We start from the raw sequence: 114,363 nt of genomic DNA on the forward strand, positions 1-114,363 counted from the left end.
CCAGCCTGCTGTGCGGCCAGGGTGCGTTGATGGCTTTGCGCTGCGTAGGCGTCTAGCGTTGCCCGATCAAGCCCGAAGCGGTCAGCTAGAATTTCGGCCGTCTGCCCCATTGAAAGCCCGACGACGGGATCGGTTAGCCCTTTCAACAAGCCAATAACGGGTGCAAGATGCTTGAGACGCAATGTTTTAAACATGGCCAGCTTCTGGCCTGCGCCGCGTGCCTTGCCCCAGCCCGCCAGCCACTTGACCATATCATCACTAAACAGCAGGGGAGCGCGTGACAGGGCATCGACACCGCCAGCCAGCACCAGATCTGAACGGCCTGTCTGTATGGACATGACCGCAGAGTATAGTGCCTGCATGCCGGAGGCGCAGTTACGCATGACGGTCCAGCCGGGCACTTTGTCGCCGCAGCCCAGCCGTAGTGCGATGACCCGACCGACGTTGGTTTCGTCTGGCGAGGGGGCAGCGCAGCCGATGATGACTTCGCTGAACTCTGACTGTTTGAAAGGCTGGCGCAGCAGCAATTCACGGCCTGCCTGCACGGCAAGGTCAGAGGCTGAGAACGGCCCGGGCGCATTGCGCGCCTTCAGGAAGGGGCTGCGTGCGCCGTCAATAATGTAGACAGGTTCAAAAGCCATGATCGAGGTAGTCCTTATGCTGCCTGGCGCTGTGACGCCGTTTCGGTAGATTGATCGGGACGCGCCATGTCGAAGGGGAAGTCATCCACGGCAATGACACGATCGCGCAGGGCATTGCGTTGGCTTACCAGATCGTATTCGGCATCGGTAAGGCCCCCTGCGGCGTGTACGGCAGTTGCCAGGTCCCGTACATTGGCGTCAGGGTTGTTGTCGAGCTGGCCACTTTTTTCGAAGGCCCGGATCTTGGCATCAATGGCTGTTGTGCCGGCCATGGTGCGGAAGGCCGCCTCGATGGCGCCAACCGCGTCGTGGGTGTCTGACGAGACATAGCAGTCGCGCGTAAGGCGGTCGCGCGTGGCGCCGGGTGTCATCAGCAGGCGGGCCACCGCCTGCCCCAGGCTGTCGGCCGGTTCGCGGCAGGGGCGACCAAACGGGAACATCAAGGCACGCAGTACACCTGCAACAAAGCGGTTGGGGAAGTTGGCCAGCACCCCGTCTAAGGCCTGCTGCAGGCGATACAGGGCGTCTTGCATGGCCCAGTGAGCCAGAGGGGCGTCAGCGGCCTGGCGCCCTTCATCTTCAAACCGCTTGAGCACGGCCGAAGCCAGGTACATTTGCGACAGAACATCGCCCAGGCGGGCGGACAGCCGCTCGCGCATCTTGAGAGAACCACCCAGCGTCAGCATGGCCGCGTCGGCCGTTACGGAGAAGGCACTGGAAAACCGGGTGAGCTGGCGGTAATACAGTGCCATCTCGGGGGCGATGTCGGCATTGACGGCAATAAACCTGCCGCCGGTAAGCCCTCGGCCTAGCGTGCGCAATGTGTTGACCGTGGTGTAGCGAACATGTCCCCAGAATGCCTTGTCAAAATCAAGCTGCCCCTGAGCCGTGTCAGGGTTTTGCGCTGCGTGCATTTCATCAAGCACAAAGGGGTGGCAGCGGATGGCACCCTGGCCAAAAATAATGAGACTGCGCGTTAGTATGTTGGCGCCTTCCACCGTAATGCCAACAGGTATCTGCTGGTAGGCGCGCCCCAGAAAGTTGGAAGGCCCGAGGCAAATGCCCTTGCCGCCAATGATGTCCATGCCGTCATTGACCACCGTGCGGCCGCGTTCGGTCAGGTGATACTTGACGATGGCCGAGACGACGGAGGGCTTTTCACCAAGGTCGACGGCGGTGGCCGTCATGGTGCGGGCCGCGTCCATGAGGTAAGTGTGGCCGCCGATGCGGGCCAGTGCCTCTTCAACGCCTTCAAATTTGCCTATGGGCAGACGAAACTGATTACGCACCAGGCTGTAGGCACCCACAGCGCGAGCCGTGATCTTGGCCATGCCGGTAAACGACGAGGGCAACGAAATCGATCTACCTGCTGCCAGGCATTCCATAAGCATGCGCCAGCCCTGGCCAGCCATAGCGGGCCCCCCGATGATGAAATCAAGTGGCATGAATACGTCTTGGCCGCGTGTGGGGCCGTTCATGAACATGGCATTTAACGGAAAGTGGCGGCGGCCGGTTTCGACCCCAGGATGAGTAGCAGGTACCAACGCGCAGGTAATACCCAGGTCTGTTTTGTTGCCAAGCAGGCCATCGGGGTCGTAAAGGCGAAACGCCAGCCCGAGTAGTGTGCAGACCGGTGCCAGCGTAATGTAGCGTTTGTCCCAGCTGACACGCATGCCCAACACCTGCTCACCCTGCCATTCGCCCATGCAGACGATGCCGCTGTCAGGGATGGCCGCAGCGTCAGAACCCGCCCATGGGCTGGTGAGTGCAAAGGCGGGGATTTCTTCGCCGGTGGCCAGGCGGGGCAAGTAGTGTTTTTTTTGTTCTTCAGTTCCGTAATGCAGCAGTAGTTCGGCGGGGCCGAGAGAGTTAGGCACCATGACGGTGACAGACAGTGCCGAGTTGCGCGTGGAAAGCTTGGTGACAATTTGGGAGTGCGCCAATGCCGAGAAACCGCGACCACCGTATTCTTTGGGAATGATCAGGCTAAGAAAGCGATGCGTCTTGATGTATTGCCATACTTCTGGCGGCATGTCATACAGCTGGTGTGTAATCTGCCAGTCATCAATCATGCCGCAGACGGTTTCAACTTCGTTATCGAGAAAAGCCTGCTCTTCGTCAGTAAGCTGCGGCCGCGGTATGGCGTGCAACCGTTTCCAGTCGGGGTTGCCGCGAAACAGATCGCTTTCCCACCACACCGTGCCTGCCTCCAGCGCATCGCGTTCGGTGTCCGACATTTGCGGCAAAATTTTGCGGTAAAGCGCGTAAATTGGGCGGGACAGCAATTTTTGGCGCAAGGGCGAATATGCCAGCACGGCTGCTGCGACAGCAAGCAGAATAATCAGAACGAAGAAAACTGCATTCATGAAAGACTCCTGCCGTTTGTAGCGGCATGATTAGCGTTGCTACAGGTTGGAACGGCGCCGCTGCCGGGCAGTGGTGCACGCAGCCCCCCAAGTAGAAAGCTCATGAGCCGTTGGAGCAAAACCTGCGCGCTCTCGGGCTGTTTTTGTTCTGGGTGGGGCCAGTCCATGGCACTACGCAATGCCTCGGCGCCCGATATGGCATAAGACGTGGCGCCCAGCATAAAGTGAAAGCGCCAGATGATTTCGTCTTCAGGCACATCGGGTAGCGCCTTTAGCAAAGCCTGCCTGAACCGACCGAACACTTCGGAGTGCTCGTCAATGATGGCCGCCCGGATGAACCCACCGGGATCCGACATGCTGCGTTCGAGCAAGGGCACAAAAGCGCGTCGGTCGGGCTCGTGGCTACAGGCATGCAGAACCAGTGGGCTGAAAAAAGCTTCTAGCACCTGCGAGGGCTTGAGAGCATCGCCCTTGGCATTGCTTTCGAGCTCGTTAAGCAGGGCCAGGCGTTCATCATTGAGCTCTCTGAGGCGGCGCTGAAATACCGCCTGCACCAGCCCATCTTTTGACCCAAAATGGTAATTGACTGCCGACAGGTTGACGCTGGCGGCACTGGTAATTTGCCGCATTGAGGTGTTGTCGTGGCCGTTCAGGGCAAAAAGTTGCTCTGCTGCATCGAGAATGGTGGTGCGGGTGGAGGTACGGTGTGGTGTCATGGCTACTCGATTAGTTCAAACGTTTGTTTGAATGCTACGGGTAGCGATCAAAAATTCATAGGGGGGTTAATCCCTAGAACGTTGCGGTATACACGTCCCAGAACGTCGCGGTACATGTGTGTTGACGCTTATCCACAGTGCGAAGCAGGCTGCTTCTCCTTTGGATCATTTCAAATCCGATACTGAACTAGTCTGTGATCTTCGCATTCAGTCGCGACGCATTAGTGGGGTTACAGGCGGGCAATTACCGGCGTCGAACGTGTCGATAAACTTGTTGTCTCGATTTCTGGTGCGCAGTCGCACAATGCGAAGCCGATGAACGCGCGAAAAAAAGCCGCCCGCCCCGTTTTCAGGGCGGGCGGCTTGTACAGCAAGCCGTTAAACCTTCAGGTTCAGACGTGGGTTACGAACTTGGTTACCAGGTAGCCCTCGAAGGTTTCGGTGCCGCCTTCGCTGCCGATCCCGCTGTCTTTGATGCCGCCAAAAGGCGTTTCGGGCAGGGCGCTGCCGAAGTGGTTAATGTTGACCATGCCGGCTTCAATATTGTTGGATGCCTTGGTGGCTGTTTGCAGCGAGTTGGTAAACACATAAGATGACAGGCCGAAGGGCAATGAATTGGCCTTGCGGATTACATCGTCGGTGTCGGAAAACCGCGTAATAGGTGCAATGGGGCCAAAAGGCTCCTCGGTCATCAACATACTGTGATCGGGTACATCGGTAATCACCGTAGGGGCAAAAAAGTGGCCGCTGCGATCAAGTGGTTCGCCGCCCAACACGACTTTGCCGCCTAGTTCAAGCGCGTTATCGACAAATTTGCTCATGGTGGGTACACGGCGCTCGTGGGCAAGCGGGCCCATCTGCGTTTCAGGGTCGAGGCCATCGCCGACCCTGATGCCTTTGAGCGAATTGACAAAGCCTTCAAGAAACTGATCGTAGACTTTTTCGTGTATATAAAAACGGGTAGGCGACACGCAGACCTGGCCAGCGTTGCGCACCTTGAAGCGCGCAAGCTGTTGGGCCGCGCGGTCAACATCAGCGTCGTCAAAAACCAGTACGGGCGAGTGACCACCCAGTTCCATGGTAATGCGCTTCATGTGAGCCCCCGCCAGTGAGGCCAGATGCTTGCCCACAGGGACTGAGCCGGTGAACGATACCTTACGGACAATGGGTGAGCGGATGAGATACTCGGAGATTTCGCTGGGTACGCCCCATACAATGTTGAGTACGCCGGGAGGCAGGCCAGCATCGTGAAACATGCGTGCGATGGCCATGACGGCACTGGGTGCGTCTTCGGGGCCTTTAAGAATAATGGTGCAACCCGCGCCGATGGCCGCGCAGATTTTGCGTATGGCCTGGTTGTAGGGGAAGTTCCAGGGCGTAAACGCTGCACACACACCGACCGGCTCGCGCAACACCATCTGGCGTACTTCGGGGCTGCGGGGCAGCACCACGCGCCCGTATATACGGCGGCACTCTTCGGCGTGCCAGTCGCAGTGGTCTGCGCAGCTGACGATTTCGCCAATGGCTTCTGCCAGGGGCTTGCCCTGGTCAAGCGTGAGATTGCGCCCGATTTGGTCGGCGCGATCGCGTGAAAGTTGGCCGACCGTACGCAGGATCTCGGATCGTTGCATGGGCGAGCTGTGACGCCAGGTTGCGAAAGCGCGCTCGGCAGCCGCCAGCGCGCGGTCAAGGTCTGCTGTGTTGGCGTGCGGCAACTGGCCCAGTACCTCGAGCGTGGAGGGGTTGACTACAGGCTGGGTGTCGCGGCCCCCGCCTTCAACGAATTCGCCATCTATATAGAGTGCCAGTGTCTCGTACATGCTCCGTCCTTCTTCCTAGTGCTTGGTTTACAATTAAGTGCCGATTAACCCGCGACCAGTTCAGTTGCCTGATTCGTTGGGCGATCGTGCAAACGCCTATAATGCCCCGCTACAGGGCAGTTGTTTATCAATGATGCCAGTTAACCACAGCTTGTCAGTGGTAGGGCACCAAGACTTGCATAAGAAAAAAAAATAGAATAACATATCGAGCTTGCTGGCAGAAACGCAATAAAAGGCGCTACGATAGTGTCTTTATTTAGTGGCCGGTAAAAAGCAGAGCACGCGGAACAAAACGCGAGCTTTTTAGCACGATTTCAACCCAGGGTTTGGGGGCGCCAGAGTTGTTCTGGTGTGTTTGAACCTGACGGGACCAAAACTGGTTGCGCGGTTGCCGAGAGGCGACGTTAGCGGCTAAGTTGGAACAGGAAAAATCATGATCCAAATGCAGACCACGCTAAACGTGGCCGATAACACGGGTGCACGCTCAATCATGTGCATCAAGGTGTTAGGCGGCTCGAAGCGCCGTTACGCCGCTATCGGCGACATCATCAAGGTGTCCGTCAAAGAAGCGGCCCCACGCGGGCGCGTTAAAAAAGGCGAAATTTACAACGCAGTCGTTGTACGTACCGCCAAGGGTGTTCGCCGTAAAGACGGTTCACTCATCAAGTTCGGCGGCAACGCCGCTGTTTTGCTCAACGCTAAGCTGGAACCCATCGGCACGCGTATCTTCGGCCCTGTCACGCGCGAATTGCGTACAGAGAAGTTCATGAAGATCGTGTCTCTGGCTCCCGAAGTGCTGTAAGGGGCAATCACATGCAAAGAATCCGTAAAGGCGACGAAGTCATTGTATTGACCGGTCGCGACAAAAAACGCCGTGGCACAGTACTTCAGCTCGTCGGCACCGATCAGGTGCTGGTTGAAGGCATCAATGTCGTCAAAAAGCATGTCAAAGCCAATCCAATGGCTGGCACGCAGGGCGGCATCGTCGACAAGACCATGCCCATCCATATCTCTAACGTTGCTCTCTTCAATGCCGAAACTGGCAAAGGTGATCGGGTAGGCGTCAAGATTGAAGATGGTAGCAAGGTCCGTGTATTTCGTTCCAGCGGCGCTGTCGTTGGCGCCAAGGCTTAAGGGGCGTAGAACATGGCTCGTTTACAAGAGTTTTACAATAGCAAGGTTGCTGCCGACCTGCAGGCCAAATTTGGCTACAAAAGCGTCATGCAAGTGCCGCGCATCAAGAAGATCACCCTGAACATGGGTGTTTCTGAAGCCGTAGCCGACAAAAAGGTCATTGAGCACGCTGTCGCTGACCTAACCAAGATCTCGGGTCAAAAGCCTGTAGTAACCAAGACGCGCAAGGCTATCGCGGGTTTCAAAATCCGTGAAGACTACCCAATTGGTTGCATGGTTACACTGCGTGGCAAGCGTATGTACGAATTCCTCGATCGTCTGATCGCTGTGGCCCTGCCGCGCGTTCGTGACTTCCGCGGGGTGTCGGGTCGTGCGTTTGACGGTCGTGGCAACTACAACATCGGGGTGAAAGAGCAGCTCATTTTCCCCGAAATCGAATATGACAAGATCGACGCAGTGCGTGGTATGAACATCAGCATTACCACTTCTGCCAAGACTGACGAAGAAGCCAAGGCGTTGCTTACTGCCTTTAGCTTCCCGTTTCGTAATTAAGGGGCGTTGACGTGGCTAAACTTTCACTCATCAATCGCGACATCAAACGCGCCAAGCTGGCAGAAAAATACGCTCCCAAGCGTGCGGCCCTCAAGGCAATCATCGACGATCAAGCAAAGACCGACGAAGAACGCTACCAGGCCCGGCTCCAACTTCAGCAACTGCCGCGCAATTCCAATCCAACACGCCAGCGTAATCGTTGTGTCGTAACGGGCCGCGCACGTGGCGTCTATAGCAAGTTCGGTCTTGCTCGTCACAAGCTGCGCGAAATGGCGCTGCGTGGCGAAGTGCCCGGCATGACCAAAGCCAGCTGGTAGGAGAAATATACATGAGCATGAGCGATCCCATCGCCGACATGTTGACCCGTGTGCGTAACGCGCAAATGGTTAACAAAACGTCGGTAAGCATGCCCTCCTCGAAGCTTAAGGTAGCTATTGCTGCCGTGCTGAAAGACGAAGGCTATATCGACAGTTTCCAGATCACGGGCGACCAGGCTAAGCCGGTTCTCGAGATCACCCTCAAATATTACGCTGGCCGTCCGGTCATCGAGCGTATCGACCGTGTTTCACGTCCAGGGCTGCGTATCTACAAAAGCAGCAAAACCATTCCGCACGTCATGAATGGTCTGGGTGTTGCAATCGTGTCGACGCCGCGCGGTGTCATGACTGATCGCAAGGCGCGCGCCACGGGCGTGGGCGGCGAAGTACTTTGCTACGTGGCATAAGGAGAATCATATGTCACGTATTGCCAAGTACCCCGTTCCCGTACCCCAAGGCGTAGAAGCCACCATCAGTGCTGGTCAAATTGTTGTAAAGGGCCCTTTGGGCACGCTGCAGCAGACCGTCAATGATGATGTGGTCATCCGTCAGGAAGACAACCAACTTTCCGTTGCTGTTGCCAACGACTCCCGCCAGGCGAAAGCCATGTCGGGCACCATGCGCGCGCTTGTCGCCAACATGGTTACAGGCGTCAGCAAGGGCTTCGAACGCAAGCTGAACCTGGTCGGCGTGGGTTTCCGCGCTCAGATCCAGGGCAATGCCGTTAAGCTTCAGCTTGGTTTCTCGCACGATATCGTGCACCAACTGCCTGAAGGCATCAAGGCTGAATGTCCTACCCAGACGGAAATCGTCATCAAGGGTTCCGACAAACAGATCGTTGGTCAGGTGGCCGCAGAAATCCGCGCGTACCGCGAACCCGAGCCTTACAAAGGCAAGGGCGTGCGTTACGCCGATGAGCGCGTCATCATCAAAGAAACCAAGAAGAAATAAGCGCGCAGGCAAGGACGAATCATGGACAAGAAAATCTCTCGTTTGCGTCGTGCAGTTGCGACCCGCCGGAAAATCTCCGAGCTGCGTGTACACCGCTTGTCGGTATACCGCTCCAACACGCACATTTATGCAAACATCATTTCGCCGGAAGGTGATCGTGTGCTCATCAGCGCTTCGACGCTCGAGCCCGAGGTGCGCAAAGAGCTGGCCAGCAACAAAGCTAACGGTGGCGATACAGCCGCTGCTGGCCTCGTTGGCAAGCGCGTCGCCGAAAAAGCAAAAGCCGCCGGTATCGAGCTGGTAGCGTTTGATCGTTCGGGCTTCCGTTATCATGGCCGCGTCAAGGCGTTGGCCGAAGCCGCGCGTGAAGCCGGCCTGAAGTTCTAAAGGAATTGTCAAATGGCTAAAGCACAAGGCAAACACGCCGCCGACGAGCGCGACGACGGCTTCCGCGAAAAAATGATCGCGGTCAACCGTGTCAGCAAGGTAGTTAAGGGTGGTCGCACCATGAGCTTCGCTGCGCTGAGCGTGGTTGGCGACGGCGACGGCCGCATCGGCATGGGCAAAGGTAAAGCCCGTGAAGTGCCCGTTGCTGTACAGAAAGCAATGGAACAGGCTCGTCGCGGTCTTTACAAAGTGCCGCTTAAAAATGGCACTATTCATCACACAGTTGTCGGCCAGCACGGCGCCTCCAAGGTGCTCATCTCGCCGGCCGCAGAAGGTACTGGCGTAATTGCCGGCGGCCCCATGCGCGCCATTTTTGAAGTAATGGGCGTACGTAACGTCGTTGCAAAAAGCCTCGGCTCAAGCAACCCGTACAACATGGTCCGCGCAACCCTCAACGGCCTGCGTGCCTGCTCGACTCCTTCCGAAGTTGCTGCCAAGCGCGGCAAGTCGGTAGAAGAAATACTGGGGTAAGTCATGGCACAGAAAGAAATAAAAGTTACTCTCGTGCGCTCTGTTATCGGCACCAAACAGTCTCACCGCGCTACTGTTCGCGGCCTGGGCCTGGGTCGTGTAAATAGCAGCCGCGTATTAGTCGATACGCCCGAGGTGCGTGGGATGATCCGTAAAGTGGATTATCTGGTCACCGTCTCGGAAGCCTGAAGGAATCGAGATGTCAGAAACTCAACTTAATACGCTAAGCCCTGCCGAAGGCAGCAAGCGCGCGCGTCGTCGCGTGGGCCGTGGCATAGGCTCCGGCTTCGGTAAAACTGCTGGCCGTGGTCACAAAGGCCAAAAGTCCCGTACCGGTGGCTTCCACAAGGTCGGTTTTGAAGGCGGCCAGATGCCCCTTCAGCGTCGTCTGCCCAAGCGTGGTTTTACCTCGCTAACCAAGCGCCTGACGGCTCAGGTTCGCCTGTCCGACCTGCAGGCACTGCCAGTCGACGAAATCGACGTGCAAGTGCTCAAGCAAGCCGGTATCGTGGGTCAATCCGTGCGTTTTGCCAAAGTAATCAAGTCGGGTGAACTTTCCCGCAAGGTTACGCTGAAAGGCATTGCTGCTACGGCCGGCGCACGCGTCGCAATTGAAGCAGCCGGCGGCTCGCTGGCTTAAGGGGTAACGGTGGCTAAAGCACAGGCTCAGAGTAAAACAGGTTCGCGATACGGCGATCTCAAGCGTCGCGTCGTTTTCCTGCTGCTCGCCCTGGTTGTCTACCGGCTGGGCACGCACATACCTGTACCGGGTATTAACCCCGACGCGCTGGCCGACATGTTCCAGCAGAACCAGAGCGGTATTCTGGGTCTGTTCAACATGTTCTCTGGCGGTGCGCTCGAACGGTTCTCGGTGTTTGCCCTGGGCATCATGCCTTACATCTCGGCCTCCATCATTATGCAGTTGATGGCGGTTGTGGTGCCTACGCTTGAAGCCATCAAAAAAGAAGGCGAATCCGGGCGGCGCAAGATCACCCAGTACACCCGCTACGGCACGGTGTTTCTGGCCTTGTTCCAGGCCATAGGTATTTCGGTTGCGCTCGAGTCGCAACCGGGCTTGGTCATCGATCCGGGTATGCTTTTCCGGTTTACTACCATCGTCACCCTGGTTACCGGCACCATGTTCATCATGTGGTTGGGCGAACAGATAACCGAACGCGGTATCGGCAATGGTATTTCCATTCTGATCTTCGCAGGTATTGTGGCAGGCCTGCCCAGCGCGCTTACTGGCATGCTGGATCTGGTCCGCACTGATGCCATGTCTGTATTATCGGCGCTGTTCATCTTCGCACTGGTGATTCTCGTTACCTACTTTGTCGTGTTCGTCGAGCGTGGTCAGCGACGTGTCACGGTTAATTACGCCAAACGCCAGGTTGGCAACAAGATCTACGGTGGGCAAAGTTCGCATCTGCCCCTGAAGCTGAATATGTCCGGTGTCATTCCGCCCATTTTCGCTTCGTCGATCATTCTGTTGCCCGCCACCATCACCAGCTGGTTCTCCAGCAACCCCAACATGCGTTGGCTTGGTGATATGGCTGCGGCGTTGTCGCCTGGGCAACCGCTTTACATTACGCTTTACGCTGCACTAATTATCTTCTTTTGCTTTTTCTATACAGCACTGGTGTTTAACAGTCGTGAAACAGCAGACAACCTGAAGAAAAGCGGTGCATTTGTTCCGGGTATCCGACCTGGTGAGCAGACAAGTCGTTATATCGACAAGATATTGATGCGTCTGACATTGGCCGGTGCTATCTACATTACTGTGGTCTGCCTCTTGCCAGAACTGATGCAGGCACGCTGGAATGTACCGTTTTATTTTGGTGGAACCTCTTTGTTAATTATCGTGGTGGTGACCATGGACTTCATGGCACAGGCCCAGGCCTACATGATGTCTCACCAGTACGACTCGCTGCTCAAGAAGGCTAACTTCAAGGGTGCGGGAATGCCAATGCGGTAAATAGAGAATGACAAAAGACGACGTCATACAAATGCAGGGAGAGGTTCTCGAGAACCTTCCCAACGCAACATTTCGCGTCAAGCTAGAAAACGGCCATATTGTTCTTGGCCACATATCGGGCAAGATGCGCATGCATTACATCCGGATCCTGCCGGGCGACAAGGTCACAGTGGAACTAACACCCTATGACCTGTCTCGCGCCAGGATTGTCTTCCGCTCTAAATAAGCGGCCGGTTAAAGGAAACTAGGAGTCAACCATGAAGGTAATGGCATCGGTAAAGCGGATCTGCCGCAACTGCAAGATCATTAAACGTCACGGCGTGGTGCGAGTCATCTGCACTGACCCACGTCACAAGCAGCGTCAAGGCTAATGGCCTCAACGCAACGGATTTAACAAGGAAAAGTCATGGCCCGTATTGCTGGCATTAACATTCCGCCGCATCAACACGCCGAAATCGGACTGACCGCGATTTTTGGTATTGGTCGCACTCGCGCTCGCAAAATTTGCGAAGCGGCGGGCGTCGAGCTCTCCAAAAAAGTCAAAGATCTGACCGACACCGAGCTTGAGCGCATTCGTGAACACGTAGGCGTGTTCACAGTCGAAGGCGATTTGCGTCGTGAAGTACAACTGTCGATCAAGCGTCTGATCGATCTGGGAACCTACCGTGGTCTGCGTCATAAGCGTGGTCTGCCTGTGCGTGGTCAACGCACCCGTACCAACGCCCGCACCCGCAAGGGGCCGCGTCGCGCTGCTGCTTCCCTGAAGAAATAATCGAGGAATTAGAAGATGGCGAAAGCTTCCAACAGCGGCGCATCGCGCGCTCGCAAAAAAGTCAAGAAGAGCGTATCGGACGGCATTGCGCACGTTCACGCGTCCTTCAATAATACGATCATCACCATTACCGACCGTCAGGGCAATGCCCTGTCTTGGGCGACATCTGGTGGCGCCGGCTTTAAGGGCTCGCGCAAATCCACGCCGTTTGCAGCACAGGTCGCCGCTGAGTCAGCTGGCCGCCAGGCTCAAGAGTACGGCATCAAAACACTCGAAGTACGCATTAAGGGACCCGGCCCAGGCCGTGAATCGTCCGTGCGCGCTCTGAATGCTCTGGGTATCAAAATTTCCAGTATTTCAGACATCACACCGATTCCGCATAACGGCTGCCGGCCGCCCAAGCGTCGTCGCATCTAAGGGGAAGCATCTTGGCACGTTATATTGGACCTAAATGCAAGCTCTCGCGTCGCGAGGGTACTGATCTGTTTTTGAAGAGTGCACGCCGCTCGCTTGACTCAAAGTGCAAACTTGAGTCCAAGCCTGGCCAGCATGGCCGCACTTCTGGCGCCCGCACTTCAGACTACGGTCTGCAGCTGCGCGAAAAGCAGAAACTCAAGCGCATGTACGGCGTTCTCGAAAAGCAGTTTCGTAGATACTTTTTCGAAGCTGACCGTCGTCGTGGCAACACAGGCGAAACCTTGATTCAATTGCTCGAATCACGCCTCGACAACGTTGTTTACCGCATGGGCTTCGGCTCCACGCGCGCTGAAGCACGTCAGCTGGTAAACCACCGCGCTGTAGAAGTTAACGGCCACACCGCCGACATCGCTTCTATGCTGGTCAAGGCAGGCGACGTTGTTTCTATTCGTGAAAAAGCCAAGGCACAGCCTCGCATTCGCGAAGCGCTTGATCTTGCAACTGGCCAGGGCTTGCCACAGTGGGTAGAAGTCGACACCGACAAGCTCACCGGTACGTTCAAGCAAGTTCCAGACCGCGCTGATGTCGCTCGCGACGTCAACGAGTCAATGATTGTCGAGCTTTACTCGCGTTAATCATGCTTTCTGCGTGGCGCTTCGGGCTTGTTCCTGAAGCGCCACGCAGGCGTATGGCAGCGTGGTTTCCCGTTATTGCGACGTGTGTCGGCATATTGTCGCGCCCGTCCCGACGGGTCTGCCTGTTTCAGGCGCCATGGTTTCTGCCTATTCAATTTATCAGGCTACTGGTCTTTTGGGCCATCAGTCTTTTTCCATCAGCCTTATCGGTGTAACGAGCCGAGGGTATTGACAAGGAATTTTCATGTCGTCACAAGGTTTTCTAAAGCCCCGCTCCATTGAAGTCGAGCCTGTTGGTAAAAATCACGCCAAAATCGTGATGGAGCCCTTCGAACGTGGCTACGGTCATACGCTGGGTAACGCTCTGCGTCGCATTCTTCTGTCTTCGATGACAGGTTATGCGCCTACTGAAGTTCAGATGACGGGTGTTGTGCACGAGTACTCCACGGTTGCTGGTGTGCGCGAAGACGTTGTCGACGTTTTGCTCAACCTTAAGGGCGTAGTCTTCAAGCTGCACAATCGCGAAGAAGTTACCCTGATCCTGCGCAAGCAGGGTGCTGGTGTTGTTACTGCTGCCGATATTGAACTGCCGCACGACGTCGAGATCATTAACCCTGATCACCACATCGCCACGCTGACCGAAGCCGGTAAGCTTGAAATGCAGATCAAGGTCGAGCAAGGTCGTGGCTATGTGCCCGGTAACGTGCGTGCGCTGTCCGACGACCGCACTCATACCATTGGTCGCATTGTGCTTGATGCCTCATACAGCCCGGTTCGCCGCGTAAGCTATTCGGTTGAAAGCGCGCGTGTTGAACAGCGTACTGACCTCGACAAGCTGGTGCTTGATATCGAAACCAACGGGGTTATCTCTCCAGAAGAAGCTGTACGCCAATCGGCGCGCATACTTATGGATCAGATTTCGGTGTTTGCCGCCCTTGAAGGTGCTGGCGATGCCTACGACACCGCACCGGCCCGTGGCGCTCCGCAGATTGATCCTGTGCTGCTGCGTCCCGTTGACGATCTTGAGCTCACCGTGCGTTCGGCCAACTGCCTTAAGGCCGAAAATATCTACTACATCGGCGATCTCATTCAACGTACCGAGAACGAATTGCTCAAAACCCCTAACCTGGGTCGCAAGTCGCTCAACGAGATCAAAGAAGTGTTGGCTGCACGTGGCCTCACGCTGGGTATGAAGCTCGAAAACTGGCCTCCGCTGGGCCTTGAGCGTCCGTAAGTATTAAGTTGTACCGTCAGGCAACCGGGCAGTGCGCCGGGCTGCCTGGCATGTTAAACCAGGTTTTCCACATATCGTGGTAAACTTCTGCCCCCACCCGGCCCGCAGCGCAGCTGATAGAAGAGCCGGTTAACAGACGGTATCCCCGTCATCAAGATTCAAGGAAAACATCATGCGTCATCGTAGTGGTCTGCGTAAACTAAATCGCACCAGTAGTCACCGTCTTGCCATGTTCCGCAACATGGCTGTGTCGTTAATTACTCACGAAGCGATCAAAACGACATTGCCTAAGGCAAAAGAAATGCGTCGTGTAATTGAGCCTCTGATCACGCTTAGCAAAGAAGCCACAGTGGCCAACCGTCGTCTGGCATTCGCTCGCCTGCGCGATCGTGACGCTGTCACCAAGCTGTTCAATGTAATCGGCCCTCGCTACAAAGAGCGTAATGGTGGTTACACCCGCGTTCTTAAAATGGGTTTCCGTCAGGGCGACAACGCCCCCATGGCTTACATGGAACTGGTCGACCGCCCTGAAGTTGAAGAAGAAAGCGCTGAGTAAGCTTGCGGCGTCTTTTTAAAAGACACATATTTGTAAACTGCGCCCCACAAACTGGTTTTTCCGGTTTGTGGGGCGCAGTCCATTTACGCGTGTTCTATTTGTGCGGCGTAATCGTATGGCACTGTTAATCTGGTCGTCCTGGCGCGGCGGGGCGTCTTGCGCACCAGACAGTACAATCAGTCTGATTTCATTCTGGACTATCCCATGAGCTCTGATCGTCTCGGGGGCATCGCGCCTGAAGGCCTGCCCCACACTGCTTGCGCTGTTGCGGCGTCCGACATTGTGATTGTGCTGAGTAACGCGCCCGATGCCTTGCTGGCGAAGCGTATTGCTCACGTATTGGTTGAAGAACACCTTGCCGCATGTGTGAACCTTGGCGAGGCGGGCCTGTCCATGTACATGTGGCAGGGCACCCTGGAGGGGGCAGAAGAAATTCCCATGGTTATGAAAACCACGATCGAAAGGGCTCCCGCACTCATGGAAAGGCTGCGTCAATTGCATCCCTACGAGGTTCCCGAGATGCTGATACTCCCGGTAGCGGGAGGCTCTCGCGAATATGTCGAGTGGGTGCGCGAGCAGGTCAAGCCGCAAGGCTGATTCATTAAGTTTTCAAGGACGTAAACATGTTGTATTTTGCGCGGTCAGACAACGCGGCCTTTGGTCGGCGTGTAAGTCTGCGGGCGTGCCTGGCGGCTTTCTTTATAGTTATTGTGTCGCTGATGGCGTTTCATTCTGCTATGGCAGAAGAAGATTTTCTCGACCCTGAACAGGCGTTTGTTTTTTCAGCGGCCACGCAAAAGCCCCATGAGCTCTCTGTACATTTCAAGATTGCGCCCAAGTACTACATGTATCGTTCGCGTTTTGAGTTTGCCGTTGATGACGGCACTGACGCATCGGTACTGGGTCAGCCAGTTTTTCCTCAGGGGCAGGTTAAATATGACCCTACCTTTGATGAAAACATGGAGGTCTACCACGATCAGATCACCATACGTGTGCCGTTGCAGGCTGGTGCTGCGCAAGCGTTCAAAGTTTCAATCACGGGGCAGGGCTGCGCAGATGCGGGCCTTTGTTACCCACCCGATACGCGCCAGATTACGCTTTCACCGATAGACGGCGGCTACGCAGCCGCGGGCAAGGGCGTGGTTGCCCGGGTGCCCGACCCAGCTCCGCAGGCAGGCGTATCGGGCGGTGCAAGCAAGGGCACTGGTGCTGGCACCAACGGCGGCGTGGCATCTGGCGCGCCGGGCGGGCAATTAAGCAGCGCGCTGAATCTGGGCGATGCCGGCTTTGCCACGTATCTGTCTCACGCCGGCTTGCTCGAGATTGTCGGATTGTCGCTGCTGCTAGGGCTGTTGCTGTCATTTACCCCATGTGTTTTGCCCATGGTGCCCATTCTGCTGGCCATTCTCATGGGCAGATCGGGTCCGTCGTCCGAAACGACGCAACCGGGTAGAGCAGGGTCTGCAAGCACCAGGGTGCCGCTCACCCGCAAGCGAGGGCTTGCACTGGCGGCTGTCTTTGTGCTGGGCATGTCGTTGGTTTATACCGCGCTAGGCATTGCAGCGGGGCTGGTGGGTGCCAGTCTCGCGGGCTGGCTTCAAACTCCATGGGTGCTGGGTGTCTTCGCCTTTTTGCTGGCTTTGCTGGCGCTGGCGATGTTTGACGTATATACCCTGCAGGCACCCACGGGCATGCAGTCCGCGTTGAACCAGCGCCTTTCCAGGATACCTGGTGGGCATTACGGCGGCGTGTTCATCATGGGCATGCTGTCGGCACTCATCGTCGGCCCGTGCGTGGCAGCACCACTGGCCGGTGTGCTGCTGTTTATTTCGCAAACAGGCGATGTGGTGCTGGGTGGCACGGCGCTGTTTGCGCTGGCCTGGGGGCAGGGCCTGCTGCTGCTGGCGGTGGGCGCGTCCTCGGGCATGTTAATGCCTAAGGCAGGCCCCTGGATGCAAGGCATCAAGCATATCTTTGGCATTTTGCTGCTGGCAACGGCCTGGTGGATGGTTAACTCGGTTGTACCAGATTGGCTGTCCATACTTGGGTGGGCACTGCTGGCCCTTTGGGCGGCCGTCATGCTTGGCGCGTTCGGGGCCATTAATCAGGCGGCTGACGCCGGTGTCGGAGCAGGGCTGCGTAAAGCCTTGGGTCTGGCGTTAGCAGCTTGGGCGCTTATTTTGCTGGTCGGTTTGGCGGCAGGTAGCCGCGACATGCTGCGGCCGCTGGCTGTGTTGACCGCAAGCAGCGGGTCGGGATTTGCAGGGTCTGGGCAACTGGCAGATAGTCCAACACGATTTGTGCGGGTAGGCTCCAGCGAAGAACTCGACCAACTGCTGGCCACCGCAGATCGTCCGGTTATGCTCGATTTTTATGCTGACTGGTGCGTATCGTGCATAGAAATGGAGCGCTTTACGTTTAGCGACCCGGCTGTCGCACAACAAATGTCGCGCATGCTGCTGGTACAGGCTGACGTCACTGACAATACCCCGCAAGACCGCGCCTTGCTGAAGCGTTTCAAGCTGTTTGGGCCACCCGGTATTATCTTTTTTGATCAGCAGGGCGGCGAACTGGATAGTGCGCGCGTCGTCGGTTTTATGAACGCCGAGAAATTTGGCATTGTGCTGGGACGCGTGCTGGGTCAATAAATAATGCGTACTTACCGGCAACCGGGGCGCAGGGCATCATGCTACTGCGATTTGTTGTGGCGCGCGGGGCCGCGCCATTGTTACGGGATGCCAGCATCCAGACGCCAGCACAGGCAACGAGCAACAGGCAACGAGCAACAGGCAACGAGCAACAGGCAGCGACGAGCAAGCAATAGGCAACGACGAGCAAGCAACGACCAGCAAGCACCAGGCAGCCAAGAAACAGAAGCTAGCAACAAGGGGCAAGGCGGGCACTGTGTTCAAGTGCCGCGCCTTGTTTTGGCCTTTAGGCCTGAGCCTTGAGCAGTCTGGCCGCTTCAATGGCAAAGTAGGTCAGAATGCCATCGGCGCCGGCGCGCTTGAAGGCCACCAGTGATTCCATCATGACCTTGTCGTGATCAAGCCAGCCATTATCTGATGCGGCCTTGATCATGGCGTACTCACCGCTTACCTGGTAAGCATACGTGGGCATGCCAAACGCATCTTTGACCTCACGCAGTACATCGAGGTAGGGCAGGCCGGGTTTTACCATGACCATGTCGGCGCCTTCGCGGATATCGGCTGCAACCTCACGCAGGGCTTCGAGGCGGTTGGCAGGGTCCATCTGGTAGGTGAACTTGTTTGATTTGCCCAAGTTGGCTGCCGAGCCTACAGCATCGCGGAAAGGCCCGTAAAAGGCGCTGGCATATTTGGCCGAATAGGCCATGATGCGTGTATAGATGTAGCGTTCGGCTTCAAGCGCCTGACGTATGGTACCTATGCGGCCGTCCATCATGTCGCTGGGCGCCACGATGTCGACACCAGCCTGAGCCTGCACCAGGGCCTGCCGGGTAAGGATCTCGACAGTAGGCTCGTTGAGTACATAGCCGTCATCGTCAATGACGCCATCCTGGCCATGGCTGGTATAGGGGTCAAGCGCTACGTCTGTCAGTATGCCGAGCTCTGGAAAGCGTTGCTTTAACGCCGCCACGACACGTGGCATCAGCCCGTCAGGGTTGGCGGCCTCGACGCCGTCAGGGGTTTTTAGATCAGCCTCAATAACCGGGAACAGCGCCAGCACCGGGATACCCAGGGCGACGCATTCTTCGGCCACCTCAAGTACTGTGTCGGGCGAGTAGCGCACGATGCCCGGCATGGAGGGTACAGCTTCGTGTACGCCATTGCCTTCGCGCACAAACACTGGGTAGATCAGGTCGTTGGCGGTAAGCACGTTTTCGCGTACCAACCGACGTGAGAATTCATCACAGCGATTGCGGCGCATGCGGGTAACAGGGAACTCAGGGGGTAATACAAACTTCGTCATTGCAAAAAACTCCGTGAAACCACGCTTTTATGGAGCGTGGAGAGCATCAAGGTACGACCTTGGGAGAAATCCAGTTTTCGATCTGGGCGGTGGCTGTGTCCAGGCCTATGCGTTCTGTGGCCGAAAACGGCACGGTATTAAGAGCACCGATCTCGGCAAGCTCTTTTTGGACCGCAGCAACGGCCTTTAGTCTTTGCCCATAAGGCAGCTTGTCGGCCTTGGTAAGTAATGCCAGCACAGGAATGCCGGTGGGTGCGATCCAGTCGGCCATGCGCTTGTCGAGGTCAGTAACGCCACGACGTATGTCAATGAGCATGACCACGCCGGCCAACGAGGTGCGGGTACGCAGGTAGCCGCCAAGGGTATCTGCCCAGTCTTCTTTTTCTTGGCGGGCTACCGAGGCATAACCGTAGCCTGGCAGGTCGACCAGAAAGCCCAGGTGTGCCCCAGGCTCGATTGGGTCGGGGATGCCGAATAAATTGATGAGGCGCGTACGCCCCGGTGTTTTACTGGAGAATGCCAACCTGCGCTGATTGGTCAGCACATTGATGGCGGAAGACTTGCCAGAGTTGGACCGCCCGACGAAGCAAACCTCTGCTGTTGTAGGAGGCGGAAGCTGTTCAAGAAGGGCCGCCGAAACGGTAAAGGAAGCGCGATGCAGTATGGACACTGGAGGTACCTGAGTTATTCATTCAACCGCTATTGTATAATCGCAGGTTTGAAACAGTTGCGTCATTTTTGCTAAGCCCCATTTTAAGTGGAAATGGCGTTGTCATAGTGGTGTCTATGACACCCTGATCGAACATCGATCGTCGAGGTCCTCATGAAGCGCATGCTTTCCAGTTTCGTAGTAGCCGGCGTATTGGCGCTTGGCTCTTCCGTAGCCTCTCTTGCCTATGCGGCAGATATCGCGGTGGCTAAGCCAGACGCCGCCAAAGGCGAGCAACTGTATGCCAACGGGGATATGGCCCGCGGCGTGCTGGCCTGTGCCAGTTGCCACGGCGCAGCGGGCAACAGCACAATTCCGCTAAACCCCAATCTGTCGCATCAGCCGCACGAGTATCTCGTCAAGCAGCTGATTGATTTCGCCCCACAAGGCGAAGGCAAGGCGCCTAAACGCGGAGGCTCTAATGGTGCGCCTTCGGTTATGACGGCGTTTGCTTCGGCACTTACTGAAGAAGACCGGCAAAACGTGGCTTACTATCTGGCGCAGCAAGCGCTAGACCCAAAAACGGCAGCTACGGCCACCAATGAAGGCACCATGGAGCGTGGTCAGCATATCTGGCGTGGTGGCGTGCCTGATCGCAATGTGCCAGCCTGTGCTGGCTGTCATTCGCCCAACGGCGCTGGCATTCCGGCTAACTACCCACGCTTGTCGGGCCAGCACCCCGAATACATTGCGGAACAACTTAAGTTGTTCCGCAGCGGTGATCGCGGTAATAATGTGATCATGCAAGAAATTGCCGACCGCATGTCTGATTCTGATATCGCTGCCGTGGCAGACTACGCTGCCGGTCTGCGGTAAACAAACGCCTCGGCATAAGCCTCGCCCCGCAGGGCGAGGTTAATCGAGGCTGTCGTCAGTGGGGGCTAAAGGCTTCCTGAAGTAGTAGCACACAAGCTTAGGCCACCCAGGCCGGAGTTCTTCACACGCGCTTTCGTTGCGCGCCTGATGCCTGCGGCAATACGTTTAGAATAGGGAGAAGCTGATAGTGGCGTCCCCCTTTTTATGAAGCAAGGCCCTGTGAACAAATCTTTTTCCGCGCGCGGTCTACCTGCAGATCTACTTGATTTGCTGGGGTCCATGCGGTTTGCCGTCAGCCTGCTGATGTTTATCTGTGTCGCCAGCATTATCGGCACGGTACTTGAACAAAACCAGGCCACCAATTTGTATATTGATCGGTTTGGCCCATTCTGGTTTGAAGTCTTCAACAAGTTTTCCATCTGGCAAATTTACAACAGCTGGTGGTTTTTGCTGATCATGGCGTTTCTGGTCGTCTCGACCACCATCTGTCTGCTACGCAATTCACCCAAGTTTTTACGTGATGCACAGTCGTTTCGCGAATACGTGCGCGCAAGCAGTCTCAAATCATTTCACCACCGGGTTGAAACCGTCAGCAACGTGCCGCCAGCCGAAAGCCGGGCGCGCGTAGAGGGCTGGCTCAAGGGCCATGGCTATCGCTTTCGGGTAAGGGAAGACGAAACCGGTGTAATGCTGGCCGCAAAAAAAGGCGGTGCCAACCGTCTGGGCTATATCTTCGCCCATGCTGCCATTGTTATTATCTGCTTGGGTGGTTTGCTCGACAGCGAGCTGCCAGTGCGTTTGCAGATGTGGCTGGGTGGGAAGACACCCATTACCGAAAATATGCTGATCTCCCAGGTGCCTGAGTCAGGCCGCTTGTCTGCAGCGAACCCCAGTTTTCGAGCCAACATGCTGGTGCCTGAGGGCGCAACGACCGCAACCGGCATTGTGGCGGTAGACAATGGCGTGCTGGTGCAGCCCTTGCCGTTTTCGCTCAAGCTCGACAAATTTGTTGTCGATTACTACTCGACGGGCATGCCCAGTAGCTTTAAAAGCATGGTGCAGGTTACCGACCCTGACACGGGCAAATCCTTTGAGCAAACCATCGAGGTTAACGAGCCTCTAAGGTACAAAGGCGTTACGGTTTATCAGTCTAGCTTCGACGATGGCGGCAGTAAATTGATGCTTACCGGCTACCCGCTGGTTGGCGCCCGCAACCAGCCTTTTGAAGTCAATGGTGTCGTGGGCGAAGACGCGGCGATTACGGTAGACAACGACGCCAGCAAGATGCCGCTAAATGTACAGTTTACGGGCCTGCGCGTGATCAACGTTGAAGATCTCAGCGGCGGGGGCGCGCCTCAGCCCAAAGCCATGCTTGAGCATGTGGCAGCGGTAACAGGAAGCGCGGCGGGTGCCAAAAACGAAAATCTGCGTAACGTAGGCCCGAGCGTGCAGTATCGCATTACAGGCAGCGATGGCCAGTCGCATGAATTTACCAATTACATGCTGCCCGTCATGCTGGATGGCAGCAGTGTGTTTCTGGCGGGTGTTCGCGAAAATGAAGGGCAGCCTTGGCGCTACGTGCGGATTCCGGCCGATGCCGATAGTTCAATAAAAGAATTCATGGACTTGCGGGCCGCACTGGCTGTGCCAGCCATGGTGCACCAGGCTGCCGTGCGTTTTGCGCAAAAAAATGCCAATACCGGTATTCAGCAGCCATTGCTTGAAAAAGCCGCACAGGGAGCATTGGAAACCTTTTATAGGTCGGGTTTTGACGGTATTATTAAAGACGTACCCGAGGGTCAGCGTGAGCAGGTTCTCGGGTTTGCCGTGCCCATGATACAGCTCACCCTCACAGAACTGCGTGACATCATGCGTGAACAAACCGGTCGACCAGCGGTCCAACACGACGCTGCTGCAGGTCGCGAGGCCGAAGCTTGGGTGCAAATGGCCTTGCTGGGCCTGGCCAATTTGCCTGATTACCCGGCGCCGGTGCTTCTGTCGCTTAAAACCTTTGATCAGGTCGAGGCCAGTGTATTTCAGGTAGCACGTACACCAGGTAAAAATACCGTATACCTTGGTAGTCTGTTTTTGATTATTGGCGTGTTTTCCATGTTTTATATCCGCGACAGACGCATCTGGGTGTGGATTAAACCGAAAGGCAAAGGCACAGAGATGCTGGCAGCCATGACATCACAGCGTCGCACTCTTGATTTCAACCACGAGTTCGACCGCTTTAAAGAGGCGTTCAAGCGCCTCAGCACTTAACGAGGCAATCTTTATGTCTGAGTCCACAACCTATAGCGGTGCGCCAATGTGGCAGCCCACCATGACCGCCAGTGGCGATGGTCGTGGGCACCGCGGCAAACCCGACTGGACGGATATCGCCTTCTTCTTGCTTCTGGCCGGGGGGGCAGCCTACGCGCTGTTCAATCTCGGCCACAGCATGGATTACTACGAAAAGCTCATTCTCTGTGGCGCGGTAGGGCTTTTATCATGGATGGCCTGGCTGTGGCGCCCCCTGCGCACGCTCATGCTGGCCAGCGGCCTGAGTGCCTTGTTTGCCATCTGGCTGTACAGCGGTGGCCAGGGTTTGGAGCAGGGTGATCTTTCCCGTGCTGAAACCGTCTTTTTCCTCAAGTACCTGTTTTCATCGCAGTCGGCTGTTCTCTGGATGTGTTCGCTGTTTGTGCTGGCCATGGTCTGCTATTGGATAGGCTTTGTCAGCGATACCGCTGCGTGGCTGGGCACGGTGCTTACCTGGTCGGCGGTTTACGCTGGCACCACAGGCATGCTGGTGCGTTGGCGTGAAGGGCATTTGCTGGGGCCTGATATTGGCCATATACCCGTCAGCAACCTGTATGAAGTATTTGTTCTGTTTTCGCTGATTACGGCGCTGTTTTACCTGTACTACGAACGTCGGTATGCCACACGTGCACTGGGCGGCTTTGTGCTCATGGTAATAAGCTCGGCTGTCGTCTTTTTGCTGTGGTATTCGTTTACCCGTGATGCATTCCAGATCCAGCCCCTGGTGCCGGCGCTTAAAAGTTGGTGGATGAAGCTGCACGTGCCGGCCAACTTTATCGGATATGGCACATTTTCGCTGGCTGCCATGGTCGGGTTTGCCTACCTGGTTAAAGAACACGGCGAAACACGCTCACGTGCCAAGCTGATACCCGTGTTTTTACTGGGTGCGATACTTTGTGCCGAACCCATGATCTTCGGGTCGCGAGAGTTTTCGCCCACCTGGATGATTTATTTTGGTATTGGGGCCCTTGTTGTTGGCACCATTCTGGCATTCAGGGGCACGATTGCAGCACGCCTGCCTTCGCTCCAGGTGCTCGACGACATTATGTACCGGGCCATTGCCATTGGTTTCGCCTTTTTTACGGTGGCCACCATTTTGGGTGCACTGTGGGCCGCCGATGCCTGGGGTACATACTGGCAGTGGGATCCAAAAGAAACCTGGGCGCTTATTGTGTGGCTTAACTATGCGGCCTGGTTGCATATGCGCCTCATGAAGGGGCTGCGAGGCAGCATGGCGGCATACTGGGCGCTCGGCGGCCTGCTGATCACCAGCTTCGCCTTCCTGGGTGTGAACATGTTCTTATCGGGGCTGCACTCGTACGGCGAGCTGTAGCACATACGACGCACAGTCAGTTTCCTGGGTGTGCGTTGGTTTGATGGTGTGGACGTGCTGTGATACACCCGTCGGGCAAATGCAGAGATTAGATGAGCACCCAAGGCTTGGCAACTGCAAAGCCTAAACCAGTAAAAAGCAAAAGGCCGGCTCTTCATGAACCGGCCTTTTGCTTTTCGGGCAGCAGGTTGCGTTACTTAGCTCGTAACAGCAGATCTACGCGTCACTGTGGCCCGTGTTCAATAGGTAACCGTCACCACAATCGTATCTTGATAGTTTCCGCCGCCAGGCATGGTTTGGGGGCGTACCCGGCCATATACGGTCAGCGTCTGAGGCATGCCAATCCCCGCAGTTTCCACCCCAGAACTTGAATCGTTGCCCCACCGAGTGGAGCGGCTGGAGTTCTGGTACAGCTCATATGGGATATAGCCAGTTGTGCCCCGCATTCTCCTTGTTGTGCCGCTGGCGTTCAGGCCGTTGTTCAAACCTATTTTGTACGCGGTGTTTTGACTGCACGTTACGGTAATCGCCGACGTGCTGTCAACATTGTGGTTAAGAATGCCGTCTACGCTGCCGAAACTCATGTCGGAGGCGGATTCGATGCGGCAGGTGTTAGAAAGCGAGGCCCCTACATACATGGTGGTTGACAGCGTTTTCATCTGCGGGCTTTCGCATGTGGGAATTGCACCGGTATACGCCATGTAGGATAGCGTTACCGGTATGGTGTGACCATAATTCTGCCCACCCATGTAACTATTCTGGCTTGTAGGTTTGATCTCACCGTAGATCGGTATGTTTTGAGTGGTGGTGTACGCTGGTACGGTAAGGCCAATCTTTAATGGTGGGGCGTTTCCACCAGCAGCCAGACTGCCCACGACTTGGGTGCGCGCGGCGTCGGCGTATAGGGTATAGCCTACGTAATAGCCACTGACGGATCCATGCAGGATAGGCATGTAGCGTGGGTTATAGCCTGTACGGGTGGGGTCCTGCCCTATACTGAAACAGAATAGCGCGGGTGTTGGTGTGCTTCCGTTATTGCAGCTGAAACCAAGGTTCGCCGACGACGTTGCGACCGAATTACCATTCATGTCGACCGTGCCAAATTGCAAGCCTTGCGCCCAGGTCGTGTTGCAGGTGAGCTGAGCATGTGCATTGCCGCAAGACGCCATAGCTATCAATATGCCTGGCAGTATGGCAGTCAGCAGTCTGTGATTTATTTTTATCATGAGCTTACTCGCACGTAAGAGGGCCTATAGCAGGGATGGCTACTGCCGTTTTTGGGTAGGAGAATCGCACGGTGCAGGGGCCTTGGGGCAGCGAGACAAGCAAGGTATTGTCGTCCTCAAGATCTTCGAGATAGGCTAAACCGTCGTAGCCAGTTACGGAGCCTGTGGCATTGCCGTTCAGGTTTAATGGGGCCCCTACCGCGATGACGGTGCCTGCACCATCATGCAGCGTGAGGGTTGCCGCCCGAACCGGTCTTAATTCAAACTTGACCATTGCGCCCGAATCTCTCTGAGGCGCCACGTTAATGTTGACCTTGTCGATCTTCATAGTGGTTGGCAGATTGAGCGCATCAATGGATACCTGGTTTTTCTGATACGCGTTCAGGGGCGAGATCATCAACCTGCCCTGCGCATCGGTGAGCCCAATTTGCCTGTTCTGGAGCATTACCGGGACGTCTGGAACCCCTGAGGTAGACACCACAGCAAAACCGTCATAAACTTTGCGCCCTGCGAATAGGCCCCCGTCCATGGCCACGACCGAACCTGAGGCGCCCGCGTAGGCAGAATTGGTATGCTCGTAGGCATTTACGCCAACACGATAATCGCCCTTAAGGCTTCGGTACGATACTTCGGCATTGCCATACGTGCTCTGTGGGTTTTTTTGCCCCTGAACCGTCCAGTTCCACCCGGTTTCCTCGCGGGTCCATTGCGAAGCGCTTAGACCATAACTGTTTTGACCGGTGCTGCGCTGCACCGAGCTGCCGACTGTCAGATTGTTGTCGAAGTACATGCTCAGGCCCAAGAACACCATGTTGGTACGAGGGGAGTTCAGGCTGCGGTTGTAACTGAGGCTGACCGTGGCGTGATTGCCAAAGCTTTTGCTCCAATAGGCGCCTACGTAGCGGTTTGATGTGGCTGTGCTCGAATAGTAAGTGTACGCGTTATTGTTGCTACCACTGTAGTAATAAGCGGTGGGTATATTGTTTCCGTAGCGAGTGTGTACGTAGCTAAGATTCAGTGATCCCAAGTTGTCCAAGCTGACGCCAGCGACAGCGCTTTCCGTGACGCGTGGCGTGCTGCTATTCGCGTACACCGAGGCTACGTCACGATAGTCCTCGGTCGAGCGAACCGTATTCATGCCAATATTGAAACGACGGTTTTGCCACTGGTAGCCCAGGCTGTACTTCGAGCCTTGCCGATCGTCGCTGCGGCTTGCCGAATATGATGCTGACACTTGTCCCAGCACTCCAACCGTTGCGACCGCGCCTGCCCCCAGTGTAACTACCCGGCCGCTGTATTCTCCGTGGCCCTCAAGCGTGAGGTTGTTGCTGATGCCGTAACGGCCCGTAGCACTGTAAACAGGGTCTTTCTCATAGGAAAACGACGCGTAGCCGTAGTCTTTGCGCACGTAGCCAGCCTCGACCGACCAATCGCTCAGCCCTTTTGCGAGCAGCGTGTTGCTGCTGTAAAACGGTATGTCTACTACCGTGCGACGACCCAAGGCATCCGTCAGTTCCACCTGCGCATTACCCATTCCGGACACGACCGGCATGTTTTCCAGCTGAAAAGGGCCTGCAGGGAGTTGGCCGTTGTAGCGCTTGATACCGTCTATATAGAGGTCGATAGCGGAAGGCAGCACGGCCGTGCCCATAAAGGCGGGCAGTGGCGAGGTGATTCGATAAGGCTTTAGCGAAAAATCGCGGCCTAGCCGAATACCACCTACCCGGATAGATCTGGTCCAGGGCAAATAGCTGGTGGTTGTATCGCCCACGGACAGACTTATTTCGCTTTCCGGCCAGTAGCTGTTCCAGGCCGTATCCAGCCTGACATTGCGCGTGCGGCGACTGTAGTCGTAGTATGAAGAACCTGAGCTGGATCCAGAGTTTGATTGGGTTTGCAAGGTTGTCAGCATGGTGTTGTTGAGCACACCCAAAGGGCTGAAATACCGCATTTCGCTCGATCCACTCAATGTGGAGTTGCTGTCGGGATTGTGTACGGCATAGAGGTCGTAGTTTAGTAGTGCGCCTGTGCCCGGCGTTGCTTGAAGAGTCGCCATTTCCGGCCCTTGCAGCTTCGTTGTGTCCAACTCAAGCGTGTCTGTCGGGGCAGTCAGCGCAAGACTTTGAGTGGTGGCATCGTAATTGAACGTGACGGCCGGGAGTGTATTTAGGTTAACTTCGCTCGAACCTTGGTTTGTAAGCTTAAATCCAATTTTTCGCAGCACGTCAGAGCTTGCCCAGATGCTCTCGCCTCTCTGATCAAAAGGCAATAGCTGAGCAACACGATTGCCGTTAATAAATACCTGCAGGTACAACTGCTGGCTGACAGTGCCCATATGTGCAGTCGGCTGTATAGGTGGCAGAGCGGTTGCCGCCGTTGCAGCGAACGATGGTGCGACGATTAGCGTGACACACAGGTAGAAATTGCTGTGCGATGCTCTATGGGCTCTTCTTTGCCGCAGGAATGACAAACTGCTGAGGCTGTTGATTGATTTTCGCATCTATTGTGCCGCCTGCCAGCATTACCTTTCCATGTTCTTCAAGCTGCCAAATACGCGTGCTTCCTGCTAGAGCATAGCCATATAGCCCCGGGGTCAACACAATGGGCTTGCCATTGGCAGGTGTAAACTTAACGTCAATGATCTGGGCTCGTGTATGCCCGGTGTTGTTGGCCTGCAAGAAGATTTTTGCGTCTTTTTGCATAACGTTCCATACAAGCATGGGTGATGCAGTATCGCTTTGCTTTTGCGTGTGCACGAATACGGGTATGGAGTACCTCACGGCAAACTGCACGCCGGCTGCTTGCGCATCTGTAGGAATCTCGTCAACAACCACGCGGTAGGCTAACTCGCTATCGCCGGCAGTTGGTGAGTTTTGCGTGCGTATCATACGAATCATTTGGCGCTCGCCGGCTGGCACAGATATCATGGCCGGTGTCGCTAGCAGCTCTGTGGTGTGTGCAAGATCGTCCTCGCCTGACACTTGCGTCCAGCGATAAACGCGAATTTGAGCCTGCAACGGTGTATCGCCCGGATTGGTCAGCCACAAAGCCTCGGCATTTTGCGAGGCTTGCAGCTCAAGCATGATGGGAGCCGCTTGCAGATGAGCTGCCGAGGCGGCGCCAGGTATGGCGAATGCGAGCACTAAAGCTACGGCCGAGGCCTGGATGTGAGATGAAATATTCATGCCGTGGGTTGCCGTGCGCGCAAGGTGCGCCCGGTTTTAGTACGTGAGCGTGACGGTGACGACATCTTTAAAGCTGCCGGCGACTCGTCCAGGATTGGTGACCTTACCATACACCTGCATTGTTTGTGGCTGTCCGTTGGCAAATATGGGGGCGGCAATGGCGCCGCTCCAGGAAGCGGTTCTACCTTCATTGGAAAACAAGCTGTAGTCAACGAAAGCATTTGCGTCGGTACCATTAACGCCTTTCATTTTCCAGCTGTTTGCGCTGGCAAGCGCGACGCCCGGAGCTGTGCCCACTGTGCACTGGATCTCAAACGAAGTTTGTCCGAGTGTTACGGGAGCGGAGCCAGTAAGCGGGGTTGCAGCGACTGTTCCGAACGAAAGATCGCCGATGCTGTTCGGTGTTTTGAACTCGCAACCCGCCGCGACATTGATCGTTACATTGAAATTGGCAGTCGAAGATGCAGCGTTGGCGACACCAACAGCAGCGAAAGAAGATACCAGAGCCAGCGCGATAAGTGAGCGTTTCATGTTTTTCTGCTTAAAAATTCAGTGATTGGGATCACTGCAACATGTGGTTTCAGTGATATGACCAAATCTTACGGGAGCAGGAAAACAACGCATTTAAAAGAGGGAACAAACATTTTAATTTGGGGAAACCCCTAGATAAAAACAACACCTTCATACGATTTTTAAGTCGTTTGTGTGGTTTTGTTACTGAGTTCGGCGATTTGAGCTGCTGCTGACAGCCCTTTGTGCGCCTCTTTTGCCTGAATGCGGTAAAGAGAAGGCGTCATGCCGGAATGGCGGTTGAAAGCTGAGGAAAAATTGGCGGCGCTTGAAAACCCCAACTCTTCAGATATGGTCACTACACTCAAGGCTGTCTGCTCAAGCATGCGTTGTGCTGCACGCATTTTTTCGAGTCGTATATGTTCAGCGACAGTCACCCCCTGTAATCGCCGAAATGCTTGGGTCAGCTTTTTTTCGTGTGTTCCGATCAGGCGGGCTATTTTTTCTGGTGAGACGGCCGTCCGCAAGTTGTTACTAATGTAATTCAGCGCCGCATTGACCAGTATTTTATCTTCATCCCCGTCTCCCACGGCATCGGCAGGATCGACGTCATCCTCGACCGAACTCTGGTTTTTCTTGGCCTGCCTTGCCAGCGATAGATGAATATTGATACGCGCTAATACTTCTTCTGCATCGTAAGGCTTGACGACATAATCGCAGGCGCCACCAAGCAGGGCCGTGAGGCGCTGGTCTATGTGGTTGCCAGCGCTGAGGAAAATGATGGGTATCGATGCTGTTGACTCGGTAGCCTTTAACAGCCTGCATGTTGCCAGGCCGTCCATTTTAGGCATGTCTACGTCAAGGAGGATTAGGTCGGGCTGTATGGCGATTGCCCGGTGATACCCTTGTTCTCCGTCGAGTGCAACGCTTAGTTCGTATCCCGTGCCACGCAATCGCTCGATCAAGAGGCGGACTTCTGGCGGGGTGTCATCCACGATCAAAATTCGCGGTGCTGGTCGTTTGGTATTGGTATTCGGCATCAGTTCCCTTGGCAATTCTTGCTTACGTGGGGCTGCTTAATGTTTACGCAGCGCGGCAGGAATGTCTGGAATTGTTCCGACATTTAGATAATGCACGCCCTTAACAGCATGACTTGCATCATCATATCTTCGATCAGTCTCTGATTTAGATAGATGTTAATACTACAATATCATTTGATACTCAATACTACATTCGTCTTAGGCTTGACACATATTTACAATATTAAATAAAGGTTGCTAAATCCTTGACCAGTTATTATCTTGAATGGGACTTATTCTATTTTGGTGGCCTGGCGGCACTCGCTTTTGGAGCGATTGCGATTGCGATTTTGTCCCGGCAAATCTCTTTGGTAGTGATGGGTCTGCTATGCATCGATATTCTCGTATATATGGTTTCTGTGCGGGGTTATGGAGTGCTGTACTGGCCTGATCTAGGCTTCTGGGCTTACAACCACACCAGAGTATTCGGCCATTTAGGTATAGCGCTTTATATATTGACCTTTTATTTTCTGAGCCGGCAAGGTGAAATCCGTTTGCCTGCGGCAAATTACCTGGCCTTTCTGGCGGGTGTGCATTGTGTATTGGCTGTTGTTCATGGCTTCGATGCGTTAATTTCCGTAACCTGGGTCACGCCATTATTTAATGTCTGTACGGGCATTAGCGTTTTGACTGCGTCCATAATCATGGTTCGCCGTCGGGTTCGCGGCGCGCAACTCTTGCTGCTTACCAACAGTGTCTTGTTACTGAGGCTTTTTGCCAACTCTGCAGACTATTTTGGGTTGAAGGCGCCCTTTTTAGGTGTGGGCCAGTTGCGTGAGTGGATGTACAGCCCGCAGGTCTCGTTGATCGCGCTTGCGATTAATCTGACGTTGATCGCGGCGTGGATCAACGAGATCGCTGTGCAGCGTAACAAGGCGAGAAATGCGCTGTTTCTATGGCAAGAACAGGAACAGGAGTGTCTGAAGGCCGAGGTCGAACGGCAAACTCAGGCATTAAATCAGGCGCTGCAGTATGCGGATGAAGCCAATCGAAAAAAATCAGAAGGGCTGGGGTACATTAGCCACGACTTGCGTGCACCACTGTCGGCTATTCTTGGCGATGCCGAAATGTTGTCGCCTACGCTTAATACGGAACAAAAGCGTTATGCGCGTTCCATTGTTCAAAGTGTGCATTATCAGTTGGCGCTCATCGACAATTTGCTCGAGTACTCACGCAACGAGTTCGAGTCGTTTACATTGCGCCCGTTGGCGATATCGCTGAATGATCTTATGGACGCGACCAGCCAGTTCGCCCTAGCGCTCAGTACGCGGCAACATAATCAGTTTCGTTATGTGGCCGTGTCCACATTGCCCGACGCCGTTATGCTCGACGGTCGCCGGCTGCAGCAGGTTTTGCTGAATCTGCTTGTCAATGCAGCCAAATTCACACAGCGCGGCCAGATCAAGCTTGAGGCCAGTGCCGAGCCTCATGCGCAAGGATGGTTGCTGCGGTTTGCCGTGTCAGATTCTGGCGTAGGGATGAGCCTTGATACACAGTCTCGCGTGTTTAATGCGTATACGCAGTTGCATCCTCAGCATGGCGGGGTGGGGCTGGGGCTATTTATCGCCCGTCAAATTGTTGAAGCGATGGGCGGCACACTAAACCTTGAAAGTGCGCCAGGTGAGGGAAGCCGGTTCAGCTTCGACGTTGTCGCCGCTGCAGCCAGTGTGCAAGAGTTGTCGCCACAGCCGACGTTTGACATGCCTACCGCAAGTATGGAATGGCCCGAACTTGAGCTTGGGCGATCAATTGGCTTTCCGGTGTTACCGGCACACGCTCGGGTGGAGCTTGCCATTCACGCTCGAGATGGGCAATTGAGCAGGATTGAGGGATGGTTAAGCAAGATGATGGCGGATTACCCCGGATACCACGAGTTTTATGATGAGGTAAACGCGGCGCTGCATACGCTGGACTTCGAATATATAGAGGTGCTTGCCTTGGCGACCGAGCCCGACGCGCCCCCGATTGATGGGGTGATACCAGCCGCGGGCGATTTGTCGCCCGAAGCTCTGTATTTGGACGGCGCCTCAGTGCCGCGAACTGATGAAGTGGTCACGGCCTGAGCATTAGCGAAATATTAGGGCAGTATGCTTTCGTCCTGAAAGAGGCTCTCAAGGGTTTCGCGGGGACGCACCACATGCGCCTGATCACCGTCGACCATGATCTCGGCCGCACGCGGTCGGGTGTTGTAATGGCTGGACATGGTGAAGGCGTATGCGCCTGCTGACATAATGGCAAGACGGTCGCCCGACTCAAGTGCCAACTTGCGATCACGCGCCAGCCAGTCGCCACTTTCGCAGATGGGGCCTACGACGTCGTAGAGAGGTGTGGCGGCGTTTGTGCTGCGAGGCTTGACTGCCTCAACACTGTGCCATGCATCGTACAGCGTAGGCCTGATGAGGTCGTTCATGGCCGCATCGACAATGGCGAAGTTCTTGGAATCGTTGTGCTTTAGGTATTGCACAGTGGTTAGAAGCACGCCGGCATTGCCGACCAGTGAGCGGCCTGGTTCAAGCACGATTTGCAGATGGTCGAGTTTGTTTTCGGCCAGTGTTTCAAAAACTCGATCAAGCAGGTCGGTAGGTGAAAGCGGGGTTTCGTCCGTGTAGCGGATACCGATGCCGCCACCCAGGTCAAGGTGCTTGAGCTTAACGCCTTGTTCAGCCAGCGCCTTGATCAGCACAATAAGCTTGTCGAGGGCGTCGAGATAGGGCGCTACTTCGGTAATCTGCGAGCCTATATGGCAGTCTAGCCCCACGATTTGCAAGCCAGGCAGTTTGGTGGCCAGTTGGTAGGCCTCGGGTGCCTTCTCGATATCTATGCCAAATTTGTTTTCTTTCAGGCCTGTCGAAATATAAGGGTGGGTGTGTGCATCTACATCAGGGTTCACACGCAACGACACCGGCGCTACCTTGCCCACTTCGACAGCCACGTCTGAAAGACGCTGCAGCTCGGCCTCTGACTCAACATTGAAGCACTTGACGCCGGCATCAAGCGCGGCTTTCATTTCCCAGACCTGTTTGCCCACGCCTGAAAAAACAATGCGGGAAGGATCGCCGCCAATCGCCAGTACCCGTGCCAGTTCGCCACCTGACACGATATCGAAGCCCGAACCCAGTTGGCGGAACTCGTTCAGAACCGCCAGGTTGGAGTTTGCCTTCATGCCATAGCAGACCAATACGTCACGACCCCGGGCCGCTTGCTGGTAGGCCAGCCAGGCGTCATGCAGTGCTTGGCGCGAGTAAACATATAAAGGCGTGCCGTATGTGTCGGCAAGCTGGGTCAGGGAGAGATCTTCTGCATGCAGAATGCCGTCTTTGAACTGGAATTGTGGCGCAACAGTCATGGTCTCGAAAATTGAAGATGTGGAAGCGTTCACGGGGCGCTTAGCGCGGCGAGGCTGGGCTCGACCCGCCGCGCTGAGGCGTGGCGGGACCAGGAGGAGAGTCTGTGGGTGGGGCTGTAAGCGATTGATCGGGCGCTGCGGGCGGTGGCATGTAGAGAGGGCCTTTATAGCCACAGGCTGCCAGAAGCGAGAGCAGCGCCGCGCTGGCGGCAAGCCGGGTAACGGCGTGTGCACTGGCCCGTACGAAACTTACTTGCATTGAGAAACTCCGGTTACAGAAACTTGGAAGGCCCGTGAAAACAGGCCCTCCCAGGTTTAGAAGGGTACAGTGGGAGGTGCCTGAACGCGGTTGCTGCTGTCACCTTTGAGCTGGTTGAGCAGGTCAGCAATACCGTCAAGGCCGCCGCCCCCTCCGCCATCAACCGGGATATCAGAGGGTGCAGGCAGGCCCACGCGGGCGATGGCTTGCCCTGGAGGGTATTCAGAAAAGTAGAAATCTCCGTTGACGCGCGAGAGGCCTTGGGGCATGTCGCCAGGCGGTGTTTCAGGCACGCCCTTGAGTGTTTTGCTCATATAGTCCAGCCAGATTGGCAGTGCAGCCCCGCCGCCGGTTTCACCCTGGCCCAGGGAGCGGGGCTGGTCAAAGCCCATCCAGGCTATACCGACAAGCTTGGGCGTGAACCCTGCAAACCATGCGTCATGTGAGTCATTGGTGGTGCCGGTTTTGCCGCCGATGTCGTTGCGTTTGAGTTCACGGTGCACCCGCGCTCCCGTGCCGTAGGTTGCCACGCCGCGCATCATGTCGTTCATGACATATACGGTACGGGGGTCAACGACACGTGCGCTGGCGTCACCTGCCACCACAGGCTTGGCGCGCATAATGACTTTACCCGTGCTGTCAGTGACATGATCGACAAGATAGGGCGGTACGCGGTAGCCACCGTTGGCGAAAACTGCGTAGCCACCGGCCAGTTGCAGGGGGGTAACGCTGCCTGCCCCTAGTGCCAGCGGAAGAACGGCCGGCTGGCGCTCGCGGTCAAAGCCGAAGCGGGTGATGTAATCTTGCACGTACTTGGGGCCCACTGCCTGCATGATACGAATGGATATCATGTTTTTGGACTTGTACAGGCCTTGACGCATTGTCAGCATGGGCTCGTAGCGGTTGCCGTAGTTTTTGGGTTTCCAGGCCTTGGAGCCGGTTTGCGACGCCGTGAGCATGAATGGCTCATCGGAGATTTGCGTGGCGGGTGTCAGGCCGCGCTCAAGCGACGACGCATAAATAAACGGCTTGAAGGCGGAACCAGGCTGACGCCAGGCTTGGGTGACACGGTTGAAGTTGCCGCCGTCAAAGTCGAAGCCACCCACCATTGCCTGGATAGCACCGTCTTGGGGGCGTACCGATACGAACGCCGCCTGGACAGTCGGAAGGTTGATGACTTCCCAGTGATCGCCATCTTTGTGCACATAAACCACCGAACCGCGCGAAATTTTGTATTTATCTTGCGCATTCTTGCCCAAGCCGCGCGCGACGGTTTTAAGAGCACCTTTGTCGGTGACCTCTATGATCTGGGACGCTGTACGGGCAATGGTGATTTTTGTGGGGCTGGCATCGAGCACGAGGCCGGTAAGCAGGTCATCGCTGTCAGGGTATTTTTCTTGCAGGCTGTCGAGCAGGGTATCGAGCTCTTCAGGCTTGCTTTCGATGTTATCGGGAAGCTTGATGGTTTCTTCAGGGCCTGGGTAGACTGAGCGGCGGGTATACGTGAGAATGCCGTCGCGTACCGCTTTGTAGGCGTCTTCCTGGTCGGTTGACTTTACCGTTGTGTATACGTTGAAGCCCCGCGAGTATATGTTGTCTTGATACACGCTGTATAGCAGTTGCCGCGCCAACTCGGCCACGTATTCACCGTGAATGGCATAGCCGCCCGCAGGTGTGCCGGGGGCTGATTTAATGATGATTTCTTGGTTTTTGGCCTGCTCGTACTCTGCTTCTGTGAGATACCCCAGGCTTTTCATGCGAGCCAGTACGTAACCCTGCCGGGCTTTGGCGCGTTGAAAGTTGGCGATGGGGTTGAAACGTGACGGTGCCTTGGGTATTCCTGCCAACAATGCGGCTTCAGCAGGCGTGATTTCACTGAGCGGCTTACCGAGATAGGTGCGTGACGCGGCAGCAAAGCCGTAGGCGCGGTGCCCCAGGAAGATCTGGTTCATGTATAGATCGAGAATCTGGTTTTTTGTGAGTGTGGCTTCGATCTTGAACGTGAGCAAAAGCTCATAGAACTTGCGGGTGTAGGTTTTTTCGGATGAAAGATAGAAATTACGGGCTACCTGCATGGTAATCGTGCTGGCGCCCTGTGTTTTGGACATGTGCGTGAGGTTGGCGACCATGGCACGGGCAACGCCGGCCCAGTCTATGCCACCATGCTGGTAAAAGCGGTCATCTTCAGCTGATAGAATGGCCGATTTCATGACGTCTGGTATTTCGTCAAAGCGCAGCACATTGCGGCGCTCTTCGCCAAACTCGCCAATAAGCACCTTGTCAGCGGTATAAATGCGCAGGGGCACTCGCGGCCGGTAATCGATCATGGCCGAGAGGTCTGGCAGGTTGGGCCAGGCGAGTGCGAGTGCGAGCGTGAGAACCAGTGCGCCGCACACACCAAGCCCCGCCGCAAAGACGGCGCACTTGATGATGAAGCGGCCCAGCCAGGAGCGGGTAGTGCCGGAACTCGTGTTTGAAGATTTATCAGAGGAACTCATGAGGGGCGATTTTAAGTCTAACCGCGATCAGACTATGATTTGTGCATTAGGTTTGTGTAACCGAGTAATGCTGTGTGGTCGGGAAGGCCGGATCGTAAGTGGGATAATACACAAATGAATCATTCTTCACCTGTGAAACCCGTTGACCAGGGTTCTGAATTAGAAGCCCCGCAAGCCTGCGCGCCACTGTCTGCGCGGCCTATTATGCTGGTTGGCATGATGGGCGCGGGCAAAACCACCATAGGGCGGCAGCTGGCTCGTCTGCTTGATCGGCAGTTTATCGACCTTGATCACGAACTCGAGGCTCGCTGTGGGGTCAGAGTGTCGTTAATTTTCGACATTGAGGGCGAAGATGGGTTCCGTAAGCGAGAAACTTTATTGCTCGATGAAATATCGCAGCAACCCGGTATCGTGCTGGCAACCGGGGGTGGTGCTGTTCTGGCACCCGAAAACCGTCAACTGCTTAAAGAACGGGGTACGGTAATTTATTTGCGTGCCGGTGCAGATGAACTATACCGCCGCGTGGCACGTGACCGCAACCGGCCTTTGTTGCAAACGGCAGATCCTCGTGCCCGTTTGCGTAGTTTGCTGCAGCAGCGCGAGCCTTTGTACGAAAGTGTGGCCACCATTACCGTCGACACAGGTGCTGCACCCGTATCGCAATTGGCCCACTCTATTATCCCTCTGCTTTTACACCACGAGGTTCAGTCATGAGTATTGTTCGTGTCGACACGCCGGGAGGCGCGTATCCCATTCATGTGGCGGCAGGGCGAATCGACGCGCTTGCACAAAGCATACCTGCCGATGTCACGGCAATTGCGCTGGTCACCAACCCCACAGTAGGGGCTATTTACGGCGAGCGCGTTGAAAAGGCGCTGGCCTCAACCGGAAAACGTGTGGTGCGCATCGACATACCCGATGGCGAAGAACACAAAGACTGGCACACACTCAATATTATTTTTGACGGGCTGTTGCGCAACAAGCTTGACCGTAAGGCAATGTTGGTCGCGCTGGGCGGTGGTGTTGTGGGCGACATTAGCGGGTATGCAGCAGCCAGTTATATGCGTGGCATACGTTTTGTGCAGGTTCCAACCACGTTGCTGGCCCAGGTTGATTCGTCAGTGGGCGGAAAAACCGCAATCAACCACCCGCTTGGCAAAAACATGATTGGTGCGTTTTACCAGCCGGTGGCGGTGGATATCGACACAGACGTGCTGGCGACGCTGCCGGCCCGGGAAATATCGGCGGGGCTTGCCGAGGTGGTCAAATACGGCCTTATCATTGATCCAGAGTTTTTTACATGGTGCGAGCAAAACATACAGGCAATGCGTGCACTTGATGCTCAGGCCATTACCTATGCCATTCAGCGCTCCTGCGAGCTCAAGGCGTATGTTGTGTCGCAGGATGAACGTGAAACCGGTCTGCGCGCCATACTTAACCTGGGCCATACTTTTGGTCATGCGATTGAGTCAGGCCTGGGGTATGGCAAATGGTTGCACGGCGAGGCCGTTGGCTGCGGCATGATCCAGGCCGCCGAACTGTCGGCGCTTACCCAAGGTTTGCCGCAGTCTGACGTAGAGCGTGTGCGCGCCATTGTGCAGAACATAGGTTGTCCGGTCACACCGCCTGATCTGGGCATGCAGCGATGGCTTGAACTGATGAAGGTCGACAAAAAAACCGAAGGTGGGCAACTGCGCTTTGTGCTGCTCAAAGCGATCGGCACGGCGTGTGTCGTGTCGGTGCCCTCTCAGGCGCTCAAGCAAGTGCTAGAAAACGCCGCGTCAGCGGCACATGTCTGAGGAGTGACCATGTATATGCTTGCCCCGTATGCCTGCCATCCAGAGCAAACACGCGGGCGCCGGTATATCGAGGCGCCACCCACAGGCCGCAATGCCTTTCAGCGTGATCGCGATCGCATTATTCATTGCAACGCATTCAGGCTGCTCGAGTACAAAACCCAGGTTTTTGTAAACCATGAGGGCGATCTCTTTCGCACCCGCCTGACGCATAGCATAGAAGTGGCGCAGATTGCGCGTACGCTGGCGCGCAATCTGCGTTTGCACGAAGACCTGATCGAGGCGATTTCGCTGGCGCATGATCTGGGGCACACGCCATTTGGTCATGCTGGGCAAGACGAGCTTAATGCCTGCATGCGCGAGTTTGCGCCAGACGCTGGCGGCTTTGAACATAACTTGCAGAGCTTGCGCATTGTTGATGAGCTTGAAGAGCGCTATGCCGACTTCAATGGGCTCAACCTGTGCTTTGAGACGCGTGAAGGCATACTCAAGCACTGCTCGGCCGGGCATGCCCGCAGGCTGGGCGAGGTGGGCGAGCGGTTTCTGACACGCACCCAGCCTTCGCTGGAGGCCCAGATCGCCAATTTGGCCGATGAGATTGCCTATAACAATCATGACATTGATGACGGTTTGCGCTCGGGCCTGATCACCATCGAGCAATTACAGGTGCTTGAGATCTTCGCCACCCATGATGCGCAAGTCAGAAGTCGATATCCGGGCATAGACCGGCGGCGTCTGATCTGCGAGGTGATACGCGCCATGATTAATACCTTGGTCATCGACCTGACTGAAACCACGCTTGCCAATATTCGTCAGCATCAGCCCGAAAGTGTTGACGATGTACGGGCTGCACCGCCGCTGGCGGCATTTTCACCTTCAATGCGGGCTCAGGCAGATGCGCTTAAAAAGTTTCTGCTTGAAAACCTTTACCGGCACTACCGCGTCATGCGCATGACAAACAAGGCGCGCAAAATTGTGCGAGAGCTGTTCATGGCGTTTCTTGACCAGCCGCGCCTGCTGGCCGACCAGCATCGCCGTGACGACCCCTTGTCGCAAGCCCGCGCCATTGCTGATTATATCGCTGGCATGACTGACCGCTATGCCATCCGCGAGCATACGCAGTTGTTCAGTATGGATAACGGCCTGAGCCGGCCCGAGTAACAGGCCGGCCGGGCCTAAGTAACAAGCAGAGCGACGGGTTGCCGACTAACAATCCGTTGACCACGCGGCCTGCTTTGCTGGCTTGCGCCGCGCCGTGCGCCTTCCCCGCAGGGGTCAGCCCACGGCCGAGGGTTGCGGGGCTAACAGCAGCGGTTTCAAGTAGCTGCCGGTATGGCTGGCAGGTTCTGCAGCCACTTCTTCAGGTGTGCCCTGGGCCACAATCTGCCCGCCACCGCTGCCACCCTCGGGGCCCATGTCAATAACCCAGTCTGCAGTCTTGATGACATCGAGGTTGTGTTCGATGACGACGACTGTATTGCCAGCTTCCACCAGTTTGCGCAGTACGTCGAGCAACAGGGCAATGTCCTGAAAATGCAGGCCGGTGGTGGGTTCGTCCAGAATATACAGCGTGCGGCCCGTGCTGCGTTTCGACAGTTCAAGCGACAGTTTGACGCGCTGGGCTTCACCGCCTGACAGTGTGGTGGCGCTCTGACCCAGTCTCAGGTAAGACAGGCCTACGTCCATGAGCGTGTCCAGCTTACGGGCAATGGACGGCACCGATGAAAAATAGGTTTGAGCTTGTTCTACGGTGAGATCAAGCACTTCACTTACGTTTTTACCCCGGTAGCGTATGTCGAGTGTTTCTCGGTTGTAGCGTTTTCCGCTGCAGACATCGCAAGAGACGTACAGGTCAGGCAGAAAATGCATTTCAACCTTGACCACACCGTCGCCCTGACACGCTTCGCAGCGACCCCCTTTAACGTTGAACGAGAAGCGCCCGGGGCCATAACCGCGGGTTCGCGACTCTGGCACGCCGGCGAACAGCTCACGAATGGGTGTAAACATGCCCGTATACGTGGCGGGATTGCTGCGAGGCGTGCGGCCAATGGGGCTTTGATCAACGTTGATGATCTTGTCGAAATTTGACAGGCCCTCAAGGGCGTCAAAAGGTGCTGGTTCCGTCTGGGCGCGGTGCAGGCGCTGTGCCACAGCTGTTGCCAGTGTGTCATTGATCAGCGTGGACTTGCCGGAGCCCGAGACGCCGGTTATGCATACCAGTCGGCCGGCAGGGATGGCCAGGTTGACCGCTTTGAGGTTGTTGCCACGGCAGCCTTTGATTTCGAGCCGAGGCGTGTCGGCGTCTACCGGACGCCGTGTGGGGATGGCTATGCGGCGTGTGCCACTCAAATACTGACCGGTTAGTGACTGGGTATTGCGCATTAACTCGTCGGGTGTGCCCTGGGCTACCACCTGCCCGCCGTGCTCGCCTGCCCCGGGGCCCATATCAAGAACGAAATCGGCGGAGCGGATCATGTCTTCATCGTGCTCGACGACAATGACGCTATTGCCCAGGTCGCGCAGATGTTGCAAGGTTTTGATCAGCCTGTCATTGTCACGCTGATGCAGGCCTATGGACGGTTCGTCGAGTACATACATAACGCCGGTAAGGCCCGAGCCTATCTGGCTGGCAAGACGAATACGCTGAGCTTCACCCCCAGAAATGGTGTCAGCACTGCGGTCGAGCGACAGATAGTTGAGCCCGACGTTGTTCAGAAACTCAAGGCGCGCCTCAATTTCGCGCACAATGCGCTGGGCTATTTCTTTTTTGGCACCGGTCAGTTCAAGCGCACGAAACCAGGCCAGACAGGCAGACAGTGAAAGTGCTTCGACTTCAAAAATGGCGCGACCCTGACGCTGGCCTAACCCGATTTCATTGCCCAGCAGCACATTGCGCGCTTCGGTACGCAGGCGAGCGCCACCACAATCGGGGCATACATTTACCTGGCGGTATTTGCCCAGCTCTTCGCGTACTGCGCTGGAGTCGGTTTCACGCCAGCGTCGTTCGAGATTGGGCACAATGCCTTCAAAAGCGTGTTTTTTTACGGTGCTGCGACCTTTTTCGTTTAGATAGAGAAACGGTATTTTTTCTTCGCCTGAGCCATACAACACGCGCTGACGGATGTCTTCGGGCAGATCTTCGAAGGGCGTTTCGATGTCAAACTGATAATGGGCTGCCAGGCTGGTGAGCAGTGTATGGGTAAACGCATTGCGGCGGTCCCATCCATTAATCGCGCCGCTGGCCAGGCTGAGCTCGGGAAACGCCACAATGCGTTTGGGGTCGAACACCTCAACACAACCCAGGCCGTCACAGGAGGGGCAAGCACCCACGGGGTTGTTGAAGCTGAACAGACGCGGCTCAAGCTCGGTAAGGCTGTAATGACAAATGGGGCAGGCGTAATGAACGGAAAAGGCAAACTCTTCGCCGGTATCCATATTGAGCGCAATGGCGCGGCCCTGAGCCAGACCCAGGGCGGTCTCAAAGCTTTCGGCCAGGCGTTGCTTGCTTTCTGGCTTGACCCGCAGGCGGTCTACGACCACGTCAAAGTCATGCTTTTCAGTTTTGCGCAAAGGCTCGAGTTCGTCTATGGACACCATCTGACCGTCTACACGCAGGCGTACAAAGCCTTGTGCCTGCAAGCTGACACACTCATCCTCGAAGCTGCCTTTGCGGTCTCTGGCCAGCGGCGCAAGAATGGCCAAACGGGTATCGGCAACCAGCCCCAGCACTTTGTCGACCATTTGACTGACACTTTGTGCCTGAAGGGGCAAATGGTGATCAGGGCAAAAAGGCGTGCCGACGCGTGCGTAAAGCAGGCGCAGATAATCGTGAATTTCGGTAATGGTGCCGACAGTGGAGCGGGGGTTATGGCCTGCCGATTTTTGTTCGATGGAGATGGCCGGCGAGAGGCCTTCGATCAGATCGACATCGGGTTTGTCCATTAACTGCAGAAACTGTCGTGCATAGGCCGACAGGCTTTCGACGTAACGGCGCTGGCCTTCGGCATATAAGGTATCGAACGCCAGTGACGACTTGCCCGACCCCGACAGGCCGGTTACCACCACCAGTTTGTGGCGTGGCAGGTCGACGGAAATATTCTTTAGATTGTGCGTTCGGGCACCGCGGATGCGTATCGCTTCCATAGGGTTTGGGGTCCAACTCTTTATTTAGGCTAACTTGTTACTATAACGCGCCGGCCTTCGCCGTGCGTTACCGGGTGCTAAGTTGATGCGACTGGCAGCGGCCAGAAGGTTTCGTTGGGGTCGGTCATGTGGATATGTCGGCGCACCTTTTTCCGGCATGGTTTAATTGAGCATTATGCGTACAAACTCTGCATCTGCCGCCAAGCCTACCCGGGCTCGGCTAAAGCTTACTGCGCTCGAACGCAAAGCCAGCATTGCGCTGGCATTGTTGTTTGCGACGCGCATGTTGGGCCTGTTTCTGCTTACTCCCGTCTTTGCAGTGGCCGCCCTTACGATTCCGGGGGGCGACAATGCTGCCCGGGTGGGCCTGGCGCTGGGCGCGTACGGCCTGACTCAGGCCATTATGCAGATTCCTCTGGGCATGGCTTCAGACCGATGGGGGCGACGTCCCGTCATTGTGTTTGGCATGGTGCTGTTTGTTGTGGGCGGCGTTATCTGTGCCATGGCCAAAAACGTTGACTGGATTCTGGTCGGACGCATCGTACAGGGCGTGGGGGCTGTGTCGGCGGCCATTACCGCCTGGGTAGCGGATGCCACCCGGCCCGAGGTGCGCACGCGTGCCATGGCCATGATTGGCGGCTCCATTGGCATTTCGTTTGCTGTGTCGCTGGTGATCTCGCCGATGTTGGTGGGCGAGTTCGGGCTTTCAGGGTTGTTCTGGGCCATCAGCCTGCTGGGTTTCGTTTGTTTGCTGATTGCAAGCTTTGTGGTGCCTTCGGTACCCCAGGCGCGTATGCCAATTATTCAGGCCCGTGTGCGCGACGTGTTGCACCACGCCGATCTGCTGCGTCTTAATTTTGGCGTGTTCTGTTTGCACTTTGTGTTGATGGCGCTGTTTATTGTTGCGCCGGGGTTGCTGGCCACGTTGGGTGGGTACGACACTTCTACTCTCTGGGAAGTGTATCTGCCGGTTATCTTGCTGTCGTTTGTGCTCATGGTGCCGGCAGTGTTTTATACCGAAACTCGCCATGCCCATAAAATTGCGCTCGAAATCGCGGTGGCAGGGCTGGTGGTTGTGCTGGCGTTGATGCCTCTGGCACGGCATAACTTTCTGGCTCTGGTGGCCTTGATGGTTGGATTCTTCATTGCCTTTAATATTCTTGAAGCCCTGCAACCCTCGCTGGTGTCACGCGTGGCACCGCCCGAGTACAAAGGATTGGCCCTGGGGTTTTACAACACAGCCCAATCGCTGGGTGTGTTTATGGGGGCAACGGTAGGCGGCTTGCTGGCCGCTTCAGGGCGTAGCTCTGCCGTGTTTTTACTGTCAGCCGGGCTGACATTTGTCTGGTTTTTGACCGCGCGTGGGTTCAAGGACAAAACCTGAAGCGCGCCGCGAGGCTTGGCGGCCTGCGTAGCCTGGGCGGGGGTTGGCAGGGTTTGAATAGCTTGCCGCATGCGGGGCGGGCAAATTGTGCGCGCACCGGGTAGCCCCGCCGCTTCAAAATCGTCGATAATGGCGTATCTATCTAAATTTTCAGATCTAAAGGTGTACTCATGGCCTCAGTAAACAAAGTCATTCTCGTCGGCAACCTGGGTCGCGACCCCGAAGTCCGCTACAGCCCGGACGGCGCGGCCATTTGTAACGTTTCCATTGCCACGACCTCTGCCTGGAAAGACAAGGCATCCGGCGAGCGCCGCGAAGAAACCGAATGGCATCGCGTCGTGTTTTACAACCGCCTGGCCGAGATTGCCGGCGAGTATTTGAAAAAAGGCCGGTCAGTGTATGTTGAAGGCCGTCTCAAAACCCGTAAATGGCAAGACAAAGAAACCGGCGCTGATCGCTACAGCACCGACATCGTTGCCGACCAAATGCAGATGCTGGGCGGACGCGAGGGCGGTGAAGGCAGCATGGGCGGTGGTGGGGGTGGTGACGAATACAATCAGGCACCTCAACAGCAGCAACAGCGTGCACCGCGTCCGGCACAGGGCCAGCAAAGCCAGGGTCGCCCGGCCGCTGCAGCGCCTGCCGCCGCCAATCTGGCTGACATGGATGACGACATCCCGTTCTAAGTTGGCTGAAAGCTGTTCAGGGCCTTCGCGGGTGCAAGTTCTGTAGCAGTATTACGTTGCAACACTAAAAAGCCTGTAACCACAGTAGTTACAGGCTTTTTCTTTGGCGGGCCCAGCATGAACTGACGCCTATAGGTTGATCACGGTGAACGAAGCCAGGCGCAACCGCATGATCAGGGCGACATGGTATAGATCCGGCGGTTGTGCAGCGAAAGAGAGCGTGCTTATCACGGTGATGCCTCGCCTTGAGCCTGAAAGGGTAATGGCGTCGAGCCGGAGCGAGGAGTCAGCATTGGTCGTAGTAGCGTGGACGAGAAGGCTGCACCTCACCCAATTGACGCCCCACCGTCAACAGCCAGGTACTGGCCCGTTACATGGCGTGAGGCTTCGCTGGCCAGAAACAGGGCAGCGCCTTTGAGGTCATCGTCGCCACCCAGCCTGCGTAGTGGGGTATTGGCGATGATGCCGTCCGCCATTTTGTGGAGCAGCCCTGCTGTCATTTTTGATGGAAAAAACCCGGGGCAGATGGCGTTGACGTTAATGCCGTAGTGCCCCCACTCTGACGCCAGGGCGCGGGTAAAGTTGATGGCTGCCGCTTTTGACGTGTGATAACCGATGGTGTGTACGCCCGGGCGCATGCCTTTGAGCCCGGCTACCGAGGCGATGTTGATGATTTTGCCTTGGCCGCGAGGGATCATGCAGCGGCGACCTACTTCGCGCGCCAGAAAGAAGGGGGCGTTGACGTTCAGGTTCATGACTTTATGCCATGCCTCGTCGGGGTGTTCTTCGGTTGGGGCGCCCCAGGTTGTGCCGGCGTTGTTCACAAGAATGTCTATATCGCCCGAACCGGCGATGGCTGTGTCCACCATTTGCGGAATGGTGTCGAAGTCTTGCAAGTCGCTGACAATAGTCTGCACGGTTATGCCCATGCCTTCGAGATGTGTTTTTGCCTCTTCAAGCTCGTGCGCTTTGCGTGCCGTGATGACGACCTTGCAACCCATCTCGCCCAGTGCCTCGGCAATCTGCAGCCCCAGGCCGCGCGATCCGCCTGTTATCAGGGCCACTTTGCCATCGAGCTGGAACAGTGCTTTTACACTCATACAAACCTCTTTGTGATGAAATTATAGTTAATGGATAAAGGAGGATGCGCTCCGCTGCCATGGTGATTGGAATGCTGGGTTGTTCTGCTGTGCGGATCAGTGTTCTGCCGACACGCAATAGTAAGACCTGAGCCTCGATGTGTAAATCGGCGCAAGGGTAAACACGGAGGCATGGGCGGGCGACGTGCGAAGCAATGCCCTGCCTTATCGGCTATCGTAATAAATGGCACCATGTATGCCGTATTGCAGCGATTTTCTTATGTTTTTTTTACCGGCAACACCATCCCTCGCCTATTCATGCACTCAACTTCTCATCTCGCCACAGACACCGCCTCTGCCTTGGTCACCATCACACCGCCTGATTTCCCGGTGATTATTGACCTTGTTTATGCCACGCCCCGAAATTTCACCGAGCATGTTGTTTATGCACAGGCGCAATGTGCCCTGCACGCAGACGCAGCGGCCTGTCTGGCGCTTGCTGCGCAGGCGGCGCGTCGTGCAGGCTACACCCTTAAAATTTTTGATGCCTACCGACCTCCTGCTGCGCAGGCGGTATTCTGGGCTTTGTGTCCTGATCCGCGCTATGTGTCGGACGTGTCGGTAGGCTCACATCATTCGCGTGGTGTTGCGGTCGATGTCACCCTAATGGACGGTAATGGGTGTGAACTCGATATGGGTACGGGCTTTGACGCCATGGAAGCACACTCGCATCATGACTGTGATGACCTTTCTGTTGAGGCGCAACGCAACCGCAGCATGCTATTGGGCATTATGTTGCATGCAGGCTTTAAGGCCATCGCAACGGAGTGGTGGCACTATGAATTACCCGATGCCCACCGCTACCCTTTGCTCGACAGCGATGTGGTTCAGGTGGTTCATTTCAAAAACTAGGGTTATCCCCCCTGCAGCCAAAGGGGCTGCGGACGGTAAGCTGGCACCTTGGCCGAAAGGCCAGCGAGTCAATCTGTCGTTCCCTTTTCGGAGTATCCCCATGGTTTCGCAAAGTACTTCTCCGCGTCATGCCTTTGGTGCGGGCAGGAAATATCTGGTGTCGGTCATGGCAGGCATCAGCCTGGCAACCTTGTCGCTGGCGGTTGGTGCCGTTACGCCGCCTGATACGCTGGTTATTGGAAAGGCGGCAGATCCGCAGACGCTAGACCCTGCGGTCACGATCGATAACAACGATTGGACGGTCACGTACCCCGCCTACCAGAAACTGATGCGTTACAAGCAGGTTAACGGCAAGGGCTCTACCGAGGTAGAGGGTGATCTGGCAGAAAGCTGGGAGGTTACACCTGACAACCTTACCTGGACGTTCAAGCTGCGCCCTGGGCAAAAATTTGATGATGGTTCTGATGTAACTGCCGAAGCCGTCAAGTTTTCGTTCGAGCGTTTGTTGAAAGCCAAGCAGGGGCCCTCTGAAGCGTTTCCGGCATCGTTGAAAGTGACGGCGACTGACCCACTGACGGTGACGTTTACGCTTGAGAATTCTTTTGCTCCGTTCCTTTATACGCTGGCCAATAACGGTGCGAGCATAATTAACCCGAAAATCGTTAAAGAGCATGGCGATAAGGCAGACAGCTGGCTGGCCAGTCATACAGCTGGGTCTGGGCCTTACCGGCTGGTTTCCTGGCAGAAAGGGCAAGCCCTGACACTGGAGAAAAACCCCCATTACGGCGGCAGCAAAAAGCCGACGCTGGACAAAATGGTGGTCAAAATCGTACCTGAGGCGTCGTCCCGTCGCCTGCAACTGCAGAAGGGCGATCTGGACGTGGCAGAAGATATGCCGGTTGACCAGGTGGTGGCGCTGAAGGCCACGCCCTCGGTTACGGTGCATCAGTTTCCGTCGTTGCGTGTTACGTATCTGTATCTGAACAACAAGTCGGGGCCTTTGAAGAACGCCGATATGCGGCATGCGGTTGTCGATGCCCTTGATTACCAGGGCATTATTGATGGCATTATGCTCAAGCAGGCGGTGCAGACGCGCGGCCCCATACCTGAAGGCATGTGGGGTTATGACGACTCGCTGCCTTTGCCCAAGCAGGATCTGGACGCGGCCAAAGCGGCGCTTAAGCGTTCAGGTGAATCCAAGCCGTCGCTGTTGCTGCGTTACTCAACGCGCGACCCCAACTGGGAACCCATTGCGCTTACCGTGCAGGCTAACTTGGCCAGCATTGGCGTTAATGTAAAGCTCGAAAAACTGGCAAACGCGACACTGCGTGAGAACCTGGGCAAGGGCGACTTCGATATCTCTATCGGTAACTGGAGCCCTGATTTCGCCGACCCGTATATGTTTACCAGCTACTGGTTTGATTCAGACAAGCAAGGGCTGGCCGGTAATCGCTCGTTCTATTCCAATCCTCAAGTTGATACCTGGTTGCGAGAGGCCGCCGTGCTGGCCGATCAGGGCAAGCGTGCTGCGCTTTATAAACAGGTGCAGCAGCAGGTGGTAAAAGATGCCGCTTATGCGTATTTGTACCAGACCAATTACCAGGCAGCCATGCGTAATGACGTTAAAGGTTATGTTTTTAACCCCATGCTTGAGGCTGTTTTCAACGTGGCAGACATGAGCAAGTAGGCGGCGCTGCATGTCGTGGTTCACGATAGTAAGAAAACGCTTGCCAGGTGTGGTGATGGTGGTGATCGGGGTGTCGCTGATCACCTTCATCATCTCTCACCTTATTCCGGGCGACCCGGCGCGGCTTATTGCCGGGGACCGGGCTACGGATGAAATTGTTGCCGCCATACGCACCAAGCTGGGTCTGGATCTGCCTCTGTATCAGCAATACTGGAATTATCTTGTAGGGCTGGTACACGGCGATCTGGGTACCTCCATACGTACCGGCAGGCCAGTGCTGGAAGACATTGCCGCGTTTTTTCCGGCCACGCTTGAATTGGCCCTGGTCGCCTTGGTTCTGGCGACGGTGGTAGGTATTCCGCTGGGGGTGCTGTCGGCGGTTTACCGCAACAAGCCTATCGATCAGCTTGTGCGTACCATTTCAGTGACGGGGATTTCTACGCCCGCCTTCTGGTTGGGGCTGGGTTTGATCGTGCTTTTTTACGGGCGGTTGGGCTGGTTTCCCGGTGGCGGTCGGCTGGAGCAGGGCATGGCGCCGCCCACCGATATTACCGGCCTTTTTTTGGTTGATGCCTTGCTCACCTGGAATATTCCGGTTTTTCTCAATGCCTTAAAGCATCTGGTGCTTCCTGCGTTTACGCTAGGCTTTGTTCACCTGGGTGTCGTGGCGCGGCAGATTCGTTCGGCCATGCTGGAGCAACTGGGTGAAGACTACGTGCGTACGGCGCGTGCGTTTGGCTTGTCGCGTTGGGCCGTGGTGTTTCGTCAGGCTTTGCCCAATGCCTTGATCCCATCGGTGACGGTACTGGGCCTGGCGCTTGGTGACCTGCTGTATGGCGCGGTGCTGACCGAAACCGTGTTTGGCTGGCCGGGCATGGGCGCTTATGTGGTGGAATCTATACAGGCCCTGGATTTTCCTGCTGTCATGGGGTTTGCCGTGGTGGTTTCTTTTGCTTATGTACTGGTCAATTTGCTGGTCGATTTGCTGTATCGCTGGCTTGATCCGCGTATTACGGGGGTTACCTAGCGTGGTTGCTGTTGCTGGTTATCACACGGTGGTGAGGTTTACGGCTGTACCATGCGTGCCCGGTGTGTTGCACCGCTTGTGCAGCAACCCAAACTGTAAATGGGGTTTGCCTGGTGAGTGAAGCATCCGTACCGGCCGTTGGCGCCGCAGGCTCATGGCGCCATGCATGGTCTTATTTTTTCTACCAGATACGCCAAAGCCCGCTGGCTATGGCGGGGCTGGCCATTATTGTGTTTGTCTGTACGGTGGTTGTCTGTGCAGGTTGGATTGCGCCGTATGATCCTGATGCCATTAGCCTGATCCATCGTTTGCAGCCGCCTTCAGCAGCGCATTGGTTCGGCACGGATGAGGTCGGTCGTGACATTTTTAGCCGTGTTCTTTTCGGCGGTCAGCAATCGGTAGGGGTGGGCCTGTTCGTGGCCTTTGTCTCCAGCGTGGTTGGGTCAGTTATTGGCTGTTTTTCGGGCGTTATTGGCGGACGTACCGATAACGTCATCATGCGTGTCATGGATATTGTCCTGTCTGTGCCTTCGCTGGTGTTGACGATGGCCTTGGCCGCAGCGCTTGGCGCAAGTCTGTTTAATGCCATGCTGGCGATTACGCTGGTGCGTATTCCGTTTTATGTGCGCCTGGCACGCGGGCAGGCTCTTAGCCTGCGTGAAATGGTGTACGTCAAAGCCGCCATTACGTTTGGAGCGGGGCGTCGGCAAATTGTCAGCTGGCATATTGCGCGCAATGCGCTGGCACCACTCATTGTTCAGGCAACGCTGGATATTGGCGCCGCCATTCTCATGGCGGCAGCCCTGGGGTTTATTGGTCTGGGGGCTCAGCAGCCCACGGCAGAATGGGGTGCCATGGTGGCCACAGGCCGTAATTATTTTCTGGATCAATGGTGGTATGCCGTGTTCCCGGGTTTTGCCATTCTTATTACGGCGGCAGGGTTCAACTTGTTGGGGGATGCCGCGCGCGACATGCTTGATCCAAAGTTGAAGGCGCGATGATGACGCCAGCGGCTAATACACAGACTTCATCGGTTGTGCGCGATGACATGGGTGGTACGGCCCGGAATACGCGTGCCGACATGGCCGGAACAGCCCAGCTTGCCCTGCGAGGGACGCATGAGAACGGAAAGCTTCCTGTGTCGGATGATATTGCTCACGGCACGCTTGGCTTGTCAGCCGCTGCGCCCGTACTCGACATTTCTTCCCTGACGCTTGAGTTCCCTATCTTCAAAGGGGTAGTCAAAGCGCTCAATGGGGTCAACCTGCAGGTGCATCAGGGCGAAATTGTGGGCCTGGTGGGTGAGTCTGGCTCGGGCAAATCGGTAACCGCCATGGCGATTTTGCGTTTGCTGCAGCAGGATGCCTTCAGGGTGAAGGCGGGCTCGATTACGGTGCTAGGTCGTGAGGTTTTTGCATTGCGGGAACCTGAGCTGCTCGCCATGCGCGGGCGTGATGTGGCCATGATTTTTCAGGAACCCATGACTGCCCTGAACCCCACGCGTAAAGTGGGCCGGCAGCTGGTGGATGTTATACGCCGTCATCAGTCGGTCTCGTCGGCAAAGGCGCTGGAGCAGGCGGAGCGTCTGCTGCGTGATATGTATATCGGCGATCCGGTTGATGTGCTGAATCGCTATCCCTTTGAGCTGTCGGGGGGCATGCGCCAGCGCATCATGATTGCATTGGCGTTTTCCTGTAACCCCTCACTGCTTATTGCTGACGAGCCAACCACGGCGCTTGATGTCACGGTCCAGCGCCAGGTGTTGCTGCTGCTGCGTGAAAAAGCCCGTGCTCTGGGAACGGCAGTGCTGTTTATTACGCATGATATGGCAGTGGTGTCGCAGTTTTGCGATCGTGTGTACGTCATGTATGCGGGGTCGGTGGTCGAGCAAGGCCCCACGGCGTCTTTGATCGAGACCCCGGCGCATCCTTATACGCATGCTCTGCTGCGTGGGCTGCCTGAGAATGCTTTGCCGCGTACTGAGTTGCCTGCCATCCCAGGGCATGCGCCTGATTTAAGCGCCTTGCCTGAGGGGTGTGCATTTCGGGATCGCTGTGTCTTCGCAGATGAACAGTGCAGGCAGAAGCCGCTGCTGAAGCCTATGCCTGGTGTGCCAAAACGTGCCTATGCCTGCTGGCACCCCAGATTAATTGCGGGGGTAGATCAGGGTGAGTGAAATGGATCCACAGTCTCCTGTTGTTCTTGCACTTGAGGACGTTGCCTTGCGATTTCCAGTGGGCACAGACTGGCGCGGGCGGCCAAATCGCTTCGCCCATGCGCTCAACGGCATTACCCTGGCTATTCGCAAAGGTGAAACCCTGGGCATAGTCGGGGAGTCTGGGTGTGGCAAGACGACGCTGGCAAATTTGCTGATGGGGCTGGTAGCGCCCACATCGGGCACCTTCAGTCGCGGCGATGCGCAGCTGCAGATTGTGTTTCAAGACCCACAGTCTTCCTTGGACCCTCGGTTGCCTGTGTGGAAACTGATTATGGAGCCCGTCATGATCGGGCAACGAGGCCGCACGGGCACAGCGCCTGCCCGCCAGCTTGATACTCGCGCCCTGCGTGAACGGGCGGGTGAACTGGCCGTTCAGGTGGGCCTGCGTCGTGAGCATCTTGGCCGTTACCCTCATGAGTTTTCGGGAGGACAGCGCCAGCGTATTGCCATTGCACGGGCCATGGCTTCAGAGCCTGATGTGATCGTGCTGGATGAGCCGACCTCTGCACTGGATATTTCAGTGCAGGCCCAGATACTGAATCTGCTTCAGCAATTGCAGACCGAGCGTAGCCTCACGTATGTGCTGATCTCGCACAACGTCTCGGTTGTGCGTCATATGTGTGACCGGGTCGCGGTCATGTATTTGGGGCAGGTTGTCGAGACGGGGCCTGCTGCAGCGGTGTTTGCACAACCTTTACATCCTTATACCCGGCTGCTGCTGGACTCTGTGCCGCGCATAGGCGAGCCGTTTCTGGACGGTGTGCCGCAGGACACTGAACTGCCCGGGAACCGCCAGTTGCCGCAGGGCTGCTTTTTTCGTGCGCGTTGCCCCCTGGCCACGACGGGTTGCGAGCTGCCGCAGGTGCTTGCGCCTGGTGGGCAAGCCGGCCATGAGTGCCGCTGCCATGTGATGTGCGCGCAGGCGGCCTTGCCCTCTGCGTAAGGCGCTATGGGTTAATTTTTGTCGACGTAACAGGCCAGGGTACCCTATGCCTGGTGGGCTGTGTGCTGACCGTGTTGCCCGGGCCTATAGCCGACGAACACGAGGGCATGTTTAGTGCAATCCCGTTTGTTCTTTGAGCGGTGTGTCATCGCCTACCGGCACAGTCTGGCGTTCTATCATACGGCGCACGCGTGGCGGCTCGGTTCCGCGATGCAAGGCCAGAATTTGATCAAAGACTTCGGCATCGGCTTGGGTGCGCCGCTGGTGATGGCGCACATACTCGACCCAGGTTGGTACGTGATAGCTTTCCGTCCAGATGCGAGGGTTTTCGAGATCACGCAGCAATGACCATTGACGAGCACCGTCGCGCAGGCGGATGCGTCTCCGCAGGGCCATCAGGCGCAGAAAGGCCTGGATGTCTGACTGCGCGATTTCGTAATCCAGGGTGATCAGAATGGGGCCGCTGCGTGACCGCAGATCAAGCTTGAGATCAGGTTCGTGGAAGCGGTCTAGCGGATCAAGATTGAGGGTGCCAAACTCGGGTAGTGCAAAGCGCAGACCCACCAGAGCGCCCACGACCAGCAGCCCGCCGGAGACCATTAATGATTGGTCTACGCCATGACTTTCGGCAATAACCCCCCACAGCCAGCTGCCGCCAGCCATGCCGCCAAAGGTGGCGGTTTGGTAAATGGCCAGCGCGCGGCCAACCACCCAGCGCGGTGTCGAAAGCTGCACCGTAACGTTGAACAGGGAGAGTGTCATGACCCAGCAGGCGCCTGCTGGCATGAGGGCTAGCCCGCTCAGCCATGTCTGGTGGCTGACGGCGAGTAGTGCGGCGCTGATGGCATAGCCGAGAAACGAGGCGCGCACAATGGTTTCATTGCTCCATGCCTCGCGAATACGCGCATTGAGCAGTGCGCCGATAATGGCGCCGGCGCCAAAACACCCCAGCAGCATGCCATAGGTAAAGGCCCCGCCTCGCACCAGATCGCGCGCCACCAGCGGCAGTAGCGCCAGCACGGATACGGCAGCCAGGCCGAATAAAAATGCGCGCATCATCACCTTGAGCAGATTGGGTGACATGATGATGTAGCGCAGACCGGCACCGATGGCGCTGCCAAAGGCCTCACGTGGCAGGGGGTTTATGGGGCGCTGGGGTTTCCAAAGATACAGTGCCCGAATCAGTGCGATATAACTGACTGCGTTCAGCGCAAACGCAAAGGCGGCACCGGCGACGGCCACAATCATGCCGCCGAAGGCCGGCCCTATGCTGCGCATCAGGTTGTAGCTCATGCTGTTGAGCGTGACAGCGCCCGGCAGGTCGCTGCGCGGCACGATATCGCCCATGGAAGCCTGCCACGAGGGGTTGTGGAGCGCCGTGCCGCAGCCGATGAAAAAAGTGAAGGCCAGCAGCAGCCACGGGGACAACAAGCCCGCGAACGCAAAGACGGCAAGTACGGCCGAGATGACGGCCATGAGAATTTGGGCCGTCAGCATGATGTTGCGGCGGTCGAAATTATCAGCAAGCGCCCCGGCTGCCAGCGAGAAAATCATGATGGGCAGGGTGGTGGCGGCTTGCACCAAGGCCACCATGTCATCGGAGTGCGAGATGGTGGTCATGAGCCAGCCTGCGCCCACGGCCTGAACCAGGCCGCCAAGATTGGACGCCAGTGTTGCCGTCCAGAGCGAACGGAAGGTGGCGTGTTGTAGAGGAGCCAACGGGGATGCTCTTCGAGGCATCTCGACTATCTCCTTGCATGCCGACCACGCATGCCATCTTGTATGGTGCTGCTACCCGCTGGGCCAAAGCCTGACCGACAGGTGATGCCGCTGTTTTTTATGTGATGTTTATTGTATCAGTCAGGAGGTCGCGATAGCGGTCACATGCTGCATGGCGCATGTGACCGCTATTCAGCCTTTAGCGGTTTGCGTCGAGTACAGTGAGCGCTGTCATATTCAGTATGCGTCGTACGCTCGAGCTTGATGTCAGAATGTGTACAGGCGCATTGGCGCCCAACAAGAATGGGCCAACCGCCACGTTGCTGCCTGCCACCGTCTTGAGCAGGTTGTAGGCGATGTTGCCGGCGTCTACATTGGGGCAAATAAGCAGATTGGCGCTGCCTTGTAGCGGCGAGTGCGGCAGAATGCGACGGCGCAGCGCCTCGTCCAGGGCGCAGTCACCGTGCATTTCGCCATCAATCTCCAAGTCGGGTGCCTGTTCGTTGACCAGTGCCAGCGCTTCCCGCATTTTGGCTCCAGACGACGAACTGCCCGAGCCAAAGTTGGAGCGTGACAGCAACGCTATTTTGGGCACAAGATCGAGTTGCTTGAGTTCATTGGCGGCGGCAATTGTAAGTTCGGCAATTTGTGATGCGGTCGGGTCTTCATTGACGTGGGTGTCGGCCAGCGCCACCGTGCGCTCGTTTAATAGCAGAATATTCATGGCGGCATAGGTCTGGGCACCGGGTTTTTTGCCGATAACCTCGTCGATGAAGCGCAGGTGTTCGTGGTATGAGCCCACTGTGCCGCAGATCATGCCGTCTGCGTCACCCAGATGCACCATCATTGCGCCGATGAGCGTCAGACGTCGACGCATCTCAACACGAGCCATTTCTTTGGGGATGCCGCGTCGGCACATTTTTTCCCAGTAGGTTTTCCAGTACTTGTCAAAGCGCTCGTCGTATTCAGGGTTGGTGACTTCGACGTCTTCGCCCAAGCGCAGACGCAAGCCGAATTTTTCGATGCGAGAAAGCAACACTGAAGGCCGGCCCACCAGAATGGGGCGAGCGATCTTTTCGTCAACGACGGCCTGCACCGCGCGCAGCACGCGCTCATCTTCGCCTTCGGTGAAAACGATACGGGTTTTGCCACCTTCGCGCACGAGTTGCCGCGCTGCGGAGAACATGGGCTTCATGAAGGCACCCGAGTGGTAAACAAACCGCTGCAGCCTTTCTACATAGGTTTGCATATCGGGCAGTGGGCGTGTAGCCACCCCGCTGTCCATGGCGGCCTGGGCCACCGCAGGTGCGATGCGCGAGATCAAACGCGGGTCGAAAGGCTTGGGAATAAGATACTCAGGCCCAAAAGACAGCCCATATCCGCCATAGGCGGCAGCGACCATTTCGTCTTGTTCTTCTTCGGCCAGGCCGGCAATGGCATACACCGCCGCTTTTTCCATCTCGCGGGTAATGGTTGTGGCGCCGACATCTAGCGCACCGCGGAAGAGATACGGAAAGCACAGCACGTTATTGACCTGGTTGGGGTAGTCGGACCGACCGGTGGCCATGACCACGTCATCGCGTACGCTGCGTGCTACATCGGGGTCAATTTCTGGATTGGGGTTGGCAAGTGCCAGAATCAGGGGGTTAGCGGCCATTTTTGCGACCATTTCGGGCTTGAGTACGCCTCCCGCAGACAGGCCCAGAAATACATCGGCACCATCAATGACGTCATTGAGTGTGCGCAGCTTGGTCTTGTGGGCAAAGCGGCTTATCTCAGGCCCCATGACGGTTTTGCGGCCTTCGTACACCACACCGTCTATGTCGGTAACCCAAATATGTTCGATCGGCAGGCCCAGATCGACGAGCAGGTCGAGGCAGGCCAGCGCGGCGGCACCGGCGCCCGAAGTAACCAGCTTGATCTTTTCGATGTCTTTGCCGACAACTTTCAGCCCATTGATGAACGCTGCGGCAACGGTAATGGCTGTGCCGTGCTGGTCGTCATGGAAGACAGGAATGCTAAGGCGGTCGCGCAATTTGCGCTCGACTTCGAAGCACTCTGGCGCCTTGATGTCCTCCAGATTGATGCCACCAAAGGTGGGTTCGAGCCCGGCAATGATCTCGACCAGTTTGTCGGGGTCAGTTTCGTTGATCTCAATATCAAAGACGTCGATACCAGCAAATTTTTTGAACAATACGGCCTTGCCTTCCATGACGGGCTTGGAGGCCAGTGGCCCGATGTTGCCCAAACCCAGCACGGCGGTGCCATTTGTGATGACACCCACAAGATTGCCCCGGGCGGTAAAACGTACTGCATTGGCCGGATCGGCGGCGATTTCCTCACAGGCGTAGGCAACGCCAGGGGTGTAGGCCAGGCCAAGATCGCGTTGGGAAATCAGCGATTTGGACGCCGTGACGGAAATTTTTCCAGGGATGGGAAACTCGTGGTAATTAAGCGCGGATTGTTTGTCTATGGTGGTCACGGGCGGTTCCTTGGCTGACTGGTGAATGCCAGCCGCCGTGAACAATGGCGGATCTGGCACAGGGGAGTTAGAGCGGCTGAACCAACTCAACCCCTTGATACCTGAATAGTCTAGCCCCTGCGCATAAGCAAATCATTTTAGATTAAGATGACATCATAAGTTTTTCCTTATAAGTGGCCTTGGATATGGTTTCGTTTGACGCAGACGGCGTAGTGCACAAGCTCAGAGGGCGTCTTAAAATTCGGCACCTTGCTCTGTTGCTGCAGATTGACAGGCACGGTTCACTCACACGTGTGGCCAGCAGCATGGCCACCAGTCAGCCTGCAGTTACCTATGCCTTGGCCGAGCTTGAAGATATGTTTGGCGCGCGGCTGTTTGACCGTTCGGCACGCGGTATGACGGCAACGGCGCAGGGCGAGGTGGCGCTTGCCTGGGCTCGCACCATGCTCAATGATCTTGACGCGCTCGCACTTGACATGGAGGCTGTGGCGGCGGGGCGGGATGCGCACCTTAATGTGGGGGCGACACCATTTATTCCGGGGCGCCTGCTTTCAACGGCAATTGGGCATACGCTTCCCGGCAGGCAGCGCCTGACGGTAACCATTCATGAAGCCACCAGCGAAGAGTTGCTGCCCATGCTGCGCGACCATGCGCTTGATTTCGCGATAGGGTGGGCGTCATCAAGCCTGAACATTGACGGCCTGGTGTGCGAGCCGCTGTTTCATCAAAGCCCCCGTCTTATCGCCAGCCGGCAACTGGCGGCGCGACTTGGGGCACGACGCCTCGATTGGGCTCAGCTTGCACAAATGGACTGGATACTCGGGCCGCGTCCTACACCTTTGCGCGAGCAGGTAACTGACATTTTTCTGCGCTCTGGCGTGACGCCGCCTTTGCCGGTGGTGGAGAGCTATTCATCCAGGCTTATTGGCGAAATGATTGCCAGTAGTGACAACGCGGTATCGATACTGCCGGCTGATGTGGCTGAAGAGCTGGTGCGTGTGGCCGGGGTGGCGATTGTGCCGTATTCATTTGACTGGACGCTGGCACCTGTTGTTTTGTTTTCGCGTAATGATGCGGTTCGGCGCCCTGCCGAAACGCTGTTCGCCGAGGCCTTGCGTGCATTGTGTGCGCAAACGGGTGAGTTTTCGGGGCGCAGGGCGTACCAGTATTAGGTGCTATGCGACCAGGTTTGTCTTTACCCAATGACCAGGCGCACTGGCTTGCCGATGTGTTCTCACGGCGGCTATGGCTGTTGGTCTTGATGCTCAAGTAGTATGCTTTTCGTGTGAGTTCACAACCTAAATACCGAGAAAAAGCGAAAACAACGATGACAAAATCTCCTCTTATTGATGCTGGTGCCCTTTCTGCACTGGTGCGTGACAAGAATGCCGACATTCTGGTGTGCGACTGTCGTTTTGATTTGGGTAACGTCGATGCGGGTAAGCAGGCCTATGCGCAAGGGCATATTCCGGGTGCTGTGTACCTGCATTTGGATCAAAACCTCAGTGCGCCAAAAACCGGCAGCAATGGTCGGCACCCCTTGCCCGAACGCGAAGACTTCGCTCGCTGCATGGCGGGGCTTGGGGTTAGCGACAGCACATTGGTCGTGTGTTACGACGCCGGCGATGCAATGACTGCGGCGCGCCTGTGGTGGATGATGCGCTGGCTGGGCCATGAGAAAGTTGTGGTGCTGGACGGTGGCCTGCGGGCTTGGGTGGAAGCGGGCAATGATCTGTCGACGGAGGCGCCCGTGGCTGCTGCGGCGGGCGATCTGACGCTGAAAAAGCCGTTGGTAAGCGTGGTTAATTACGAACAGGTTCTTGCCGACCTCAAAACGCACGAGCACGTGGTGGTCGACGCCCGCAGCGCCGACCGCTTCCGTGGTGAAAACGAAACCATAGACCCGGTAGGGGGGCATATTCCGGGTGCTCGCAACCGTTTCTTCAAAGACAATATTGCCGCCAATGGTCGATTCAAGCCGGCCGAGCAACTGCGCGCAGAGTTTGACGCCGTGCTGCAGGGCCAGCCCTCTGAGCGCGTTATTAATCAGTGCGGCTCAGGTGTCACGGCCTGTCATAACCTGCTGGCCATGGAGCTGGCCGGCCTGCACGGTTCTGCTCTGTACCCTGGTTCATGGAGCGAATGGTGCGCTCAGGCCACCGCGCCGGTGGCGACGGGGGCCGATTAAGGGTGTGCAGGCGTTGTTGCGACGCTGGGTAGCCCTGGAAGTGGCAGCGCGACCACGTCGTCGTTGCGGAACCACCCCGTTAGGCTCCAGCGTGGGCGCGTGCAGGGTAGTACCGCATGAGGGATGAGGTCGCTGCGAAACAGCACCAGCCTTCCGGGCATGGGCAGAATGCGTTGTGTTTCGTCTCCGTTTGTGCCCGGGGCATACAGACAGAGTTCGCCGCCTGACGAGGCATCCCATTGGGGGTTCAGATACAGCACCAGCGATATGCGCCGGTATGGTTGCCCGCGATGCTGATCCATGTGCCGTTTGTACCCCAGCCCTTGCCCATAACGCGCAAAATGAAACTCTGCCCGGCGCAGGCCCAGAAAGAAGTGCCGGTTCAGGGCCTGTTGCAGTATGTTTGCCCAGGCGAGAAACTGCTGGCACGCTTCGGACGCCATGTCTGACTCTAGCCACCAAATCGTGTCACCCCGTATTGCTGTGTTGCGCACGGGCTGGCTGGTTGTGCCAACGTGCGCATCTTGAAAGAGATCAGCCTGCCACGCCTGATCACCGGCTTGAAGAAGCCGTGTAACAAGCCCGTCGGGCATGACATTGTCTGCCATGGCCCAGCCATGGACTTCGAGGTTGTGGAACAGGGCGTCAAAGCTTGCCATGGGTGCACTTAAGTAAAGTCGCCGTATCGGCGAACCCGTGGCTACCGCGCTTAAAAAAATGGCGCAAGGGGCGGCAGCACGGGGGCAGTGCCGCAAAAAAGGCGGGGAGTTATTTTACGGTGATATGGAGTGCCCAGTACAGAGTTTTGTGGGGCACTTGCTAGGCGAGGCATGGGTGGGTGCGCTGTTGGGCGAACCTTAAAGCCAGAACATTGGCTGTTCAATTTACACGAAACTAGCAGGCGGCGCGTTCAGGCATAGTTATGGAAGGACTGAATAAGTCGGTTTTTAGCTGAGCCCGCTGCCGTAAATGATGGACTTTATTGATTTTATTTTTTCGGCGTCGGACTTGTTCATATAGTATGGACGCCTCCCCCCCCCGGCAACGGGGTCTGGCGACAGTCCTTAGACATCGTTGAAAACCTGATCTATCGCTGGCCGATACAGGGTCTGTCGTCTCGGTATATAGACAGCACGGGTTAAGGCAGGGCCTGGACGCAGCATTTCGTAGGCTCGCTCAATAATCATTAAAATGCTTGGATGAATGCCTCATTGTTCCCGCGCCGGTAAATTGCCAGCGCGCCGGGCGGGCGCATTTCTTTGTCTGGGGAAAACTATGTTTTTGAAAAACGCGTGGTATGTGGCCGCGCTGGCCGAAGATATCGGCCGAGATTTGCACGCTGTGAAAATGCTCAATGAAGACATCGTGCTTTACCGTAAATCAGATGGCCAGATTGCCGCGCTTGAAGATGCCTGTCCCCATCGTAAACTGCCGCTTTCCATGGGGCGTTTAAAGGGCGACACGGTGGAGTGCGGCTACCATGGGCTGGTGTTTGACTGCTCAGGTGCTTGTGTTCATTCGCCTGGCATGGCCCGGCCCTCAGCTGCCGCCGTTGTGCGCAGCTACGCCTGTGTGGAGCGGTACGGCTTTGTGTGGGTCTGGATGGGCGACGCCGCGCTCGCCGACCCGGCAAACATGGTTACGGTTGATCACTGGGGCGACCCGCAATGGGGCATGAACCGTGGCGATGCTATGACGGTGCACTGCAATTATCTTTACCTGACCGATAACTTGCTTGATCCCACCCATGTTTCGTGGGTGCATCAGTCGTCTTTTGGTAATGCCGATATTGTTGGCGTACCGCTGCAGATAGACATGGGCGATCACAGCGTTACGGTGTCGCGCTGGATGCGCAATGTTGAGGTGGCGCCGTTTTATGCCAAGTTTGTACGGTTTGAAGGGCGCTGTGATCGCAAGCAGCAGTATGAGGTGCGCTTTCCGTCGCAAGCCACTATTCGCGCTATTTTCAAACCGGCGGGGCAGGGTGCTGAAACAGCACCCTTTCATGAAGACGTATTTCTCATGGATTCCTACAATTTCCTGACCCCGGTCGATGACAGCACCACACGTTATTTCTGGTTTCAGATGCGCAATTTCAGCCCTGATGACGAGCAGGTGTCCAGCCAGTTTTCAGCAGATGTGCGCGATGCGTTTGCCGAAGATCGGGCTGTGCTTGAGGCGGTGCAGGCAGGCATGGCCAGAAGCCCCTCTAAGCTTAATCTTCCGCTTGATGCCGGGCCTTTACGCTTTCGCCGCAAGCTGCAGCAGCTGATTGACGCAGAGCAGACGCACCAGGCCGCGGTACCAGGCAGTCAAGCTACCCCGGTGAAGGGCGCAGAAGCGCTGCTCTAATTGCACGAAGCGGGGGCCAGCACATTCCCATGCTGGGCCCTGTTCGTGCTGTCTGGGTTTGGCACGGCCTTCTCCGGGTCGGTCGGACGATAGCGAAAAATCAACCATTGTCACCACCACGTCATCTTCCCTGTTCAGACTAGCGCTTTGTTTGAACTCACTTGGGAAGTAAAAATGACGTATTGCGCAAAGTCTTTGCTTGTGATGGCGCTGGCTGGTTTTTCGATGGCGGCCGCTGCCCAGCAGCAGACCCCCACCGTGCTCAAAGGGCATGCTTTGCTGCCTGCAAACGCCACGGTGGCGTCGCCTGAGGACGCGCCTGCTGATTTGAAAAATGCGGGCAAGTACACGACACGGAAACGGGTTGAAAAGCTTGGATCGGTTATGGGCAAGTCAGCCGACCGTGAAACAGGTATGGCGCTTCCTATTGAAGGCCAACCTTTGCAGGGCCATTCGGGCATCAAGGTTATGCCTGACGGCAGTGTATGGATAGTGACCGACAATGGTTTTGGCAACAAGGCCAATTCCATGGATTCTATGCTTTACCTTAATCACTATGACATCGATTGGAAGAGCGGCAGTTTCAAGCTGCGTGAAACGGTGTTTTTAAGTGACCCGGATCGCAATGTACCCTTCCGTATTGTGCATGAAGACTCAAAAACGCGGTATTTGACGGGGTCTGATTTTGACCTTGAGAGCTTCCAGCCGATTGGCGAGCATATTTGGCTGGGTGAGGAGTTTGGGCCACACCTTATCAAGGCAGATAAAACCGGCAAAGTGCTGGCGGTGTTTGATACCGAGGTGGATGGTGTGGCAGTCAGGTCACCCGACCACTATGCGGTAAGCTCGCCGGGTGCCCCCGATGCCCGCTACCAGGGTGTAAACCTGAAGCGATCTAAAGGCTTTGAAGGTATGGCGGCGTCGAAAGATGGGAAGTTTTTGTATCCCATGCTTGAGGGCCCGTTGTGGGACGATAAGGCTGGCGCGTATGAAACTGTGGACGGCAAAACGGCTTTGCGGGTTCTGGAGTTTAGCGTGGCAGATGAAAAGTGGACAGGCCGTTCATGGTTTTATCCACTCGAAGCGGGCCACCACGCTATTGGGGATATCAATATGATCGATGCCGATACGGCGTTGGTTATTGAGCGCGACAATAATGAAGGTACGCCAGATAAGGCTTGCGCACCGGGTGCCGACACGTCGACGTGCTTTTCAAGCTTGCCCAAGTTCAAGCGTGTTTACAAGATTGAGATGTCTGACGCTACCGTGGGCAAAGCTGTGCGCAAGATCGCCTACATTGATCTGCTGGCAATACAAGACCCTGGTGGCAAGGCACGTAAGCGGCTGACGGAGGGTGTGTTGCAGTTTCCGTTCTTTACGATCGAAAATGTGGATATCGTGGATGATGAACATATTATTGTCGGCAACGATAATAATTTCCCGTTTTCGTCGAGCCGCGACCCTAACGTGCAGGACGACAACGAGTTGGTGCTTCTTTATGCCAAGGGCTTGATCGAGGCCAGGTAAGCCTGCCGGTATCTTTAGTACTCGTTTGATTCGACGGGCAGTGGCGCGTCTGCTGCCTGTCGTTTTCTGCGCTTAACTTCTTTACGGCTTCAGCAGGTGCCACATCCTCATGCCTCGCATTCCTCAAATGCCATGGCTGCGACGGTCTATGGCTTAGAATCCTTATACGGCAGGCACAACTGGGAGGGTGGCATGACAACAGGCGAATGGATTGCGGTGGGTATTTTTGTATTTGGGCTGGGGTGCTCGGCGTCGCTTTTCTGGTGGCTGATGCGGATTGTTCGGCGCGATAGTCGCAAGTCGGAAGGTGAGGGCCCTCGTTAGGGCTTGTGCTGCCATACAGTGGTTCTTTTGACGCTTTTGTGCGGGCTTGCACCCCCGCTCAGGCACGTGCGCGCGGCGCATTCCTAACCCCGTCAAACCGCCTCAACCCGCACGAAGACGGCGGCGTGTGGTTTGATGAGCGCGCTTTGGAGCTGATCACGCCCGCGCGCGACGGTGCGACCTGAAACCCATACCTATCAGTGCAATCGAGGCCAGGGCAATTAAAGCTGCACCATAGTAAATGGCGACTGGCTCCAACCCCATGAAGCCGGTCGCAATACCCGCCAAAATAGCCGGAACGCAAAAGGCCAGGTAACTCATGATGTAAAACGCTGCCATCAGCCCTGCTCGTTCGTGTGGTTGCACCACCGGCAGCATTGCTACCGATTTGCATGCCTGGGCAGAGCAATTCTTCGAAGAGATGACTTCCGAACCTGGCAAGGCCATGGTTCGTGACGTCATTGCAAGTACAGCTGGCGTTGGTGCTCCGGTCCCATGTTCTGCGTTTACGCGCGAGCAAATACAGACCATGCTGGCACGTGCAGCAAGCCGCGGCGAAGCAGCGCCAGATATGGATACCGTTATGGACCGATTTGTAGCGCCAGTTATGTATCGCAATCTATTCCAGAGCGAGCCCATGAGCGCCGAACGTGCGCGGGCGCTTATTCAGTCTTGCCTGGACAATAGCGACTAAACCGGCTCAAGCAGGCCCAGCACCGAAACAAGGGCAAGCACGATGATTGCAACCGTGAGTTCGCCCAGCGTGCCTCGCACCAGCGCCTTGGCGGCAAGATCGGGCTTGCCTGAAAACCGGGGCACCCAAAGATAGCGATTACTGACAGCCATCAGAACCATGGCCAATGCCAGGCATATTTTTAGGCCGAGCAAGGCCTGATAGGGCGAATGCCAGTGCAGCGGCCATTGCCCAAGCACAAAAAACGTATTGGCGGCACCGGTGAGCAACACGCCTGCTACGGCGAAATGACCAAACAGCGAGAATTGTCGCAGCGCATGACCGGCAGCCTCACGCAGATCGGCGTGCTTCATGGCCCGCAGCAGCCCCACCAACGGCACCAGGCTGCCTACCCAGGCGCCTGCGCACACTACATGCAAAGCCTGGCTCAAACGCATTGCTGTCCCCAGCAAACCCTCATGCATAGCGGCATGGCCGGCAAGCGCGGTCAAAGCCAGAGCAATACCCGCCCACGCAGCAATCACAAGATTTTGCCTGGCGGCCAGAACAGCAATCAGCGTAGCCACTACGAATAGCAGCCGTACCAGCCAGACCTGACCGAACTCAGTCTGGAACAACACAATTTTGAGCAGAGAAATATCCACTGCCGACGACCATCCGTCGCCCACTGAAACAAGCTGAAGGCATATTAGGGACAGCAGTGCTAGCAAAGCAATGCCCGCAGCCCAGCACTGGGCCAGATGCACAGCGCGTTTATTGAAGCTGGCTTGCACGGTAGTGCGTGCCAGCGCCATCATGCCGCTGCCGCCAAACAAAAAAAACAACGCCGCATCACCCGCCAGACGGCTTGCAGCCATCGCGGCGGTTAGTGAGATCACGGCTTAACGGTGAACGTATAGCTGCCTTTAGACTTGTGGCCATCTTTGGCTAATACATGCCAATTGACCGTATAGGCACCAGGCTTCAGGGGTTGCGGTACAGGCACCAGCAATGTTTTGTCGTCGCCTTTTGCCGTTTGCGCCTTACCCAACTCTATCGGTGCACTTTCACCCGCAGTAAGCGCAACACCCGAAAGAGCAGGTTCCAACCCCTCAGTAAAGTGCAAGGCCAGCTCTGCAGGAGACCCCACCGTAGCGTCCTGGGCAGGCGTCGCTGATTCAAGATGGGCATGGGCCGATGCCACAGACAACCACCCCAAACTTAGCAGCAGCCCAGCCGCCATCTTCATTGCGTACTTCATACATGACTCCGTAGACCGAGAGGCGCTACACACCCCAATCTGGCTACTTTACATCCGGGCTACGGAACACGCCAATGGATCGTCGCTGCGCTCGCGCACTAACGGCGTTTCAGTCGACACACATCCACTTTTCCAAACGACATACCGCAGCCTTCGTTCGGGTTGGGGCTGTTTGACGGGGTTAGGAATGTGCCACGCGCACGTGCCTGAGCGGGGATGCAAGGCCGCAACTGTTCGAGCGGGACGCGTGTCTGGAGCCCAGTGGGCTCCAGACACCGCGAGTTTTGCGGCCGCCCCGATCAGGTGCGGACGTGTGGGAAGTCGGGCACCGCCCGACCGCATGACGGCCGGAAAACAGCCCCAACCCGAACGAAGGCGTCAAAAGTACCCAATGCAGCCACTCTACAAAACTCAGAACGGCAGAATCTGACGACTTTCCGTCAAAGTAATCACATCACAATTATCACCAGGCCCACTACGGTCAATAACAAGAAAATCAGCAACATCCTCTAACGCAAGCAAAGGATGATGCCAGACCCCCTTGGCATAATTAACCCCCTGATCCCCCCGACACAAAAACAAACGAAGATCATTCGGGCCAGGCGGATCACCCGCAGGTGCCACAACAACCAGGTAAGGCCGACCATTGAGCGGAATAAACGCCTGACTCGCGCGCGGGTGACGCTCCATCATGCTTACCGTAAACGGCAACGTGCGCGGCTGACCACGAAAGATAGAAACAATAGCCTTGCCCTGCTCACCAGGCTCGATATTGGCCAAATCATGATAGCGCTCGGTATTGCCATCGTTGATCGTGAAATGGTTGACATCATCCGTAGCTTCAATAACATCCCCAAACGACGCAAAGCCAGCCTGAGTCAGCGTTTCTACAGTAAGGTAAGGTGTGCTCATGCCGCTTCTCCGCCCAGCAGGCTGTCTAGCCGAAACCGGGCAATCTTGCCGATTTCGCGCAAACAGGCAGTAAGCTCGGTATCGCGATCATTGCGCAAACGTGACTCGATGGCATCCATGATTTGGTAACGGCTCAGACCCTTGACCGCAACGACAAACGGAAAGCCAAAGCGCTCGCGGTAGCTGGCATTGAGCTGACGCAGCCGATGCAACTCTTCTGCACTGCACTGATCTAGCCCCGCACCGCGCTGTTCATCGGTCGACGCCGTGGTCAGCGTACCGCTGGCCGCCTCTTTGCCAGCAAGCTCAGGGTGGGCGCTGATCAACGCCAGCTTCTTCTCGCCAGCAGCCTGGTCTACAACCTGCGTCATCGCGGTATGCAAGGCCTGTACGCTGGCAAACGGGCGTGCTTGCCATGCATTCTTGGCAATCCACGGAGAGTGTTCAAAGATATCACCGAGCCGTTCAGTAAACGCCTCTTGTGAAAGTGAAGAAAGCTCATCGAGAGTAAGGGCTGGCGCCTGGGTTTGCGTCATGGTTGGCTCTTGGGTTGGAGAGTGTTTTTTATCGGATTGAAATCGTGATGGGCCAGAGGGCATAAGCGTGCATGGTGGGCGTGCTTACCATGGGTAGTGTACGAAGACTTTGCGGGTTGCGACAGCGCCAAGTTTAATAACGCATATAGGCGAGCACGTATCTGCCGATGTCTGACCCGTTTGTTGTTTGTGCGCAAGGCCGCTACTTGCCTGGGCGAGGCGGTCAGCGACGCGGCTACCTCTGACGCGCAACTATTAACTGCAGATTGAGTCTGCAGCAATATGGGCTGGAGCGCGGTCGCCTTAGCCAGCAAGCCTGGCAGCCACTTCAGTAATACGCCGGCGCAGCCAGACGATTTCAGGCGCTTGATGCGCGCGTTCGTGCCAGAGCTGATAAAAACGCATGGGTGGAAATTTAATTGGTGACTCAAGCACTTTTACAGGCAGGTAGCGTGCATAGTGCTGAGCAAACTGTCGCCCTGTTGTAAACACCATGTCGGTGGACATCAGTATGTAAGGCACAAGCCCAAAGTACGGAATCGTCATTTGAATGTTGCGCTTGTGGCCGTGCTCGGCCAGGTAACCATCGATAAAACTGGTGCGCTCTGACACATAAGGGGTAGGTGCCAGATGCTTCATGTTCAGATAATGCTTGAGGCTAATGCCTTTTTTCGCCAGTGGGTGGTGCAGGCCCAGCATGCAGACGACCTCGTCTTCAAATAACTGAGAAGTATGCAGTTGCGCTGGAGGTGCCAGCCAGTTGCCCACCACAATATCCAGCGCACCGCTTCCAAGTGCGCCCTGGTAGTCGAACTCTGCATTAATGGGGTGCACGATAAGGCGGGCCGCCGGTGCCTGCTTGAACAGCATCTCGGCAATATTGGGCAAAAACAAAGCATCCAGGTAATCGGGTGCCCCGATTTTAAATTCGCGCGTGGTTTGTATGGGTGAAAAATCAGAGGGGGCTTGAGTGATGCGGTCTATGGCTTCCAGCGCTTCGGCGGTATGAACCAAAATCTCGCGCGCTCTTTCGGTGGCGACCATGCCATTTTTGCACCGCACCAAGAGAGGATCGCCCGTAATGGCCCGCAGGCGACGCAACGAGTTACTGACCGCGGGCTGCGACAAACCCAATTTGATGGCCGTACGCGATACGCTCTGCTCGGTGAGCAGTACATGCAAAACCCGTAGCAGAGAGGTTTCTATCGGTTCACGCTGTCGTTCCATAAGGGGATTATGTCGTGAAGGGGTAGGCATGCCTAGTGGCCAGCAAGCCAGTCAGGCTGGGCGTGCTTGCGGCATGAAGTGATAGTCATCATCATCGCCTGCAAATGTCGTCGGCCCTATCGGGTGCTATGTTGGCTAAAAGCTATCTTAAAAGGCCTGTCATGGAGACAAACACCATCCGCCTTTATTATCGCGGCCAAATTCACGAAGTGGCGGGCAAGCCCACCACGTGCACACTATTACAGTTTCTTCGCGAAGACCTCCGTCGTACCGGCACCAAAGAAGGGTGTGCCGAAGGCGATTGCGGCGCGTGCACGGTAGTGGTCGGTGAACTGGATGAAAACGGCGGCGTAAGCCTTAGGGCCATTAACGCCTGTATTCAGTTTCTGCCTGCGCTCGATGGCAAGGCCATTTTCACGGTTGAGGATTTGCGCCAGCCTGACGGTGCACTGCATCCCGTTCAACAGGCCATGGTTGACCTGCATGGTTCGCAGTGCGGCTTTTGCACGCCCGGATTCGTGATGTCGATGTGGGCGCTGTATCTTGATCACGACCCCACGGGTCCGAAGCCCGATCGATTGCAAATCAATACCGTCTTGTCTGGCAACCTGTGTCGCTGTACGGGTTATCGTCCTATCATCGATGCGACCCAGGCCATGTTCGACTTGCCGCGCATTGACTTTGACCGGGCAGGTTTGGCCAGCGCGCTGACATCGATGCAACGTCAACAACCGCTTGAGTATCACGCAGGCGATCAGGTGTTTCATGCCCCGCGTACGCTTACTCAACTGGCACAGACGCGTGTTGAGCACCCCGACGCCCGCATCGTGGCAGGCAGTACAGACGTGGGCCTGTGGGTCACCAAGCAGATGCGCCAATTGCCTCATCTTATTTACGTTGGGCAGGTGGCGGAACTGCGCGCCATTACGCAAACAGGTGATCATCTTTATATCGGTGCAGGCGCATCGCTTAATGATGCGTACGGCAAATTGGTACAGCATTATCCGCAGCTCGACGAAATGCACCGGCGGTTTGCGTCACACCCTATTCGCAATGCCGGCACGCTGGGCGGCAACCTGGCCAACGGTTCGCCCATTGGTGACTCCATGCCCGCGCTCATCGCACTGGGCACGCGTATCGTGCTGCGAAAAGGTAAGCGTCAGCGCGACATGCCACTTGAAGATTTTTACCTTGATTACCAGAAAACCGCGCTGGAAGAAGGTGAATTTGTCGAAGGCATGCAGGTGCCGCTTTCCGCGCCCCAGCAACGTTTTCGCACCTACAAGTTGTCCAAACGATTTGATCAGGACATCTCGGCCGTGTGCGCGGCCTTTGCGATTGCGCTTGACGGCAACACGATAACGGCGGCGCGTCTTGCATTTGGTGGTGTCGCGGCAACGCCCAAGCGCGCCACACAGGCAGAGCAGGCACTTGAGGGCCAACCCTGGACGGAAGCGACGGCGAAAAAGGCCATGCAGGCGCTGGCGCGTGATTACGCCCCCTTGACTGACATGCGCGCTAGCAGTGCATACCGCCTGCTGGGTGCGCAAAATCTGTTGTTGCGCTTTTATTTTGAGACCCGTTCTGACGCGCCGCTGGCTGCACATGAAACGAATGTGTTTGCCGCCGTTGACGCGCTGTGAGGTGACACCATGAATACGCAGACAGAAGCGTTTATGGCTGACCCGGTTAATGCCGGCACAGGCAAGGCGACGGGGCAGTCGCTGCCGCATGAATCCGCCGCATTGCATGTGAGCGGCGAAGCCACTTACACCGATGATATCCCCGAGCTGCACGGCACGGTGCATTGTGCACTTGGCCTTTCAGCCAAGGCGCATGCGCGCATTGTGGCCATGGATCTTGAGCCCGTGCGCAAGACGCCTGGCGTGGTCGCCGTGCTGACAGCCAGCGACATACCGGGCGAAAACAACTGTGGCCCGGTCATTCATGATGAGCCGGTGCTGGCTGATGATCGGGTTCAGTATATTGGCCAGCCCATGTTCGCCGTCATTGCTGAATCTCACGATGCAGCGCGCCGCGCGGCACGCCTTGCGCAGGTCAGTTATGACGTGTTGCCGTCGGTGCTGACGCCGCAGCAAGCCAAGGCAGAAAACGCCATGGTATTGCCGCCGCTGCACATGCGTCGAGGTGATCCGGAAGTCGCCATTTCGCACGCGCCGCACACTCTGCGTGGCACGTTTGAATGCAACGGACAAGAACAGTTTTACCTCGAAGGGCAAATATCTTATGCGGTGCCCAAAGAAGGGCAAGGTGTGCATGTATGGTGTTCGACCCAGCACCCCAGTGAGATGCAGGCAGTCATTGCTCATGCCTTGGGCTGGCACTCGCATCAGGTCTTGGTTGAGTGCCGCCGCATGGGTGGAGGGTTTGGTGGCAAGGAATCGCAGTCAGCGCTGTTCGCCTGTGTCGCGGCTGTTGCTGCCACACGGCTTAACCGCCCGGTAAAGCTGCGGCTCGATCGTGATGATGACTTCATGATTACGGGCAAGCGCCATGGCTTTTATTACGAGTACGCCGTGGGCTTTGACGGCACAGGGCGCATTCTTGGGGCACTGCTAGACATGACGCTGAGAGCTGGGTTTTCGGCGGACTTGTCTGAGGCGGTGGCCACGCGGGCCATGTGCCATGTCGACAATGCTTACTACCTGCCTGACGTAGATATTCGCAGTCTTTGTGGCAAGACCAACTCGCAGTCAAATACCGCGTTTCGCGGCTTTGGTGGGCCGCAGGGTGCGTTGATTACAGAGGTTATTCTCGACATGATTGCGCGCAAGCTTGGCCGCGATGCCCTGGATATACGGCGTGCAAATTTCTATGGTGACAAAGGCCGCGACACGACGCCTTATGGGCAGGCGGTCACCGACAATATTCTGCACCCGCTGGTCGATCAGCTTGAAGCCGACAGCAACTACCGTGCGCGCCGTGAGGCTGTGCGCGCGTTTAACCGCAACAGCCCGGTGCTCAGGCGCGGTCTGGCGCTGACGCCGGTAAAGTTCGGCATCTCGTTTAACGTGCCAGCCTTTAACCAGGCAGGCGCGCTGGTGCACGTTTACCGTGATGGCTCGGTGCTGGTAAACCATGGCGGAACCGAAATGGGGCAGGGCTTAAACACCAAGGTTGCCCAAGTGACCGCCAGCGAACTGGGCTTGCCCATGGAGCGAGTGCGCGTCACCGCGACCGATACCAGCAAGGTTGCCAACACCTCGGCCACGGCGGCATCTACCGGCACCGACCTGAACGGCAAGGCGGCGCAGGATGCCGCAGCGCGCATACGACGACGCCTGGCCAGCGTGGCGGCAGACAAGTGGGGCGGCAAACCTGACGACGTGGTGTTTGCCGATGGCAAGGTCGCCGTCAACGGCCAAAGCGTGCCTTTTGTTGAGGTTGTGGACGCTGCCTACTGGGCCCAGGTGCAGTTGTGGTCGGAAGGCTTTTACGCAACACCCGGCATACGCTGGGACAAGCAAACCATGTCGGGCGAGCCTTTTTTTTACTTCGCATATGGCGCTGCCGTGTCTGAGGTGATTATCGATACGCTGACCGGTGAATGGAAGCTGGTGCGGGCCGATGCACTGCACGATGTGGGCCAGTCTATTAACCCCGCACTGGATATTGGCCAGATCGAAGGTGCGTTCATTCAGGGCATGGGCTGGCTTACAACTGAAGAGCTGGTCTGGAACCAGGAAGGGCGGCTTATGACGCATGCACCATCCACGTACAAAATACCGTCGATCAGTGATTGCCCAACTGACTTTCGTGTCAGCCTGTACAGCAACCGCAACGCCAAGGATACGGTTTTCCATTCCAAGGCCGTGGGTGAGCCCCCGTTGCTGTTGCCATTTAGCGTATTTAACGCCATACGGGATGCGGTGGCCAGCGTGGCTGACTATTGCCATGAGCCGCAGCTTAATGCGCCAGCCACGCCGGAAGCTATTTTGAATGCAGTGACTCAACTGCGTTTGCAGGAGAGCGAAATAAACGCCTCCCATCTCGTGAGCGGCAGCGCATCTTAAGAGGAAAGGGGGCGATGAAGGACTGGATTAGCACAGCCTTGCACTTGATCGCGCACAACGGTGCCGTGGTGCTGGTCACCGTGGCCAGGGCGGAAGGATCAACGCCGCGCGAGGCGGGCGCAAAAATGCTGGTTGCTGCAACGGAGCAGCGCCTGACCATAGGTGGCGGGCATCTTGAGTGGCGCGCCGCCGACATTGCCCGCAACATGCTGCAGGTCGGCAATACCGCCTGCGGTGTTGAGCGCATGGCCCTGGGCCCCAGCCTGGGGCAGTGCTGTGGTGGCGTGGCCACCTTGGCGTTTGAATTACTCACAGCCTCCGATATCACGTGGCTGCAGGCCTTGCAGCAGACATTGCAGGCTGGCCGTGCATGCCTGCGCACCCGCACCTTGCGTGGTGCAAACAACGGGCATGCGGGGCCGGTTTCCGTCACGACGTTAGGCCCAGATGATGCATGGCCTAGTACTGGCAGGCATCAGCGTTGTGTGCTCACAGACATGGGTGGCAGGCTATCCATGACAGAGCTGTTGGCGCCCCCCGAGATGCACGTGGTATTGTTCGGCGCCGGGCATGTGGGCCAGGCCATTGTACGTGTGTTGGCTACGCTACCCTGCACGGTAACGTGGGTGGATGAGCGTGACGCGCAGTTTCCGGGAAACGTACCAGAAAGCGTAACAATAGAAGCCACCGACACACCTGAAGCCGTTATTGATCAGGCCCCTGCCGGCAGCTTCTTTCTGGTGATGACGCACTGCCATGCCTTGGATCAACGTCTTTGTCAGCAAATTTTTCGACGTGATGACTTTGCGTATTTTGGGTTGATTGGCTCACGCTCAAAGCGACGCAAGTTTGAGCGACGGCTGACCGAGCGCGGTGTGCCGCCCGAGCGGCTGGCACAGATGACGTGCCCGGTTGGCATAGAAGGCATTCTGGGCAAGGCCCCTGAAATCATTGCCATCGCGGTGGTTGCGCAGCTGCTGCAAACGCAAGCGTTGCGTGCACGCGGCGAGGGAAACGCTGCCCACTTGCCGATGAACATGCCTATGTATATTTCTGAAGAGAGTTTATGAGTATCAAGTCTGTACCCCATGACGCTGAAAGTGCCGCATCCTGTGTTGCCTATCGCGCCCACATTCTGTATTTCAGGGGGCGTCCAGCCTCTTCTGGCGAAGACGACGCCACGATTAGCCTGGAAGACGGCCTGCTGGTGGTTGAGGACGGCCGGATTGCGCAGGTGGGCGACTATGACACCTTGGCGCCGGCACTTGATGCAGACACCGAAATTGTAGATTGGCGCGGCAAGCTGATTATGCCGGGCTTTATCGATACGCACGTTCATTATCCACAAACCGATATCATTGCCTCACCGGCGACGGGGCTGCTCCCCTGGCTTGAAACATACACCTTCCCAACCGAAGCGCGTTTTGGTGACCCGGCCTATGCGACCGATGTGGCTCGCTTCTTTGTTGATGAGCTGCTGCGCTGCGGCACCACGACGGCGCTGGTGTATTGCACGGTGCATCCAGAGTCGGCTGACGCACTGTTTACCGAAAGCCATGCCCGTAATATGCGCATGGTGGCGGGCAAAGTCATGATGGACAGAAATTGCCCCGAATACCTACGCGATACGGCCGAGTCGGGGGCGCGTGACAGCGAGATGCTGATACAACGCTGGCATGGCAAGGGACGCCAGATGTACGGGCTTACGCCGCGCTTTGCACCCACGTCGACCGAAGCGCAGTTGGCGGTGTGCGGCGAGCTGGCGCAGCAATACAAAGATGTGTTCATCCAGAGCCATGTCGCCGAGAACGCCGACGAAATTAAATGGGTGTCCGAGCTTTTCCCGCAAGCCCGCAGCTACCTTGATGTGTATGACCGCTTTGGCCTGTTGCGCCCTCGGGCTGTGTACGGTCACAGTATCTGGCTGGATGAAACTGATCGCATGCGCATGCGCGACACAGGGGCGGTGGCGGCGCATTGCCCGACCTCAAATCTGTTTCTGGCCAGTGGGTTGTTTGACTTTGCGGCGGCCGATGCCGCCGGCATGGCATACACACTAGCCACAGATGTGGGCGGCGGCACCTCATTTTCTATGCTGCAGACCATGAACGAGGCGCATAAGGTTGCGCGCATGTCGGGCAGCCACCTGAGCGCACACACCATGCTTTATCTTGCCACCGAAGGGGCAGCGCAATCACTTGATCTGGGTGGCACCATAGGCACGCTGGCGCCGGGCGCCGAGGCAGATTTTGTGGTGCTTGACCCTCACGCCACCCCCTTGCTGGCGCGCCGGACGGCGCGGGCAGAGTCGCTTGAAGAACTCTTGTTTGCACTCGTCATGCTTGGCGACGACCGAACCATTGCGGCCACCTATGTGGCGGGGCGTAAGATGTAGCGTGATGGGTCACGCCTTACACCCTGCTTCTGGTCACGATAATCCATTAACATAGAAAGACCTTGCTACACGTTGGCAGGGGTGGTGGTATGGCTCATAGCGGGGGCAATCATGGCGACGCGGCGTGGCGACGAAATGCTTGATACGTACTTGTTGACAGTATTGTGCCTGCTTGTGTCCGAGCGCAGCGTTTCACGTGTGGCGCTACGCCTTAACCAGTCTCAGCCCACTATTAGCGTGGCGTTGCGCCGTTTACGCGACATTCTCGGTGACCCTTTGCTGGTGCGTGAAAAAGGTGGCATGGTGCCCACAGAGCGCGCGCTAAGCCTGGTTGAGCACGCGCGCGGTGCACTCAATGAAATCGAGCGTATGGTCACTGCGCCAGAAAGCTTTGATCCGTTTACGTCGCGACAGGTGTTTCGCATTGGCTCACCTGATTACCTCGCCCCCGATTTCATGAGCAGTGTGGCGACGCGTCTGCGCCGCGAAGCGCCGCATGCCCACCTTAAGGTTCATGCTCTGGGCCCAGCGTTTGATTTTGAGCAGTCGCTCGCAGAGGGCGAGCTTGATGTGGTTATCGGCAACTGGCCTGAGCCACCCGATCGCATGCACCTTTCTATGCTGCTTGAAGATGAAATCGTGTGCCTGGTCTCAGCTAACCATCCGCTGGCGCAAAAAGGCATGACGCTGCAAGACTACCAGGCAGCCGTGCATATTGTTCCATTGCCTTACTCCATGACCCAGCGTGGTGTCATTGACAGTGTGCTGGCGGCGGCGCGCATAGAACGCGATGAGCGCGTGTCAGTGCAGTCTTTCAATGTGGCGCCGTATCTGCTGGCAGGCACCGATATGGTGTTTACCACTTCGCGGCACTTTGCCACGTTCTACAGCAAGCTGCTGCCTCTGGCCATTGTCGAAGCGCCGATTAAATTTCCGTCCATGCGCTTTTATCAGTTGTGGCACGAGCGCCATCACCTGTCGCCCGCACACCGATGGTTGCGCCGTCTTCTGGGCGATTGCGGTCAGCAACTGGGCCAGCAACTGGGCCAGGGCTTGGGCACAGCCACCGTTGCGCCCGACCCCGGGCCTGGCCGCTCTGAAGGTTAGGCGGCTGCGCACGCCCATCGGGTTGGCGCGGGCCAACCACGCACGCCGCCAACACCCGCCAAGCCCTTACGCCGTGCGCGTTACATCCTGCGCACTACACGCCGAGCGTTAAACCCTGCGCGTTACACACTACGCCCTTCACCCCTCGCGTTACACCAGTAGATCTGCCAGCATCAGCGCGACCACCTTGGTTGCGCCGCGCAAGTCCTCAAGCACCACATTTTCATCTGCCTGCTTGGCTTTGGACTCCATCAGCGTGCGGGGGCCGGCGCCATACATGACGACGGGCACGCCATGCTCACCATAAAGCCGCGCATCGGCATACAGTGGCGTACCCACAGCCGGGATGTCTTCCCCGAATACCGTGCGGGCGTGTTTTTGCAGACTGGCCACCATACGTTCATGGCCTGGTAACGGCCGCAGCGCGTTGGCACGCAGAATCCGTCGGATATCAACATGTATACCGGGCAGGCCCGACACCGGGCTGACGATGAGTGCGCGTACCTCAGCTTCCACCCGTTGGGGGTCTTCTTCAGGGATAAGCCTGCGGTCCAGCTTTAACACTACTTTGCCGGGCACGACGTTGGTATTGGTGCCGCCCTCGATGTGCCCGACAATCATGGTGGGGCTGCTGATGCCGGGGATGCTTGAAGAGATCGCCTTGAGGCTGGCAGCCTTCGCGTAGACGGCCTGCAGAATCCGAGTAGCGGCCTGCAAGGCATCGTGCCCGGTGTGCGGCATGGCGCCATGCGTGGCTTTGCCATTGACGGTAACTTCAAACTGCAGGCAGCCGTTATGGGCCGTGACCACTTCATAACTGAAGCTGGCGCACAGTGCATAGTCAGGCTTGGTCAAACCTTGCTCAAGCAGCCAGCCTGGCCCCAGCAGGCCCCCAAACTCTTCATCATAGGTAAAGTGAAACTCTACGGTGCCCCGCAAGGGCAACTGGCTGGCTTCCAGCGCTCTGACCGCATACAAATAGGTAGTGAAATCGCTTTTTGAAACGGCCGCCGCGCGCCCGTACAGGCGCCCATCTTCAATATTGGCGCCATACGGTGACTGGCTCCACCCGTCTCCTGGCGGCACGACGTCGCCGTGCGCGTTCAGGGCAATGACGGGGCCGCCCTCACTGTAATGGCGGCGCACAATCAGGTTGGTAATGCTTTGCATGCCATAGTCGCGCACCTGCTTCTCAGGCACGGTATGGCGCTCGACATCCCATCCCCATGATTCCAGCGTTGTGGCCACCGCTTCCGCATGCGGTGCGGTGTTGCCAGGAGGCGTGTCAGTGGGAATGCGCACCAGATTCTGAAGCAAGGCCACTTGCTCGTCAAAATGCGTGTCTATCCAGCCTGTAATGGAACTGGCCTGGGCGTCAGGCGTCAGCCTGTCAGCGCCAGAGCCGGCATTGTCCGTCGTGGTGTGCTGATTCATTATTCTCTCGCAAGTTTGCCCCAGATACGCACGCGGCTAATGCCACCGTCGGGGAACATGTTTACACGCACATGCGTAACAGGCCCGAGCTTGCTGATCTGCTCGCCTTCATAAAAATGCTGTTTGTGCATATCGGTTTTCTGTTCGCCCAGCAGTTCGGGCCAGAACATGGCCTGGGTTACCAGCGACTCGTCGGTAGACGCGTCCATGCGCGCGGCTTGTATGGATACCCGATCAGGATAATTGCCCTTGAAGTGCGCGGTATCGACTTCGATTTTCTCGACAATGGCTGCATGCCCCAGTTCAATAAGGCACCAGTCATAGCCAGGTTCGCGACGGCGCCGGGTTTCCCACCCGTCTCCCATGTTGACACCGCGACCGGGCATGATGAGGCGAAACGGTACGCCAAAGTGGGCGTCGTTATAGGCCACAATGCGGCCGCCATTGGCCAGTGCCGACACCTCAAAAAGCTGGTCGGAAGGCTTGGTATCCCAGTTGCAGGCAGGCTGGCCATAAACGCGCAATCGCGCCACGCCACCGTCAGGGAATATATTCAGACGCAGGTGTGTCCACACACGGTCATCGGTCAGCTCAACAAAATGATGTGCATTGCCATTGAGCGAACGCGCTGGAACGATTTCGGTCCACGATGTGCTGTCGTCCGGGTCTCCTTCGATATTGCATGCCTGCACCGAAGCGGCGGGCGGGAAGTTACCGGTGAAATGGCTGGTGTTGATGTCCAGGCCCTTGATGACGCCGGGCAGGCCCAGACGGATAATGGCGCTGTCATGCCCGCCATGGCGGCGGCGACGGGTTTCCCAGCCATCCATCCACTTGCCATTGTCATCGAACTTGCCCACGATAAATACAGGCTCGGACGATTGCAGCATGCGCTCGGCTGCCGCAAAAAACTCATCAGAACACGACACAACCTGCGTGCCAAAGTCGGCAGAGGCCAGGTTGGCATAGCGGGTTGCAAAGGCGGGCAGGTCTACAGATGGGGCGTCGACGACGGTTCCGACGGGAAGATTGGGCTTGGCCATGGTTTACTCGCTCCAGTAAAAGAAGGCGGGACACTCGTCCGGGTGTGTGCCGCCCAGTAGGGCGGCGGCGTATGTACAGAAATCGGGGCATGGCCGGGCTGACATGGGTGCCTGGCTATGGCGTTTAACGCGTTAGCCTTGTGTGTTGCCCTGCCAGGGATGGTGCTTGATCCAGTGGCGCGCAATATCGGCGCGGGTGGGGATCCACACCTGATCATGGCGCTGGATGTAATCCAGAAAGCGTTGCAAGGCCGCAAATCGGCCCGGGCGGCCGGTAATGCGGCAGTGCAGCCCTACCGACATCATCTTGGGTGCATGCTTGCCCTCGGCATACAGCACGTCAAAAGCGTCACGCAGGTAGGTAAAAAACTGTTCGCCGCTGTTAAACCCCTGCGGTGATGCAAACCGCATGTCATTGGTGTCTAGCGTATAGGGCACGATAAGCTGTGGCTTGCTGCTGCCATCACCCAGCGTAACGTTTGCCCAGAAAGGCAGGTCATCACCGTAATAGTCTGAGTCATACAGAAAACCGCCTTCTTCGGCGACCAGACGCAGGGTGTTGGGGCTGTCGCGGCCGGTGTACCAACCTTCGGGGTGGTGGCCCACCAGCGCACTGACCACCTCTATGCAGCGCTGCATGTGCTCGCGTTCAATGTCTTCGGGCGTGTCTTGGTAATGTATCCATCGATAGCCATGACAGGCGATTTCATGGCCCAGTTCGACGAAAGCCTGGGCCGCCTCGGGGTTGCGCTCAAGTGCCATGCCAACGGCAAATATTGTTAGCGGTAGCCCGCGGCCCTCGAATTCGCGCAAAATTCGCCAGACGCCGGCGCGTGATCCGTATTCGTAGATGGATTCCATGGACAGATGGCGGGCGGGGTAGGCGGCCGCGCCAATAATCTCTGACAGAAACTGCTCGGACGCGGGGTCGCCATGCAGCACGCAGTTTTCGCCACCCTCTTCGTAATTGAGCACAAACTGCACAGCAATACGGGCATTGCCAGGCCAGTTGGCATGGGGCACGTTGCGGCCATAGCCGATAAGATCACGCGGGTAATGCTGAGGCGACATGGTGGCTCCGGTACGTTAGCGTTTAATACTTATTGCCAGCCACGGATCTACCGGGCCTTTTTCGGGATCATTCATGCGGTGTTCGCAGTCTTCGAGATGGTGATGCATGGCGGCTTTGGCACCTGCAGCGTCACCCTGCGCAATGCGGTCAAGAATGTCTTGGTGCTCAAGATACGAGCATGTGCTCTGGCCGGGCGTGTCGTAGTAGGCAATGATGAGCGTCGTGCGAGCGCACAGGCTGTGCAGCATTTCGATAAGCACGTCATTGCCCAGCAGGTGGGCCAGCTCAACGTGAAACGCGTTAGAAAGCCGTATCCAGCTAATGCGGTCACCGCACTCAAATGCCTTGCGTTCGCGCGCCACCATGTCGTACAGCGGCAGCAGCCGCGTCTGTATGTCGGGCAGGGCGACCAGCATGTCTAGGGTCATGCACTCCATGGCCCGCCGCATTTCAAACACGTCGCGGGTTTCTTTGGCGTTGGGCTGCCATACAAAGGCGCCCCGGTTTGGCTCGATGACCACGATTTTGTCATGGGCCAATTGCGACAGCGCCATACGCACGATGTTGCGCGAGCATGAAAATATCTTGCACAGTGTGGCTTCGGTAAGCTTGGCACCAGGCAGCAAGCGCCGGTCCATGACGGCATCAAAAATGTCGTCATAAACACGATCAACCTCTGAGCGCGGGCTGGTGTCGTAAGCGCTGCGCCACGACGAAGCTTTTGGGGCTTCCAGCGTGTCGGCTGACGCAGAGTTGGAATGCAGATACAACATTTTGTGAGAATCTCTTGATGAACTGTTGACAATTATTGGTGATCGCCTGAGAATCGTCAACATAAATTGTTGACAATTATTGGAGACACCATGGGCAAGCTATCTACCCATGTTCTGGACACCATGCACGGTGTGCCGGCGCAAAACGTTCGTATTACGCTTTATCGCATTGAGGGTGGGCAGCGTGCATTGCTAAAGCAGGTGAGCACCAACCACGATGGCCGCTGCGATGAGCCATTACTGGCCGGGCAGGCCCTGCAAAAAGGCACGTACGAACTGGTATTTGAAATCGGTGACTACTTCGCGGCAAAAGGCGTCCGGGTACCCGAACCACGCTTTGTTGATCAGGTAAGCCTGCATTTTGGCGTGGCCAACCCCGATGAAAACTATCATGTCCCACTGGTTGCGACCCCCTGGACGTGGTCTACCTATCGCGGCAGCTAAGGCGCTCCGTCTTACGGCATTCGCTGACACAAACCCGGGAAACACCCATGCAAGCATTTCTTATTGAGTACGGCAATCTTCTGTTGCGCTGGCTGCACGTGATCGCTGCCATTGCCTGGATAGGCGAATCGATTTATTTCGTCATGCTCGACAACAGCCTGCATGCGCCGCGCGGTGAGCACAGCAAAAAGCTGGGTGTATTTGGTGAAATGTGGGCGGTGCACGGCGGCGGTTTCTACCATAACCAGAAATACCTTACCAACCCAGCCGAGTTGCCCGATGACTTGCACTGGTCGTTCTGGAAGGCCTACACCACCTGGTTGTCGGGGTTTGCGCTGTTTTCCATCATGTATTTGATGAAGCCCGCGTTTTACCTGGTCAACCCCAATAGCCCCTGGGAATGGGCGGCTGCCATGAGTGGCAGCCAGGCCAGTTTGCTGGCCGTAGCCTTTCTGCTTGTGGGCTATTTTTTGTACTCGCAGCTATGCCAGCGCATCAGTCCTACCATGGAGCGTGATGGGCTACTGAGTGTGGCCGTGGGCGTGATGATGGTGGTTGTTGCCTGGCTTACGGTTCAGATATTCCCGGGGCGCGCCGCCTTTCTGATTACCGGTGCACTAATGGCCACCTGTATGTCTGCCAACGTGTTTTTCTGGATTATCCCTGGCCAGCGCCGCATGGTTGCCGCACTGAAGGCAGGCAAGGCGCCCAACCCACTGGATGGCAAACTGGGCAAGCAGCGGTCGGTACACAACACCTACTTTACGCTGCCGGTGGTGTTTCTGATGCTGAGCAACCACTACTCATTTACCTACACCAGCCCGTATGCCTGGATCATCATGAGCCTGTTCATTTTTGCAGGCGCGGTCATCCGACAGTATTTTGTATTGCGCCATATGGGCAAGAATCAAATTGCATACCCCGTTGTGGGTATTGTGTTGCTGGTGATTATCGGCTGGCTCGCAGCACCTGCGCCAAGACCCGCCCCGGCCGCTTCGGCGTCATCAACGGCTGCGTCCGGAGAGCATGCCGGGTCTGCTGCGGCGTTGGCAAACACCGCTGGGAGTGCGGCAACAGGCGCAGCGGCGGCCGGTCAGTCAAAAGATATGTCGCTTAATCAGGTGAAAAAAATTATAGGCGCGCGTTGTGTAGAGTGTCACTCGGCCACACCAACGTTTGCAGGCATTGCCGCTGCGCCTGCCGGCATATCCCTGGACACTGATGCTGAAATCGCGCTGCATGAAGACCAGATCAAACAGGTTGTGGCAAGCCAGTACATGCCACTGGGCAACATCACAAAAATGACGGAAGAAGAACGCGCTGCCATCGCCGCATGGGGTGTCAGATAATAGGCGGATGTCTACAATGCCGAGCAAACGGCCGCACTTTTTTATTTTCCAAGCCTGGTTGCTATGCTGGCCTCCTGCATGAACGGCGCGGTGCGCTATATACCCAGAGTGTGCATGAACCGCCACGTTGTACCCACCCGGGTGTGTAGTGCGTGCGGTAGCCTGCGCGGGCAGGGCGACTTGCCTGCTGCTGCTTTCTGAAACCAGAGTAGGCATCTCCCTATTGAGTCGGTTAGACTTTGGTTATAAAGTCAGAATTCCCGGTCCAGACATAATGCTGATGCGGGTTTGGCAGCGTTTACCTCAAAGGACTTGTCACCATGAAGAACCAGCTCAAACTCATTGGCGCGCCTTCGGCCCTGTTGTTGCTCGAGGGGTGGTCGGCGATAGAAGGGCGCGACGCCATTCAAAAAACGTTTACCTTCAAAAACTTTAACGAAGCCTTCGGCTTTATGGCCCAGGTGGCGATGCAGGCAGAAAAACTGGATCATCATCCTGAATGGACCAACGTCTACAACCGCGTTACGGTCACGCTTACTACTCATGATGCCAATGGGGTAACCGAACGCGATGTTTCTCTGGCCTTGTTCATGGATCAGATCGCCTGATACGGCTTCTTGCGGTGCTAGGCCCTCGAGTCGCAGGGGCCATGTCAGCGTGCGTGTCCGCCTTCATGGTCATTTCCGTTAAGGCAGCGGCCAGCGATTTGCGGCGTTGATGATGTCAGGGGTTTCCCAGCCACGCCACCAGTGCCGACACGCTAATTAGCGAGAGCACGGTCGATAGCAAAATGGCTTTTGAGGTAGTGGCGGGTGCGCGGTCATACAGCTTGGCCAGCATGAACGGGCCAGTACCCACAGGTAGGGCGGCCACCAGCACGGCGGTGCCCGCCCACATGGGCGGCATGTCGAACACCACATAGGCCAGTACGAACGCGATTAGCGGATGAAGCAACAGCTTCAGGGCCACAATGCGCCACACGGCCGATTTCTGCGTAGTAGGCTCTCCTTGGGCCAGAAAAAGCCCGATGGTAACGAGCGCACAGGGGCTGGCGGCCGCGCCAAGCAGGGTGGTGAACTGGGTTACGCCGGAAGGCAGCGTTAACCCCGAGGCAGCAACCAGCAAACCCAGCATGGGTGCCATAACCAATGGGTTAAGCGCCACCGAGCGGCCTACCTTGGCAAAGGTGCGTGCCAGTCCGGGAGAGCCCTGCAAGTCGATCTCGATAAGCACGATAGAAAAGGCAAACAGACCGCAGGCAGTTAGCAGGGTGGCCAGTACTACAGCGGGCAGGCTGGCTTCGCCAAACACCATGAGGCACAATGGTATGCCCATATAGCCTGTGTTTGAGTAAGAGGCGGCCAGCCCTTCGAGGCTGCGGTCGGCCAGTCGTCCGCCGCGGCCGCGATCCAGCAGAAACGACACCGCGAACACAATGGCAATAGAAAGCACCGACGCCGCGATATAGCCGGGCTGGTTGATTTCTTGCCAGGTAATCTGTGCCATGGCCTGAAACAGCAGCGCGGGCAGCGCCATCCAGACCACGAATTTGTTCAGGCTGTCGACTGCCGCTGGCCCCAGCAGCCGCCTGCGTGCCCCCAGATAGCCGAGCAGAATCAGAGCAAACAGCGGGAAGACGGCATTAATGATGGCGTTCAAGTAGAGGTTCCGGCAAACTGGGCTAAATGCCAGCTATTAAAACAAAATTTTGTCGGGCCAGGCTTGCAGACCAGTCGGCGTCATGACGGTCAGGGTAAGCTAGTTGATCATCGTATGCCTGTAACGAGCAGACGGTGACTCGCAATTCTGTCACAGTTGCCCGGTAGGCTCTGATTGTTGCATTGTTTTTTGCCGGAAAGACCGCGTACGATTGAACGCAAACAATTTTTTATAAGAAAGCATGAACGACTTATCTGAATCTCTGTCCTCTGCCCTGCTTCCACCGGCGGTATCCTATGCAAGCTTTACCGACCCCAAAGAGGCCGTGGCACGCTTGATCGAAATCTACGATCGCAACACCGCATTTATTCGCGACGCCTTTGGCAAGTATGTCAGCGGCGATATGGCGCATCGTCGCCGCGTGCGGGCTTATTACCCGGCGCTGCGCATTATGGTTGACACCTACCAGGAGGTCGACAGCCGGCTGTCCTACGGCCACCTCATCGAGCCTGGCACGTACACGACGACGGTTACGCAGCCAGGGCTGTACGCCGACTATCTGCTGGAGCAAATAGGCTTGCTCGTTAAAAACCATGGCGTTCCGGTCGAGGTGGGTGAGTCCAGCCTGCCTATCCCGCTGCATTTTGCGTTTGGTGACGCTGAGCAAAATGTGGAAAGCGTATACACCGATTCTTTGTTGGGCGAATCGCTGCGTGACTACTTTGATGTGCCTGATCTGGCGGTTACCGATGATGCCATTGTCAATGGTACCTGGCTTGGGCAGCGTGACGAACCCATGCCGCTGGCACCGTTTACCGCGCCACGGGTTGATTATTCGCTGCATCGGCTACAGCACTATACGGCCACCGCGCCCCAGCATTTTCAGAATTTTGTGCTGTTTACCAACTACCAGTTTTACGTCGACGAATTCTGCAAATGGGCCAAGAACACATTGCGTAGTGGCGACGGTGGCGGCTATACCGCGCTGGTAGAACCGGGCAATGTCATCACTCCGGCAGGTGCTGATGCTCAGACAATTGGGACGCCGCTGGCGCGTATTCCGCAAATGCCCTCATACCACTTGCTGCGCGATCAGCACATGGGTATTACGCTGATCAACATCGGTATTGGCCCCTCCAACGCCAAAACCATTACTGATCACGTGGCAGTATTGCGCCCGTCTGCGTGGCTTATGCTGGGTCATTGCGCAGGCCTGCGCACCACCCAGCGCCTGGGTGATTACGTGCTGGCACATGGGTATGTGCGACAGGATCACGTGCTCGACGAAGACCTGCCGCTCTGGGTGCCGGTGCCGCCGCTGGCCGAAATACAGGTGGCGCTTGAGCAGGCCGTGGCAGATGTTTCTGGCCTTAAAGGTTGGGAACTGAAAAAAATCATGCGCACCGGCACGGTGGCATCGACCGATAACCGTAACTGGGAGCTGCGCGATAACGCCGAGCCGGTGCGCCAGCTTTCGCAATCTCGTGCCATTGCCATGGACATGGAATCAGCCGCCATTGCCGCCAATGGGTTTCGTTTTAGAGTGCCATATGGCACGTTGCTGTGTGTGTCTGACAAACCTCTGCATGGTGAGCTTAAACTGCCGGGCATGGCTAGCGAGTTTTATCGTTCGCAAGTGGGGCAGCACCTGCATATAGGCATTCGTGCACTTGAACTGTTGCGCGACATGCCGCGTGAGCGCCTGCATTCGCGCAAGCTTCGCAGCTTTATCGAGACGGCGTTCAAGTAAACAGGTCGCAAGCCCGTCGCGCCACGATTGTCATTACCTGCATGCCAGCCGGTATCAGGCGCTGCATGAAGTAGCCAACGGCCGCACCGCCAGTTGCAGCCCCATCGCTTTAAGTATGGCTGTCAGGCTGCTGAGTGCAGGGTTACCCTGTGGCGAGAGCGTGCGATACAGTTGGGTGGGGTTTAGATGGGCCTGCTCGGCCACCGCCTGTACACCGCCAAACGCCTGAGCGAGCTGACGCAGCACAGACAACAGCTCAGCCTGATCGCTGTCTTCGAGTATGGCATTGATGACGTCGAGTGCGAGCGCAGGATCGCTGCGGTACATGTCGGCCATGGCTTCGCTATTTGGTTTGCTTCTCATTGCTGCCTCTTTGGTTCCAGTCGTTCCAGAAATATATTGCCCTGTGTATGTCAGTGCTCTGCGTGTGTTTATCACCCCTGCACAGCAGCACAACACGATGGCCAGATACTGCGTAATAGACTCGATAGCCTGGCCCTGTGTCGATGCGTAGTTCCCTGACCCCTTTGCGGCAGTATTTGTGATCGCCGAAATTGCCTTGCCCTATTCGCGCGACGCGCCGGATGACGGCAACTTTGGTGGTGTTGTCGTGCAGGCGGTGTAGCCATTCTATGTACGGGTCTTTGTTCTTGCCTGCAGTCAGGTAATGTACGATCTGGTAATGCATTACTTTCGTTTATTTACGAATTTAAATCAATAAGTAATATCGTTAAATGGCCAGGCCATAGCGATCACCTCCAGCTAGCCGTTGTACTATTCGTGCTTACATGTATCGTCCCTGCAGGACGCGTCGGTGGCAATGCGTAGCGTGTGTTTTTCGCCCACCTTCGGGCGTGCTCGCGCCAGGCTGCCCAATCGCCGGTATGGCGTGCATCGTGCGTGCAGGTGCAAGGTATATAAGGAAAAGCTGCCATGAAAAAAATCTATCTGGCCGGTTTTGACGTGTTTCGGCCCGATGCCGTGGAGCACGGCGAGTACCTCAAGCGGCTTTGTGAAAAATTCGGGTTTACTGGCCTCTACCCGCTGGATAACAGCGCACCGCCTCATTTAACTGGCAAAGGGCTGGCGCAGTGGATTTGCGATGCCAACCTGCAATTAATTCGTGAGGCCGATATCGTCATGGCCAACCTCAATGCCTTTCGCGGGCATGAGCCTGATTCAGGCACGGTGTTTGAGGTGGGCTATGGCGTGGCGCTGGGCCGCGAGGTGTGGGTCTATGCCGATGAAACCCGCTCATTAGTGGGGCAGGTAGGCTCACATAAGGCGCAAGAGGCGGGAAGGCAGCGCATTGTCGACGATCAGGGGTTTACCGTTGAAGATTTTGGGCTAAGCCTGAACCTCATGATTGCGTGTACGGCAAATGTGGTGCAGGGGGATGCGCAAACATGTCTGGCTCAGATTGCCGCCAGTACTAACGCAGGCTGACCCAATGCTCGGCAAGCTTCGCGGCTAAAGACAACGGAGACCCGAGCCCCGATTCTTATTGGACACATCTGGGCTGAGGGCACTGGGGTCTGATACGCGCCGACATGCCCTTCCTTATTCTTTGGTGCTCTGGGTTTTTTGTTTGCGCGCAGGCGGGAGCGCGAGCATGGTGCCTCGACAGGACGGCGCACCGCACAGGCACTGATATTGGCTTTTTAGTTTGCGCGTGATGCGCCCTTCCATGACCAGACCGTAGTCATAAAACAGTTCTGTGCCGGCGGCAATGTCTTCGAGCGCAACGATATGCACTTTGCTGCCGGCTTCGTTTTCCTGGGCCTCGCAGTTGGGTGCACACGAATGGTTGATCCAGCGCGCGTCGTTGCCCCGCGTACCACCATCAATGACCTTGCCGTTGCTCAGCGAAAAGAAAAACGTGTGAAACGGGTCATCAGGGTTGACGGGGTGCATGTCATCGGCCTCTTCGGGGGTGATGCGCTTGCCCTTGTATTCCAGTAGTTGTGTGCCTTCCGGAATGTCAACGGCAGCAAACACGCCCTTGCCATGCAGGGTCGATTTTCTGACACTGTGCCACTTGGTTTTTTCTGAATTCATGCTGTGCCTTCGGCCTGTGGTGAAAAAGAATACACTTGAACAACCTGACATCTTATTAAATTACGTGTGACGCTGTGAATACTACTACCGAACTACCCAGCCGCCAGAGCGCCGCGGCCTCGTCCGAACCACTTAGCCGCAATGGTGCCCAGGCCTTGCTCGAAACGCTTGTCGCTCATGGTGTCGACACGATTTTCGGTTACCCGGGTGGTGCGGTGCTGCCGCTTTATGATGCGCTGTACTCAGAATCGCGTATACGCCACGTCTTGGTTAGGCATGAGCAGGGCGCGGTGCATGCGGCCGAGGGCTATGCACGTTCCACCGGCAAGCCGGGGGTAGTGGTCGTCACCTCAGGGCCGGGTATGTCCAATACCACCACGGGTCTGCTCGACGCCATGTGTGATTCCATACCTGTGCTGTGCATTAGCGGCCAGGTGGCCACCAGTGCCATTGGCACGGATGCGTTTCAGGAATGCGATGCCATTGGCATCTCAAGGCCTGTGACCAAATGGAATGCACAAATCAGGCGCGCCGAAGATGTTGTCGGTCTGGCGGCCAAAGCGTTCCGCCTTACTACGCAGGGCCGCCCCGGGCCAGTATTGCTGGATTTTCCCAAGGATATCCAGATTGGCCTGGTGCCCGATGACGCCATGACTGCCGCAGAGGCCGATGACGTGCCGGCGGCTATCGAGACGACAGGCCCTGCGGTTGAAGCAGCCATAAAGCGTGCCGCAGCGCTGATTGCGGGTGCCAAGCGGCCTGTGTTCTATGGTGGAGGCGGGCTCATCAATGCAGGCATTGATGCCTGCCACGCGTTTTCGACATTGGTTCAAGATATGGGCGCACCATGCACCCTGACCCTGATGGGCCTGGGCGCCTTCCCGGCCGATGACCCGCTGTTTCTGGGTATGCTGGGAATGCACGGTACGCTTGAGGCCAACCTGGCCATGCACCATGCTGATCTTATCGTTTGCGTGGGTGCACGGTTTGATGACCGCATTACGGGCCGTCTGTCTGACTTTTGCCCACACGCGGCCAAAATCCATATCGATATCGACCCGGCATCCATTAACAAAGTGGTGCGTGCTGACGTTGCACTGGTAGGCGACTGTTACCCCATGCTGCGTGCCTTGCGCAAAGAACTGATGCCGGTTGCGCGCGAAAACGGCCAGCTTGATGCCTGGTGGCAGCGTATTTCGGTATGGCGTGCCAAACAATGCCTGAACGTAAATCCATCGAGCGAGCATATCTTGCCGCAACACCTCATGCAGCGGGTTGACCATGCGCTTGAGGGCACTGATGCCATTATTTCCACCGATGTGGGCCAGCACCAGATGTGGGCGGCCCAATACATTAAATTCAATCGCCCTAACCGCTGGCTGACGTCAGGCGGTGCGGGCACCATGGGTTATGGCCTGCCTGCCGCCATTGGCGCGCAGATCGGCAACCCCGGCAAGCCCGTTGTCTGCGTAAGCGGTGACGCGTCCATTCTCATGAACATCCAGGAGTTGGCCACCGCCAGTCAGCATCGCACACCCGTCAAGGTTGTGCTGTGCAATAACGGGCATATGGGCATGGTGCGGCAGTGGCAAGAGCTTATCCACGAAGGCCGTTACAGCCACAGCTATAACGCGTCCATACCCGACTTTGTGGCGCTTGCCAAAGCGTTTGGCTGGGGTGCTGCGCGTGTTGAAAACCCCGCAGACCTTGATGCGGCCCTGGCTGAATGCCTGGCCTATGACGGGCCCTTCTTTCTTGACGTGGTGGTGCTGGCGCAAGAAAACTGCTTTCCCATGATGCCCGCCGGATACGGCCATCAGCAAGTTATGCTGTCGGAAGACACCTGGTTCGTTGAAGACTAGACGTTAACGGCGGCAGGTGCGGGCTGCTCCGGTGCGGTGCCAGACGCCCGCACGGGCGCGCCATCCTTGCTGTGCTGATTCAGTGCCAGCCGTCCACACCGAGGCTGCACCCAAGCTGCATCGATTCTGTACGGGGAAAGCAGGCACCGCGCATAGACGGAGCCTGCGTTACATCTGCCCAGAGCGGCTGTCGGTTTAAAGTCAGGCCCGGTCACTTAGCCTGGCCCCATCAATAGAAAACCCCAATACTCTGCCAGTGCGTATTCCTGTATAACCTTAGGGTTCGGCTTGCTATGCATTGCCGCGCCTTGTCGTCGCTTTTTGCTTTTGAGCGCTCATGGTGCAGCTGGCATATCATCCGGGGTTGAAATTTTATTTTTACGTGTTGGGGATATGATGCACAAATCGAAGTTTTCAAAGTGGATGCTGGCCTTGTCAGTGGCAGGTGTGTTTGCGGCTGGCCCGGCGCTGGCACAGACTAACCTCAAGATGGCCTATGCGTTGTCGGTTGATTCACACTATGGTGCCGGCGCCAAGGCGTTCGCCAAGTCAATCGAAAAGGACGGCAAATACACGCTTGAGCAATTCCCTAACAGTGCCCTGGGCGGCGAGCGCGAAGTCATCGAAGGCCTGCAGCTTGGCACAATTGATGTGGCCATTGTGTCAACGGGGGCAACACTCAACTTTGTGCCTGAAACCGGTGTCTTCGACATACCGTTTTTGTTCCGTGACTTGGCCCATGCACGCAAAGTGCTAGATGGCGACATCGGTCAGAACATGCTCAAAGCCTTTCCAAAGCGCGGCCTTATTGCACTGGCCTGGGGCGAGCAGGGCTTTCGCCACCTTACCAATAATGTGCGGCCTGTTCATACGCCCGAAGATGCCAAGGGCCTGAAGATCCGCACCACTGAAAACCCCATTCATATTGCAGCCTTCCGCAAAATGGGCATACTGGCTACGCCCATGGCCTGGCCAGAAGTTGCCACCGCCTTGCAACAAGGCACCATAGACGGGCAAGAAAACCCATTGTCAGTCATTGTGTCAGCCAAGCTGTCACAGCTGCAAAAATACCTGTCGCTCACCGCCCACGTCTATGGCCCGGCTCTGGTATTGATGTCGCCTGATGCCTACAACAAGCTCTCCGACGATGAGAAAAAGCATATGGACGAAGCCGGCCACCAGGCAGCCATCGCCATGCGCCAGTATGTCGACGACATTGAAAAGAACGGCGTTGATCAGCTTAAAAAAGAAGGCATGCAGGTTAATACTGTTGACCACGAGGCCTTTGTGAAGGCGGTTGAGCCTGTATACCCTGAGTACTACAAAAAGTTTGGTAAAGATCTGGTCGAGTCCATTCGCAACACGCAGTAAGCAGCAGGCGCAGCAACCGACCGGGCGTACGACGCCGGTCGGGCAAAGTCCCTCAAGACGCTATACCAGGCGTCCGGTACACTACTGCCGGCGCCTGGCTGGTCAGGCCGTACCACGGCGTTATGACCCGCGTGGGAACACAACAGGACACAATCTTGGCTTTTTTCCAATTTCTAGACAAAACACTATTCCGGCTGGTCTCCCTGCTTACCCAACTGCTGCTGCTTTCGGCGGTAGGGGCGGGCTTTTATCAGGTGCTCGCCCGTTTTGTGCTTGAGTCGCCTGCCGACTGGAGCGAAGCCTGGACACGCGCAGCGCTGATCTGGACCGTCATGCTGGGTATTGCGCTGGCGTTTAGGCACGGCGCCATGCTGAGCGTCGAAATGCTTCATGGTTTTCTGGGGCCGCGTAACAAGCGTCTGCTGGAACACGTTATTCTCGTTATCTGCGTGGGCTTTCTTGGCTTTCTTGCCTGGGTAGGCGGTCAGATGACGTATCGGGTGCGGTTTCAGACCACGCCCAGCCTCGAGATGTCAATTTCGTGGATCTACATTGCCATCCCCATTGGTGCCACGCTTGCCATACTGGCAGTTATTGCCTATTGGGCCGAAGGCCCACATGAGGCAGTGGTCGATGAGACCACATTGTGAACAAGGTGCTTTGCATCGTGACAGTGCACGTTATTTCCCTATGCACCAGGTGAGTCTATGCCGCAGTTGATGGTTGTTTCGATGTTGCTGTTTTTCGGGCTCTCGGTGCCGGTGGCGGTGTCGATTGGTCTGTCGAGCATGCTCGGCGTCGGGTTCGATGGGCAAATGACATGGCTGGTTATTGCCCAGCAAATATATGCCTCACTCGACAAATACCCGCTTGTGGCTGTACCGTTTTTTATTCTGGCGGGCAACCTCATGGAAGCCGGCGGCATCTCCGAGCGCATGGTTGATTTTGCCAAGAGCCTAGTCGGCGGTATGCAGGGTGGGCTGGCCTGCGCCTGTGTGCTGACCTGCATGATTTTTGCTGCCGTGGCGGGCTCCAGCGTCGCCACGACCTTTGCGGTGGGTGCCATTCTTATCCCTGCCATGGTCAAGGTTGGCTATCCCAAGCCATTTGCGGCATCGCTGCAGGCCTCGGCCGCCGAGCTTGGCGTGATTATTCCGCCGTCCATTCCCATGATTCTGTTTGCTGTGTCTACCGATACGTCGGTTGGCGAACTATTTATCGCGGGCATTGGGCCTGGCATTCTGATCGGCCTTAGCCTCATGTTTTACGTCTGGTTTTACGCACGCAGACATGGCTACGGCAAAAACGACGGCGTTGGCAGGCTGGCGTTGTGGCCGGCGTTCAAGCGGGCGTGGCTGGCGCTGTTAATGCCTGGCATTATTCTTGGTGGAATTTACGGGGGTGTCTTCACGCCGACAGAGGCCTCCGCCGTGGCGGTGGTCTATGCATTAATCGTGGGTATCTTCATTTACCGCAGGATCACGTTTAAATCGCTTTCACTTGTACTGCACCGCTCGGTCATTTCGACAGCGGTCATTATGTTTGTTATTGCCAATGCAGGGGTATTCGGCTTTCTGCTTAACCGGGCCGGGGTGCCCGCGGCACTTGGAAATTGGCTCAGTCTGGTCTTCAGTGACAAGTACACGTTTTTGATGGGTATTAACGTTGCCCTGTTTTTCATTGGCATGTTTATCGAAACCTCTGCCTCGATTGTGGTGCTTGCTCCGCTGTTGCTGCCGGTGGCCATGCAGTTTGGTATTGACCCTGCGCATTTTGGCGTCATCATGGTGGTCAACCTCGCCCTGGGCATGGTTACACCGCCGTTTGGTGTAAACCTGTTTGCAGCCTGCGCCGTTGCCAACTTGTCGATTGAACGGCTGGTCAGGCCTTTGCTGCCCTTTGTGGTCACGGTACTGATCAGCCTGTTGATCATTACCTATGTGCCTGACCTGTCTTTGTTCTTCAGAGATCTGGTCTATCGCTGACGCAAACACCTTGCAAGAAGGGGCACTGGCCGGTTGCCGGCAAGTACCCCATTAACGCAATGCTAGCTTGTTAAACCTGGCTTGAGCTTGCGCTTTTGCGAATCTGCGCGCCCTTCTTTTTTGATTTGCTCGTTCGCCGGGGCAATGGTTTCGCGCACGGCGTCAATACTGAACGCCAGCGCCATAAAGGCTTTAGCGGCCTTCTGAATGAGCGGTTTTGTATGGCGAGGGGCCGCCTCAGAGTGTGCCGGGTTCGTCATGATGCCTGCGTGCCAGCCAGTGCACCGCCGTTGGAATAATTTCGTTCAGAGGCTGCTCACCATCAATACGTAGCATGCCGGGCTCATTGACTGGTGGTTCCAGCGCCTGAAACTGGCTGTCGATGAGGGCGGCGGGGAAAAAATGCAGGGCGCCGCGGCTAGCCACACGATTTGCGGCAGCCTCGCGGCCAATATCCAGCCATACAAAGGCTAGTTCGGGTACACAGGTGCGCAACTGGTCGCGGTAGCGCAGCTTCAGGGCAGAGCAGCTTAACACCACCCCAGGCCCTGCATGCTGAGTCAGCTGGGCACCCAGTGCGTCCAGCCAGGAGACTCTGTCGTCGTCAGTGAGCGGGATTCCAGCGTGCATTTTTTTGTGGTTCTCGGGGCTGTGAAAGGTGTCGCCTTCGATAAACTGCCAGCCCAATTGTTCGGCCAGACGCTGCCCTACGGTAGATTTTCCGCTGCCCGACACGCCCATGACAACGACGGCCTGGGGGGCGGGGCTAAGAGCGTCATGCAGGCTTTCTGCGGTGGGGGATAGCGCTTTTGGCATGGAAGAAAATGAGGCTAGCAAGTACAGCGGCTACGGTTGTGCGCGGCACATGACCGGGGTGCGCCGACCTACCGTCCACTGAGCTTCGTCGCCTTTGCCCCGCAGCCCATGCCGGGCTGACGCATACGAGAACCCTGAGGCGGCAATTTGCTGGGGCAGGCGAACTGCCTGACCGTCGGGTAGGGTAACAATGGCAGTTTCGTGTTCAAAAAGGACAGATAGGCGCGAGCCGTCTTCGCATTGGTAGGTTGCCTGTATGACCTCGGGCCTTGGTTGCTTTGTGCTTGTCGCGTCGCCTGGATGGCCTAGAGGCACCTGGGAGCAGGCAGCAAGGCTTAAAAGTGCTGTTGCGCTTATCAATGTGATCCATTTGACGGAACCTGGCATGGTATTCATTGACGGCGTCCTTTTGGCTGAATACTTAATCATACTTGTTAAGTCGGTGACGATAAGTACTCTATTCTATCGCTGCAACCTACTGTAATCGAACGCTGCAACCTACTTTAATCCATCGCTGCAACCGCCACGCTGCACATTGCGGGCGCGGGGCCCGCAATGCATTTAGCAATCGGCCGGTGTGCCCGGTTGGTGCGGGCGCAATGCCTTTACCAACCGGCCTGGCGTCAGAACGGCGGATCGTCGTCGTCGTGATCGGCCCCCGCAGTGGGTGCTGATTTCTTTAAGGCTGCTTTTGTTGCCGTTTTTGTAGCCGCCTTTTTCACAGCTTTCGTGGCGGTTTTGGTTGTCTTTTTAGCAGCGGTTTTTGTGGCTGTCTTTGTGGCCTTTTTGGCTGCTGTTTTTGTAGCGGTCTTGGCGGCCGTCTTTGTGGCAGTTTTGCCAGCTGTTTTGGCCGCTTTTTTGGCTGCCGTCTTGCCAGCCTTTTTGGCAGGACGCGGCTCGAATTCGAAACCGATTTTTCCGGCCGCCTGCTTCACCAGAAAAGCCTTGAACTTGCGGTTGGTTCGACTGGACACAAACCCCTCGAGCAAGTCAGTTTTGCCGTCGGTAAGCAGCTTGTGCACCTGTTCGGGCGTAATTTCTTGCTGCAAAATAATTTTGCCGGTACGGAAATCACACGTTTTCTCAGGGCCGACAGATTTTTCGCACACATAATTCATGCCATGCTCATACACCTTGCTGGCGCATTTCGGGCAGTCGCCGACAGATGTGTGGCCTGAGAAATCAACGGGCTCGGTGTCTTCGTCATCTTTTTGCCCGAAGTCGAACTCAAGCTTATATTCGTCAGTAATGCGCAGCAGTGCGGCAAAAGGGCGGCCCATCTTGCTGATAAATCCCTGCAGCGGCCCAAGTTCGCGCTTGGCGAGCAGCTCTTCGACTTCATGCACCTCGAAAGTGCGGCCGCCGGGGTGTTTGCCTATGGAGAAGTCACAGCTGGTGCACGCATAGCGACGATAGTTCTCTTTGACCACGCTGCCGCATTTGGGGCAGGGTGTTGAAAGCGTGGCGTAGTCACCCGGCACGGTGTCGCGCTCGTACTCTTTGGCACGCTTGACGATCACTTGCGTCATTTGCGCAATTTCGCGCATGAAAGCGTCGCGGTCTAGCTGGCGTTGCTCAATTTGCTTGAGACGATGCTCCCATCCGCCAGTAAGTTCGGGGGAGGTCAGTTCATTAACGCCCAACCCCGACAGTAGCGTCATTAATTGACGAGCCTTGGCTGATGGCACCAACTCACGGCCTTCGCGTCGCAGATAGGTCTCGTTGAGCAGGCCCTCAATAATGGATGCTCGCGTAGCCGGGGTGCCCAGCCCGCGCTCTGACATGGCCTCACGCAAGGCCTCGTCGTCGATCAGTTTGCCCGCGCCTTCCATGGCAGACAGCAGTGTGGCTTCCGTAAAGCGTGCTGGCGGCTTGGTAACCAGGGGGCGCAGTTCGATCTCTTCAGTTTTAACGGTTTCACCTTCTGAAACCGCCACAAGATTGCTTTCGTCACCCTGGGCTTCACGGCCGTAGATGGCCATCCAGCCTGGCTTGACCAGCACTTTGCCGTCGGTTCTGAAATGATGCCCGGAAACTTGCGTAATGCGTGTAGTAATACGAAACTCTGCTGCGGGAAAGAACACAGCCAGAAAGCGCCGGGCGATCAGTTCATAGATTTTGTGTTCGGCATCGCTCAGTTCGCGGGGAATTTGCAGTGTAGGGATGATGGCGAAGTGATCAGAAACCTTTTTATCGTCAAAGATGCGCCGGTTAGGTTTGACCCATTTTTCGCGACATACCTGGCCTGCAAAGGGCTGCACACTGGAGGCGGCTGCGGACCCACCTTCGGCCAGCGCTTCCATGGTCTGCTGTACGGTGCTGACGTAGTCTTCAGGCAGATAGCGCGAATCGGTACGCGGGTAGGTCAGTGCCTTGTGCCGCTCATAGAGCGTTTGCGCCAGAGACAGCGTGGTTTTGGCCGAGAAGCCGAAGCGCGAGTTGGCCTCACGCTGCAGCGTAGTAAGGTCGAACAGCGCGGGCGACGACTGCGTGGTGGGTTTGGATTCTTCGGTAACAACGCCCGGCTGGTCGCGGCAGGCCGACACAATGGTCTGTGCTGCCGTTTGCGACCACAGGCGTGAGTCACGCTTTTCGGCATCATGTTCGTCTTTGACAAACTTGGGATCAAACCAGCGGCCAGTGTAAAAGCCAGCGGCAGCCACAAAGGTGCCGTGCACTTCCCAGTAGTCGCGTGACACAAATTTGCGTATACGTTCTTCGCGTTCATTGACGATGGCCAGGGTGGGGGTTTGCACTCGGCCCACTGGTGTTTTGAAGAAGCCACCGTCTTTGCTATTGAAGGCGGTCATGGCGCGGGTGCCATTAATGCCCACCAGCCAGTCGGCTTCCGCACGAGATCGCGCGGCTGCTTCGAGCGGCTTCATGGTTTCATCATCGCGCAGGGTATTGAAGGCTTCGCGTATGGCGGCCTGCGTCATCGATCGCAGCCACAGACGCTGCACGGGCTTTTTGACCCCTGAGTATTGCACGATGTAGCGGAAGATCAGCTCGCCCTCACGCCCGGCGTCGCAGGCATTGATGATGGCGCTGACGTCTTTGCGCTTGAGCAGCTTGACCAGCAGCTTGAGCCGCTCGGCCGAACGCTTGTCGGCGGGCCCCAACTCAAATTGTGGCGGGATGACCGGCAGGTTGGCGAAGCTCCACTTGCCCCGCACGGGGTCATTGGGCGCAACAAGCGTAAGCAGGTGGCCGATACTTGAAGCCAGCACGAAGTCTGGGCTTTCGAAATAGTCGCCCTCCCGGGTGAAGCCTCCGAGCGCACGGGATATATCAAGGGCTACTGAGGGTTTCTCGGCAATAATGAGCGTTTTAGTCATGTGTTTCCAGTAACTGCAGTTCAGCAGCAATAGCGCGGATAATACGGGGGTAGAATCGCTCTATGCAAGTCGAAGGTCATCAAAACAGCGTGTTTCCAGCCACCAGTTGGCCAATTATGTTGCCAAAGGCATCATATTCTTTAGCGTGCCTGCTGCTGGCGTCGGCTGGCCTGTGCTGGGTGGCCGCTAACTGGGAATATGCTACCAGTCTGCAGAAATTGGCGGGCGCACAGGCACTTGTGGCGGTTTTAGTATTGCTGGCGACATGGCGTATGCCTGGTCAAGCCGCCAGCCATAACCTTTCGGCGCAGGCACTTTTTTCGGGGCTGGCCGCTGTCGCCACCGGGGCCTTGCTTGCCCTGGTGGGCCAAATATATCAGACTGGCGCCGATCCTTGGCAATTGTTCTTGTTGTGGGCGGCCCTGCTGCTGCCCTGGCTGCTGGTATTACGCACGGTCATGCTGGGCCTTTTGTTTGCCGTTCTGCTCAATGTGGGGCTGGCCCTTTATCTCGGCGTATCGGGGCTCTGGTTCTGGCCAGATGGCCACAGTTGGCACAATGTAATGCTGGTCATGGCACTGGTCAATGTGGTGTTGCTGGCGGTAGCAGAGGCCAGCCTGCCGTATTTCAAAGACAGCTGGCGCGTCGGGCCCCGCACCCTGGGCATGGCTGTTGCCGGCTGGCTGGCTGCGTTGGCCTTAGGTGAGGGCTTGATTTCCGGTATTACCAGCGTTGTGCCTGGCCTTCTGGTTACCTTGGTCGGGTATGTTGTTTATACGCGCTGGCGCCGTGACCTGGCCATGGTTACGCTGGCCATGATCACCGCCTTCTTCCTCTTGGGGGTTTTCTTTGCCTCGCACGTCGAAACCGAAGTGACCTTGTTGCTGGTATTTTTTGCCATGTTCGCGCTCATGGTTGTTATGGTGCGTCATCTGCGGCACCTGCGTCAGCAACAGGGTGTTGCTCAAGTTGATGACGATGCCGAGCAGGCATCTGACCCTTGGTTCATGAGCCTGTTTCGCATCGCGGGCATGGGGCTGATGGCCATTTTGCTGATCGCCCTGTTATTTGTGTTGTCAGAGCTAGATGTCGATTACGCTTGGGTGGCAGGGGTGGTGCTTAGCCTGCTGGGTATAGCGTGTTATCGGGCAGGCAAGGGCGATACGCTACAAGAGCTGGGTGTTGTTCTGGGTATTGCGGGCTTGCTGATGGTGGCTGGTGGCCAGTATCTGCTCGATCATATCTCGGCCGATATCCGCGCGCTGGGGTTAGTATTGCTTGGTGTCGTCTTGTATGGCTTAGTGCCCAACCGCGCTTTTCGGTTTGTCGTCGCTCTGGTTGTGCTTGGGGTGGTGGCCTTGCTCACATGGCCGGGCCAAGCGTGGCTAAACCTGCTTGGTTTTTACTCTTCCTCTTCTTCTTTCTCTTCGTCGTCGTCCACGTTTGCGAATGTGCTGGCATGGATGCCCGCCTACCAGCGCGCCTGGCTAATGGCGGTGGGCGCCGTGCTGGCCCTCGGCGCCTGCTGGAGATCTGGCGCGGCAGAGCGTCGCTGGTTGCCGCTAGGGTGGGCGCTGGTGCTGCTGGCGCAGGTTGCGGCGTGGTTCGCACGCTCTCCAGGTTTGGCTGGTATGGCGGCACTGGCGTTGCCCTGGCAGGTCACGTTTCAGCTATGGGCTATCTGGCTGGGGTGTGCAGCATTGCCGGTGGCGGTCTTGGCTGCCGTGTTGTGGCGGGTGCCGGGCATGACGCATTTGCGGGTGCTGGCGCCGCTGCTGCTGGCCGTGGCCAGTGTGGGGTGGATGGGCGCGCCAGGCGTCGCCATGGCCTTGTTGTGGGCCATTCTGGGCCATGCACAACGGCGACCCAGCCTGCTGGTATTCGGTGTGCTGGCGCTGTTGGGGTATCTGGCAGGGTTTTATTACCAGTTTGAGTCGACCTTGCTGCAAAAATCGGCCTTGCTGGGGCTCACAGGGGCCTGGCTGCTGCTGAGCGGCTGGTTGCTGGCCCGCTACGCGCCGCGTGCTGCGATGGCGCCACAGCGGGGCCTGGATGAGGCCAACGAGGGCGGCAACGTCCTAACTCAGCCGGCCGAGACAGCAGCACCGGCAGACGCAACAGCAGCGCAACAAGGTCCTACAGTTATGCCCAGCCGGTCTGAGGTCATGGCGTCGGGCGCAACCGCTTCCTCCGCGGTATACGTTGCCCAGGACCAAGACCAGGCTCAGGATCTAGCACAAGCCCAAGCACAAGCCCAAACCCAGACGCAGTCGCAGGCGCAGGCGCAGGCGCAAGCGCACGCACAGAGTCAGCGCCAGGGGCGAGGGCAGAGCGAGGCGATACGGCCACCTCTGCGGCCCACGCCGACGTGGCGCAGGGCGGGCCTATTGGTTGGTCTGGCGCTGGTACTTGGTCTGGCAAATGCCACCATTTACCAAAAGGAACAGATTCTGGCGCATGGCGAGCGGGTCGTGCTTGAGCTTGCTCCGGTTGATCCGCGTTCGCTCATGCAGGGCGACTACATGGCATTGCGGTTTGGTGTGGCTCAAAAGCTGGGCCGCTGGCTTATGGCCGAGCCTGCGCATGATGCAGAGGCCGGCACACTGGTGGGGCAGCGGCGTGGCTACATGCTATTGCGCCCAGACGCCGATGGCGTGTTCCAGCTGGTGGGTAGGTCGGCCAACGCCGATGGCACGGGGGCTTTAAGTTTTAGCCCCGTAGACCTCGTCTCTCCCCGTCAGGCAGACGGTGCCGCCATCGTAGGGGACAACACTGCACCCGCTGTCGACCACAAGTCCAAGCCTGATGGTTCTGTGAAGCAAGATGGCACTGCTGCTGTTTCCGACCATGCCGTTGTTCTGGCCTATAGGCTTGCGCCCCACGGTGAAGTGCATATTGGCACTGATGCCTGGTTCTTCCCTGAAGGGCAGGCTGATCGCTACGCGCAGGCGCGGTATGGAGAGTTCCGTGTAAGCAAGCAGGGTACGGGCATATTGCTGCGATTGCTCGATGAGCAGCGCCGGCCTTTGCCATAAATGTAAGCGGCGACCAGTCTATACAGGCACAATCTGCTTTAGTAAGCCAAGGCTGTCGTGAGCCAAGCCTGTCGCTTTTTGCTATACGTCTGTTCGGCTTGCTTGCTCACGTTGTGCGCACCTAACGTACGTACACAAAAAGCGCCTGCCTCTTGCTTATGCCAATTCGTTGCACTGAACGCGATGCCGTTTAAGGCGCGCGGCAGGCTGTCAGCTTATGCAGCGTTTATGTGGCGGTCTGACGTGATCTGAAAACGGCTGGCCCACTGGGGTATGGCGGCAGCCCAAAAGGCCGTGGTGTTGGAGGCTGAAAGCGGTTCGAAGCCCAGGGCTTGCCAGGCCAGGTTAAGCGTTTTCATCGGCCTGGTCAGGTCCATGGCGGCGGCATGGTTCTGTTTTGATAGCTTGCGCCCCATTTCGTCACGCATCAATGGCACGTGCATGACGCGCGGCATGGGGTAGCCCAGCAGGCGGGCCAGCACGCGCTGGCGCGCCGTGGAGTCAAGTAGATCGGCGCCGCGCACAATATCGGTAATGCCCTGCTCACCGTCGTCAATGACGACCACCAGTTGATACGCCCATATCCCGTCAGCGCGCTGGATAATAAAGTCGCCCACCTCTTTGGCCACGTTGTGCGTCTGTGGGCCACTCCAGCGGTCTTCAAACTGTTCTGTGCCCAATGGCACCCTTAAGCGCAATGAGCGCGGCTGGCGGCCTTCTGGCAGCCCCTGACTGCATGTTCCGGGGTAAGCACCCTCAGGGGGTAGCTCTTGTCGCGTGCAGGCGCAGCCATAGACCAGCCCGCGTTCACGCAGGTAGTCGACCTTTTGTTGGTAGATATCGAGACGGTGCGATTGCCATACGGGTTCTTCATCCCAATACATGCCCAGCGCCGCCAACTGTTGCATGATGTATCGGGCGGCATAGGGCAGGACTCGCGGTGCGTCAATGTCTTCAATGCGAAGCAACCATTGGCCCTGATGCGCGCGGGCATCAAGATAGCTTGCCATGGCGGCAAGCAGCGAGCCATTGTGCAGCGGCCCGCTGGGGCTGGGCGCAAACCGCCCTCGATAATGCGAAACGGCGTGCAAGGGGTTAAATGCCATTGCGAAAGCCGAAATTAGTGCGACAGGCGAGTTCGGTCGTCTGCCAGCAGTTCTTCGAATACCAGGTGGTCGACCTCTGCCTCCTGGCTCCACAGCACCATTAAGGCAATAATTTTGATTTTGGCCAGCGAAATAGGTGTTTCAGTAGCCATGGCACGCTCAATGACGATTTCGCGGAGCACAGCGGGCAACACCCCGGAGTTTTCCAGAAAGGTTATAAAGCCTATCGCCTGAGTGCCCAGTATCTGGTACTCAAGATTGGTAAAAACACGGTGGCTGTCCCCTTGCGGAAGTTTGGCCAGTGGGCCACACTGCTCCGTGGTTTCAGCCAGCCCGTGAAGCCAGCCCAGTGCTTCATTGATGTCTTCGTGCTCGAACCCGACGGCGGCCAGCTTGTGCGCCAGAACGTCGGCCTCAGGACAGGCTTGCGGGGTATAGTAGTTTTCGAACAGATAAACCAGTATGTCGAACATAGTGCGCTTCCGGTTGCCGTGTGAATGTCTAGGTGAATAGGGTGGGATAACCGGTTAGTTACCGATGACTGTACGCTGATTTTTTACATCGGGCAAATAGGGTTGTTGCGGTTGTGCAAGTTTTGATGGGATGATCAATTATGTCGAGTCGAGCAGAGGGTGCCATGAAACGTGCAGGCCTTGAAGCTATAGAAACCCCCGCGCCAGTAGGCATTATCATACCGCCTGCCGCGTCGGTGGGCAGTGTCATTGCCGATATCGATACACCTAGCCTTATTCTGGATCTGGATGTTTTCGAAGAAAATCTGCGATCCATGCAGGCGCTGGCAGAGCGCCATGGCATTAAGCTGCGGCCTCACGCCAAGGCCCACCGCTGTCCTGAAATTTCTCACCGCCAGGTGGCGCTGGGGGCACAGGGCATATGCTGCCAAAAGGTATCCGAAGCGGTGCCATTTGTAATGGCCGGCCTGCGCGACATCCTCATCAGCAACGAGGTGGTGGGGGCGCCCAAGCTGGCGCTGCTGGCGCAACTTGCACTGCAGGCGCGCATGTCTGTCTGTGTCGATAACCCGCAGGCAGTAAAAGACCTCTCCCGCGCCATGGCAAGTCGCAGCGCGACCGTGCGGGTGCTGGTCGAGGTCGACGTCGGGCAAAAGCGCTGCGGGGTGCAAACAACCGCCGAAGCGGTGGCCCTGGCACAGCTGGTGGCTGAGCTTCCGGGCCTCGAGTTTGTGGGCATACAGGCCTACCACGGTGGCCTGCAGCACAAGCGCGTGTTTGAGCAGCGCCGGCAGGCCTGTGAAAAAGCGGCGCGGCAGGTTCGAAAGTTTGTCGGTGCGCTTGAACAGGCAGGTTTGCCATGCGCGGTCGTCACCGGCGGGGGTACTGGCTCGGCCGTGTTTGATATCGCCGCGGGGGTATATACCGAGATCCAGCCTGGGTCATATGCCTTTATGGACGCTGATTACGGCGCGCTGGACTGGGGCGAAGACCTTAAATTCAGACACAGCATGTTTGTGCTGGCGTCGGTCATCAGTACACCCACGTCTGAACGTGTTGTGGTCGACGCGGGCCTTAAGTCGTTAACGGCCGAGAGCGGCGTGCCGCTCATTGCTGACCACGAAGGCCTGCGTTGCGTGGCGGTCAATGATGAACACAGCCTTATCGTGGCCGATACAGGCTCGCTGCCCGGGTTGGGTGACAAGCTGCGGCTTATACCCGGTCATTGTGATCCCACCTTTAATCTGCACGATCAGGTGGTGGCTATGCGCGGCGGCAAGGTTGAGGCCATCTGGCCCATTAGCGCGCGCGGCTTGAGCACTTAGTTGGGTGCGGGGGCATTATGCGGGTAACCGCACAATGCCCCGACCAAGATCGAGCTTTACTGGCTTATTGAGATTAGCTCCGCACCATCAGTTACCTGGTCACCCACGTTAAAAAATACTTCTTCAACCGTGCCATCAGCCGGTGCGGTAATGGTGTGTTCCATCTTCATGGCCTCCATGACCAGCAGTGCGTCGCCGCGGGTGACCTTGTCACCCGCCTTGACCGTCAGGCTGATGATTTTTCCGGGCATGGGGGCGGTCAGGCCACCATCGTGGGCGGAAGACTCATCATCGGCATGGGCGACGGCATCGTGTATTTGCAGCGTCTTGATGCCGCTTGCCGCAAAAACATGCACGCGCCCGTCTGCGATGATGACCGTGGCCAGGATGTCATGACCGTCAAGCCGTACACGCACCTTCATGTCGTTGTCAGCCGCACCTGTAACTGTCCAGTCAAAAGCTAGGGGCTGGTTATTGACCATGAGCGTCCAGCGCCGCTCGACGTGGTGAATGGCGATTTCGTGATGCGAGCTGTCTTCGATTAGCCCAAACACCTGCCCGTAGTCGCCGCTGACGCGCCAGCCATCGGGCAGCGACCAGGGGTCGATGGGTGCTGCCGCTGAGCGATTTGTGTCAGAGCACGCCATACCCTGACGTGCCAGCAGTGCAGCAACAGCAAGTGCCAATACCTTTTCGGATGCGGGTGCGGCGGGTGGGAACAGCGCATCGTGGCGGCGTTCGATCAGGCTGGTATCCAGGTCTGCCTGAGCAAAGGCCTGGTCTTCGATAAGCCGTTTCAGAAAGGCAATATTGGTTTGTACACCTACACAGCGAATTTCACCCAATGCACGCGCCATGCGTGCCAGCGCCTGGTCGCGATCCGCGCCGCGCACGATAAGCTTGGCAATCATGGGATCGTAAAACGGCGAGATGGTGTCACCGGCCTTGACGCCCCCGTCTACGCGGATATCGCCGTCGGTAAACTCAACATGGGGAGGAAAGCGCAGCGTACCCAGAGTGCCGATAGAGGGCAGAAAGCCGTTGTCGGGGTTCTCGGCGTATATGCGCGCCTCAATGGCGTGACCGGTAATGGTTAGTTCTTGCTGGCTTGCTGGCAATGGCTGGCCTGCGGCCACACGTAACTGCCACTCGACCAGATCGTGGCCGGTAATCATTTCGGTCACCGGGTGCTCGACTTGCAGGCGGGTGTTCATTTCCATGAAATAAAACCGGCCATCAGGCTCCACAATAAATTCGACGGTGCCAGCCCCCACGTAGTTAACGGCGCGAGCGGCGGCAACTGCCGCTTCGCCCATGGCGCTGCGACGCTCTTCGGTCATGCCGGGAGCGGGTGCCTCTTCGAGGACTTTTTGATGGCGTCGCTGCACCGAACAATCACGCTCAAACAGGTAGACACAGTTGCCGTGGGTGTCGGCAAATACCTGAATTTCGATATGCCGGGGTTTTTGCAGATAGCGTTCGATCAGCACCTTGTCGTCGCCAAAGCTGCTGGCTGCTTCACGCTTGCATGAAACCAGGGCTTCAGCAAAATGCGCGCTGTTTTCGACGATACGCATGCCTTTGCCGCCGCCACCCGCACTGGCCTTGATTAAGACGGGGTAGCCGATAGCATCGGCCTGTTCTTGCAGAAACGCAGCATCTTGGTTGTCGCCATGGTAGCCGGGCACCAGGGGTACACCGGCCTTTGCCATAAGTGTTTTGGCGGCTGACTTGCTACCCATGGCGGCAATGGCGCTGTTGGGCGGGCCCACGAATACGATGCCGGCAGCGGCGCAGGCTTCTGCAAAACCTTCGTTTTCAGACAGAAAGCCGTAGCCCGGATGTATGGCTTGAGCGCCAGTTTGGCGCGCGGCCTCAATAATGGCGTCAACGCGCAGGTAGCTGGCGCGTGGCTCGGAGCCACCAATATGGACGGCGGTGTCGCATGCGGCAACATGCCGAGCACGCGCGTCGGCATCAGAATAGACCGCAACGGTGCGCAGGCCCATGCGTCTGGCAGTTGCTGCAACGCGGCAGGCGATTTCGCCACGATTGGCGATTAAAAGAGTATTGAACACGTCGGATCCTTGCGATTACATGCGGAACACGCCGAAACGCGTGTCTTCAATAGGGGCATTTAGCGCTGCCGCCAGGCCCAATGCCAGAACGCGGCGGGTGTCGGATGGCATGATGATGCCGTCATCCCACAGCCTTGCGGTGGCGTAATAAGGGTGGCCTTCTCGCTCGTACTGATCGCGTATGGGGGCCTTGAAGGCTTCTTCTTCGTCTGCGCTCCAGGTTTCACCGCGGCGCTCTATGCCATCGCGCTTTACAGTAGCCAGCACGCTGGCCGCCTGCTCGCCACCCATGACCGAAATACGCGCGTTAGGCCACAAAAACAGCAGCCTGGGGCCAAAGGCCCGCCCGCACATGCCATAGTTGCCAGCGCCAAATGAGCCGCCAATTAGCACGGTAAATTTGGGCACCGAGGCCGTGGACACAGCGGTTACCATTTTGGCGCCATGGCGGGCGATGCCCTCGTTTTCGTACTTGCGGCCCACCATGAAGCCGGTAATGTTCTGAAGAAACACCAGCGGGATCTTGCGCTGGCAGCATAGCTCGATGAAGTGCGTGCCTTTTTGGGCAGCCTCTGAGAACAAAATGCCGTTATTGGCAATAATGCCTACGGGCATGCCATGTATGTGGGCAAAGCCGGTTACCAGCGTGGTACCAAAACGGGCCTTGAACTCGTCAAATTCTGACCCATCGACAATACGGGCAATGACTTCGCGCACGTCATAGGGCTTGCGGGTGTCATTGGGAATAATGCCGTTGAGCTCAGAAGGGTCGTACAGTGGCTCGGCACAAGGCCTTAACTGCTGTGGCGCGGGCTTTTTGAGGTTGAGGCGGCCGACGGCCTGGCGGGCCAGGGCCAGCGCATGCAGGTCGTTGTTGGCAAGGTGGTCTGCCACACCTGACAGACGAGTGTGAACGTCGCCACCTCCCAGGTCTTCAGCGCTGACGATTTCGCCGGTGGCGGCTTTGACCAGTGGCGGCCCACCCAGAAAAATCGTGCCCTGATCCTTGACGATAATGGACTCGTCGCTCATGGCGGGTACATATGCACCCCCCGCCGTACACGAGCCCATGACCACGGCGATCTGGGCAATGCCCTGTGCCGACATCGTGGCCTGGTTGTAAAAAATGCGGCCAAAGTGTTCGCGGTCTGGAAACACTTCGTCCTGGTTGGGCAGGTTGGCTCCGCCTGAGTCAACCAGATAAATACAAGGAAGGCGGTTTTCACGGGCAATTTCTTGCGCCCGTAAGTGTTTTTTTACGGTGAGTGGGTAGTAGGTGCCGCCTTTGACCGTGGCGTCATTGCACACAATAATGCATTCGACGCCCGACACCCGACCTATGCCTGTGATCAGGCCTGAGCCGGGAGCATCGTTGTTGTACACATTGAAGGCTGCCATGGGTGACAGCTCAAGAAATGGCGAACCCGGGTCGAGCAGGCGCTCGACCCGGTCGCGTGGCAATAATTTGCCACGCGCAAGGTGTTTGGCGCGGGCTTTTTCGCCCCCGCCCAGTGCTGTCTGTCGCAGTTTTTCGCGCAGGTCGTCGACCTGTTCCTGCATAGCGCGGGCATTATCGATAAAGCCTTGTGACCGCGGGTTGATACGGGATTGGATGACGGGCATTGCTAATCCTGGCTAACTAAATGAAAGAGGATGACTGCGACGCAGACACGACAGACTTAAACCATCTCTATGGCCATGGCAACGGCTTCACCGCCGCCAATGCACAGGGAAGCGATCCCGCGTTTGCCCTTGGTTTGACGTAGCGCACCTACCAATGTTGCCAGCAGGCGAGCACCTGAAGCGCCTATGGGATGACCCAGGGCGGTGGCACCGCCGTGGATATTTACCTTTTCGTGTGGCAGCTTCAGGTCGGTCATGGCAGCCATGGTGACGACGGCAAAGGCCTCGTTGATTTCATACAAGTCAACGTCATCGGCCTTCCAGCCGGTGCGGGCCAGCAGTTTTTCGATGGCAGCCACAGGAGCAGTGGTGAACCATTCGGGCTCTTGGGAGTGCTGGGTGTGCGCGACAATGCGCGCGATGGGTGTTGCACCCAGTTTTTTGGCTGTAGATTCGCGCATGATCACCATGGCTGCAGCACCGTCCGAAATAGACGAAGCATTGGCCGCCGTGATGGTGCCGTCTTTTTTGAAGGCGGGTTTTAGGGTGGGGATCTTGTCGGGCATGGCCTTGGTAGGGGCCTCGTCAGTGTCGATCACGACGTCGCCTTTGCGGCCCTTGATGGTTACGGGTGCGATTTCCCATTTGAAGCTGCCGTCTTCGGTCGCTGCACGGGCGCGGCGCAGTGACTCGAGCGCAAACGCATCTTGTTGCTCGCGGGTAAACGAATATTTACTGGCGCAGTCTTCGGCAAACACGCCCATGGCCGTGCCACGCTGGTAGGCGTCTTCGAGGCCATCGAGCAGCATGTGGTCATACACTTTGTCGTGACCAAAGCGATAGCCTTGGCGGCCGCGTAGCAGCAGATAAGGCGCGTTGCTCATGCTTTCCTGACCGCCCGCCACCACCACGTCGGCGCTGCCGGCTGCAATGATGTCGTGAGCAAACATGGCTGCCTTCAGGCCTGAACCGCACACCTTGTGGATGGTGGTGCAGCCTACGCCCAGGGGTAGCCCGGCGCCCAGCGCCGCCTGGCGTGCCGGAGCCTGGCCCTGGCCAGCCTGCAGCACGTTACCCATAATGACTTCATTGACGTCTTCGGCTTTAATGCCGGCGCGCTCCATGGCTGCCTTAATGGCCACCGAGCCCAGTTCGTGGCCTGAAAGGCCTGAAAGGCTGCCCATCATTCCCCCCATGGGGGTTCGGGCAATGGATACGATAACAATAGGATCGGACATAAGTTGCTCCTAGGGGTGCGTTGAGTCGGTCTCAGTTTTTCGACCGACAGCCGCAGCACAAAGCCGTCGGCTGTCGGGGTAAGGAAAGATATCCTCGATACGTCCATGCGCCGCACGCTGGCGACGCATGTTCCACCATTCTGCCTCAAGTAGATCAGCGTGGTATTTCATGAAGGCCGCCCGCACTCGCGGGTTGCCAAGCAGGAAAACGCTGAACTCTTCAGGAAACACATCATTGCGGCCTACGGGGTACCACGGCTCGCCCGACATTTCAGCTTCAAAATTGGGGGCGGGCGGTATGCGGCGGAAGTTCATCTCGGTCATCCGCTGTATCTCATCGTAGTCGTAAAACACGATACGGCCCAACCGGGTGACGCCGAAGTTCTTGAACAGCATGTCGCCCGGAAAGATATTGGCCGCAGCCAGCTCGCGTATGGCGTCTCCGTAACCTTTTACGGCGACGTCCAGTGCAGCGTCATTAGCCCGCATCAGGAAAATATTGAGTGGCGTCATGCGTCGCTCGATATACACGTGTCGCAGTACGATAGTGTCGTCGCTTTCTTCGAGCAGGCTGGGCACTTCTTTGCGCAATTCTTGCAGCAGGGCGGGCGAAAAGCGCGAGCGCGGCAGGGCAACCTGTGAGTACTCCCAGGTGTCGGCCATGCGCCCCACCCGGTCATGTTTTTTGACCAGTTGGTATTTGCGCCTGACCGTGGGGTGGTCCATGCCGTCTTTTTTGATGCGGTCACGTATAAGCTTGAATACGTAGGGGTACGAGGGCAGCGTAAACACCACCATGACCAGACCGTGAATACCGGGCGCCACATCAAAATTATCGTGCGAATGCGCCAGATGCTGCAGAAAATCACGGTAAAACAAGGTTTTGCCCTGCTTTTGCAAGCCTAAAATGGTGTAGAGCTCGGCCTTGGGCTTGCGCGGCAGCAGCGTATTCAGAAAGTTGACATACGCTGCCGGAGTTTCCATGTCGACCAGAAAATAAGCACGGGTAAAGCTGAACAGCGTGCTCAGGTCGTCAGCCTCATGCAGCAGTGCGTCGGCGCGTACATGCCCCGAAGGTGTGCGCACCAGTGCAATAGCAAAGGGGTGTATGGAGGTCTGGTTAACCAGGCGACCCACGACATAGGCGCCTTTGTTGCGAAAAAATAGCGAATTTAAAACATGTATCTGGCAGTCGGGCGCGATACGAGGGCCGCCGTCGCCAGGCAGATCACGGCGCAGCTTGTGCACTGCCCGGCGTACAAGGGCCCGCATGTCTGCCGGTAGATCGGCAAATGGCGCGGCCAGGCCAAAATCGGCCATCATTTTCAGCAGCGATTTGACCAGGCCTTCTCGTGTGGGGTAATAAACGCGGTACGAAGGAAGCCGGCTTTCGAGATACTCAGTGGCGATGGCCGGTCGCACGAACATGAAATTGTTGTGGAAGTAGTCGCGGTGCAGAATGCGGCAGGAAACCGAATTAAAAAAGGTTTCAGCACACTCAGGCTGGCGATGGTCTGGCAGCAGCGCCACAAACTCGCCTTTAACATCTTGCCAGAAGGCGGCCTGTTCTGCGGTGAGCCCAGCCGCAACATCGGAAGACTCGCCGGGATGGTCGCTGGCGTCTGCGTGTGTGGCGCCGTCCTGGCCGCCCGCAGGGCGAGTGCCGCTGCCCTTAAGCGCACTGTTTAGCGTGGTGGTGCATTCACGCACACGGGTGTCGTAATACTCGATGCGCTCGCGTGACAATTGCTGAATGCCATGCCAGTTGCCCGACTCGAACAGCGCCTTGGCGCGCTGCGCACCAAAACGAAACAGTGAGTAGTGGCGGTTGAAGCCATCAAGAATGACTTGTGCAACCGCTGCAGGCGTTAGCCCCGGCCTGGTTGCCGGCTCGATGCGCTGATGGTCTCCGATGTACGTCATGGCGCGGCGTGTGGTCAGGCGGTTTCGTTAAAGAGCTCACGACCGATGAGCATGCGGCGTATCTCGCTGGTGCCAGCGCCAATCTCGTAAAGCTTGGCGTCGCGCCACAGGCGGCCTGTGGGGTATTCATTGATGTAGCCGTTGCCGCCCAGAATCTGTATGCCTTCGCCGGCCATCCAGGTGGCCTTTTCGGCGCAATACAGAATGACGGCTGCACAGTCTTTGCGCACTTCGCGTGCGTGGCCGTTACCGAGCTTGTCAAGGTTTTTGCCAACGGCATAGCAGAACGCCCGGCTAGCCTGCAGCGTGGTGTACAGGTCTGCCACTTTGCCCTGGATAAGCTGGAATTCGCCAATAGCCTGGCCAAACTGCTTGCGCTCGTGAATGTAGGGCACGACGACGTCCATGACGCCCTGCATAATGCCCAGCGGGCCACCCGCCAGCACGGCGCGCTCGTAGTCGAGCCCGCTCATTAGCACTTTTACCCCGCCATTGAGCTGACCCAGAATGTTTTCTTCAGGCACTTCGCAATCCTGAAACACGAGCTCACCCGTGTGACTGCCGCGCATGCCCAGCTTGTCGAGCTTTTGTGCCACCGAAAAGCCCTTGAACCCCTTCTCGATGATGAAGGCGGTAATGCCGCGCTGCTTGGCCTCTGGGTCAGTTTTGGCATACACCACCATGGTATCGGCGTCGGGGCCATTGGTGATCCACATTTTTGTGCCATTGAGCACGTAGCGGTCGCCCTTTTTTTCGGCGCGCAGCTTCATGCTGACAACGTCTGAGCCCGCACCCGGCTCACTCATGGCCAGTGCACCCACATGTTCGCCCGAGATGAGCTTGGGCAGATACTTTTGCTTTTGGGCTTCGGTGCCATTGCGGTGAATCTGGTTGACACACAGATTGGAATGGGCGCCGTATGACAGGGCGACCGAGGCGCTGGCCCGGGAGAGTTCTTCCATGGCGATCATGTGCGCCAGATATCCCATGTTGGCGCCGCCGTATTCTTCGCTTACGGTCATGCCCAGCAGGCCCAGGTCGCCAAACTTGCGCCATAGCTCCATGGGAAACTGGTCGCTGTGGTCGATTTCAGCCGCTCGGGGCGCGATTTCAGCCTGGGCAAAGTCGTGCACGGCGTCGCGCAGCATGTCAAGATCAGAGCCGAGGTCGAAGTTTAGGCCAGGTAGATTCATGGTGTGTCTCCAGTAGGCAGCAACATATTCAGGCAAGTGTATATGAGCGCCGCATTATTTCGTTGATATCGCGCACCTTGCACGGGCATTTTATATGACGTTTACGTAAACGTAAACTAGGCAGACTTACGCTTCGCGGCCAACAGTTTTTCGCAGGCGGATGCTTGCTCTGCAATCTCGGTGAGCGTCAGGTCAATATCCTGGCGCTGGCGCGTCAGCAAATCGCGATGTTGCGCAAGTAGCGCCAGGTAACGCTCCAGTTGCGCAATCGTGTCTTTCGGGCCGTCATACATATTGATCAGGCTGACGATCTCGCTGATCTGCAGGCCAAGGCGCTTGCCACGCAGTGCAAGCCTCAGGCGGGTGCGGTCACGGGGGTGGTAAACGCGGGTGCGACCAATGCGGCTGGGGCTGACGATGCCCTGATCTTCATAAAACCGTATGGTGCGGGGTGTAATGGAAAACTCGTGGGCGAGCTCGGAGATGCTCCAGGTTGTTTCTGTCATGAGGCAGTATCCGCAGTTTACGTTAACGTCAAGTATAGTGCCATAATCATGAGATGAGGCATACTCTCACTCTTTAGCTGGCTGGAGACATAGATGAATCCCAACGAACAAAAGCTTACCTACCCCTGGGGCGACGACTTGCCTGCAACAGGCACCCTGCGCACGGTGGCTGACGGCGTCCGCTGGCTGCGCATGCCACTGCCTTTTGCGCTCGACCACATTAATCTTTGGCTACTACGCGACAAAATCGATGGTCGCGAGGGCTGGACCATTATCGATTGCGGCGTTGCACGCGACGAGGTCAAAGCCGCGTGGGAAAACATTTTTCAGGAGGCGCTTGATGGCCTGCCGGTATTGCGTGTCATCGTCACGCATATGCATCCAGACCACATCGGGCTGGCTCATTGGCTGTGTGAGCGCTGGGATGCCCCCCTGTGGATGACCAATACCGACTTTGTCACAGCACGTCTGTGGTCCAGGCCCGACGGTGGTGCCGCCGGCGCCAACGGCCAGCGCGCCATGGAACACTTTGCACGTCATGGTCTCGCCGACCCCGAAGCGCTTGAGTTTATCCGTGCTCGCAGCGGTTACTACATCAATCTGGTGCCCGAGGTGCCAGAGACGTTTCATCGCATTATGGACGGGCACAACATCGATATCGGTGGAAGGCAGTGGCGGGTTATCGTGGGTTACGGTCATGCGCCCGAGCATGCTTCCCTGTATTGCGACACGCTACGCGTGCTGATTTCGGGCGACATGGTGCTGCCGCGTATTTCTACCAATATCAGCGTATTCAATCATGAGCCTGAGGCTAATCCTCTGCCGCTGTATCTGAACTCGCTGCGAGAGTACGACGACCTGCCTGAAGATACGCTGGTGCTGCCGTCGCATGGCCGGCCTTTCAAGGGTTTGCACGAGCGCATTATGCAGCAGCACACGCATCACGCCGAGCGGCTTGCCGAAGTGCTTGACGTCTGTGCCCAGCCCGCCAGTGCGGCCGATGTCTTGCCGGTCATGTTTCATCGCAAACTTGATCACCACCAGATGGGCTTTGCCATGGGCGAGGCACTGGCACACCTGCATGCACTCTTTTTTGAGGGCAAGCTTGTGCGCAACACGGGTGAAGACGGGGTTATTCGCTTTACGCGCGTGTAGTAGTGCAGCCAGGGCGTGCTGCGGCGCGGGTTCGCCCGCGCTTTTGAGGTGTGTCAGGCTTTAGATATGCCAGGCCTTAGAAATGTGTCAGGCTTTAGAGGTGTGTCAGTGCAAGCTTGATGGCCAGCCCCAAAAAGACGAGCCCCGCAATGCGATGCAAGATTATTTGCGCGCTGGGCGACGTCTGCATGCGCTGGCCCAACCCTCCCGCAAACCATGCGATCAGCCCGAACACAAGCAGGGTGGCGAGTATGAACAACCCACCCAGGCTGAGGGTTTGCAAAGCGACAAGACCACGTTGGGGTGAGGTAAATTGCGGCAGAAAAGCCAGAAAAAACAGTAATACCTTGGGGTTGGTAAGGTTCATGATGATGCCGCGCCGATACAGTGACCATGCACCAAGTTGCATGGGTGCTTGTTCACTGTGATCGTGCCCCTGCGAGCGGAACGCACCCCAAGCCAGATACAGCAAATAAGCGGCACCCAGCAGCTTTAGCACGGTTAAGGCGGTGACCGAGGCCGCCACGATGGCAGCCAGTCCGGCTGTTACGGCAATGGTATGGCCCACCAGCCCGGTGCACAGGCCCAGCACAACAAGTAGCCCAGATGTACGACCCCACATCGCCGACTGCATCAATACAAACAAGTTGTCAGGGCCGGGGACGAGTGCCAGCAGTACAGCGACGCCGAAAAACGAGAGTGCGATGTCAAGGGTGAGCATACAAGAGCCTGGCAAGGTACATGATTATCGAGGCAGATCATGCGGCAGCGTTAAGGCTATGCGGCTGCCTACCCCTGGCAGGAGCGCTGGCAACCGCCTTGTATGTCGTGACTAGTGATTGACTTGTTCGAGCAGTTTTTGGGCTTCTTTTATGGTGCCCTCATAGCTGCCTGTCTGGCTGGGCGAGGTGACATATTTGCCGCCTATGGCGAGGCTAGGCGTACCTTCGATTTTGTACAACTTGGTAAGCTCGTCAGCCCGCGAGATTTTTGACTGAATGCCAAACGAGTTGTAGACATCTTGGAAGGCCTTGGCATCTATGCCTTGGTCTTGAACCCAAGCAGCAATGGCTTTGGCGTCGTAAATTTGCTGGTGTTGTTGATGAATAGCGTCGAACACTTTAGCGTGCAGATCCAGACGATCAAGTGCCTCAAGCGTGTAGTAAAGCTTTTGCAGGTCTTTCATGCTGGCGTTGAATGCAACCGGCACCTGCTTTAGCACCACGTTTTCAGGCAAGGTTTTGGCCCACGCCTCAACCAGTGGCTCCATGCGTGCGCAGTGCGGACATGAGTAAGCAAAAAACTCAAGCACCTCGATTTTGCCGGTGGTGTCAGAAGGCTGTGCGGGTTCAACCGTTGTATAGGGATCAGCGGCCATGGCTGGCGCGCTGGATACAAACATGGCGGAAGCCCCGACAGTGGCAATGGCAAGAGCGCGCAGAAGCAGGTTTTTGATTTGCATGGTTAATTAATCCTGGTTAACGTGAACCCGTATGACCCGAAAACAAACGGAGAGTTTCAAGGGCGCACGACAGAGGTGGCAATCTTTTCTTCGCCCAGTCGTGCGCGTGATTTGTTCATCTCGTCGATGCCCTTAAATGGGCCGACCCGAACGCGGTTGATAACCCCGCCGTCTATCGTAGCCTGTTGCACCTGTGCTGGCAGACCCATCATGAGAATGCGTGCCATGACAGCCTCGGCATCACTGGCCGACCGGAATGCCCCGGCCTGAAGAAAATACGTAGTCTGGGTACCCGCAGCCGTTGCAGGCGCCTTGGCGGGCGCTTCGGTGCCAGGTACCAGCGCAGACGGTGTGCTGGCACGTGGCGCAGGTGCAGGCGTGGGTGCGGGTGCAGTAGGTTTGACCAGCCCGGCAATAAAATTGCCCAGATCATCTTCTGGCTTGGCGGGGCTGCCCTGGGCGGGTGCCGGAGCGCCCAGGCCAGGCAAAGGCGCCGGTGCGGTGTCTATGGGCCCTGTGGGTGCAACACCGCCGGGGCTGTTTTTGCCGTACAAGCCAATGTTGGGATCAGGTGCGTCTTTTACATCGGGCAATAGGGTTGCGGCGGGGTCGCGCGAAAACTTGTCGGCAAAAGGCATGGGGACCTGTGTGACGAACAGAGCGACTGCCACTGCGGCGATCAAGCCAAGTATTAAACCGACCATAACGCCGAACAGCGTATTGCTGCCCGACTTGGCGCGAGAAGATTTGCTGCGTGTGCGAGCCATATAAACGCGTTACATCCTTTCGGGGGCGGACACCCCAAGTAGTTCTAGGCCATTGGCGATGACCTGCGCGGTTGCGCGGGCCAGCCGCAATCGTGCCAGCTTGAGAGGTAAGTCGTCGACCAGTACCCGCTCTGCGTTGTACCAGGCATGGAAGTCGGCAGCGCAGTCGCGCAGCCAGAAAGCCATGTGATGGGGTGCCAGATCTTGTGCAGCGAGGGCTACGGTTTGGGGGTATTCAGCCAGGCGCTGCATGAGTGCAAACTCGGTCGGTGCGACCAGTGTTTCGACGGGAGCGTCAGGAACCTGATCTGCCAGTTGGACCGATTGCGCCAGCATGGAGCAGATTCGGGCATGTGCATACTGGATATAGTACACCGGGTTCTCTTCGCTTTTCGAGAGCGCCAGATCGATGTCGAACACAAACTCGGAGTCGGCCCGACGCTGCGCCAGGAAGTAACGCACGGCGTCACGCCCTACCCAGTCGATGAGGTCGCGCATGGTGACATAGCTGCCTGCACGCTTTGATATTTTGACCTCAGCGCCATTACGTACCACCTTGACCATTTTGTGCAGAATATAGGCGGGAAACGTTTTTGGAATGCCTATATTTAGCGCTTGCAGGCCGGCGCGCACCCGTGCCACCGTGCCGTGGTGGTCGCTGCCCTGAATGTTAATGGCGGTGTGAAAGCCTCG

107 protein-coding genes (2 of these 107 running past the window's edge) are annotated in these 114,363 nt (G+C 56.8%); 58 read left to right on the forward strand and 49 right to left on the reverse strand.

What is annotated here, in order from left to right:
* The 4 genes from FQ179_RS15630 to FQ179_RS15645 form a co-directional block, all read right to left on the reverse strand.
* On the reverse strand, positions 1-641 hold the 5' end (the start) of the coding sequence (locus FQ179_RS15630; protein ID WP_149398220.1) for an acetyl-CoA C-acetyltransferase. 652 nt of this gene lie to the left of the window's left edge; the window shows 641 of its 1,293 coding nt (coding positions 1-641); the start codon lies at positions 639-641; its stop codon lies off the left edge, out of view.
* 14 nt (positions 642-655) lie between these two features.
* The gene (locus FQ179_RS15635; protein ID WP_149398221.1) at positions 656-3,007 is read right to left on the reverse strand and encodes an acyl-CoA dehydrogenase; all 2,352 of its coding nucleotides are present in this window, start codon (positions 3,005-3,007) and stop codon (positions 656-658) included.
* Positions 3,004-3,723 (reverse strand): TetR/AcrR family transcriptional regulator, encoded by a 720-nt coding sequence (locus FQ179_RS15640; protein ID WP_149398222.1) that lies wholly within the window; start codon positions 3,721-3,723, stop codon positions 3,004-3,006. The genes FQ179_RS15635 and FQ179_RS15640 overlap by 4 nt, the downstream gene beginning before the upstream one ends.
* Before the next feature lie 392 nt (positions 3,724-4,115).
* The gene (locus FQ179_RS15645) at positions 4,116-5,543 is read right to left on the reverse strand and encodes an NAD-dependent succinate-semialdehyde dehydrogenase (protein WP_149398223.1); all 1,428 of its coding nucleotides are present in this window, start codon (positions 5,541-5,543) and stop codon (positions 4,116-4,118) included.
* Between the two features lie 433 nt (positions 5,544-5,976).
* Between FQ179_RS15645 and rplN the strand changes: the two genes are divergently transcribed.
* The 20 genes from rplN to dsbD all read left to right on the forward strand — a co-directional run bounded on the left by rplN (position 5,977) and on the right by dsbD (position 17,652).
* On the forward strand, positions 5,977-6,345 hold the full coding sequence (gene rplN / locus FQ179_RS15650) for a 50S ribosomal protein L14 (RefSeq protein ID WP_137238726.1): 369 nt from the start codon (positions 5,977-5,979) through the stop codon (positions 6,343-6,345).
* Positions 6,346-6,356: 11 nt separating this feature from the next.
* A complete protein-coding gene (gene rplX, locus FQ179_RS15655; RefSeq protein WP_149398224.1) occupies positions 6,357-6,677 on the forward strand; it encodes a 50S ribosomal protein L24 in 321 nt (106 codons plus the stop codon).
* A gap of 12 nt (positions 6,678-6,689) precedes the next feature.
* Positions 6,690-7,229, forward strand: coding sequence for a 50S ribosomal protein L5 (rplE, locus tag FQ179_RS15660; RefSeq protein WP_149398225.1), 540 nt, complete (start codon positions 6,690-6,692; stop codon positions 7,227-7,229).
* An 11-nt stretch (positions 7,230-7,240) separates the two neighbouring features.
* Complete coding sequence (gene rpsN, locus FQ179_RS15665; RefSeq protein ID WP_149398226.1) at positions 7,241-7,546, forward strand: 30S ribosomal protein S14; 306 nt, start codon at positions 7,241-7,243, stop codon at positions 7,544-7,546.
* Between the two features lie 11 nt (positions 7,547-7,557).
* Positions 7,558-7,953 (forward strand): 30S ribosomal protein S8, encoded by a 396-nt coding sequence (rpsH, locus tag FQ179_RS15670; RefSeq protein ID WP_149398227.1) that lies wholly within the window; start codon positions 7,558-7,560, stop codon positions 7,951-7,953.
* 10 nt (positions 7,954-7,963) lie between these two features.
* On the forward strand, positions 7,964-8,497 hold the full coding sequence (gene rplF, locus FQ179_RS15675; protein WP_149398228.1) for a 50S ribosomal protein L6: 534 nt from the start codon (positions 7,964-7,966) through the stop codon (positions 8,495-8,497).
* A 21-nt stretch (positions 8,498-8,518) separates the two neighbouring features.
* The gene (gene rplR, locus FQ179_RS15680) at positions 8,519-8,884 is read left to right on the forward strand and encodes a 50S ribosomal protein L18 (protein ID WP_149398229.1); all 366 of its coding nucleotides are present in this window, start codon (positions 8,519-8,521) and stop codon (positions 8,882-8,884) included.
* A gap of 12 nt (positions 8,885-8,896) precedes the next feature.
* The gene (gene rpsE / locus FQ179_RS15685; protein ID WP_149398230.1) at positions 8,897-9,415 is read left to right on the forward strand and encodes a 30S ribosomal protein S5; all 519 of its coding nucleotides are present in this window, start codon (positions 8,897-8,899) and stop codon (positions 9,413-9,415) included.
* A gap of 3 nt (positions 9,416-9,418) precedes the next feature.
* Positions 9,419-9,604, forward strand: coding sequence for a 50S ribosomal protein L30 (gene rpmD, locus FQ179_RS15690; RefSeq protein ID WP_149398231.1), 186 nt, complete (start codon positions 9,419-9,421; stop codon positions 9,602-9,604).
* 10 nt (positions 9,605-9,614) lie between these two features.
* Entirely contained in the window at positions 9,615-10,055 is a 441-nt protein-coding gene (rplO, locus tag FQ179_RS15695) for a 50S ribosomal protein L15 (RefSeq protein ID WP_149398232.1), read from the forward strand.
* 9 nt (positions 10,056-10,064) lie between these two features.
* Positions 10,065-11,390 carry a preprotein translocase subunit SecY gene (secY, locus tag FQ179_RS15700; protein WP_149398233.1) on the forward strand — a complete coding sequence of 442 codons (1,326 nt, stop codon included), beginning with the start codon at positions 10,065-10,067 and terminating at the stop codon, positions 11,388-11,390.
* A 7-nt stretch (positions 11,391-11,397) separates the two neighbouring features.
* Entirely contained in the window at positions 11,398-11,616 is a 219-nt protein-coding gene (gene infA, locus FQ179_RS15705) for a translation initiation factor IF-1 (RefSeq protein ID WP_137238715.1), read from the forward strand.
* A gap of 31 nt (positions 11,617-11,647) precedes the next feature.
* Entirely contained in the window at positions 11,648-11,761 is a 114-nt protein-coding gene (gene rpmJ / locus FQ179_RS15710) for a 50S ribosomal protein L36 (RefSeq protein ID WP_003805360.1), read from the forward strand.
* Between the two features lie 35 nt (positions 11,762-11,796).
* On the forward strand, positions 11,797-12,162 hold the full coding sequence (gene rpsM / locus FQ179_RS15715; RefSeq protein WP_137238714.1) for a 30S ribosomal protein S13: 366 nt from the start codon (positions 11,797-11,799) through the stop codon (positions 12,160-12,162).
* A gap of 15 nt (positions 12,163-12,177) precedes the next feature.
* Positions 12,178-12,579 (forward strand): 30S ribosomal protein S11, encoded by a 402-nt coding sequence (rpsK, locus tag FQ179_RS15720; RefSeq protein ID WP_149398234.1) that lies wholly within the window; start codon positions 12,178-12,180, stop codon positions 12,577-12,579.
* An 11-nt stretch (positions 12,580-12,590) separates the two neighbouring features.
* Positions 12,591-13,214, forward strand: coding sequence for a 30S ribosomal protein S4 (gene rpsD, locus FQ179_RS15725; protein ID WP_149398235.1), 624 nt, complete (start codon positions 12,591-12,593; stop codon positions 13,212-13,214).
* A 244-nt stretch (positions 13,215-13,458) separates the two neighbouring features.
* Entirely contained in the window at positions 13,459-14,448 is a 990-nt protein-coding gene (gene rpoA / locus FQ179_RS15730) for a DNA-directed RNA polymerase subunit alpha (protein WP_149398236.1), read from the forward strand.
* Between the two features lie 172 nt (positions 14,449-14,620).
* Complete coding sequence (gene rplQ / locus FQ179_RS15735; protein WP_149398237.1) at positions 14,621-15,004, forward strand: 50S ribosomal protein L17; 384 nt, start codon at positions 14,621-14,623, stop codon at positions 15,002-15,004.
* A gap of 204 nt (positions 15,005-15,208) precedes the next feature.
* Complete coding sequence (gene cutA / locus FQ179_RS15740; protein ID WP_149398238.1) at positions 15,209-15,601, forward strand: divalent-cation tolerance protein CutA; 393 nt, start codon at positions 15,209-15,211, stop codon at positions 15,599-15,601.
* 26 nt (positions 15,602-15,627) lie between these two features.
* Positions 15,628-17,652 carry a protein-disulfide reductase DsbD gene (dsbD, locus tag FQ179_RS15745; protein ID WP_149398239.1) on the forward strand — a complete coding sequence of 675 codons (2,025 nt, stop codon included), beginning with the start codon at positions 15,628-15,630 and terminating at the stop codon, positions 17,650-17,652.
* A 286-nt stretch (positions 17,653-17,938) separates the two neighbouring features.
* Here dsbD and hemB read toward each other — a convergent pair whose 3' ends face one another.
* Together hemB and yihA are read right to left on the reverse strand one after the other, a co-directional pair.
* Entirely contained in the window at positions 17,939-18,955 is a 1,017-nt protein-coding gene (hemB, locus tag FQ179_RS15750; RefSeq protein ID WP_149398240.1) for a porphobilinogen synthase, read from the reverse strand.
* Positions 18,956-19,001: 46 nt separating this feature from the next.
* Positions 19,002-19,625 carry a ribosome biogenesis GTP-binding protein YihA/YsxC gene (gene yihA, locus FQ179_RS15755; protein WP_149398241.1) on the reverse strand — a complete coding sequence of 208 codons (624 nt, stop codon included), beginning with the start codon at positions 19,623-19,625 and terminating at the stop codon, positions 19,002-19,004.
* Positions 19,626-19,778: 153 nt separating this feature from the next.
* Between yihA and FQ179_RS15760 the strand changes: the two genes are divergently transcribed.
* The 3 genes from FQ179_RS15760 to ccsB all read left to right on the forward strand — a co-directional run bounded on the left by FQ179_RS15760 (position 19,779) and on the right by ccsB (position 24,117).
* Positions 19,779-20,480 (forward strand): cytochrome c, encoded by a 702-nt coding sequence (locus tag FQ179_RS15760; protein WP_149398242.1) that lies wholly within the window; start codon positions 19,779-19,781, stop codon positions 20,478-20,480.
* Between the two features lie 204 nt (positions 20,481-20,684).
* The gene (locus FQ179_RS15765) at positions 20,685-22,745 is read left to right on the forward strand and encodes a cytochrome c biogenesis protein ResB (protein WP_370459884.1); all 2,061 of its coding nucleotides are present in this window, start codon (positions 20,685-20,687) and stop codon (positions 22,743-22,745) included.
* A gap of 13 nt (positions 22,746-22,758) precedes the next feature.
* The gene (ccsB, locus tag FQ179_RS15770) at positions 22,759-24,117 is read left to right on the forward strand and encodes a c-type cytochrome biogenesis protein CcsB (RefSeq protein ID WP_188074627.1); all 1,359 of its coding nucleotides are present in this window, start codon (positions 22,759-22,761) and stop codon (positions 24,115-24,117) included.
* Positions 24,118-24,356: 239 nt separating this feature from the next.
* Here the strand turns inward: ccsB and FQ179_RS15775 are convergent, their stop codons facing one another.
* The 5 genes from FQ179_RS15775 to FQ179_RS15795 all read right to left on the reverse strand — a co-directional run bounded on the left by FQ179_RS15775 (position 24,357) and on the right by FQ179_RS15795 (position 30,078).
* Positions 24,357-25,343, reverse strand: a complete 987-nt coding sequence (locus FQ179_RS15775; protein ID WP_149398243.1) for a spore coat U domain-containing protein — start codon at positions 25,341-25,343, stop codon at positions 24,357-24,359.
* Between the two features lie 4 nt (positions 25,344-25,347).
* On the reverse strand, positions 25,348-27,399 hold the full coding sequence (locus FQ179_RS15780; RefSeq protein WP_188074628.1) for a fimbria/pilus outer membrane usher protein: 2,052 nt from the start codon (positions 27,397-27,399) through the stop codon (positions 25,348-25,350).
* 382 nt (positions 27,400-27,781) lie between these two features.
* The gene (locus FQ179_RS15785) at positions 27,782-28,528 is read right to left on the reverse strand and encodes a molecular chaperone (protein ID WP_149398245.1); all 747 of its coding nucleotides are present in this window, start codon (positions 28,526-28,528) and stop codon (positions 27,782-27,784) included.
* Positions 28,529-28,564: 36 nt separating this feature from the next.
* Positions 28,565-29,059, reverse strand: coding sequence for a spore coat protein U domain-containing protein (locus FQ179_RS15790; protein ID WP_149398246.1), 495 nt, complete (start codon positions 29,057-29,059; stop codon positions 28,565-28,567).
* Between the two features lie 161 nt (positions 29,060-29,220).
* Complete coding sequence (locus tag FQ179_RS15795; protein WP_149398247.1) at positions 29,221-30,078, reverse strand: response regulator; 858 nt, start codon at positions 30,076-30,078, stop codon at positions 29,221-29,223.
* Positions 30,079-30,323: 245 nt separating this feature from the next.
* Between FQ179_RS15795 and FQ179_RS15800 the strand changes: the two genes are divergently transcribed.
* Positions 30,324-32,180 (forward strand): sensor histidine kinase, encoded by a 1,857-nt coding sequence (locus tag FQ179_RS15800; RefSeq protein ID WP_149398248.1) that lies wholly within the window; start codon positions 30,324-30,326, stop codon positions 32,178-32,180.
* Positions 32,181-32,194: 14 nt separating this feature from the next.
* On the opposite strand, the gene lysA is transcribed toward FQ179_RS15800, so the two are convergent.
* From lysA to FQ179_RS15815, 3 genes are read right to left on the reverse strand one after another with little or no spacing between them, the layout of a single operon-like run.
* The gene (lysA, locus tag FQ179_RS15805; protein ID WP_149398368.1) at positions 32,195-33,463 is read right to left on the reverse strand and encodes a diaminopimelate decarboxylase; all 1,269 of its coding nucleotides are present in this window, start codon (positions 33,461-33,463) and stop codon (positions 32,195-32,197) included.
* A 40-nt stretch (positions 33,464-33,503) separates the two neighbouring features.
* Entirely contained in the window at positions 33,504-33,722 is a 219-nt protein-coding gene (locus FQ179_RS15810; RefSeq protein ID WP_149398249.1) for a lipoprotein, read from the reverse strand.
* A 56-nt stretch (positions 33,723-33,778) separates the two neighbouring features.
* On the reverse strand, positions 33,779-36,220 hold the full coding sequence (locus FQ179_RS15815; protein ID WP_149398250.1) for a penicillin-binding protein 1A: 2,442 nt from the start codon (positions 36,218-36,220) through the stop codon (positions 33,779-33,781).
* Between the two features lie 114 nt (positions 36,221-36,334).
* On the opposite strand from FQ179_RS15815, the gene FQ179_RS15820 reads away from it, so the two are divergent.
* Genes FQ179_RS15820 through FQ179_RS15830 form a run of 3 tightly spaced genes read left to right on the forward strand, consistent with a single transcriptional unit; the run spans position 36,335 to position 39,177 of the window.
* Positions 36,335-36,934, forward strand: a complete 600-nt coding sequence (locus FQ179_RS15820; RefSeq protein ID WP_149398251.1) for a shikimate kinase — start codon at positions 36,335-36,337, stop codon at positions 36,932-36,934.
* Entirely contained in the window at positions 36,931-38,019 is a 1,089-nt protein-coding gene (gene aroB, locus FQ179_RS15825) for a 3-dehydroquinate synthase (RefSeq protein WP_149398252.1), read from the forward strand. The genes FQ179_RS15820 and aroB overlap by 4 nt, the downstream gene beginning before the upstream one ends.
* Before the next feature lie 9 nt (positions 38,020-38,028).
* The gene (locus tag FQ179_RS15830) at positions 38,029-39,177 is read left to right on the forward strand and encodes a deoxyguanosinetriphosphate triphosphohydrolase (protein WP_149398253.1); all 1,149 of its coding nucleotides are present in this window, start codon (positions 38,029-38,031) and stop codon (positions 39,175-39,177) included.
* A 114-nt stretch (positions 39,178-39,291) separates the two neighbouring features.
* On the opposite strand, the gene uvrA is transcribed toward FQ179_RS15830, so the two are convergent.
* Positions 39,292-42,159: an excinuclease ABC subunit UvrA gene (gene uvrA / locus FQ179_RS15835; RefSeq protein ID WP_149398254.1), complete on the reverse strand. Its 2,868-nt coding sequence runs from the start codon at positions 42,157-42,159 to the stop codon at positions 39,292-39,294.
* 175 nt (positions 42,160-42,334) lie between these two features.
* On the opposite strand from uvrA, the gene FQ179_RS15840 reads away from it, so the two are divergent.
* Positions 42,335-43,543 (forward strand): MFS transporter, encoded by a 1,209-nt coding sequence (locus FQ179_RS15840; protein WP_149398255.1) that lies wholly within the window; start codon positions 42,335-42,337, stop codon positions 43,541-43,543.
* A 170-nt stretch (positions 43,544-43,713) separates the two neighbouring features.
* Positions 43,714-44,229 (forward strand): single-stranded DNA-binding protein, encoded by a 516-nt coding sequence (gene ssb, locus FQ179_RS15845; RefSeq protein ID WP_149398256.1) that lies wholly within the window; start codon positions 43,714-43,716, stop codon positions 44,227-44,229.
* Positions 44,230-44,555: 326 nt separating this feature from the next.
* On the opposite strand, the gene FQ179_RS15850 is transcribed toward ssb, so the two are convergent.
* Positions 44,556-45,329, reverse strand: a complete 774-nt coding sequence (locus FQ179_RS15850) for an SDR family oxidoreductase (RefSeq protein WP_149398257.1) — start codon at positions 45,327-45,329, stop codon at positions 44,556-44,558.
* Positions 45,330-45,626: 297 nt separating this feature from the next.
* Here FQ179_RS15850 and ddpX point away from each other — a divergent pair, with 297 nt between their 5' ends.
* The 6 genes from ddpX to FQ179_RS15880 all read left to right on the forward strand — a co-directional run bounded on the left by ddpX (position 45,627) and on the right by FQ179_RS15880 (position 52,095).
* Positions 45,627-46,220, forward strand: a complete 594-nt coding sequence (gene ddpX, locus FQ179_RS15855; RefSeq protein ID WP_149398258.1) for a D-alanyl-D-alanine dipeptidase — start codon at positions 45,627-45,629, stop codon at positions 46,218-46,220.
* 100 nt (positions 46,221-46,320) lie between these two features.
* Positions 46,321-47,907 carry an ABC transporter substrate-binding protein gene (locus tag FQ179_RS15860; protein ID WP_255475013.1) on the forward strand — a complete coding sequence of 529 codons (1,587 nt, stop codon included), beginning with the start codon at positions 46,321-46,323 and terminating at the stop codon, positions 47,905-47,907.
* A 10-nt stretch (positions 47,908-47,917) separates the two neighbouring features.
* Positions 47,918-48,934 (forward strand): ABC transporter permease, encoded by a 1,017-nt coding sequence (locus FQ179_RS15865; protein WP_149398259.1) that lies wholly within the window; start codon positions 47,918-47,920, stop codon positions 48,932-48,934.
* Between the two features lie 113 nt (positions 48,935-49,047).
* A complete protein-coding gene (gene ddpC / locus FQ179_RS15870) occupies positions 49,048-49,935 on the forward strand; it encodes a D,D-dipeptide ABC transporter permease (protein ID WP_149398260.1) in 888 nt (295 codons plus the stop codon).
* Entirely contained in the window at positions 49,932-51,110 is a 1,179-nt protein-coding gene (locus FQ179_RS15875) for an ABC transporter ATP-binding protein (protein WP_255475014.1), read from the forward strand. The genes ddpC and FQ179_RS15875 overlap by 4 nt, the downstream gene beginning before the upstream one ends.
* Before the next feature lies 1 nt (position 51,111).
* Positions 51,112-52,095, forward strand: coding sequence for an ABC transporter ATP-binding protein (locus tag FQ179_RS15880; RefSeq protein ID WP_149398261.1), 984 nt, complete (start codon positions 51,112-51,114; stop codon positions 52,093-52,095).
* A 111-nt stretch (positions 52,096-52,206) separates the two neighbouring features.
* Here FQ179_RS15880 and FQ179_RS15885 read toward each other — a convergent pair whose 3' ends face one another.
* Both FQ179_RS15885 and FQ179_RS15890 read right to left on the reverse strand, forming a co-directional pair.
* Positions 52,207-53,835 carry an MFS transporter gene (locus FQ179_RS15885; RefSeq protein ID WP_149398262.1) on the reverse strand — a complete coding sequence of 543 codons (1,629 nt, stop codon included), beginning with the start codon at positions 53,833-53,835 and terminating at the stop codon, positions 52,207-52,209.
* A gap of 178 nt (positions 53,836-54,013) precedes the next feature.
* The gene (locus FQ179_RS15890) at positions 54,014-56,296 is read right to left on the reverse strand and encodes an NADP-dependent malic enzyme (protein ID WP_149398263.1); all 2,283 of its coding nucleotides are present in this window, start codon (positions 56,294-56,296) and stop codon (positions 54,014-54,016) included.
* A gap of 185 nt (positions 56,297-56,481) precedes the next feature.
* Between FQ179_RS15890 and FQ179_RS15895 the strand changes: the two genes are divergently transcribed.
* Together FQ179_RS15895 and FQ179_RS15900 are read left to right on the forward strand one after the other, a co-directional pair.
* Positions 56,482-57,468 (forward strand): LysR substrate-binding domain-containing protein, encoded by a 987-nt coding sequence (locus FQ179_RS15895; protein ID WP_149398264.1) that lies wholly within the window; start codon positions 56,482-56,484, stop codon positions 57,466-57,468.
* 155 nt (positions 57,469-57,623) lie between these two features.
* Entirely contained in the window at positions 57,624-58,484 is an 861-nt protein-coding gene (locus tag FQ179_RS15900; RefSeq protein ID WP_149398265.1) for a sulfurtransferase, read from the forward strand.
* On the opposite strand, the gene FQ179_RS15905 is transcribed toward FQ179_RS15900, so the two are convergent.
* Positions 58,481-59,143, reverse strand: a complete 663-nt coding sequence (locus FQ179_RS15905) for a 2OG-Fe(II) oxygenase (protein WP_149398266.1) — start codon at positions 59,141-59,143, stop codon at positions 58,481-58,483. The two genes, FQ179_RS15900 and FQ179_RS15905, sit on opposite strands and share 4 nt — an antisense overlap.
* 616 nt (positions 59,144-59,759) lie before the next feature.
* Here FQ179_RS15905 and FQ179_RS15910 point away from each other — a divergent pair.
* The 3 genes from FQ179_RS15910 (at position 59,760) to FQ179_RS22765 (ending at position 62,687) form a co-directional block, all read left to right on the forward strand.
* The gene (locus FQ179_RS15910; protein ID WP_149398267.1) at positions 59,760-60,836 is read left to right on the forward strand and encodes an aromatic ring-hydroxylating dioxygenase subunit alpha; all 1,077 of its coding nucleotides are present in this window, start codon (positions 59,760-59,762) and stop codon (positions 60,834-60,836) included.
* A gap of 174 nt (positions 60,837-61,010) precedes the next feature.
* Positions 61,011-62,363, forward strand: coding sequence for an esterase-like activity of phytase family protein (locus FQ179_RS15915; protein WP_149398268.1), 1,353 nt, complete (start codon positions 61,011-61,013; stop codon positions 62,361-62,363).
* Between the two features lie 192 nt (positions 62,364-62,555).
* Positions 62,556-62,687, forward strand: a complete 132-nt coding sequence (locus FQ179_RS22765) for a hypothetical protein (protein ID WP_255475015.1) — start codon at positions 62,556-62,558, stop codon at positions 62,685-62,687.
* Between the two features lie 156 nt (positions 62,688-62,843).
* Here FQ179_RS22765 and FQ179_RS15920 read toward each other — a convergent pair whose 3' ends face one another.
* A complete protein-coding gene (locus FQ179_RS15920) occupies positions 62,844-63,026 on the reverse strand; it encodes a hypothetical protein (RefSeq protein ID WP_149398269.1) in 183 nt (60 codons plus the stop codon).
* Between the two features lie 37 nt (positions 63,027-63,063).
* Between FQ179_RS15920 and FQ179_RS15925 the strand changes: the two genes are divergently transcribed.
* Positions 63,064-63,381, forward strand: coding sequence for a TetR-like C-terminal domain-containing protein (locus FQ179_RS15925; RefSeq protein WP_370459887.1), 318 nt, complete (start codon positions 63,064-63,066; stop codon positions 63,379-63,381).
* Here FQ179_RS15925 and copD read toward each other — a convergent pair.
* The 5 genes from copD to FQ179_RS15950 form a co-directional block, all read right to left on the reverse strand.
* Positions 63,378-64,259, reverse strand: a complete 882-nt coding sequence (gene copD / locus FQ179_RS15930) for a copper homeostasis membrane protein CopD (RefSeq protein WP_149398271.1) — start codon at positions 64,257-64,259, stop codon at positions 63,378-63,380. The genes FQ179_RS15925 and copD overlap by 4 nt on opposite strands.
* Positions 64,256-64,621 (reverse strand): copper homeostasis periplasmic binding protein CopC, encoded by a 366-nt coding sequence (gene copC / locus FQ179_RS15935; RefSeq protein ID WP_149398272.1) that lies wholly within the window; start codon positions 64,619-64,621, stop codon positions 64,256-64,258. Before copC ends, copD begins: the two co-directional genes overlap by 4 nt.
* 411 nt (positions 64,622-65,032) lie before the next feature.
* On the reverse strand, positions 65,033-65,533 hold the full coding sequence (locus FQ179_RS15940; RefSeq protein WP_149398273.1) for an ureidoglycolate lyase: 501 nt from the start codon (positions 65,531-65,533) through the stop codon (positions 65,033-65,035).
* Positions 65,530-66,069 (reverse strand): 2-oxo-4-hydroxy-4-carboxy-5-ureidoimidazoline decarboxylase, encoded by a 540-nt coding sequence (gene uraD, locus FQ179_RS15945; protein ID WP_149398274.1) that lies wholly within the window; start codon positions 66,067-66,069, stop codon positions 65,530-65,532. The genes FQ179_RS15940 and uraD overlap by 4 nt, the downstream gene beginning before the upstream one ends.
* 303 nt (positions 66,070-66,372) lie before the next feature.
* A complete protein-coding gene (locus tag FQ179_RS15950) occupies positions 66,373-67,326 on the reverse strand; it encodes a LysR family transcriptional regulator (protein ID WP_255475017.1) in 954 nt (317 codons plus the stop codon).
* A gap of 131 nt (positions 67,327-67,457) precedes the next feature.
* Between FQ179_RS15950 and xdhA the strand changes: the two genes are divergently transcribed.
* From xdhA to FQ179_RS15975, 5 genes are all read left to right on the forward strand, one after another.
* Positions 67,458-68,939, forward strand: coding sequence for a xanthine dehydrogenase small subunit (gene xdhA / locus FQ179_RS15955; RefSeq protein ID WP_149398275.1), 1,482 nt, complete (start codon positions 67,458-67,460; stop codon positions 68,937-68,939).
* A gap of 9 nt (positions 68,940-68,948) precedes the next feature.
* Positions 68,949-71,330 (forward strand): xanthine dehydrogenase molybdopterin binding subunit, encoded by a 2,382-nt coding sequence (gene xdhB / locus FQ179_RS15960; protein WP_149398276.1) that lies wholly within the window; start codon positions 68,949-68,951, stop codon positions 71,328-71,330.
* 14 nt (positions 71,331-71,344) lie between these two features.
* The gene (gene xdhC, locus FQ179_RS15965) at positions 71,345-72,400 is read left to right on the forward strand and encodes a xanthine dehydrogenase accessory protein XdhC (RefSeq protein ID WP_149398277.1); all 1,056 of its coding nucleotides are present in this window, start codon (positions 71,345-71,347) and stop codon (positions 72,398-72,400) included.
* Positions 72,397-73,725 (forward strand): guanine deaminase, encoded by a 1,329-nt coding sequence (guaD, locus tag FQ179_RS15970; protein ID WP_149398278.1) that lies wholly within the window; start codon positions 72,397-72,399, stop codon positions 73,723-73,725. Before xdhC ends, guaD begins: the two co-directional genes overlap by 4 nt.
* A 111-nt stretch (positions 73,726-73,836) precedes the next feature.
* Complete coding sequence (locus FQ179_RS15975; protein ID WP_149398279.1) at positions 73,837-74,832, forward strand: LysR family transcriptional regulator; 996 nt, start codon at positions 73,837-73,839, stop codon at positions 74,830-74,832.
* Positions 74,833-74,982: 150 nt separating this feature from the next.
* Here the strand turns inward: FQ179_RS15975 and FQ179_RS15980 are convergent, their stop codons facing one another.
* The 4 genes from FQ179_RS15980 to FQ179_RS15995 all read right to left on the reverse strand — a co-directional run bounded on the left by FQ179_RS15980 (position 74,983) and on the right by FQ179_RS15995 (position 79,154).
* Positions 74,983-76,218, reverse strand: coding sequence for an ArgE/DapE family deacylase (locus tag FQ179_RS15980; RefSeq protein WP_370459888.1), 1,236 nt, complete (start codon positions 76,216-76,218; stop codon positions 74,983-74,985).
* Between the two features lie 47 nt (positions 76,219-76,265).
* Entirely contained in the window at positions 76,266-77,309 is a 1,044-nt protein-coding gene (gene alc / locus FQ179_RS15985; protein ID WP_149398281.1) for an allantoicase, read from the reverse strand.
* A gap of 132 nt (positions 77,310-77,441) precedes the next feature.
* Entirely contained in the window at positions 77,442-78,380 is a 939-nt protein-coding gene (puuE, locus tag FQ179_RS15990; RefSeq protein ID WP_149398282.1) for an allantoinase PuuE, read from the reverse strand.
* Positions 78,381-78,395: 15 nt separating this feature from the next.
* Positions 78,396-79,154 (reverse strand): GntR family transcriptional regulator, encoded by a 759-nt coding sequence (locus tag FQ179_RS15995; protein WP_149398283.1) that lies wholly within the window; start codon positions 79,152-79,154, stop codon positions 78,396-78,398.
* Between the two features lie 90 nt (positions 79,155-79,244).
* Between FQ179_RS15995 and uraH the strand changes: the two genes are divergently transcribed.
* The 3 genes from uraH (at position 79,245) to FQ179_RS16010 (ending at position 81,555) form a co-directional block, all read left to right on the forward strand.
* Entirely contained in the window at positions 79,245-79,598 is a 354-nt protein-coding gene (gene uraH / locus FQ179_RS16000; protein ID WP_149398284.1) for a hydroxyisourate hydrolase, read from the forward strand.
* A 47-nt stretch (positions 79,599-79,645) separates the two neighbouring features.
* Positions 79,646-80,947, forward strand: a complete 1,302-nt coding sequence (locus tag FQ179_RS16005) for a urate hydroxylase PuuD (protein WP_149398285.1) — start codon at positions 79,646-79,648, stop codon at positions 80,945-80,947.
* Between the two features lie 320 nt (positions 80,948-81,267).
* Positions 81,268-81,555 (forward strand): 4a-hydroxytetrahydrobiopterin dehydratase, encoded by a 288-nt coding sequence (locus FQ179_RS16010; RefSeq protein WP_149398286.1) that lies wholly within the window; start codon positions 81,268-81,270, stop codon positions 81,553-81,555.
* A 115-nt stretch (positions 81,556-81,670) separates the two neighbouring features.
* Here the strand turns inward: FQ179_RS16010 and FQ179_RS16015 are convergent, their stop codons facing one another.
* Positions 81,671-82,606 (reverse strand): AEC family transporter, encoded by a 936-nt coding sequence (locus FQ179_RS16015; RefSeq protein WP_149398287.1) that lies wholly within the window; start codon positions 82,604-82,606, stop codon positions 81,671-81,673.
* Between the two features lie 241 nt (positions 82,607-82,847).
* Between FQ179_RS16015 and FQ179_RS16020 the strand changes: the two genes are divergently transcribed.
* Positions 82,848-84,356 (forward strand): AMP nucleosidase, encoded by a 1,509-nt coding sequence (locus FQ179_RS16020; RefSeq protein WP_149398288.1) that lies wholly within the window; start codon positions 82,848-82,850, stop codon positions 84,354-84,356.
* A 54-nt stretch (positions 84,357-84,410) separates the two neighbouring features.
* On the opposite strand, the gene FQ179_RS16025 is transcribed toward FQ179_RS16020, so the two are convergent.
* Together FQ179_RS16025 and FQ179_RS16030 are read right to left on the reverse strand one after the other, a co-directional pair.
* Positions 84,411-84,719, reverse strand: a complete 309-nt coding sequence (locus tag FQ179_RS16025) for a DNA-binding protein (RefSeq protein WP_149398289.1) — start codon at positions 84,717-84,719, stop codon at positions 84,411-84,413.
* Entirely contained in the window at positions 84,700-85,044 is a 345-nt protein-coding gene (locus tag FQ179_RS16030; RefSeq protein ID WP_149398290.1) for a type II toxin-antitoxin system RelE/ParE family toxin, read from the reverse strand. Before FQ179_RS16030 ends, FQ179_RS16025 begins: the two co-directional genes overlap by 20 nt.
* 245 nt (positions 85,045-85,289) lie before the next feature.
* On the opposite strand from FQ179_RS16030, the gene FQ179_RS16035 reads away from it, so the two are divergent.
* Complete coding sequence (locus tag FQ179_RS16035) at positions 85,290-85,802, forward strand: nucleoside 2-deoxyribosyltransferase (RefSeq protein WP_149398291.1); 513 nt, start codon at positions 85,290-85,292, stop codon at positions 85,800-85,802.
* A 114-nt stretch (positions 85,803-85,916) separates the two neighbouring features.
* Here FQ179_RS16035 and FQ179_RS16040 read toward each other — a convergent pair whose 3' ends face one another.
* Positions 85,917-86,414: an SET domain-containing protein gene (locus FQ179_RS16040; RefSeq protein ID WP_149398292.1), complete on the reverse strand. Its 498-nt coding sequence runs from the start codon at positions 86,412-86,414 to the stop codon at positions 85,917-85,919.
* A gap of 155 nt (positions 86,415-86,569) precedes the next feature.
* On the opposite strand from FQ179_RS16040, the gene ilvB reads away from it, so the two are divergent.
* The 4 genes from ilvB (at position 86,570) to FQ179_RS16060 (ending at position 91,632) form a co-directional block, all read left to right on the forward strand.
* Positions 86,570-88,276, forward strand: a complete 1,707-nt coding sequence (ilvB, locus tag FQ179_RS16045; RefSeq protein WP_370459889.1) for a biosynthetic-type acetolactate synthase large subunit — start codon at positions 86,570-86,572, stop codon at positions 88,274-88,276.
* A gap of 423 nt (positions 88,277-88,699) precedes the next feature.
* The gene (locus FQ179_RS16050; protein WP_255475032.1) at positions 88,700-89,647 is read left to right on the forward strand and encodes a TRAP transporter substrate-binding protein; all 948 of its coding nucleotides are present in this window, start codon (positions 88,700-88,702) and stop codon (positions 89,645-89,647) included.
* A gap of 122 nt (positions 89,648-89,769) precedes the next feature.
* Positions 89,770-90,297 (forward strand): TRAP transporter small permease, encoded by a 528-nt coding sequence (locus FQ179_RS16055; protein WP_149398294.1) that lies wholly within the window; start codon positions 89,770-89,772, stop codon positions 90,295-90,297.
* A gap of 57 nt (positions 90,298-90,354) precedes the next feature.
* Positions 90,355-91,632 (forward strand): TRAP transporter large permease, encoded by a 1,278-nt coding sequence (locus tag FQ179_RS16060; protein WP_149398295.1) that lies wholly within the window; start codon positions 90,355-90,357, stop codon positions 91,630-91,632.
* A 62-nt stretch (positions 91,633-91,694) separates the two neighbouring features.
* Here the strand turns inward: FQ179_RS16060 and FQ179_RS16065 are convergent, their stop codons facing one another.
* The 4 genes from FQ179_RS16065 to FQ179_RS16080 form a co-directional block, all read right to left on the reverse strand.
* Entirely contained in the window at positions 91,695-91,892 is a 198-nt protein-coding gene (locus FQ179_RS16065) for a hypothetical protein (protein ID WP_149398296.1), read from the reverse strand.
* Positions 91,870-92,448, reverse strand: a complete 579-nt coding sequence (locus FQ179_RS16070; protein WP_149398297.1) for a gluconokinase — start codon at positions 92,446-92,448, stop codon at positions 91,870-91,872. Before FQ179_RS16070 ends, FQ179_RS16065 begins: the two co-directional genes overlap by 23 nt.
* Before the next feature lie 30 nt (positions 92,449-92,478).
* Positions 92,479-92,844, reverse strand: a complete 366-nt coding sequence (locus FQ179_RS16075) for an MliC family protein (protein ID WP_188074630.1) — start codon at positions 92,842-92,844, stop codon at positions 92,479-92,481.
* Positions 92,845-93,071: 227 nt separating this feature from the next.
* Positions 93,072-95,786 carry a DNA topoisomerase III gene (locus tag FQ179_RS16080; protein WP_149398299.1) on the reverse strand — a complete coding sequence of 905 codons (2,715 nt, stop codon included), beginning with the start codon at positions 95,784-95,786 and terminating at the stop codon, positions 93,072-93,074.
* A 62-nt stretch (positions 95,787-95,848) separates the two neighbouring features.
* Between FQ179_RS16080 and FQ179_RS16085 the strand changes: the two genes are divergently transcribed.
* Positions 95,849-98,821 (forward strand): GDYXXLXY domain-containing protein, encoded by a 2,973-nt coding sequence (locus FQ179_RS16085; RefSeq protein WP_149398300.1) that lies wholly within the window; start codon positions 95,849-95,851, stop codon positions 98,819-98,821.
* 215 nt (positions 98,822-99,036) lie between these two features.
* Here FQ179_RS16085 and gluQRS read toward each other — a convergent pair whose 3' ends face one another.
* Together gluQRS and FQ179_RS16095 are read right to left on the reverse strand one after the other, a co-directional pair.
* Complete coding sequence (gene gluQRS, locus FQ179_RS16090) at positions 99,037-99,927, reverse strand: tRNA glutamyl-Q(34) synthetase GluQRS (RefSeq protein WP_149398301.1); 891 nt, start codon at positions 99,925-99,927, stop codon at positions 99,037-99,039.
* A gap of 14 nt (positions 99,928-99,941) precedes the next feature.
* Positions 99,942-100,400 (reverse strand): DUF494 family protein, encoded by a 459-nt coding sequence (locus FQ179_RS16095; RefSeq protein ID WP_149398302.1) that lies wholly within the window; start codon positions 100,398-100,400, stop codon positions 99,942-99,944.
* 164 nt (positions 100,401-100,564) lie between these two features.
* On the opposite strand from FQ179_RS16095, the gene FQ179_RS16100 reads away from it, so the two are divergent.
* Entirely contained in the window at positions 100,565-101,725 is a 1,161-nt protein-coding gene (locus FQ179_RS16100; RefSeq protein ID WP_149398303.1) for a DSD1 family PLP-dependent enzyme, read from the forward strand.
* Between the two features lie 56 nt (positions 101,726-101,781).
* On the opposite strand, the gene FQ179_RS16105 is transcribed toward FQ179_RS16100, so the two are convergent.
* The 6 genes from FQ179_RS16105 to FQ179_RS16130 form a co-directional block, all read right to left on the reverse strand.
* Positions 101,782-103,803, reverse strand: a complete 2,022-nt coding sequence (locus tag FQ179_RS16105; protein WP_149398304.1) for an acetyl/propionyl/methylcrotonyl-CoA carboxylase subunit alpha — start codon at positions 103,801-103,803, stop codon at positions 101,782-101,784.
* Positions 103,804-103,818: 15 nt separating this feature from the next.
* Complete coding sequence (locus tag FQ179_RS16110; RefSeq protein ID WP_149398305.1) at positions 103,819-105,426, reverse strand: carboxyl transferase domain-containing protein; 1,608 nt, start codon at positions 105,424-105,426, stop codon at positions 103,819-103,821.
* 56 nt (positions 105,427-105,482) lie between these two features.
* Positions 105,483-106,664 (reverse strand): acetyl-CoA C-acyltransferase, encoded by a 1,182-nt coding sequence (locus tag FQ179_RS16115; RefSeq protein ID WP_149398306.1) that lies wholly within the window; start codon positions 106,662-106,664, stop codon positions 105,483-105,485.
* 9 nt (positions 106,665-106,673) lie between these two features.
* Positions 106,674-108,587 (reverse strand): bifunctional isocitrate dehydrogenase kinase/phosphatase, encoded by a 1,914-nt coding sequence (gene aceK, locus FQ179_RS16120; RefSeq protein WP_149398307.1) that lies wholly within the window; start codon positions 108,585-108,587, stop codon positions 106,674-106,676.
* 14 nt (positions 108,588-108,601) lie between these two features.
* On the reverse strand, positions 108,602-109,780 hold the full coding sequence (locus FQ179_RS16125) for an isovaleryl-CoA dehydrogenase (protein WP_149398308.1): 1,179 nt from the start codon (positions 109,778-109,780) through the stop codon (positions 108,602-108,604).
* A 116-nt stretch (positions 109,781-109,896) separates the two neighbouring features.
* The gene (locus tag FQ179_RS16130) at positions 109,897-110,286 is read right to left on the reverse strand and encodes a MerR family DNA-binding transcriptional regulator (protein ID WP_149398309.1); all 390 of its coding nucleotides are present in this window, start codon (positions 110,284-110,286) and stop codon (positions 109,897-109,899) included.
* Positions 110,287-110,379: 93 nt separating this feature from the next.
* Between FQ179_RS16130 and FQ179_RS16135 the strand changes: the two genes are divergently transcribed.
* Positions 110,380-111,441, forward strand: coding sequence for an MBL fold metallo-hydrolase (locus FQ179_RS16135; protein WP_149398310.1), 1,062 nt, complete (start codon positions 110,380-110,382; stop codon positions 111,439-111,441).
* 94 nt (positions 111,442-111,535) lie between these two features.
* Here FQ179_RS16135 and FQ179_RS16140 read toward each other — a convergent pair whose 3' ends face one another.
* From FQ179_RS16140 to argS, 4 genes are all read right to left on the reverse strand, one after another.
* A complete protein-coding gene (locus tag FQ179_RS16140) occupies positions 111,536-112,162 on the reverse strand; it encodes a LysE family translocator (protein ID WP_149398311.1) in 627 nt (208 codons plus the stop codon).
* Positions 112,163-112,273: 111 nt separating this feature from the next.
* The gene (locus FQ179_RS16145) at positions 112,274-112,903 is read right to left on the reverse strand and encodes a thiol:disulfide interchange protein DsbA/DsbL (protein ID WP_149398312.1); all 630 of its coding nucleotides are present in this window, start codon (positions 112,901-112,903) and stop codon (positions 112,274-112,276) included.
* Between the two features lie 56 nt (positions 112,904-112,959).
* Positions 112,960-113,670: an SPOR domain-containing protein gene (locus tag FQ179_RS16150; protein ID WP_149398313.1), complete on the reverse strand. Its 711-nt coding sequence runs from the start codon at positions 113,668-113,670 to the stop codon at positions 112,960-112,962.
* Between the two features lie 9 nt (positions 113,671-113,679).
* Positions 113,680-114,363: the final stretch of an arginine--tRNA ligase gene (gene argS, locus FQ179_RS16155; protein ID WP_149398314.1), read on the reverse strand. Its footprint extends 1,002 nt past the window's final position; only the last 684 of its 1,686 coding nucleotides appear in the window; the start codon falls outside the window, past its right edge; it ends in the stop codon at positions 113,680-113,682.

The sequence above is a fragment of the Pusillimonas sp. ANT_WB101 genome (assembly GCF_008369125.1).
Lineage (GTDB): Bacteria > Pseudomonadota > Gammaproteobacteria > Burkholderiales > Burkholderiaceae_B > Allopusillimonas.

What these genes read in the sequence shown, in the direction of transcription:
- FQ179_RS15635 (WP_149398221.1), bottom strand. Translation starts at nt 3,007, where the DNA reads ATGAATGCAGTTTTCTTCGTTCTGATTATTCTGCTTGCTGTCGCAGCA.
- FQ179_RS15640 (WP_149398222.1), bottom strand. Translation starts at nt 3,723, where the DNA reads ATGACACCACACCGTACCTCCACCCGCACCACCATTCTCGATGCAGCA.
- FQ179_RS15645 (WP_149398223.1), bottom strand. Translation starts at nt 5,543, where the DNA reads ATGTACGAGACACTGGCACTCTATATAGATGGCGAATTCGTTGAAGGC.
- rplN (WP_137238726.1), top strand. Translation starts at nt 5,977, where the DNA reads ATGATCCAAATGCAGACCACGCTAAACGTGGCCGATAACACGGGTGCA.
- rplX (WP_149398224.1), top strand. Translation starts at nt 6,357, where the DNA reads ATGCAAAGAATCCGTAAAGGCGACGAAGTCATTGTATTGACCGGTCGC.
- rplE (WP_149398225.1), top strand. Translation starts at nt 6,690, where the DNA reads ATGGCTCGTTTACAAGAGTTTTACAATAGCAAGGTTGCTGCCGACCTG.
- rpsH (WP_149398227.1), top strand. Translation starts at nt 7,558, where the DNA reads ATGAGCATGAGCGATCCCATCGCCGACATGTTGACCCGTGTGCGTAAC.
- rplF (WP_149398228.1), top strand. Translation starts at nt 7,964, where the DNA reads ATGTCACGTATTGCCAAGTACCCCGTTCCCGTACCCCAAGGCGTAGAA.
- rplR (WP_149398229.1), top strand. Translation starts at nt 8,519, where the DNA reads ATGGACAAGAAAATCTCTCGTTTGCGTCGTGCAGTTGCGACCCGCCGG.
- rpsE (WP_149398230.1), top strand. Translation starts at nt 8,897, where the DNA reads ATGGCTAAAGCACAAGGCAAACACGCCGCCGACGAGCGCGACGACGGC.
- rpmD (WP_149398231.1), top strand. Translation starts at nt 9,419, where the DNA reads ATGGCACAGAAAGAAATAAAAGTTACTCTCGTGCGCTCTGTTATCGGC.
- rplO (WP_149398232.1), top strand. Translation starts at nt 9,615, where the DNA reads ATGTCAGAAACTCAACTTAATACGCTAAGCCCTGCCGAAGGCAGCAAG.
- infA (WP_137238715.1), top strand. Translation starts at nt 11,398, where the DNA reads ATGACAAAAGACGACGTCATACAAATGCAGGGAGAGGTTCTCGAGAAC.
- rpmJ (WP_003805360.1), top strand. Translation starts at nt 11,648, where the DNA reads ATGAAGGTAATGGCATCGGTAAAGCGGATCTGCCGCAACTGCAAGATC.
- rpsM (WP_137238714.1), top strand. Translation starts at nt 11,797, where the DNA reads ATGGCCCGTATTGCTGGCATTAACATTCCGCCGCATCAACACGCCGAA.
- rpsK (WP_149398234.1), top strand. Translation starts at nt 12,178, where the DNA reads ATGGCGAAAGCTTCCAACAGCGGCGCATCGCGCGCTCGCAAAAAAGTC.
- rpoA (WP_149398236.1), top strand. Translation starts at nt 13,459, where the DNA reads ATGTCGTCACAAGGTTTTCTAAAGCCCCGCTCCATTGAAGTCGAGCCT.
- rplQ (WP_149398237.1), top strand. Translation starts at nt 14,621, where the DNA reads ATGCGTCATCGTAGTGGTCTGCGTAAACTAAATCGCACCAGTAGTCAC.
- cutA (WP_149398238.1), top strand. Translation starts at nt 15,209, where the DNA reads ATGAGCTCTGATCGTCTCGGGGGCATCGCGCCTGAAGGCCTGCCCCAC.
- dsbD (WP_149398239.1), top strand. Translation starts at nt 15,628, where the DNA reads ATGTTGTATTTTGCGCGGTCAGACAACGCGGCCTTTGGTCGGCGTGTA.
- hemB (WP_149398240.1), bottom strand. Translation starts at nt 18,955, where the DNA reads ATGACGAAGTTTGTATTACCCCCTGAGTTCCCTGTTACCCGCATGCGC.
- FQ179_RS15760 (WP_149398242.1), top strand. Translation starts at nt 19,779, where the DNA reads ATGAAGCGCATGCTTTCCAGTTTCGTAGTAGCCGGCGTATTGGCGCTT.
- FQ179_RS15765 (WP_370459884.1), top strand. Translation starts at nt 20,685, where the DNA reads ATGAAGCAAGGCCCTGTGAACAAATCTTTTTCCGCGCGCGGTCTACCT.
- ccsB (WP_188074627.1), top strand. Translation starts at nt 22,759, where the DNA reads ATGTCTGAGTCCACAACCTATAGCGGTGCGCCAATGTGGCAGCCCACC.
- FQ179_RS15775 (WP_149398243.1), bottom strand. Translation starts at nt 25,343, where the DNA reads ATGATAAAAATAAATCACAGACTGCTGACTGCCATACTGCCAGGCATA.
- FQ179_RS15780 (WP_188074628.1), bottom strand. Translation starts at nt 27,399, where the DNA reads ATGGCGACTCTTCAAGCAACGCCGGGCACAGGCGCACTACTAAACTAC.
- FQ179_RS15785 (WP_149398245.1), bottom strand. Translation starts at nt 28,528, where the DNA reads ATGAATATTTCATCTCACATCCAGGCCTCGGCCGTAGCTTTAGTGCTC.
- FQ179_RS15790 (WP_149398246.1), bottom strand. Translation starts at nt 29,059, where the DNA reads ATGAAACGCTCACTTATCGCGCTGGCTCTGGTATCTTCTTTCGCTGCT.
- FQ179_RS15795 (WP_149398247.1), bottom strand. Translation starts at nt 30,078, where the DNA reads ATGCCGAATACCAATACCAAACGACCAGCACCGCGAATTTTGATCGTG.
- lysA (WP_149398368.1), bottom strand. Translation starts at nt 33,463, where the DNA reads ATGACTGTTGCGCCACAATTCCAGTTCAAAGACGGCATTCTGCATGCA.
- FQ179_RS15810 (WP_149398249.1), bottom strand. Translation starts at nt 33,722, where the DNA reads ATGCAAGTAAGTTTCGTACGGGCCAGTGCACACGCCGTTACCCGGCTT.
- FQ179_RS15815 (WP_149398250.1), bottom strand. Translation starts at nt 36,220, where the DNA reads ATGAGTTCCTCTGATAAATCTTCAAACACGAGTTCCGGCACTACCCGC.
- FQ179_RS15820 (WP_149398251.1), top strand. Translation starts at nt 36,335, where the DNA reads ATGAATCATTCTTCACCTGTGAAACCCGTTGACCAGGGTTCTGAATTA.
- aroB (WP_149398252.1), top strand. Translation starts at nt 36,931, where the DNA reads ATGAGTATTGTTCGTGTCGACACGCCGGGAGGCGCGTATCCCATTCAT.
- FQ179_RS15830 (WP_149398253.1), top strand. Translation starts at nt 38,029, where the DNA reads ATGTATATGCTTGCCCCGTATGCCTGCCATCCAGAGCAAACACGCGGG.
- uvrA (WP_149398254.1), bottom strand. Translation starts at nt 42,159, where the DNA reads ATGGAAGCGATACGCATCCGCGGTGCCCGAACGCACAATCTAAAGAAT.
- FQ179_RS15840 (WP_149398255.1), top strand. Translation starts at nt 42,335, where the DNA reads ATGCGTACAAACTCTGCATCTGCCGCCAAGCCTACCCGGGCTCGGCTA.
- ssb (WP_149398256.1), top strand. Translation starts at nt 43,714, where the DNA reads ATGGCCTCAGTAAACAAAGTCATTCTCGTCGGCAACCTGGGTCGCGAC.
- FQ179_RS15850 (WP_149398257.1), bottom strand. Translation starts at nt 45,329, where the DNA reads ATGAGTGTAAAAGCACTGTTCCAGCTCGATGGCAAAGTGGCCCTGATA.
- ddpX (WP_149398258.1), top strand. Translation starts at nt 45,627, where the DNA reads ATGCACTCAACTTCTCATCTCGCCACAGACACCGCCTCTGCCTTGGTC.
- FQ179_RS15860 (WP_255475013.1), top strand. Translation starts at nt 46,321, where the DNA reads ATGGTTTCGCAAAGTACTTCTCCGCGTCATGCCTTTGGTGCGGGCAGG.
- FQ179_RS15865 (WP_149398259.1), top strand. Translation starts at nt 47,918, where the DNA reads ATGTCGTGGTTCACGATAGTAAGAAAACGCTTGCCAGGTGTGGTGATG.
- FQ179_RS15875 (WP_255475014.1), top strand. Translation starts at nt 49,932, where the DNA reads ATGATGACGCCAGCGGCTAATACACAGACTTCATCGGTTGTGCGCGAT.
- FQ179_RS15880 (WP_149398261.1), top strand. Translation starts at nt 51,112, where the DNA reads ATGGATCCACAGTCTCCTGTTGTTCTTGCACTTGAGGACGTTGCCTTG.
- FQ179_RS15885 (WP_149398262.1), bottom strand. Translation starts at nt 53,835, where the DNA reads ATGCCTCGAAGAGCATCCCCGTTGGCTCCTCTACAACACGCCACCTTC.
- FQ179_RS15895 (WP_149398264.1), top strand. Translation starts at nt 56,482, where the DNA reads ATGGTTTCGTTTGACGCAGACGGCGTAGTGCACAAGCTCAGAGGGCGT.
- FQ179_RS15900 (WP_149398265.1), top strand. Translation starts at nt 57,624, where the DNA reads ATGACAAAATCTCCTCTTATTGATGCTGGTGCCCTTTCTGCACTGGTG.
- FQ179_RS15905 (WP_149398266.1), bottom strand. Translation starts at nt 59,143, where the DNA reads ATGGCAAGCTTTGACGCCCTGTTCCACAACCTCGAAGTCCATGGCTGG.
- FQ179_RS15910 (WP_149398267.1), top strand. Translation starts at nt 59,760, where the DNA reads ATGTTTTTGAAAAACGCGTGGTATGTGGCCGCGCTGGCCGAAGATATC.
- FQ179_RS15915 (WP_149398268.1), top strand. Translation starts at nt 61,011, where the DNA reads ATGACGTATTGCGCAAAGTCTTTGCTTGTGATGGCGCTGGCTGGTTTT.
- FQ179_RS22765 (WP_255475015.1), top strand. Translation starts at nt 62,556, where the DNA reads ATGACAACAGGCGAATGGATTGCGGTGGGTATTTTTGTATTTGGGCTG.
- FQ179_RS15920 (WP_149398269.1), bottom strand. Translation starts at nt 63,026, where the DNA reads ATGGCAGCGTTTTACATCATGAGTTACCTGGCCTTTTGCGTTCCGGCT.
- copC (WP_149398272.1), bottom strand. Translation starts at nt 64,621, where the DNA reads ATGAAGTACGCAATGAAGATGGCGGCTGGGCTGCTGCTAAGTTTGGGG.
- FQ179_RS15940 (WP_149398273.1), bottom strand. Translation starts at nt 65,533, where the DNA reads ATGAGCACACCTTACCTTACTGTAGAAACGCTGACTCAGGCTGGCTTT.
- uraD (WP_149398274.1), bottom strand. Translation starts at nt 66,069, where the DNA reads ATGACGCAAACCCAGGCGCCAGCCCTTACTCTCGATGAGCTTTCTTCA.
- FQ179_RS15950 (WP_255475017.1), bottom strand. Translation starts at nt 67,326, where the DNA reads ATGCCTACCCCTTCACGACATAATCCCCTTATGGAACGACAGCGTGAA.
- xdhA (WP_149398275.1), top strand. Translation starts at nt 67,458, where the DNA reads ATGGAGACAAACACCATCCGCCTTTATTATCGCGGCCAAATTCACGAA.
- xdhB (WP_149398276.1), top strand. Translation starts at nt 68,949, where the DNA reads ATGAATACGCAGACAGAAGCGTTTATGGCTGACCCGGTTAATGCCGGC.
- xdhC (WP_149398277.1), top strand. Translation starts at nt 71,345, where the DNA reads ATGAAGGACTGGATTAGCACAGCCTTGCACTTGATCGCGCACAACGGT.
- guaD (WP_149398278.1), top strand. Translation starts at nt 72,397, where the DNA reads ATGAGTATCAAGTCTGTACCCCATGACGCTGAAAGTGCCGCATCCTGT.
- FQ179_RS15975 (WP_149398279.1), top strand. Translation starts at nt 73,837, where the DNA reads ATGGCGACGCGGCGTGGCGACGAAATGCTTGATACGTACTTGTTGACA.
- alc (WP_149398281.1), bottom strand. Translation starts at nt 77,309, where the DNA reads ATGGCCAAGCCCAATCTTCCCGTCGGAACCGTCGTCGACGCCCCATCT.
- puuE (WP_149398282.1), bottom strand. Translation starts at nt 78,380, where the DNA reads ATGTCGCCTCAGCATTACCCGCGTGATCTTATCGGCTATGGCCGCAAC.
- FQ179_RS15995 (WP_149398283.1), bottom strand. Translation starts at nt 79,154, where the DNA reads ATGTTGTATCTGCATTCCAACTCTGCGTCAGCCGACACGCTGGAAGCC.
- uraH (WP_149398284.1), top strand. Translation starts at nt 79,245, where the DNA reads ATGGGCAAGCTATCTACCCATGTTCTGGACACCATGCACGGTGTGCCG.
- FQ179_RS16005 (WP_149398285.1), top strand. Translation starts at nt 79,646, where the DNA reads ATGCAAGCATTTCTTATTGAGTACGGCAATCTTCTGTTGCGCTGGCTG.
- FQ179_RS16010 (WP_149398286.1), top strand. Translation starts at nt 81,268, where the DNA reads ATGAAGAACCAGCTCAAACTCATTGGCGCGCCTTCGGCCCTGTTGTTG.
- FQ179_RS16020 (WP_149398288.1), top strand. Translation starts at nt 82,848, where the DNA reads ATGAACGACTTATCTGAATCTCTGTCCTCTGCCCTGCTTCCACCGGCG.
- FQ179_RS16025 (WP_149398289.1), bottom strand. Translation starts at nt 84,719, where the DNA reads ATGAGAAGCAAACCAAATAGCGAAGCCATGGCCGACATGTACCGCAGC.
- FQ179_RS16030 (WP_149398290.1), bottom strand. Translation starts at nt 85,044, where the DNA reads ATGCATTACCAGATCGTACATTACCTGACTGCAGGCAAGAACAAAGAC.
- FQ179_RS16035 (WP_149398291.1), top strand. Translation starts at nt 85,290, where the DNA reads ATGAAAAAAATCTATCTGGCCGGTTTTGACGTGTTTCGGCCCGATGCC.
- FQ179_RS16040 (WP_149398292.1), bottom strand. Translation starts at nt 86,414, where the DNA reads ATGAATTCAGAAAAAACCAAGTGGCACAGTGTCAGAAAATCGACCCTG.
- FQ179_RS16050 (WP_255475032.1), top strand. Translation starts at nt 88,700, where the DNA reads ATGCTGGCCTTGTCAGTGGCAGGTGTGTTTGCGGCTGGCCCGGCGCTG.
- FQ179_RS16055 (WP_149398294.1), top strand. Translation starts at nt 89,770, where the DNA reads ATGACCCGCGTGGGAACACAACAGGACACAATCTTGGCTTTTTTCCAA.
- FQ179_RS16060 (WP_149398295.1), top strand. Translation starts at nt 90,355, where the DNA reads ATGCCGCAGTTGATGGTTGTTTCGATGTTGCTGTTTTTCGGGCTCTCG.
- FQ179_RS16065 (WP_149398296.1), bottom strand. Translation starts at nt 91,892, where the DNA reads ATGACGAACCCGGCACACTCTGAGGCGGCCCCTCGCCATACAAAACCG.
- FQ179_RS16070 (WP_149398297.1), bottom strand. Translation starts at nt 92,448, where the DNA reads ATGCCAAAAGCGCTATCCCCCACCGCAGAAAGCCTGCATGACGCTCTT.
- FQ179_RS16075 (WP_188074630.1), bottom strand. Translation starts at nt 92,844, where the DNA reads ATGAATACCATGCCAGGTTCCGTCAAATGGATCACATTGATAAGCGCA.
- FQ179_RS16080 (WP_149398299.1), bottom strand. Translation starts at nt 95,786, where the DNA reads ATGACTAAAACGCTCATTATTGCCGAGAAACCCTCAGTAGCCCTTGAT.
- FQ179_RS16085 (WP_149398300.1), top strand. Translation starts at nt 95,849, where the DNA reads ATGCAAGTCGAAGGTCATCAAAACAGCGTGTTTCCAGCCACCAGTTGG.
- gluQRS (WP_149398301.1), bottom strand. Translation starts at nt 99,927, where the DNA reads ATGGCATTTAACCCCTTGCACGCCGTTTCGCATTATCGAGGGCGGTTT.
- FQ179_RS16095 (WP_149398302.1), bottom strand. Translation starts at nt 100,400, where the DNA reads ATGTTCGACATACTGGTTTATCTGTTCGAAAACTACTATACCCCGCAA.
- FQ179_RS16100 (WP_149398303.1), top strand. Translation starts at nt 100,565, where the DNA reads ATGAAACGTGCAGGCCTTGAAGCTATAGAAACCCCCGCGCCAGTAGGC.
- FQ179_RS16110 (WP_149398305.1), bottom strand. Translation starts at nt 105,426, where the DNA reads ATGCCCGTCATCCAATCCCGTATCAACCCGCGGTCACAAGGCTTTATC.
- FQ179_RS16115 (WP_149398306.1), bottom strand. Translation starts at nt 106,664, where the DNA reads ATGTCCGATCCTATTGTTATCGTATCCATTGCCCGAACCCCCATGGGG.
- aceK (WP_149398307.1), bottom strand. Translation starts at nt 108,587, where the DNA reads ATGACGTACATCGGAGACCATCAGCGCATCGAGCCGGCAACCAGGCCG.
- FQ179_RS16125 (WP_149398308.1), bottom strand. Translation starts at nt 109,780, where the DNA reads ATGAATCTACCTGGCCTAAACTTCGACCTCGGCTCTGATCTTGACATG.
- FQ179_RS16130 (WP_149398309.1), bottom strand. Translation starts at nt 110,286, where the DNA reads ATGACAGAAACAACCTGGAGCATCTCCGAGCTCGCCCACGAGTTTTCC.
- FQ179_RS16135 (WP_149398310.1), top strand. Translation starts at nt 110,380, where the DNA reads ATGAATCCCAACGAACAAAAGCTTACCTACCCCTGGGGCGACGACTTG.
- FQ179_RS16140 (WP_149398311.1), bottom strand. Translation starts at nt 112,162, where the DNA reads ATGCTCACCCTTGACATCGCACTCTCGTTTTTCGGCGTCGCTGTACTG.
- FQ179_RS16145 (WP_149398312.1), bottom strand. Translation starts at nt 112,903, where the DNA reads ATGCAAATCAAAAACCTGCTTCTGCGCGCTCTTGCCATTGCCACTGTC.
- FQ179_RS16150 (WP_149398313.1), bottom strand. Translation starts at nt 113,670, where the DNA reads ATGGCTCGCACACGCAGCAAATCTTCTCGCGCCAAGTCGGGCAGCAAT.